This is a genomic window from Oceanobacillus iheyensis HTE831, from assembly GCF_000011245.1.
GTDB lineage: Bacteria > Bacillota > Bacilli > Bacillales > Amphibacillaceae > Oceanobacillus > Oceanobacillus iheyensis.
Map to the genome: position 1 here is coordinate 1,544,287 of NC_004193.1, position 115,343 is coordinate 1,659,629.

At 35.6% G+C, this 115,343-nt stretch carries 122 protein-coding genes (2 of these 122 only partly in view); 119 read left to right on the forward strand and 3 right to left on the reverse strand.

The features are described 5' to 3' along the window. The 14 genes from OB_RS07780 to spoVM all read left to right on the forward strand — a co-directional run. Window positions 1–243: the final stretch of a cation-translocating P-type ATPase gene (locus tag OB_RS07780; RefSeq protein WP_011065901.1), read on the forward strand. 2,412 nt of this gene lie to the left of the window's left edge; 243 of the gene's 2,655 nt are visible here — the last part of the coding sequence; its start codon lies off the left edge, out of view; its stop codon occupies window positions 241–243. Between the two features lie 340 nt (window positions 244–583). After that, window positions 584–844, forward strand: a complete 261-nt coding sequence (remA, locus tag OB_RS07785) for an extracellular matrix/biofilm regulator RemA (protein WP_011065902.1) — start codon at window positions 584–586, stop codon at window positions 842–844. Window positions 845–868: 24 nt separating this feature from the next. Next, a complete protein-coding gene (gene gmk, locus OB_RS07790; RefSeq protein ID WP_011065903.1) occupies window positions 869–1,489 on the forward strand; it encodes a guanylate kinase in 621 nt (206 codons plus the stop codon). Beyond that, window positions 1,486–1,680, forward strand: coding sequence for a DNA-directed RNA polymerase subunit omega (gene rpoZ, locus OB_RS07795; RefSeq protein ID WP_011065904.1), 195 nt, complete (start codon window positions 1,486–1,488; stop codon window positions 1,678–1,680). Before gmk ends, rpoZ begins: the two co-directional genes overlap by 4 nt. Window positions 1,681–1,862: 182 nt before the next feature. Further along, the gene (gene coaBC, locus OB_RS07800; protein WP_011065905.1) at window positions 1,863–3,071 is read left to right on the forward strand and encodes a bifunctional phosphopantothenoylcysteine decarboxylase/phosphopantothenate--cysteine ligase CoaBC; all 1,209 of its coding nucleotides are present in this window, start codon (window positions 1,863–1,865) and stop codon (window positions 3,069–3,071) included. Then, window positions 3,068–5,476, forward strand: a complete 2,409-nt coding sequence (priA, locus tag OB_RS07805; protein WP_011065906.1) for a primosomal protein N' — start codon at window positions 3,068–3,070, stop codon at window positions 5,474–5,476. The genes coaBC and priA overlap by 4 nt, the downstream gene beginning before the upstream one ends. A 30-nt stretch (window positions 5,477–5,506) precedes the next feature. Next, entirely contained in the window at window positions 5,507–6,448 is a 942-nt protein-coding gene (gene fmt, locus OB_RS07810; protein WP_011065907.1) for a methionyl-tRNA formyltransferase, read from the forward strand. A 1-nt stretch (window position 6,449) separates the two neighbouring features. Then, entirely contained in the window at window positions 6,450–7,796 is a 1,347-nt protein-coding gene (rsmB, locus tag OB_RS07815; RefSeq protein WP_011065908.1) for a 16S rRNA (cytosine(967)-C(5))-methyltransferase RsmB, read from the forward strand. 95 nt (window positions 7,797–7,891) lie between these two features. Beyond that, window positions 7,892–8,656, forward strand: coding sequence for a Stp1/IreP family PP2C-type Ser/Thr phosphatase (locus OB_RS07820; RefSeq protein ID WP_011065909.1), 765 nt, complete (start codon window positions 7,892–7,894; stop codon window positions 8,654–8,656). Next, window positions 8,649–10,715 carry a Stk1 family PASTA domain-containing Ser/Thr kinase gene (pknB, locus tag OB_RS07825; protein ID WP_011065910.1) on the forward strand — a complete coding sequence of 689 codons (2,067 nt, stop codon included), beginning with the start codon at window positions 8,649–8,651 and terminating at the stop codon, window positions 10,713–10,715. Before OB_RS07820 ends, pknB begins: the two co-directional genes overlap by 8 nt. Further along, complete coding sequence (rsgA, locus tag OB_RS07830; RefSeq protein ID WP_011065911.1) at window positions 10,716–11,597, forward strand: ribosome small subunit-dependent GTPase A; 882 nt, start codon at window positions 10,716–10,718, stop codon at window positions 11,595–11,597. A gap of 1 nt (window position 11,598) precedes the next feature. Then, window positions 11,599–12,255 (forward strand): ribulose-phosphate 3-epimerase, encoded by a 657-nt coding sequence (gene rpe / locus OB_RS07835; RefSeq protein WP_011065912.1) that lies wholly within the window; start codon window positions 11,599–11,601, stop codon window positions 12,253–12,255. Continuing rightward, complete coding sequence (locus OB_RS07840) at window positions 12,255–12,905, forward strand: thiamine diphosphokinase (RefSeq protein ID WP_011065913.1); 651 nt, start codon at window positions 12,255–12,257, stop codon at window positions 12,903–12,905. The genes rpe and OB_RS07840 overlap by 1 nt, the downstream gene beginning before the upstream one ends. Before the next feature lie 41 nt (window positions 12,906–12,946). Further along, on the forward strand, window positions 12,947–13,030 hold the full coding sequence (spoVM, locus tag OB_RS07845; protein WP_011065914.1) for a stage V sporulation protein SpoVM: 84 nt from the start codon (window positions 12,947–12,949) through the stop codon (window positions 13,028–13,030). A gap of 169 nt (window positions 13,031–13,199) precedes the next feature. Here spoVM and rpmB read toward each other — a convergent pair whose 3' ends face one another. After that, window positions 13,200–13,388 carry a 50S ribosomal protein L28 gene (gene rpmB, locus OB_RS07850; protein ID WP_010649390.1) on the reverse strand — a complete coding sequence of 63 codons (189 nt, stop codon included), beginning with the start codon at window positions 13,386–13,388 and terminating at the stop codon, window positions 13,200–13,202. Window positions 13,389–13,873: 485 nt separating this feature from the next. On the opposite strand from rpmB, the gene OB_RS07855 reads away from it, so the two are divergent. Further along, a complete protein-coding gene (locus tag OB_RS07855; protein WP_011065915.1) occupies window positions 13,874–14,236 on the forward strand; it encodes an Asp23/Gls24 family envelope stress response protein in 363 nt (120 codons plus the stop codon). Window positions 14,237–14,264: 28 nt separating this feature from the next. Next, window positions 14,265–15,923: a DAK2 domain-containing protein gene (locus tag OB_RS07860; protein WP_011065916.1), complete on the forward strand. Its 1,659-nt coding sequence runs from the start codon at window positions 14,265–14,267 to the stop codon at window positions 15,921–15,923. Between the two features lie 359 nt (window positions 15,924–16,282). Here OB_RS07860 and OB_RS07865 read toward each other — a convergent pair whose 3' ends face one another. Then, complete coding sequence (locus OB_RS07865) at window positions 16,283–17,539, reverse strand: NCS2 family permease (protein ID WP_041544128.1); 1,257 nt, start codon at window positions 17,537–17,539, stop codon at window positions 16,283–16,285. Between the two features lie 216 nt (window positions 17,540–17,755). Here OB_RS07865 and sdaAB point away from each other — a divergent pair, with 216 nt between their 5' ends. The 9 genes from sdaAB (at window position 17,756) to rnc (ending at window position 26,226) form a co-directional block, all read left to right on the forward strand. Then, window positions 17,756–18,418 carry an L-serine ammonia-lyase, iron-sulfur-dependent subunit beta gene (gene sdaAB / locus OB_RS07870; RefSeq protein ID WP_011065918.1) on the forward strand — a complete coding sequence of 221 codons (663 nt, stop codon included), beginning with the start codon at window positions 17,756–17,758 and terminating at the stop codon, window positions 18,416–18,418. A 34-nt stretch (window positions 18,419–18,452) separates the two neighbouring features. Further along, window positions 18,453–19,328 carry an L-serine ammonia-lyase, iron-sulfur-dependent, subunit alpha gene (sdaAA, locus tag OB_RS07875; protein WP_011065919.1) on the forward strand — a complete coding sequence of 292 codons (876 nt, stop codon included), beginning with the start codon at window positions 18,453–18,455 and terminating at the stop codon, window positions 19,326–19,328. Window positions 19,329–19,344: 16 nt separating this feature from the next. Continuing rightward, complete coding sequence (gene recG, locus OB_RS07880) at window positions 19,345–21,375, forward strand: ATP-dependent DNA helicase RecG (protein ID WP_011065920.1); 2,031 nt, start codon at window positions 19,345–19,347, stop codon at window positions 21,373–21,375. A gap of 253 nt (window positions 21,376–21,628) precedes the next feature. Continuing rightward, the gene (gene fapR, locus OB_RS07885; RefSeq protein ID WP_011065921.1) at window positions 21,629–22,204 is read left to right on the forward strand and encodes a transcription factor FapR; all 576 of its coding nucleotides are present in this window, start codon (window positions 21,629–21,631) and stop codon (window positions 22,202–22,204) included. Between the two features lies 1 nt (window position 22,205). After that, on the forward strand, window positions 22,206–23,204 hold the full coding sequence (plsX, locus tag OB_RS07890; RefSeq protein ID WP_011065922.1) for a phosphate acyltransferase PlsX: 999 nt from the start codon (window positions 22,206–22,208) through the stop codon (window positions 23,202–23,204). 2 nt (window positions 23,205–23,206) lie between these two features. Continuing rightward, on the forward strand, window positions 23,207–24,145 hold the full coding sequence (gene fabD, locus OB_RS07895; protein WP_011065923.1) for an ACP S-malonyltransferase: 939 nt from the start codon (window positions 23,207–23,209) through the stop codon (window positions 24,143–24,145). Continuing rightward, entirely contained in the window at window positions 24,146–24,886 is a 741-nt protein-coding gene (gene fabG / locus OB_RS07900; protein WP_011065924.1) for a 3-oxoacyl-[acyl-carrier-protein] reductase, read from the forward strand. A 113-nt stretch (window positions 24,887–24,999) separates the two neighbouring features. Beyond that, window positions 25,000–25,233 (forward strand): acyl carrier protein, encoded by a 234-nt coding sequence (gene acpP, locus OB_RS07905; RefSeq protein ID WP_011065925.1) that lies wholly within the window; start codon window positions 25,000–25,002, stop codon window positions 25,231–25,233. A 306-nt stretch (window positions 25,234–25,539) separates the two neighbouring features. Continuing rightward, entirely contained in the window at window positions 25,540–26,226 is a 687-nt protein-coding gene (rnc, locus tag OB_RS07910; RefSeq protein WP_011065926.1) for a ribonuclease III, read from the forward strand. 42 nt (window positions 26,227–26,268) lie between these two features. On the opposite strand, the gene OB_RS07915 is transcribed toward rnc, so the two are convergent. After that, window positions 26,269–26,490: a DUF1128 domain-containing protein gene (locus OB_RS07915; protein WP_011065927.1), complete on the reverse strand. Its 222-nt coding sequence runs from the start codon at window positions 26,488–26,490 to the stop codon at window positions 26,269–26,271. Between the two features lie 363 nt (window positions 26,491–26,853). Between OB_RS07915 and smc the strand changes: the two genes are divergently transcribed. The 94 genes from smc to OB_RS08380 all read left to right on the forward strand — a co-directional run. Next, window positions 26,854–30,420 (forward strand): chromosome segregation protein SMC, encoded by a 3,567-nt coding sequence (smc, locus tag OB_RS07920; RefSeq protein WP_011065928.1) that lies wholly within the window; start codon window positions 26,854–26,856, stop codon window positions 30,418–30,420. Between the two features lie 13 nt (window positions 30,421–30,433). After that, window positions 30,434–31,435, forward strand: a complete 1,002-nt coding sequence (ftsY, locus tag OB_RS07925; RefSeq protein ID WP_011065929.1) for a signal recognition particle-docking protein FtsY — start codon at window positions 30,434–30,436, stop codon at window positions 31,433–31,435. Window positions 31,436–31,515: 80 nt separating this feature from the next. Beyond that, complete coding sequence (locus OB_RS07930) at window positions 31,516–31,833, forward strand: putative DNA-binding protein (protein ID WP_011065930.1); 318 nt, start codon at window positions 31,516–31,518, stop codon at window positions 31,831–31,833. Window positions 31,834–31,846: 13 nt separating this feature from the next. Continuing rightward, entirely contained in the window at window positions 31,847–33,193 is a 1,347-nt protein-coding gene (ffh, locus tag OB_RS07935) for a signal recognition particle protein (protein ID WP_011065931.1), read from the forward strand. Between the two features lie 201 nt (window positions 33,194–33,394). After that, window positions 33,395–33,667: a 30S ribosomal protein S16 gene (gene rpsP / locus OB_RS07940; protein WP_011065932.1), complete on the forward strand. Its 273-nt coding sequence runs from the start codon at window positions 33,395–33,397 to the stop codon at window positions 33,665–33,667. A 13-nt stretch (window positions 33,668–33,680) separates the two neighbouring features. Beyond that, the gene (locus OB_RS07945) at window positions 33,681–33,908 is read left to right on the forward strand and encodes a KH domain-containing protein (RefSeq protein ID WP_011065933.1); all 228 of its coding nucleotides are present in this window, start codon (window positions 33,681–33,683) and stop codon (window positions 33,906–33,908) included. 161 nt (window positions 33,909–34,069) lie between these two features. Then, a complete protein-coding gene (locus tag OB_RS07950; RefSeq protein WP_011065934.1) occupies window positions 34,070–34,477 on the forward strand; it encodes a YlqD family protein in 408 nt (135 codons plus the stop codon). Further along, complete coding sequence (rimM, locus tag OB_RS07955; RefSeq protein ID WP_011065935.1) at window positions 34,474–34,986, forward strand: ribosome maturation factor RimM; 513 nt, start codon at window positions 34,474–34,476, stop codon at window positions 34,984–34,986. The genes OB_RS07950 and rimM overlap by 4 nt, the downstream gene beginning before the upstream one ends. Next, window positions 34,986–35,723, forward strand: a complete 738-nt coding sequence (gene trmD / locus OB_RS07960) for a tRNA (guanosine(37)-N1)-methyltransferase TrmD (RefSeq protein WP_011065936.1) — start codon at window positions 34,986–34,988, stop codon at window positions 35,721–35,723. Before rimM ends, trmD begins: the two co-directional genes overlap by 1 nt. Window positions 35,724–36,051: 328 nt before the next feature. Next, window positions 36,052–36,396: a 50S ribosomal protein L19 gene (rplS, locus tag OB_RS07965; protein ID WP_011065937.1), complete on the forward strand. Its 345-nt coding sequence runs from the start codon at window positions 36,052–36,054 to the stop codon at window positions 36,394–36,396. 150 nt (window positions 36,397–36,546) lie between these two features. Continuing rightward, window positions 36,547–37,128, forward strand: coding sequence for a signal peptidase I (lepB, locus tag OB_RS07970; RefSeq protein ID WP_011065938.1), 582 nt, complete (start codon window positions 36,547–36,549; stop codon window positions 37,126–37,128). Window positions 37,129–37,130: 2 nt separating this feature from the next. Beyond that, the gene (gene ylqF / locus OB_RS07975) at window positions 37,131–37,988 is read left to right on the forward strand and encodes a ribosome biogenesis GTPase YlqF (RefSeq protein ID WP_011065939.1); all 858 of its coding nucleotides are present in this window, start codon (window positions 37,131–37,133) and stop codon (window positions 37,986–37,988) included. A gap of 156 nt (window positions 37,989–38,144) precedes the next feature. Then, the gene (locus OB_RS07980) at window positions 38,145–38,930 is read left to right on the forward strand and encodes a ribonuclease HII (RefSeq protein ID WP_011065940.1); all 786 of its coding nucleotides are present in this window, start codon (window positions 38,145–38,147) and stop codon (window positions 38,928–38,930) included. Between the two features lie 17 nt (window positions 38,931–38,947). Further along, window positions 38,948–40,705 carry a hypothetical protein gene (locus OB_RS07985; protein ID WP_011065941.1) on the forward strand — a complete coding sequence of 586 codons (1,758 nt, stop codon included), beginning with the start codon at window positions 38,948–38,950 and terminating at the stop codon, window positions 40,703–40,705. Further along, window positions 40,702–40,980: an EscU/YscU/HrcU family type III secretion system export apparatus switch protein gene (locus OB_RS07990; protein WP_041544129.1), complete on the forward strand. Its 279-nt coding sequence runs from the start codon at window positions 40,702–40,704 to the stop codon at window positions 40,978–40,980. Before OB_RS07985 ends, OB_RS07990 begins: the two co-directional genes overlap by 4 nt. 242 nt (window positions 40,981–41,222) lie before the next feature. Further along, window positions 41,223–42,383, forward strand: coding sequence for an ADP-forming succinate--CoA ligase subunit beta (sucC, locus tag OB_RS07995; RefSeq protein WP_011065943.1), 1,161 nt, complete (start codon window positions 41,223–41,225; stop codon window positions 42,381–42,383). Window positions 42,384–42,428: 45 nt separating this feature from the next. Next, window positions 42,429–43,331 carry a succinate--CoA ligase subunit alpha gene (gene sucD / locus OB_RS08000; RefSeq protein WP_011065944.1) on the forward strand — a complete coding sequence of 301 codons (903 nt, stop codon included), beginning with the start codon at window positions 42,429–42,431 and terminating at the stop codon, window positions 43,329–43,331. Between the two features lie 143 nt (window positions 43,332–43,474). Then, window positions 43,475–44,359 carry a DNA-processing protein DprA gene (gene dprA / locus OB_RS08005; protein WP_011065945.1) on the forward strand — a complete coding sequence of 295 codons (885 nt, stop codon included), beginning with the start codon at window positions 43,475–43,477 and terminating at the stop codon, window positions 44,357–44,359. A gap of 102 nt (window positions 44,360–44,461) precedes the next feature. Continuing rightward, window positions 44,462–46,540 carry a type I DNA topoisomerase gene (topA, locus tag OB_RS08010; RefSeq protein WP_011065946.1) on the forward strand — a complete coding sequence of 693 codons (2,079 nt, stop codon included), beginning with the start codon at window positions 44,462–44,464 and terminating at the stop codon, window positions 46,538–46,540. 318 nt (window positions 46,541–46,858) lie between these two features. After that, entirely contained in the window at window positions 46,859–47,179 is a 321-nt protein-coding gene (locus OB_RS08015) for a hypothetical protein (protein ID WP_011065947.1), read from the forward strand. A gap of 282 nt (window positions 47,180–47,461) precedes the next feature. Beyond that, on the forward strand, window positions 47,462–48,379 hold the full coding sequence (gene xerC / locus OB_RS08020) for a tyrosine recombinase XerC (protein WP_011065948.1): 918 nt from the start codon (window positions 47,462–47,464) through the stop codon (window positions 48,377–48,379). Window positions 48,380–48,389: 10 nt separating this feature from the next. Then, window positions 48,390–48,935 (forward strand): ATP-dependent protease subunit HslV, encoded by a 546-nt coding sequence (gene hslV / locus OB_RS08025; protein ID WP_011065949.1) that lies wholly within the window; start codon window positions 48,390–48,392, stop codon window positions 48,933–48,935. Between the two features lie 17 nt (window positions 48,936–48,952). Next, window positions 48,953–50,350: an HslU--HslV peptidase ATPase subunit gene (gene hslU / locus OB_RS08030; RefSeq protein ID WP_011065950.1), complete on the forward strand. Its 1,398-nt coding sequence runs from the start codon at window positions 48,953–48,955 to the stop codon at window positions 50,348–50,350. A gap of 27 nt (window positions 50,351–50,377) precedes the next feature. Next, window positions 50,378–51,157, forward strand: coding sequence for a GTP-sensing pleiotropic transcriptional regulator CodY (codY, locus tag OB_RS08035; protein WP_011065951.1), 780 nt, complete (start codon window positions 50,378–50,380; stop codon window positions 51,155–51,157). Window positions 51,158–51,591: 434 nt separating this feature from the next. Further along, on the forward strand, window positions 51,592–51,984 hold the full coding sequence (flgB, locus tag OB_RS08040; RefSeq protein ID WP_011065952.1) for a flagellar basal body rod protein FlgB: 393 nt from the start codon (window positions 51,592–51,594) through the stop codon (window positions 51,982–51,984). Between the two features lies 1 nt (window position 51,985). Then, window positions 51,986–52,441 carry a flagellar basal body rod protein FlgC gene (gene flgC / locus OB_RS08045; RefSeq protein WP_011065953.1) on the forward strand — a complete coding sequence of 152 codons (456 nt, stop codon included), beginning with the start codon at window positions 51,986–51,988 and terminating at the stop codon, window positions 52,439–52,441. 16 nt (window positions 52,442–52,457) lie between these two features. Further along, window positions 52,458–52,766: a flagellar hook-basal body complex protein FliE gene (gene fliE / locus OB_RS08050; RefSeq protein ID WP_011065954.1), complete on the forward strand. Its 309-nt coding sequence runs from the start codon at window positions 52,458–52,460 to the stop codon at window positions 52,764–52,766. 62 nt (window positions 52,767–52,828) lie between these two features. Continuing rightward, window positions 52,829–54,427: a flagellar basal-body MS-ring/collar protein FliF gene (gene fliF / locus OB_RS08055; RefSeq protein ID WP_011065955.1), complete on the forward strand. Its 1,599-nt coding sequence runs from the start codon at window positions 52,829–52,831 to the stop codon at window positions 54,425–54,427. An 11-nt stretch (window positions 54,428–54,438) separates the two neighbouring features. Continuing rightward, a complete protein-coding gene (gene fliG, locus OB_RS08060) occupies window positions 54,439–55,452 on the forward strand; it encodes a flagellar motor switch protein FliG (protein ID WP_011065956.1) in 1,014 nt (337 codons plus the stop codon). Continuing rightward, window positions 55,445–56,182, forward strand: a complete 738-nt coding sequence (fliH, locus tag OB_RS08065; protein ID WP_011065957.1) for a flagellar assembly protein FliH — start codon at window positions 55,445–55,447, stop codon at window positions 56,180–56,182. Before fliG ends, fliH begins: the two co-directional genes overlap by 8 nt. Further along, window positions 56,182–57,501, forward strand: coding sequence for a flagellar protein export ATPase FliI (fliI, locus tag OB_RS08070; protein ID WP_011065958.1), 1,320 nt, complete (start codon window positions 56,182–56,184; stop codon window positions 57,499–57,501). The genes fliH and fliI overlap by 1 nt, the downstream gene beginning before the upstream one ends. Then, window positions 57,501–57,947, forward strand: a complete 447-nt coding sequence (fliJ, locus tag OB_RS08075) for a flagellar export protein FliJ (RefSeq protein ID WP_011065959.1) — start codon at window positions 57,501–57,503, stop codon at window positions 57,945–57,947. The genes fliI and fliJ overlap by 1 nt, the downstream gene beginning before the upstream one ends. A 5-nt stretch (window positions 57,948–57,952) precedes the next feature. Beyond that, window positions 57,953–58,549, forward strand: a complete 597-nt coding sequence (locus OB_RS08080) for a MotE family protein (RefSeq protein ID WP_011065960.1) — start codon at window positions 57,953–57,955, stop codon at window positions 58,547–58,549. Window positions 58,550–58,587: 38 nt separating this feature from the next. Continuing rightward, a complete protein-coding gene (locus OB_RS08085; protein WP_231847026.1) occupies window positions 58,588–59,856 on the forward strand; it encodes a flagellar hook-length control protein FliK in 1,269 nt (422 codons plus the stop codon). Between the two features lie 12 nt (window positions 59,857–59,868). Then, on the forward strand, window positions 59,869–60,387 hold the full coding sequence (gene flgD, locus OB_RS08090) for a flagellar hook assembly protein FlgD (protein ID WP_011065962.1): 519 nt from the start codon (window positions 59,869–59,871) through the stop codon (window positions 60,385–60,387). Then, a complete protein-coding gene (locus OB_RS08095) occupies window positions 60,387–60,755 on the forward strand; it encodes a TIGR02530 family flagellar biosynthesis protein (RefSeq protein WP_011065963.1) in 369 nt (122 codons plus the stop codon). The genes flgD and OB_RS08095 overlap by 1 nt, the downstream gene beginning before the upstream one ends. Window positions 60,756–60,826: 71 nt before the next feature. Continuing rightward, complete coding sequence (gene flgG / locus OB_RS08100; RefSeq protein ID WP_011065964.1) at window positions 60,827–61,684, forward strand: flagellar basal body rod protein FlgG; 858 nt, start codon at window positions 60,827–60,829, stop codon at window positions 61,682–61,684. A gap of 48 nt (window positions 61,685–61,732) precedes the next feature. Next, a complete protein-coding gene (locus OB_RS08105) occupies window positions 61,733–61,951 on the forward strand; it encodes a flagellar FlbD family protein (RefSeq protein WP_011065965.1) in 219 nt (72 codons plus the stop codon). Beyond that, window positions 61,944–62,363: a flagellar basal body-associated protein FliL gene (gene fliL / locus OB_RS08110; RefSeq protein WP_011065966.1), complete on the forward strand. Its 420-nt coding sequence runs from the start codon at window positions 61,944–61,946 to the stop codon at window positions 62,361–62,363. Before OB_RS08105 ends, fliL begins: the two co-directional genes overlap by 8 nt. Window positions 62,364–62,396: 33 nt before the next feature. Further along, window positions 62,397–63,389: a flagellar motor switch protein FliM gene (fliM, locus tag OB_RS08115; protein WP_011065967.1), complete on the forward strand. Its 993-nt coding sequence runs from the start codon at window positions 62,397–62,399 to the stop codon at window positions 63,387–63,389. Next, window positions 63,379–64,551, forward strand: coding sequence for a flagellar motor switch phosphatase FliY (fliY, locus tag OB_RS08120; protein WP_041544130.1), 1,173 nt, complete (start codon window positions 63,379–63,381; stop codon window positions 64,549–64,551). Before fliM ends, fliY begins: the two co-directional genes overlap by 11 nt. 22 nt (window positions 64,552–64,573) lie before the next feature. Further along, a complete protein-coding gene (locus tag OB_RS08125) occupies window positions 64,574–64,936 on the forward strand; it encodes a response regulator (protein WP_011065969.1) in 363 nt (120 codons plus the stop codon). A gap of 16 nt (window positions 64,937–64,952) precedes the next feature. After that, entirely contained in the window at window positions 64,953–65,612 is a 660-nt protein-coding gene (fliO, locus tag OB_RS08130) for a flagellar biosynthetic protein FliO (protein WP_011065970.1), read from the forward strand. After that, on the forward strand, window positions 65,605–66,270 hold the full coding sequence (gene fliP / locus OB_RS08135) for a flagellar type III secretion system pore protein FliP (protein WP_011065971.1): 666 nt from the start codon (window positions 65,605–65,607) through the stop codon (window positions 66,268–66,270). The genes fliO and fliP overlap by 8 nt, the downstream gene beginning before the upstream one ends. 15 nt (window positions 66,271–66,285) lie before the next feature. Beyond that, on the forward strand, window positions 66,286–66,555 hold the full coding sequence (gene fliQ / locus OB_RS08140; protein WP_011065972.1) for a flagellar biosynthesis protein FliQ: 270 nt from the start codon (window positions 66,286–66,288) through the stop codon (window positions 66,553–66,555). A 3-nt stretch (window positions 66,556–66,558) separates the two neighbouring features. Beyond that, window positions 66,559–67,338, forward strand: coding sequence for a flagellar biosynthetic protein FliR (fliR, locus tag OB_RS08145; protein ID WP_011065973.1), 780 nt, complete (start codon window positions 66,559–66,561; stop codon window positions 67,336–67,338). Window position 67,339: 1 nt separating this feature from the next. Continuing rightward, complete coding sequence (flhB, locus tag OB_RS08150; protein ID WP_011065974.1) at window positions 67,340–68,419, forward strand: flagellar biosynthesis protein FlhB; 1,080 nt, start codon at window positions 67,340–67,342, stop codon at window positions 68,417–68,419. A 19-nt stretch (window positions 68,420–68,438) separates the two neighbouring features. Beyond that, a complete protein-coding gene (gene flhA / locus OB_RS08155; protein WP_011065975.1) occupies window positions 68,439–70,472 on the forward strand; it encodes a flagellar biosynthesis protein FlhA in 2,034 nt (677 codons plus the stop codon). Then, window positions 70,469–71,587, forward strand: coding sequence for a flagellar biosynthesis protein FlhF (gene flhF / locus OB_RS08160; protein ID WP_011065976.1), 1,119 nt, complete (start codon window positions 70,469–70,471; stop codon window positions 71,585–71,587). Before flhA ends, flhF begins: the two co-directional genes overlap by 4 nt. Next, window positions 71,574–72,431 (forward strand): MinD/ParA family protein, encoded by an 858-nt coding sequence (locus OB_RS08165; RefSeq protein WP_231847007.1) that lies wholly within the window; start codon window positions 71,574–71,576, stop codon window positions 72,429–72,431. The genes flhF and OB_RS08165 overlap by 14 nt, the downstream gene beginning before the upstream one ends. Window positions 72,432–72,435: 4 nt before the next feature. Then, on the forward strand, window positions 72,436–73,494 hold the full coding sequence (locus OB_RS08170; protein WP_011065978.1) for a protein-glutamate methylesterase/protein-glutamine glutaminase: 1,059 nt from the start codon (window positions 72,436–72,438) through the stop codon (window positions 73,492–73,494). A gap of 21 nt (window positions 73,495–73,515) precedes the next feature. Continuing rightward, window positions 73,516–73,992, forward strand: coding sequence for a chemotaxis protein CheW (locus tag OB_RS08175; protein WP_011065979.1), 477 nt, complete (start codon window positions 73,516–73,518; stop codon window positions 73,990–73,992). Continuing rightward, window positions 73,985–74,623, forward strand: a complete 639-nt coding sequence (locus OB_RS08180; RefSeq protein ID WP_011065980.1) for a chemotaxis protein CheC — start codon at window positions 73,985–73,987, stop codon at window positions 74,621–74,623. The genes OB_RS08175 and OB_RS08180 overlap by 8 nt, the downstream gene beginning before the upstream one ends. After that, a complete protein-coding gene (locus OB_RS08185) occupies window positions 74,616–75,116 on the forward strand; it encodes a chemotaxis protein CheD (protein ID WP_011065981.1) in 501 nt (166 codons plus the stop codon). The genes OB_RS08180 and OB_RS08185 overlap by 8 nt, the downstream gene beginning before the upstream one ends. A 34-nt stretch (window positions 75,117–75,150) precedes the next feature. Beyond that, on the forward strand, window positions 75,151–75,927 hold the full coding sequence (locus OB_RS08190) for a FliA/WhiG family RNA polymerase sigma factor (protein WP_011065982.1): 777 nt from the start codon (window positions 75,151–75,153) through the stop codon (window positions 75,925–75,927). Window positions 75,928–75,961: 34 nt separating this feature from the next. Further along, window positions 75,962–77,326, forward strand: coding sequence for a DUF342 domain-containing protein (locus OB_RS08195; RefSeq protein WP_011065983.1), 1,365 nt, complete (start codon window positions 75,962–75,964; stop codon window positions 77,324–77,326). 16 nt (window positions 77,327–77,342) lie between these two features. Then, window positions 77,343–77,627, forward strand: a complete 285-nt coding sequence (locus tag OB_RS08200; RefSeq protein WP_011065984.1) for a hypothetical protein — start codon at window positions 77,343–77,345, stop codon at window positions 77,625–77,627. Window positions 77,628–77,641: 14 nt separating this feature from the next. Next, complete coding sequence (locus OB_RS08205; RefSeq protein ID WP_011065985.1) at window positions 77,642–78,103, forward strand: DUF6115 domain-containing protein; 462 nt, start codon at window positions 77,642–77,644, stop codon at window positions 78,101–78,103. Window positions 78,104–78,284: 181 nt separating this feature from the next. After that, the gene (rpsB, locus tag OB_RS08210; protein WP_011065986.1) at window positions 78,285–79,049 is read left to right on the forward strand and encodes a 30S ribosomal protein S2; all 765 of its coding nucleotides are present in this window, start codon (window positions 78,285–78,287) and stop codon (window positions 79,047–79,049) included. 91 nt (window positions 79,050–79,140) lie between these two features. Continuing rightward, window positions 79,141–80,025 (forward strand): translation elongation factor Ts, encoded by an 885-nt coding sequence (gene tsf, locus OB_RS08215; protein ID WP_011065987.1) that lies wholly within the window; start codon window positions 79,141–79,143, stop codon window positions 80,023–80,025. 170 nt (window positions 80,026–80,195) lie between these two features. Further along, window positions 80,196–80,918, forward strand: coding sequence for a UMP kinase (gene pyrH, locus OB_RS08220; RefSeq protein ID WP_011065988.1), 723 nt, complete (start codon window positions 80,196–80,198; stop codon window positions 80,916–80,918). Between the two features lie 2 nt (window positions 80,919–80,920). After that, a complete protein-coding gene (gene frr, locus OB_RS08225) occupies window positions 80,921–81,478 on the forward strand; it encodes a ribosome recycling factor (RefSeq protein WP_011065989.1) in 558 nt (185 codons plus the stop codon). 311 nt (window positions 81,479–81,789) lie between these two features. Then, the gene (locus OB_RS08230) at window positions 81,790–82,548 is read left to right on the forward strand and encodes an isoprenyl transferase (protein WP_011065990.1); all 759 of its coding nucleotides are present in this window, start codon (window positions 81,790–81,792) and stop codon (window positions 82,546–82,548) included. 15 nt (window positions 82,549–82,563) lie between these two features. Beyond that, entirely contained in the window at window positions 82,564–83,352 is a 789-nt protein-coding gene (locus tag OB_RS08235; protein ID WP_011065991.1) for a phosphatidate cytidylyltransferase, read from the forward strand. Window positions 83,353–83,468: 116 nt separating this feature from the next. Further along, complete coding sequence (rseP, locus tag OB_RS08240) at window positions 83,469–84,743, forward strand: RIP metalloprotease RseP (protein ID WP_011065992.1); 1,275 nt, start codon at window positions 83,469–83,471, stop codon at window positions 84,741–84,743. 285 nt (window positions 84,744–85,028) lie between these two features. Then, window positions 85,029–89,315, forward strand: a complete 4,287-nt coding sequence (locus OB_RS08245) for a PolC-type DNA polymerase III (protein WP_011065993.1) — start codon at window positions 85,029–85,031, stop codon at window positions 89,313–89,315. Between the two features lie 300 nt (window positions 89,316–89,615). Continuing rightward, the gene (rimP, locus tag OB_RS08250) at window positions 89,616–90,086 is read left to right on the forward strand and encodes a ribosome maturation factor RimP (RefSeq protein ID WP_011065994.1); all 471 of its coding nucleotides are present in this window, start codon (window positions 89,616–89,618) and stop codon (window positions 90,084–90,086) included. Window positions 90,087–90,107: 21 nt separating this feature from the next. Continuing rightward, window positions 90,108–91,202 carry a transcription termination factor NusA gene (gene nusA, locus OB_RS08255; protein WP_011065995.1) on the forward strand — a complete coding sequence of 365 codons (1,095 nt, stop codon included), beginning with the start codon at window positions 90,108–90,110 and terminating at the stop codon, window positions 91,200–91,202. A gap of 14 nt (window positions 91,203–91,216) precedes the next feature. After that, window positions 91,217–91,498, forward strand: coding sequence for an RNase P modulator RnpM (gene rnpM, locus OB_RS08260; RefSeq protein WP_041544131.1), 282 nt, complete (start codon window positions 91,217–91,219; stop codon window positions 91,496–91,498). After that, entirely contained in the window at window positions 91,488–91,790 is a 303-nt protein-coding gene (locus tag OB_RS08265) for a YlxQ family RNA-binding protein (RefSeq protein ID WP_011065997.1), read from the forward strand. Before rnpM ends, OB_RS08265 begins: the two co-directional genes overlap by 11 nt. 16 nt (window positions 91,791–91,806) lie before the next feature. Then, on the forward strand, window positions 91,807–93,885 hold the full coding sequence (infB, locus tag OB_RS08270) for a translation initiation factor IF-2 (protein WP_011065998.1): 2,079 nt from the start codon (window positions 91,807–91,809) through the stop codon (window positions 93,883–93,885). Continuing rightward, the gene (locus OB_RS08275; RefSeq protein WP_041544132.1) at window positions 93,882–94,160 is read left to right on the forward strand and encodes a DUF503 domain-containing protein; all 279 of its coding nucleotides are present in this window, start codon (window positions 93,882–93,884) and stop codon (window positions 94,158–94,160) included. The genes infB and OB_RS08275 overlap by 4 nt, the downstream gene beginning before the upstream one ends. A gap of 24 nt (window positions 94,161–94,184) precedes the next feature. Next, the gene (gene rbfA / locus OB_RS08280) at window positions 94,185–94,526 is read left to right on the forward strand and encodes a 30S ribosome-binding factor RbfA (protein ID WP_011066000.1); all 342 of its coding nucleotides are present in this window, start codon (window positions 94,185–94,187) and stop codon (window positions 94,524–94,526) included. A gap of 174 nt (window positions 94,527–94,700) precedes the next feature. Then, a complete protein-coding gene (truB, locus tag OB_RS08285; protein WP_011066001.1) occupies window positions 94,701–95,612 on the forward strand; it encodes a tRNA pseudouridine(55) synthase TruB in 912 nt (303 codons plus the stop codon). A 9-nt stretch (window positions 95,613–95,621) separates the two neighbouring features. Next, window positions 95,622–96,563: a bifunctional riboflavin kinase/FAD synthetase gene (locus OB_RS08290; RefSeq protein ID WP_011066002.1), complete on the forward strand. Its 942-nt coding sequence runs from the start codon at window positions 95,622–95,624 to the stop codon at window positions 96,561–96,563. Window positions 96,564–96,687: 124 nt separating this feature from the next. Next, window positions 96,688–96,957 carry a 30S ribosomal protein S15 gene (gene rpsO, locus OB_RS08295; RefSeq protein WP_011066003.1) on the forward strand — a complete coding sequence of 90 codons (270 nt, stop codon included), beginning with the start codon at window positions 96,688–96,690 and terminating at the stop codon, window positions 96,955–96,957. Window positions 96,958–97,149: 192 nt separating this feature from the next. Further along, complete coding sequence (pnp, locus tag OB_RS08300; RefSeq protein WP_011066004.1) at window positions 97,150–99,267, forward strand: polyribonucleotide nucleotidyltransferase; 2,118 nt, start codon at window positions 97,150–97,152, stop codon at window positions 99,265–99,267. Between the two features lie 147 nt (window positions 99,268–99,414). Beyond that, window positions 99,415–100,365, forward strand: coding sequence for a polysaccharide deacetylase family protein (locus OB_RS08305; protein ID WP_011066005.1), 951 nt, complete (start codon window positions 99,415–99,417; stop codon window positions 100,363–100,365). A gap of 22 nt (window positions 100,366–100,387) precedes the next feature. Continuing rightward, complete coding sequence (locus OB_RS08310) at window positions 100,388–101,608, forward strand: M16 family metallopeptidase (protein WP_011066006.1); 1,221 nt, start codon at window positions 100,388–100,390, stop codon at window positions 101,606–101,608. Between the two features lie 168 nt (window positions 101,609–101,776). Beyond that, entirely contained in the window at window positions 101,777–102,025 is a 249-nt protein-coding gene (locus OB_RS08315; protein ID WP_011066007.1) for a YlmC/YmxH family sporulation protein, read from the forward strand. A gap of 143 nt (window positions 102,026–102,168) precedes the next feature. Further along, window positions 102,169–103,053 carry a dipicolinic acid synthetase subunit A gene (gene dpaA / locus OB_RS08320; protein ID WP_011066008.1) on the forward strand — a complete coding sequence of 295 codons (885 nt, stop codon included), beginning with the start codon at window positions 102,169–102,171 and terminating at the stop codon, window positions 103,051–103,053. Continuing rightward, window positions 103,050–103,640 (forward strand): dipicolinate synthase subunit B, encoded by a 591-nt coding sequence (gene dpaB / locus OB_RS08325; protein WP_011066009.1) that lies wholly within the window; start codon window positions 103,050–103,052, stop codon window positions 103,638–103,640. Before dpaA ends, dpaB begins: the two co-directional genes overlap by 4 nt. 58 nt (window positions 103,641–103,698) lie before the next feature. Beyond that, window positions 103,699–104,751 carry an aspartate-semialdehyde dehydrogenase gene (gene asd / locus OB_RS08330; RefSeq protein ID WP_011066010.1) on the forward strand — a complete coding sequence of 351 codons (1,053 nt, stop codon included), beginning with the start codon at window positions 103,699–103,701 and terminating at the stop codon, window positions 104,749–104,751. Window positions 104,752–104,813: 62 nt separating this feature from the next. Next, window positions 104,814–106,049 (forward strand): aspartate kinase, encoded by a 1,236-nt coding sequence (gene dapG, locus OB_RS08335; RefSeq protein WP_011066011.1) that lies wholly within the window; start codon window positions 104,814–104,816, stop codon window positions 106,047–106,049. Between the two features lie 294 nt (window positions 106,050–106,343). Beyond that, window positions 106,344–106,523: a hypothetical protein gene (locus tag OB_RS18400; protein ID WP_160162352.1), complete on the forward strand. Its 180-nt coding sequence runs from the start codon at window positions 106,344–106,346 to the stop codon at window positions 106,521–106,523. Window positions 106,524–106,650: 127 nt separating this feature from the next. Beyond that, the gene (locus OB_RS08340) at window positions 106,651–107,385 is read left to right on the forward strand and encodes a ClpP family protease (RefSeq protein ID WP_011066012.1); all 735 of its coding nucleotides are present in this window, start codon (window positions 106,651–106,653) and stop codon (window positions 107,383–107,385) included. Further along, the gene (locus OB_RS08345; protein WP_041544134.1) at window positions 107,382–107,588 is read left to right on the forward strand and encodes a YlzJ-like family protein; all 207 of its coding nucleotides are present in this window, start codon (window positions 107,382–107,384) and stop codon (window positions 107,586–107,588) included. Before OB_RS08340 ends, OB_RS08345 begins: the two co-directional genes overlap by 4 nt. 108 nt (window positions 107,589–107,696) lie before the next feature. Next, window positions 107,697–110,045 carry an FtsK/SpoIIIE family DNA translocase gene (locus tag OB_RS08350; RefSeq protein ID WP_011066014.1) on the forward strand — a complete coding sequence of 783 codons (2,349 nt, stop codon included), beginning with the start codon at window positions 107,697–107,699 and terminating at the stop codon, window positions 110,043–110,045. A 279-nt stretch (window positions 110,046–110,324) separates the two neighbouring features. Next, on the forward strand, window positions 110,325–111,050 hold the full coding sequence (locus OB_RS08355; RefSeq protein WP_011066015.1) for a GntR family transcriptional regulator: 726 nt from the start codon (window positions 110,325–110,327) through the stop codon (window positions 111,048–111,050). 250 nt (window positions 111,051–111,300) lie between these two features. Next, window positions 111,301–112,590: an EF-P 5-aminopentanol modification-associated protein YfmF gene (yfmF, locus tag OB_RS08360; RefSeq protein ID WP_011066016.1), complete on the forward strand. Its 1,290-nt coding sequence runs from the start codon at window positions 111,301–111,303 to the stop codon at window positions 112,588–112,590. Beyond that, complete coding sequence (gene yfmH / locus OB_RS08365) at window positions 112,583–113,866, forward strand: EF-P 5-aminopentanol modification-associated protein YfmH (protein ID WP_011066017.1); 1,284 nt, start codon at window positions 112,583–112,585, stop codon at window positions 113,864–113,866. The genes yfmF and yfmH overlap by 8 nt, the downstream gene beginning before the upstream one ends. A 9-nt stretch (window positions 113,867–113,875) precedes the next feature. Continuing rightward, on the forward strand, window positions 113,876–114,592 hold the full coding sequence (gene ymfI, locus OB_RS08370) for an elongation factor P 5-aminopentanone reductase (RefSeq protein ID WP_011066018.1): 717 nt from the start codon (window positions 113,876–113,878) through the stop codon (window positions 114,590–114,592). Window positions 114,593–114,672: 80 nt separating this feature from the next. Continuing rightward, window positions 114,673–114,921 carry a DUF3243 domain-containing protein gene (locus tag OB_RS08375; RefSeq protein WP_011066019.1) on the forward strand — a complete coding sequence of 83 codons (249 nt, stop codon included), beginning with the start codon at window positions 114,673–114,675 and terminating at the stop codon, window positions 114,919–114,921. Window positions 114,922–115,218: 297 nt separating this feature from the next. Then, a protein-coding gene (locus tag OB_RS08380; protein ID WP_011066020.1) for a DUF3388 domain-containing protein crosses the window boundary here: on the forward strand, window positions 115,219–115,343 show its 5' end (the start). 661 nt of this gene lie beyond the right edge of the window; the window shows 125 of its 786 coding nt (coding positions 1–125); the start codon lies at window positions 115,219–115,221; its stop codon lies beyond the right edge, outside the window.

The following is a 115,343-nucleotide window of genomic DNA, read 5'->3' on the forward strand; positions in this document are numbered from 1 at the left end:
GTTGCACAATTGATTCATGTATTTGATTGTCGTAGTGAACATTCGGTTTTTGCAAGAAATCCATTTGGAAATATGTACCTTGTTTATGCCGTGCTTTCCTCATTATTATTGTTATTTGTTGTGATTTACTGGGCACCGCTTCAACCTATTTTCCATACAACTGCTCTCAGCATTATAGATTGGCTGTTAGTCGTTGGGTTAGGAGCAATACCGACTGTACTTTTTGGTTATTCAAAAAAATAACTGAACCTTTTACTAAATGAAAATAGTACTTTCCCGAATTTTTACTCCTCTGAAAGTCAGTGCTGTAGAAATTCGGGTCTTTTGTTTTTATTTACTGTGATTATTTCGATTTTAAATAAATTTAAAATCCCTCTTCGTCTTGTTAGTTGTCGCCGCTTATCCAAAGATATTATAATTCTAAAATTGGTTTGCGCAATATTTTTTCTCTTCTAACTCTTCTATACGTATTGTGTCTTGCAAATTTATGGTATAAAATTCGATAAAGATAAAGTATAATGTTACTATTAGAGATGAATAATTAGAGAAAAAGTAGTTGTAATATGATTGAGGGGGAAGTAAGTTGAATTTAAGTCTAATAAATATTGGTTTTGGTAACGTTGTTTCTGCCAATCGAATAATTTCAATTGTTTCACCGGAGTCGGCACCTATTAAGCGTATTATAACTGTTGCTAGAGATAATAATAAACTAGTGGATGCTACATATGGTAGACGTACAAGAGCAGTTATAATTACAGATAGTGACCATGTTGTTCTTTCTGCTGTACAGCCAGAAACTGTTGGTCAGCGAGTAATTAGTAACGATGAAATTTCAGATGAGTAGAATCACATAGTAGGAGGAAATAAGTTGATAAAAGAGAAAGGCATTTTATTTATTCTATCTGGCCCATCCGGAGTGGGAAAAGGGACGGTAAGAAAGAAACTATTTGAAGAAGAAACAGATTTACAATACTCTATTTCTATGACAACAAGAGATAGACGACCTGGTGAAGTAGATGGTGTTGATTATTTTTATAAAACGAAAGAAGAATTTGAACAATTAATTAAAGACGGCCAGCTTTTAGAATATGCTCAATATGTCAATAATTATTATGGAACACCTCGTAACTATGTGGAAGAAACGTTAGAAAATGGTCAAGATGTTTTCTTAGAAATAGAAGTGCAAGGTGCATTGCAAGTAAAAGAAAATTTCCCAGAAGGCGTATTTATATTCTTGTTCCCACCAAGTCTTGATGAGTTAAAAAACCGCATTGTGAGTCGTGGAACAGAATCCCAAGAATTGGTTTTAAATCGATTAAAGGAAGCTCGCAATGAAATCGAGATGATGGATGCTTATGATTATGTAGTGGTTAATGATAAAGTACAGCATGCGGTAGATAAAGTAAAAACAATAATCAAAAGTGAGCATTTGAAACGAGAGCGAATTGCAAAACAATATAAAAAGATACTGGAGGATGGGTTATCATGATGTTAGAACCTTCTATTGACTCTTTACAAAAACGAATTAAATCTAAATACAGTCTAGTAACATTATCTGCAAGAAGAGCAAGACAACTGAGTGAGACAAATCAACCATTAGTTGAAAAGTCTAAATCTCATAAGTTTGTCGGTATGGCTCTTGAAGAGATTGAAGCAGGCAAACTATATATTGAGAATTAAGATGGACCCTCTGCCATAATGCGGAGGGTTTTTCATTGTTGTTTATTAAATGATAAAGTAACGGAATAACTGTAATAGTCAGGTTCCTGTTCTAAGTATCGTTAATACTTTTGAAAAGCGATTGTTCGTATTATATGTTATAAATAAATTAGAAGGATCGGATAGTTGAAGGGGGTAGAGTCATGCTACAAAACAAGAAAATTTTACTTGGTGTCTCCGGTGGGATAGCTGTATATAAGGCTTGTGGTCTGGCAAGTAAACTAACTCAAGCAGGTGCAGAAGTCAGAGTGATAATGACAGAAAGCGCACAAGAATTTGTTTCACCGCTAACTTTTCAAGCATTGACTAGAAATCCAGTGTATACAGACACATTTGATGAAAAAAATCCGAAAAAAATAGCACATATTGATATAGCTGATTGGGCGGATATTGCCATTATTGCTCCAGCTACAGCAAATATTATTAGCAAACTGGCTAGTGGACAAGCAGACGATATGCTCTCAACTACTATGTTAGCGACACAGGCAGAAGTCTATATAGCGCCTGCAATGAATGTACATATGTATGCTCATCCAGCCGTCATGAATAATATGAAACAACTTGAATCTTGGGGATATCACTTTATTGAACCGGGTGCAGGTTATTTAGCATGTGGTTATGTTGGTAAAGGGAGACTAGAAGAACCTGAAGAGATTGTATCTGTTATCCAAAGACATGTATCAAAACAACAATATTTACATGGGAAGAAAATCCTTATTTCTGCAGGTCCTACACGAGAAACCGTAGATCCTGTCCGTTTTTTCTCCAATCGTTCATCGGGGAAAATGGGATTTGCCTTGGCAGAAGCAGCCGCAAATCTAGGGGCTGAAGTTACACTTGTTTCAGGTCCGGTAAGTTTACAAACTAATCATCCTAATATTAATCGAATCGATATAACCTCTGCTCAAGAGATGTACGATGAGATTACAAGTCGGTTTGACCATCAAGATATAGTAATTAAATCAGCAGCGGTTGCTGATTATCGTCCTAAATTCATGCATCAAGGAAAGATGAAGAAAAAGGATAGAGATTATACAATTGAAATGGAAAGAACAAAAGATATATTAGCAACACTAGGTGAGCAGAAGAGACATCAATTTTTAGTAGGGTTTGCTGCTGAAACAGATACACCGATTGAATACGGATTAGGAAAGCTAGATCGTAAAAATTTAGATGCAATTGTAGTAAACGATATTAGTTCAGATGGTGCAGGTTTTGAGGGAGACACGAATATTGTTACGTATATTAATAAGAAAAAACAGCAAAAATCAATTCATCAAGCAACAAAATCAGATATAGCTTATCAATTATTTGAATTAATTTCCCAAGACTTAAAGGATGATGACCGTTGAATATAGCTAGTGTTATTGTGGATGTGCCATCTAGTTCAACAAATCAAACATTCGATTATTGTATTCCTGAACAGTTTCAGGGGGTTATCCAAAAGGGGATGAGAGTAATTGTACCCTTTGGGCCAAGAAAAATTATGGGATTTGTGACAGGTGTTAAGGATGGAACTTCTTTATCAAAGGTAAAAGATATCATTGATGTTTTGGATATAACCCCTGTTCTAACAGATGAGTTATTAAGTTTAAGTAGGTGGGTTTCTGAGAAAACATTAAGTCTTTCTATTACTGTTCTGCAAACGATGCTTCCACAGGTTTTAAAATCACAGTATAGCAAAGACTTAGTGAGAGAGACAGAAGCCGAATTACCAGATGAGCTTGAGGCATTATTTGCTAGTCGTGAGTCGATCGATTTTGATGAGGTTGGAAAATCAACCATCTCTTATAGAATAATTAAAAATCATATTGATTCTGGAGATTTATCAGTGTCATATCATGTGCAATCTAGAATCACGAAGAAATATCAAACGATGGTAGTTCCTTCAAAATCCCCAATTCAGTTAGAAGAGGAGATAATGAGTTTACCGAAGAATGCGAGTAAACAAAAGCAATTATTAACGTATCTTGCAGATAATCAGAGTGAAATAGATAAGAAACAACTATTACAAGAAACCAATACTTCTGTACAAACAGTAAAGGCAATTGAAGAAAAGGGAATAATCAAAACCTATAAGAAAGAAGTCTTTCGTGATCCATACAAAGATCAATATATCGAACCTACTTTCCCACTAAATCTAACGAAAGAACAAGCCCAAGCTATGGAACCAATAAAATATAGTCTGGATAACCACATCAATGAAACTTTCTTATTACATGGGGTAACTGGTAGTGGGAAAACTGAGATTTACTTACAAGCGATTCAACAAGTAATCGAGGAAGGTAAAGAGGCTATTGTGCTTGTACCAGAAATTTCTCTAACACCTCAAATGGTAAATAGATTTAAAGGAAGATTCGGTAGTAAAGTAGCAGTAATGCATAGTGGATTATCTTCCGGAGAAAAGTACGATGAATGGAGGAAAATTCATCGACAAGAAGTACAGGTAGTTGTAGGTGCTCGTTCAGCAATATTTGCTCCTTTTGAAAATTTAGGAATAATTATTATAGACGAAGAGCATGAAACGACTTATAAACAAGAGGATCAACCCCGTTACCATGCAAGAGATGTCGCGATAGAAAGAGCAGCGTATCATCAATGTCCGGTTGTGCTTGGGAGTGCCACTCCATCGCTTGAATCCTTTGCTAGAGCCTCCAAAAATGTATATACCCTATTAACATTACAGGAGAGAACCAATCATCAAACCATGCCAAAGGTTGAGATTGTAGATATGCGTAATGAATTACATGCTGGTAATCGATCGATGTTTTCTCGACCATTAATGGAACAGATGGATGAAAGATTACGTCGCGGAGAACAAATTGTACTTTTATTAAATCGTCGTGGATATTCTACATTTGTCATGTGTAGAGATTGTGGACACGTATGCGAATGTCCCCATTGTGATATTGCACTGACTTATCATAAAAATACACAGCGTTTGAAATGCCATTATTGTTCTTATGAACAATCGGTGCCACAGACTTGCCCTGAGTGTGAAAGTGATTTAATTCGATATTTCGGTACAGGTACACAAAAAGTAGAAGAAGCTTTAGCAAAACAAATACCTGAGGCTAGAGTAATTAGGATGGATGTCGATACAACAAGAAGAAAAGGTTCCCATGAAAAACTCCTGAGACAGTTTTCCGAGAAAAAGGCAGATATTTTATTAGGGACACAAATGATTGCTAAGGGTCTTGATTTTGCTAATGTTACATTAGTGGGGGTACTTTCTGCAGACTCGATGTTACACATCCCAGACTTTCGATCATCGGAACGAACCTTCCAATTACTAACGCAGGTTAGTGGAAGAGCTGGGAGACATGAGCTTCCAGGGGAAGTAATTGTTCAGACGTATACACCAGAACATTATAGTATTGAGTTTGCATCTGTGTATGATTACGACAACTTCTATCGGAAAGAAATGGCGATGAGAAAGGCATTTCAATATCCACCTTATGTGTTTTTAGGATTAATAACAGTAGCTCATGAAAATCATGCGAGAGCAATTCAAGTTACCCAGGAAATTGTACAGATGCTTTCCAATATTGTGGAAGAAAGGACTACAGTATTAGGTCCAACCCCATCTCCAGTGCCTAGGATCAAAGATAGATATCGCTATCAATGCATGATAAAATACAAAAATGAGCCGAATTTGCATGAATATCTAGGACATATACAGGATCATTTTTCGGATGAAATTAGAAAGCAACAAATGCAATTAACTATCGATATGCAACCGTATTATATGATGTAAATAAGTGTTCAATGAAAGAAGGTATAAATAATGAAACGAATTGTGTTTATGGGTACCCCAGATTTTGCGGTACCAGTATTACAGAAGTTACTAGAATTAAAATATGATATTGTGTTAGTAGTTACCCAACCCGATCGTCCAAAAGGCAGAAAAAAAGTTATCACTCCACCACCGGTTAAAGAAGAAGCGATTAAACATGATTTAGATATTTTTCAACCAGAGAAACTTCGAGATGATTATAAAAAAATTACAGATTTAAAACCTGACTTAATAGTAACAGCGGCATATGGACAAATATTGCCGAAGGAGATATTAGAAATTCCAACCTTTGGCTGTATTAATGTACATGCTTCACTTCTCCCAGAATTACGTGGCGGTGCACCAATTCATTACGCAATTATGCAAGGGAAAGAAGTGACCGGAGTTACGATTATGTATATGGCAGAAAAATTAGATGCAGGAGATATTTTAACGCAAGTTGAAGTTCCAATTGAACAGGATGATCACGTTGGAACAATGCATGATAAATTATCATTAGCTGGTGCGAATCTGTTAAGTGAAACACTACCATCACTGTTTAATAATGAAATAACACCGAAGAAGCAGGATGAAAGTTTGGTTACTTTTGCTTCTAATATTACAAGAGAACAAGAACGGATTGATTGGTCGAAAACAGCTAATGAAATTATAAATCAAATCAGAGGCTTACACCCATGGCCAGTAGCGTTTACAACCTATGAGGGGAAAGTAATGAAAATATGGTGGGGCCAAGAATTATCTAAATCATCGAAATCAGGTAATATTGGTGAGATTATTGAAAAAGATACAGATGGCTTTTATGTACAATGTGGTAATAACACGGTTGTAAAAGTTAGTGAAATTCAACCTGCTGGTAAAAAACGCATGTTGGTTGAAGATTATTTGAAAGGTTCTCAAGATCGAATAAAAATAGGAATTAAATTAGGTGAATAAGATGAAGTATCAACTACGTAATACAATGCTCGATATATTAATTCGAATTGAAAAGGATCATGGTTTCAGTAATTTACTTCTAAACCATGAATTAAAACAACGACAATTGAATGAAAAGGATGAACGTTTACTTACAGAAGTAGTGTATGGAAGTTTACAACATCAGATGACATTGGATTATTACTTATCTAAGTTTGTTAAATCAAAGAAAAAGTTAGATATATGGGTCCAATCTTTACTTAGAATGTCATTTTATCAAATGATTTATTTAGAGAAAGTACCTGACCATGCGGTAATTCATGAGTCCGTGGAAATTGCGAAACAGCGCGGGCATAAAGGAATATCATCTTTTGTAAATGGAGTATTACGTAGTTTACAACGTCAGGGAGTACCAGAATTAACTGAAATTAAAGACCCGATAGAACGTATAGCAATAGAGACGAGTCATCCAGAATGGTTAGTGAAACGATGGTCGGAAATGTATGGTATGGAAACGACTGCAAATATGTGTAGAAATAATTTAGAACATCATCCACTTTCCATCCGTATTCAACCTTTACGGACTTCTAGAGAAGATGTTATGGAAGAGTTGAAACAATCTGGTATTGAATGTCGTGCCTCTATATTTTCTAGCCAAGGTATTATTATTGAAAAAGGAAATATCTTTAGGACAAATCTTTTAAAAGATGGAAAAATTACTATACAAGACCAAAGTTCCATGCTTGTTGGTGAAATGTTAGCTGTGGAACCGGAGATGAATGTATTAGATAGTTGTAGTGCTCCTGGAGGGAAAGTGACACATGTCGCTGAGAAGATGCTAGATAAAGGTACAATCCATGCTTTTGATTTACATGCTAAAAAAATAAAATTAATTGATGAAAAAGCAACTACATTGCAATTGTCTTCTATCCTTGCGCAAAAAGGGGATGCGAGGAAGCTAGCAGATAAATATGAAAAAGAATCGTTTGATCGTATTGTTGTCGATGCACCTTGTTCTGGTTTAGGAGTAATTAATGGAAAGCCAGAAATTAAATATGAGAAATCTGAAGAAGATATTCAACGTTTAGCAAAAATTCAACAAGATATTTTAAATGAAGTGATTCCATTATTAAAAGAAAATGGACTATTAATTTATAGTACATGTACGGTTGATACAGAGGAAAATAATCAAGTCGTTCGTCAGGTCCTAAAGAACCACCAAGACATCTCCATTGATTTAAGCTTTCGCGATGAATTACCTGTAGAAATACAAGAGGCTCCTGGGTGGTCGGAAGAAGGATTGCAATTATTTCCACAAGATTTTCACACAGATGGCTTCTTCTTAACGAGATTAAAAAAAATCCGATAATTTCGTTTTGTTATTGGTAAATTTGTGCAATACTTGATGTAAAGATAGTTAATTATGATTATAATGAAATAAAATTGGAGATAGGGGGGGAACAAGTGGAAGGACATTTTCTTACAGACCGCGGTAAGGTTCGAAATCATAATGAAGATGCTGGTGGATTGTTTTACAATAAAAGTAATCAACTAATTGCAATTATTGCAGATGGTATGGGCGGTCACCAAGCGGGTGATGTTGCCAGCAAGTTAGCAACGGAAAGTATTAAACAAAAATGGTTAGAAACTGACCACTTGGGCGGTCCGGAACAAGTGGAAGGCTGGTTAAAAGAAGCAGTTCAACAAACGAATCAGCATATATTTAAAAAATCACAGGAAGATAAACGTTGTGAAGGAATGGGGACAACTGTAGTTATTGCTGTTGCATTAGAGGAATATGTAACGATTGCTCATGTTGGAGATAGCCGCTGTTATCTATTGAATGAAGATGGCTTCCAACAAGTAACCGAGGATCATTCTTTTGTAAATGAATTAGTTCGTATTGGGCAAATTTCTGAAGATGATGCTGAAATACACCCTCGTAAAAATGTGATTCTACGTGCGTTAGGAACGGATAATCAGGTCAATGTAGATTTAAAAACATTAACATGGCAAAAAAATGATCGATTATTATTGTGCTCGGATGGGTTATCGGATAAGGTAACTGAACACGAGCTAGCTGACTTTACAGATTCTACTAAGGATATTGAAGTAATTGGTAATGAACTGATTCAGTTAGCAAATAATCGGGGAGGAGAAGATAATATTTCTCTAATATTAATTGTCCATCCTGATAGTGCTGAGGAGGCAGGTGAGCCTGTTGAATAAAGGAGAACTGCTGAATGAACGCTATAAGATAATTAAGAAGATTGGCGGAGGCGGAATGGCCAACGTCTATCTTGCCCGAGATACAATACTAGAACGTGATGTAGCTGTAAAAGCATTACGAATGGAATATATACATGACCAAGAGTTTATCGCTCGCTTTGATCGTGAAGCACAATCAGCGACGAGCTTATCTCACCCTAATATTGTAAATATATTCGATGTAGGGGAAGAAGATCAATTATTGTATATGGTTATGGAATATGTCGATGGAATGACTTTAAAAGAATACATACATCAACATGGACCAATTGATGTTCCAGAAGCATTAGATATTATGAAGCAATTAACTTCTGCAATAGCACATGCACATGCAAATGAAATTGTTCATCGTGATATAAAACCACAAAATATTTTAATTAATAGTACCGGACAAGCCAAAGTGACAGATTTTGGTATCGCAATGGCGTTAAGTGCTACGGCTCTGACACAAACTAATTCTATTTTAGGTTCTGTGCATTATCTTTCTCCAGAACAAGCTCGTGGAGGAATGGCAACAAAAAAATCGGATATATATTCCATGGGTATTGTCTTATATGAACTATTAACAGGAAAATTACCTTTTTCAGGACAATCGCCTGTGTCGATAGCTCTTAAGCATTTGCAGAATAATACACCTTCTGTAAAAAAAGCAAATCCATCCATTCCCCAAAGTGTGGAAAATATTGTTTTACAGGCAACAGCCAAAGATCCATTCCATCGCTATAATAATATTTATGAATTAGAAGAGGCATTAGAAACTGCATTGGATCCTAATCGATTAGATGAAGAACCATTTTCATTACCAGAGGAAGTCGGCGACGAAACAAAAGCGATTCCAATCATTACTGATCAAGATAATGTAGTCGATAATAATAATGAAGATACCATTATTCATGCGACAAATCAGGGTACAAAAAATTATCCAGAAGAACCGCACGCGAAAGATAATAAAAAGAAGAAAAAAGGAAAAGTGAAAAAAGAACAGAAGAAATCCAAGAATAAAAAACCTAAATCAAAGAAGAAAAAAGTTTTTTGGATTGTATTTTCAATTCTGCTTTTAGCCCTTCTAGTAACTGGTATTACGGTATTTGCTACACAACCAAAAGATATTCCAATGCCAGATGTCATTGAGATGGATTCTGCAGATGCGAAACAGACACTAGAAGAGAGCAATTTAGAGGTAGAAGAAGAGGAAGTATTCTCAGATGAAATCGAAAATGGGCTTGTTGTACGTACTGACCCGAATGCTGGAAGAACGGTTAAGGAAGGCTCAACAGTTACCATGTTTGTAAGTCAAGGACAAGAACGTGTAGAAATGGAAGATTATGAAGGTCAGGACTTTGAACAAGTAAAAGAATTATTAGAAGAAGAAGGATTTACGGATATTACCTCTTATGAAAAATCATCTGAAGCGCCAGTAGGAGAGATTATTTCACAAATACAACCAGAAGCGGGAAGTGAAGTTGTTCCTGGGGAAACAAAGGTGATTTTTGAGATAAGCTCTGGTCCAGAACTGGTTAGTTTAAATAATCTAACTGGCATGTCAAAGGAAGAAGTTCAGGATTATATCGATCGGAATGAATTGACGATGAATTCTCATGAAGAATACTCAGACAACGTGGATGAAGGAAGAGTGATAAGACAAGAGCCACCTTCTGGTACTGATTTAGAGAAAGGTTCAACTGTTGATGTATATTTCTCTATGGGTCCAGAGGAAATACCTCCTCGTTCTCACACGGTCTCTTTCACCGTAAATTATGAGCCTCAGGAAGAAGAAGGTTCGGAGAATGAAGATGGTAATGAGGAAGAGCAGCAGCCTGTAGAACAAATTGTTCGAGTGTATATTGGTGATGTCAATAATGAAATTTCGGATGTTTACGAAGAAAGAGCGATTACAGAGGATGAAGAATTCACCTTTACTTTAATGGTTCCGCCTGATTCAGAGGCAGAGTATAAAGTTACGAGAGATGATGAGGTTATAAAAGAACGAAGTGTTTCATATGAAGGAGAAGAAGATTAGATGGCTGAAGGAAGGATTATAAAAGCGCTGAGTGGCTTTTATTACGTACAATCAGATAATCAACAATTCGTCTGTAAAGGAAGAGGGTTATTTCGAAACAAGAAAATAACTCCTCTAGTTGGTGATTATGTTGAATTTGAGCCAAAAGATGATAATGAAGGATATATAATGGAAATCAAAGAGAGGTCGAATGAATTAGTTCGACCTCCTATTGCTAATATCGATCAAGCAATAATAGTAAGCTCTGCAGTTGATCCTGACTTTACTACGTTACTGCTGGATCGATTTCTAGTATTAATTGAATCCAAGCATATCCAACCAATAATATTAATTACTAAAGTAGATTTATTAAACGAAGATCAACTTGAAAATATCAAGCTATATAAACAACATTATGAAAAAATAGGTTATCGAGTGGAATTAGTTTCCTCTAAAAATCAGGATCTTTTGCCTGAATTAGAACCTTATTTTGATGAGAAAGTATCTGTTTTTGCGGGTCAATCAGGAGTAGGAAAATCATCCTTAATCAATGTGCTAGATCCTTCATTATTATTAGAAACTGCAGAAATCTCTAAAAGTCTAGGTAGAGGCAAACACACTACTCGACATGTGGAATTAATGAAAATAGGAAATGGGTTAGTTGCTGATACACCAGGATTTAGTGTTTTAGAGTTTCGTGAAATTGAAGCAGAAGAATTAGCGGATAGTTTTCCGGAATTTAACGCTCGCATGCATTTATGTAAATTTAGAGGATGTATGCATGACAAAGAACCAAAGTGTGCAGTGAAAGAAGCTGTAGAAAACGAAGAAATTGCGGTTTTTCGTTACAATCATTATCTGCGTTTCTTAGAAGAAATACAGACAAGAAAGCCGAGGTATTAGAATGACAAAAATAGCACCATCAATATTATCAGCAGATTTTGCAAAGCTAGGACAAGAAATAAAGGAAGTAGAAGAAGCGGGTGCAGATTATATCCATGTTGATGTCATGGATGGGCATTTCGTCCCTAATATAACAATCGGTCCTTTAGTTGTCGAAGCGATTAGACCAATTACAGATTTACCTTTAGATGTTCACCTAATGATTGAAAATCCAGACGCATATATTCCTGCTTTTGCAGAAGCAGGTGCATCTATTATCACGGTACATCAAGAAGCGTGTGTACATCTGCATCGAACTTTACAGTTAATCCGTTCACACGGCGTGAAACCAGGGGTAGTTATTAATCCAGCAACACCTGTCGAAATGATTAAACCTATTCTTGCAGAAGTAGATCTTATCTTAATAATGACTGTTAATCCTGGTTTTGGTGGGCAATCATTTATTCAAGAGACAACGTCAAAAATAAAACAATTAGCAGATTGGCGAGAAAAGTATAAACTATCCTATGAAATCGAAGTAGATGGCGGAGTGAATGAAAAGACAGCAGGGATATGTACGACTAGTGGTGCTGATGTATTAGTAGCTGGGAGTGCTATCTTTAATCATGAAAATCGAAAACAAGCCATTGAATTGCTAAGAGAAAAGGCGAAAGTCTAATGAAAACCATTGGAATTATTGGCAATGGTCCGAAAAATATGCTCCCTGATCTAAACCAATACCAATATGAAGTAGATTTTTGGATAGGGGCAGATCGAGGGGCGCTTTATTTGGCAGAATCGAACCTAAATATAGATATTGCCCTCGGTGATTTTGACTCCGTCTCAGACGAAGAAAAACAAAAAATTAACAAACACGCCAAGAAAGTATTAACGTATTCTACCGAAAAAAACTATACTGATCTGGAACTTGCCATTCAAATTGCTAGTGATCTGCAAGTAGATCGTATACTATTATTTGGTGTTACTGGTGGTAGACTCGACCATGAATTAATGAATATTCAATTATTATATCGACTACTTCAAAAAAATGTTGAGGCGAAAATTATTGATCATTCTAATCAGATTGAGATGGTAGAATCGGGGAAGTATACAATTAATAATCAAGGCTACACCTATATATCTTTTATTTCTTTTACAAATAAAGTAGAAGGTTTGACTCTAGAAGGTTTTAAATATCCTTTAATAGATCAAACAATTGAATGGGGATCTTCTTTATGTATTTCAAACAAGCTTACTCAAAAAAAAGGTACTTTTTCTTTTCGGGCAGGCATACTATTACTAATAAAGAGTTGTGATACGATCCAGTAATCTTAGATTGCTGGATGGTAAAACAGGAGGGGTCCTTATTCATGAAATTTTATACGATTAAACTTCCTAAGTTTGTTGGTGGATTTGTGAAGGTTGTTATTGGTATTTTTAAAAAAGATAAGTGATAAGTAAACAGGCTTTTGTCATTGATGGCAGAAGCATTTTTTTTCATAAAACGAATCTTTGCATTCTGTTACTTGCAAGAAAATGTACTACTTCAAAAAAATCCACATAAAAAAACCTTATGCTATCACTAGCATAAGGTTTTTTTAATCATACGGTTATCATTGTATATTAGACGCGCTCAACTTTACCTGATTTTAGGGCGCGAGCGGATACATAAACTTTTTTCGGTTTACCGTCTACCATGATACGTACTTTTTGTACATTAGCTTTCCAATTACGCTTGTTGGAATTCATAGCGTGAGAGCGTTGGTTACCACTACGAGTTTGGCGTCCAGTTACAACACATTTTCTAGCCATGTTATTCCCTCCTTACTCTATAACTGTCTCAGTATTACTAATATAATTTACCATATGTAACCTAATAATGCAATTGAATCTTTCATATATAGGGATTTATAGTACTTTGGTTTCTCTAAATATAGTGTAACCAAATTATGGGATAAAGAAAAAAGACTTGACAGATAAAGGGATTTCGTCCATTGTATAAAGGGGAAATTTTACAAGCACTTATACTTAATCTTAGTACTTGCTTTTAAATTTATTAACGGTGTAGTATAATTTACTCAACTGTGTAGCTTATAATACGCATATACGATAATAATGTTAAATGATAAAATGACGATATATCATATAGGATTGGATTCTTAGTCATTCTTATTCTAAACTAAGACAAAATACAAGTTTTAAAAAAATGATTTTCGCCTAGCCATTTATAGGGGGAATACGAATTTTTCTATAATGGAAGCGCTGATTTATAGAGTACCATAAAGGAGGAACTATAAATGTCCATTGAATTAAACACAAATGACGGCCAAGTAACGATCACAACAGATGTTATAGCAACAATTGCTGGAGGAACTGCAGTGGAATGTTATGGAATCGTAGGAATGGCTTCAAAGAGTCAAATAAAAGATGGAATTGCTGAAATGCTGCGTAAAGAAAATTATTCACGTGGGATAGTTGTCCGTCAAGATGATGATAAGCTACATATAGACATGTATATTATTGTTAGTTATGGAACGAAAATTTCTGAAGTTGCTAATAATGTACAGTCACAGGTGAAATATACATTAAGCCAATCATTAGGATTGTCAATTGACTCTGTCAATATTTTTATTCAAGGAGTTCGTGTAGCGAAGGATTAGTTGCTACAGTTTATGAGGAGGAAATAGAGTGGCGATTGAAAAAATAGATGGTGTAATGTTATCACAAATGGTGCTCTCTGGAGCACATCATCTTTCTAATAACGCAAAGAAAATAGATGCTTTAAATGTATTCCCCGTACCAGATGGTGATACAGGAACGAATATGAATTTGTCAATAACTTCTGGAGCTAATGAAGTAAAAAAACTTGAAACTAATCATGCGTCTGAAGTTGCTAATGCATTCGCAAAAGGATTACTAATGGGTGCTCGTGGGAATTCTGGAGTTATATTATCGCAAATTTTCCGTGGCTTTGCGAAAGGAATGGAAACAGCAGAAACATTAACTGTTAAAGATTTAGCAAAGGCATTTGACGGAGGAGTTGCAACTGCCTATAAAGCAGTTATGAAGCCGGTAGAAGGTACAATTTTAACAGTAGCAAAAGATTCCGGAAAGAAAGCAATGGAAATTGCTGAACAACATACAGATATCATTGAATTTATGGAAGAAGTATTAAAAGAAGCGAAAGCGTCATTAAAACGTACTCCAGATTTATTACCTGTTTTAAAAGAAGTAGGTGTAGTAGATTCTGGTGGACAAGGTTTAGTAACGATTTATGAAGGTTTCTTAGCTGCTTTAAAAGGTGAAGAACTTCCAGAAGATGATGCTTCTAATGTAAATATGGATGAAATGGTAAATGCAGAGCACCATAAAGTTACGCAAGACTTCATGGATACGTCTGAAATAATTTATGGATACTGTACGGAGTTTATGGTTAAGTTTGAAGAAGATAAACTTAACAAAAATCCATTTAACGAAGATGACTTCCGTAATGAACTAAGTGAGTTGGGCGATTCGTTACTCGTTGTTTCGGATGATGAGATCGTAAAGGTACATGTTCATTCAGAGACACCAGGTACTTGTATGAACCTAGGGCAACGATATGGTAGTCTGATTAATATGAAGATCGAAAATATGCGTGAACAGCATACTGCCATTGTTGGAGATAAGAAGAAAGACATTCCTAAAGAAAAAACAGAATTTGCAATCGTAACAGTAGCCATGGGTAGCGGGTTAAAAACATTATTTGAAAGTCTTGGAGTGTCAGTAGTAATTGAAGGCGGACAAACAATGAATCCAAGTACCCAAGATATCAATGAAGCAATTAATCAAACAAATGCAAAAAATGTAATTGTTTTACCAAATAATAAAAACATCTTAATGGCTGCTGAGCAAGCAGCAGAAATAGCTGATGTAAATGTCCGTGTAGTCCCAACCAAAACAATTCCTCAAGGAATTAGTGCAGTTTTATCATTCCATCCGGATGTAGATATTGATGAAAATAAAGCAGTGATGGAAGAAGCAAGTCTACAAGTGAAAACAGGACAAATTACGTATGCAGTAAGAGATACAAAAATTGATGGCTTGCCGATAGAAAAAGGTAGCTTCATGGGTCTGAATGAAGGAAAGATTGTGAATACAAACAAAGACCAGTTAGAATCGGCAAAATCTTTAATTGAGCAATTGGTTACAGATGAAGATGAATTATTAACTGTTCTTTATGGGGAAGATGTTAATGAAGAAGAAGTTGAGAAATTAACAGCTTTTATTGAAGATACTTATGATCTTGAAGTAGAAGTTCATGATGGAAAACAACCTATATACTCTTATATCTTTTCTGTAGAATAGTAAACAAAAACAGGTGATGGAATTTATCCTTCACCTGTTTTAATATATCTGAGTCGATTTCATAATTTCCAATTTTTATTAAACAACCGAATGGTTAATAAGAATATAAACATCTTAAATGAGGTTGAGACATAACAAAAAATTCTTGCTAAAAGACGTATGAAAGCTAAAATAAGTGTAAGAAATATACGGAGACTCCTATGGGAGCAAGGCCTAGGCGAGACTCTGGAATGCGGAGCATCCGGAGGCTCGCCAGCCGCCCATGGAAAGCGCAGTATATTTCTGAAACGGGTTTTCATAGGCCGATCATTCGGATTTGTCTTTTGCGTGAATACTTTTGTCCCATTCTCATTTAAAAATTAAATACCAATTACTTTAAATGCAAATTCCAAGAAGAATAATCCTGAAATAATTAGCAATGGTATTGATATTTCTTCTTTTTTACCTAAAGCCCATTTAACAATTGGATAAGCAATAAATCCAAAAGCCATTCCATCCCCGATACTATAAGTAAAAGGTATCATGACAACAATTAACAGAGCTGGAATACAATCTGCGAGTTGCTGTAGGGGTAAATGCTTTATATTCTGTGCCATAAGAAAACCAACGATAATTAAGATAGGACTAATTGCTGTATTAGGGACTAAAGATATCCAAGGAATGAATATAATCGTTGCTAGGAACAATATCCCTGCAGTAATTGCTGCTTTTCCTGTTTTTCCACCTGATGCAATTACAGCAGCATTCTCAGCACTTGAGACCGTTGGAGAAGTTCCGAACAAAGCAGATGTCAACGAAGATGTTGCTGTAATTCGAAATGCTTTTTTATACCCTTTTTGTTTATCTAACATATCGAGTTGCCCGTTTAATATCCCCATATTTTCAAATATAAGAATTAGTGATAGCGTAAATATTGCCAACCAAAAGGATATATCTCCAATAGCTTGAAAAGATGGTATAAACATCAATTCGTTTAGCTGGAATTGTATCGAGCTAGCTTGTCTCGTTTCAACGCCAGTTACCACCGCGATTACAGTACCAATTACCATCGTTATTAAAAAATTAGCTGGGATATTTTTAACAAACAAGAAAATAGCAATAAATAAGGTAACTAAACCGGTAATCACTGCAGGTGATGTGAAATCTCCAATTGCAATTACGGTGCTATCTCCACTAATGACAATCCCGCTTTTTTCTAATCCGATAAGAATTAAGAAAAATCCTAATCCGACAGTAATAGCATGTTTTAATGAGTCTGGTATAGCTTCTTTTAAGATGGTTCCTAAACGGGTGAATGCAGTAATAACAAATATAAGGCCGGCAATCCATACAATGGCTAGCCCTTCTTGAAATGAGAAGTTGTTATTACCGATAATAGAATATGCAAATAATGCATTAATACCCATTCCAGGAATAAGTATTAGGGGGAGTTTACCAAATATCCCCATGATCATTGTTCCAACGAAACTAGCCATAATCGTTGCAATCATTCCAGTTTCTAAAGAAACACCTGCTTCACTTAAAATAGACCCATTCACAATAACGATATAAACGGTTGTAAAAAAGCCAATTACTCCAGCGATGATTTCCTTTCTTAATGAATCATGTTGCTCCATAATAAACCTCTGCAATCATGCTGTCCCTCTCCCGCCCAATAAAGCCGATATGCTTTATCCACAAAGAATTATTATAGTGACAGAAAGAAGGAAAGTCAAATTTAGCTTAGTATTAGAAGGTATGTTCGTTTTGATTCATGAATTATATAGGGATTTTTGTTATACTTATGAAGTAAGAAGAGATATATAAAGTAAAAAAATAGGCGGTGTTAACACATGAAATATAATTCAGTGTTTGATATAATCGGTCCGGTTATGGTAGGGCCATCTAGCTCACATACAGCAGGTGCTGCTCGTATAGGAAAAGCTGCAAGAAATCTATTTGGAAAACAGCCAAAATGGGCGAAAATTCATCTTTATGAATCTTTTGCAAAAACATACCGTGGTCATGGGACTGATTTCGCATTAGCCGGCGGATTATTAGGATTTGAAACAGATGATCCTCGTATGAATGATGCGTTAGAAATTGCCAAAGATCAAGGATTAGAAATCGAATTTATAGAAGACAGTGCCTCAGCAAGTCACCCGAATACGGCACGTCTTATTATTGGGGATGAAAATGACCAACAAGAATTGATGGGGATTTCTATAGGCGGAGGAAAAGTGGAAATTACTGAGCTAAACGGTTTTGAATTGAGATTGTCTGGGAATCATCCTGCAATTTTAATTATGCACAATGATCGATTTGGTGCAATCGCTTCCGTTACGAAAATACTTGCAAAACATGAAATTAACATTGGGCATATGGAAGTTAATCGGAAAGATGTTGGCAAAGAAGCTTTAATGGTAATCGAAGTCGATCAAAATATAGAAGATGAAATACTAAATGAATTAAATGCAGCAGATCATATCATTTCCATCTCAAAAATTGTAAGTTAAAGTGGTTTGATGTATCTCAAAGGAGGGTTTAACGATGTTTCGTACAGTTAAAGAGTTAGTTGACACAGCAAATGAAAAACAAATACCGATATCTGAAGTAATGATTTTGCAAGAAATGGAAGTAAAAGAACAGTCTCGAGAGCAAGTGATGGCTGAAATGGAAAAGAATCTCCAGGTGATGGGAAACGCAATTGAAGATGCTTTAAAAGGTGTAGAATCTGTGACAGGATTAACTGGTGGAGATGCGGTTAAAGTGCAAAAATATATGAAAGAAAAAACACCTTTATCTGGAAATTTAATGATGGATGCGGTAAGTAAGGCAATGGGTACCAATGAAGTGAATGCAGCAATGGGAATCATTTGCGCAACACCAACAGCAGGTAGTGCAGGATGCGTGCCAGGGACATTATTTGCCGTGAAAGAGCAGCTTAATCCGAGTCGGGAACAAATGATTCGCTACCTATTTACTTCTGGAGCATTTGGTTTTGTAGTTGCAAATAATGCGTTTATTTCAGGTGCAGCTGGTGGTTGTCAAGCGGAAGTAGGATCAGCAGGAGCGATGGCATCTGCTGCTATTGTGGAAATGGCAGGAGGTACACCAGAACAATCTTCACATGCATTTGCAATGACTTTAAAAAATATGCTTGGATTAGTATGTGATCCAGTAGCTGGTTTAGTAGAGGTACCTTGCGTAAAACGCAATGCTGGCGGATCCTCTTTAGCAATAGTATCTGCAGATTTAGCATTAGCTGGTGTAGAAAGTAGAATTCCTTGTGATGAAGTTATTGGAGCGATGTACCGTATTGGAAAACAAATGCCATCTAGTTTACGTGAAACAGGAGAAGGCGGATTAGCTGATACACCAACAGGTCGTTTATTAAAAGAGAAAATATTTGGGGTATCCGTGTAAAGAGAGTGTGATGTAAGTGATACAAAAACCTGTAACAGAAGTAAAAGGAATTGGAGAAAAAGTTGCCGAACAATTAGCGACGATGAATATTTATACAGTAGAGGATATGCTGGAATATTTTCCGTATCGATATGATATCTTTGAAAAAAAACCCCTACACGAATTAATCCATGATGATAAAGTAACTATAGAAGGGATAGTGGTCCATGACCCTTCCCTTACTTTTTATGGAAGAAAAAAATCTAGGCTTACCTTTACAGTAGAAGTTGATGGTGTCGCTGTTAAGGCTGTCATGTTTAATCGTTCATTTGCTAAAAAACAAATAACATCACAAAGTTGGATTACCTTAACTGGAAAATGGGATGCGCATCGTCTGCAAATAACGGTTAGTAACTATCAGCTAGGCAGGATGGAAGAAAAAAGTGCTATAAAACCAATTTATTCCGTTAAAGGCGATTTTACTTCCTATAAATTTCAAAAGCTTATTTCTAATACATTAAAAGATTCCGTAACAGAAATTAAAGAGATACTTCCTGCTACGTACTTAGATCAATATAAACTACCAAGCCGAGAGAATGCGGTTAAAACAATGCATTTTCCAAAAGATCGTGTGGAGTTGAAGCATGCCAGAAGGCGATTTATATATGAAGAGTTTTTGCTTTTTCAATTAAAAATGCAACTCTTTCGTAAAAAACATAGAGAATCTACAACAGGTAATCGTCAAGATTTTGATCAAGAGAAATTGACCTCTTTTATAAAGAGTTTTCCATTCAAATTGACAGATGCACAAAATCGAGCACTGAAGCAAATATTAAATGATATGAAGGATCCACATCGAATGAATCGCTTGCTTCAAGGGGATGTAGGTTCAGGGAAAACGGCTGTTGCCGCTATTTGCTTGTATGCATCTGTAACGTCTGGACAGCAAGGGGCGTTAATGGTGCCTACAGAAATTTTAGCAGAGCAACATTTTCAATCTCTTCAACAAATGTTTGGAGAACGAGCTGAGATTGCTCTCTTAACAGGATCTGTAAAAGGAAAGAAAAGAAGAGAACTGACTGAAAAAATTGAAAATCAAAAGATAGATATTGTCATAGGAACACATGCATTAATTCAAGGCGATGTGTTTTTTAAAAACTTAGGATTAGTTATTGTAGATGAGCAGCATCGTTTCGGTGTAGAGCAAAGACGGGTGCTACGAGACAAAGGGTTACATCCAGATGTGTTATTTATGACAGCGACGCCAATTCCTAGAACACTTGCAATAACAGCTTTTGGAGATATGGATGTTTCGGTGATTGATCAACTTCCTTCAGGGCGAAAAGAAATAGAAACGTTATGGGTGAAAGCCAATACCTTTGATCGAATATTAGACTTCGTAAGGAAGCGTGTTGATGAAGGGGAACAAGCATATGTAATAAGTCCGCTCATCGAAGAATCAGATAAACTAGATATACAGAATGCGGTGGAATTATATCATCAACTCGAAGCTTATTATTCTGATGATATTCGAATTGGGTTAATGCATGGGCGATTAACTGCAAATGAAAAAGAGGACGTTATGCGTCAATTTGCAGAAAATAAAATTCAGGTGCTTGTGTCTACAACGGTAGTAGAAGTAGGTGTGAACGTTCCAAATGCGACAATAATGATTATTTATGATGCTGAGCGTTTTGGATTATCACAATTACATCAATTAAGAGGAAGAGTTGGGCGCGGTGAGAAACAAAGTTATTGCATACTTATTGCCGAACCAAAGGGAGAAATCGGAAAAGAACGTATGCGAATTATGACAGAAACTACGGATGGATTCGAGTTGTCAGAGCAAGATTTGCAGCTGCGAGGACCAGGTGATTTTTTTGGAAAAAAACAAAGTGGAATGCCAGAATTTAAAGTAGCGGATATGGTACATGATTATCGAGCGCTTGAAACAGCAAGAGATGATGCATCCATCATTCTTGAAAATAATCTTTTAGAAGAGGAAGATTATCAACAAGTTCGCTCTATTCTAGAAGAAGAAATAAATCGAATGGAAAAATTGGATTAATAGCCTGTCGTTTTTCGAATTCGGATCTATAAAAACAACGTGATTGTGCTTGAGATGGAGAATGGTGAATCTTCACAAGATAAATGAGATTATTAGATAAATCCGGTGCTTGCTACAATGTGAAAGATACTACATCGAAGTCTACTTAGTACAGCATTCATATTTTATACAGATAGCTTGCATAAATAAGCTGACTATTATATATTACTATTAGTACCAAGTCTTAAATTCGAATGAAAGATAGTTGATGCAGATGAAAAGATCGAAAGTTGAACGTCAAAGTATGCTTAAAGAAAAAATAGAATTAACACCTTTTGTAACGGATGAACAATTAGCAAAAGAATTCCACGTAAGCATTCAGACGATTCGCCTGGATCGAATGGAATTAGCTATTCCAGAATTAAGAGAGCGAATTAAACATGTTGCGACCAATCAATGGAATGAAACAGTTAAAGCATTGCCCTTAGAGGAAGTTATTGGAGAAGTTATTGATTTAGAGCTAGACGAGCGAGCAATATCAATCATGGATATCACACCAGATTTAGTATTTTCGAGAAATAAAATTGCTCGAGGGCATCATATATTTGCACAAGCAAATTCATTAGCAGTCGCTGTTATCAATGATGAACTTGCTTTAACGGCAAAATCAAATTTGAAATTCACGAGACAAGTGAACGAAGGAGAACGTGTTATAGCAAAAGCTATCGTAAAAGGAAAAGACAATCGGGATCGTACGATTGTAGAAGTGAGCAGCTATGTAGAAAATGAACTTGTCTTTACAGGTGAATTTTTTATGTTCCATTCTAGTAATGAAAAAGGAGAAAATTAATATGCGTTTAGCAATAGATGCGATGGGTGGGGACCATGCACCAAAGGAAGTTGTTCTTGGTGCGATGGATGCTGTAAAGGAATTAGATGTTGAAATTACATTATATGGTGATGAAAATCAAATTAGCCCTCATCTAACGAATAATAAAAATATTACAATAGTACATACAGAAGAAGTAATTACTAGTAATGATGAGCCAGTTCGTGCAGTAAGAAGAAAGAAAAACGCTTCACTGGTACTCATGGCAAATGCAGTTAAAGAAAAACAAGCTGATGCGTGTATATCTGCCGGGAATACTGGGGCCTTAATGAGCGCAGGGCTCTTTGTAGTCGGAAGAATTCCAGGGATAGACCGTCCAGCACTTAGTCCAACATTACCAACGGTCGATGGTAAAGGATTTTTAATGCTTGATGTTGGAGCGAATGTAGACGCTAAGCCAGACCACTTACTGCAATATGCAATTATGGGATCCATTTATTCTGAAAAAGTAAGAAAGATTCAACAGCCAAGAGTGGGACTTCTAAATGTAGGAACCGAAGACGGAAAAGGTAATGATCTTACAAAGAAAGCATTTGAATTATTGCAATCTGCACCTATAAATTTCGTTGGTAACGTGGAAGCGAGAGATATTTTAAATGGTGTCGCTGATGTAGTAGTAACCGATGGATTTAGCGGAAATGTTGCACTAAAAACGATTGAAGGAACAGCAGAAACCATCTTCTCTCTGTTAAAAGGAACATTAATGTCTTCTACCAAAACAAAATTAGCTGCTGCGTTAGTCAAGAAGGATTTGGGAGGGCTAAAAGATAAGCTTGATTATTCTGAGTATGGAGGAGCTGGACTATTCGGCCTTGCTGCTCCGGTAATTAAAGCGCACGGTTCTTCCAATGCTAGAGCAATCTATAATGCTATTAAGCAAGCAAAACATATGGTGGAATTTGAAGTTACACCGACGATAACAGCTACAGTGGAATCTATAGGGAAAGTAGAGGAGGAGTAAACTTGAAAAAAGTAGCATTCATGTTTCCTGGACAAGGTTCACAAACAGTCGGGATGGGTAAGGAATTATATGATGCACATCCAATGATTCAAGAGCTTTATTCAGAAGCAAACCAGATATTAGATAAAGATATTCAAGAATTAATGTTTGAAGGGCCTGAGAAAGAGTTAACCCAGACAGAAAACACACAACCAGCTCTTTTATTATCAAGTGTAGCTGTTCAAAAATTATTAGAAGAACGAGGAGTAACTCCAGCAATGACAGTCGGTCATAGTCTAGGGGAATATAGTGCTCTAGTTGCTTCAGGAGCATTTACTTGGCAAGACGCTTTAACATTAGTGCAAATACGTGGACGATTAATGGAAGCAGCATTTCCGAAAGGGCAGGGAACGATGGCTGCAGTACTAGGTCTTGATGCAACTACGATTGAATCGACTTTATCAGAAATTAAAGATCAAGTAGTTGATATTGCTAACCTGAATTGTCCAGGCCAAGTTGTTATTTCTGGATCTGTAAAAGGTGTAGAACAGGCAACTATTCTTTTGAAAGATAAAGGAGCAAAACGAGTACTTCCGTTAAATGTAAGTGGACCATTCCATTCAAAGCTAATGAAGGCAGCAAATGATGAGTTCGCTACTTATTTAGATGATGTAGAAATTAGTGATGCAAAACCACCAGTATATGCAAATGTATCAGCAAGTGCTACATCAGATAGCGGAGAATTAAAGGAATTACTACTTAAACAACTATATTCTCCAGTCAGATTTGAAGAGTCGATAAATCATATGATTGAAAGTGGTGTCGATGCCTTTGTCGAAATTGGGACAGGGAAAGTTTTATCGGGGTTAGTAAAGAAAATCAACCGCCGAATGCCTACTTTTGCAATTCAAGACCAGGCATCTCTAGATAAATTTATGGAATGGTACGAGGAGGAAGTATAAATGCTACAAGGGAAAAATGCGATCGTAACAGGAGCTTCTCGAGGTATAGGTAGATCTATTGCACTTGAACTTGCAAAACAAGGTGCAAATGTTGTAGTGAATTATGCGGGAAGTGAAGATAAAGCAGAAGAGGTAGTTCAAGAAGCGATAAGTCTTGGTGTTCGTTCGTTCAAATTCCAGGCAAATATCTCAAATGAGTCAGAAGTAAAGGAAATGATGAAGTCCGTTACAAATGAATTTGGTACTATTGATATTCTTGTGAACAATGCTGGGATAACAAAAGATAATCTCTTGATGCGGATGAAAGAAGATGAATTTGATCAAGTAGTACAAACAAATTTAAAAGGTACATTCTTATGTACGAAAGCAGTTACACGGCAAATGATGAAACAAAAATCTGGAAGAATTATCAATGTGGCTTCTATCGTAGGGGTGAGCGGTAATCCAGGACAAGCAAATTATGTAGCTGCAAAAGCAGGAGTAATTGGTTTAACAAAAACATCTGCAAAAGAATTAGCTTCTAGAAATATTTTAGTAAATGCAGTAGCTCCAGGTTTTATTTCTACGGATATGACGGATCAATTAAGTAAAGAACAACAAGATTCACTCCTAAGTCTTGTGCCATTAGAGCGTTTTGGTAAACCGGAAGATGTAGCGAGAGTAGTTCGTTTCTTAGCAACAGAAGATGCCAATTATATTACAGGTCAAACAATCCATATTGACGGTGGTATGGTGATGTAATACAATGACATAGCTAAACTTTTAGTTATGGTAGGGATTAACCCAAAAGTAATTGGAAAGAAAACAAACGTAAGCAGTTTATGAAGAATATTCTTTGAAAGGGGGTGAAGGAAGTGGCAGAAGTATTTGACCGTGTGAAAGAAATTATAATTGATCGCCTTGATGTGGAAGAGTCTAAAGTAACTATGGAAGCATCTTTTAAAGATGATCTAGACGCAGATTCTCTAGATGTGGTGGAACTTGTTATGGAATTAGAAGATGAATTCGATATGGAAATCGCAGATGAGGATGCTGAAAAAATAAATACAGTAGGTGATGCTGTAGATTACATAAACAGCAAAGCTTAATTGAATTTATATTGGTTCACTCAGAGGTTGGGATTTAAATAAAAGGTTTAATTTAAAGGCAATTAGTTATATAGCATAACGAATCAATCATACGTAAAGTCCTAATGTGAGATATACTTTTTAAAGCAAAAGTAGCGTATTAAAAAATGTTGTGTTTTCTGCCTCTATTTAAACACTTTTTATATCTCAACCTCTTCTTATCTATAATTGTAAAAGTCTTGAGAAGCTTTAACTAGATTTGATCTTGTTTTATTCTTCTTAGCCAATCACAAGTGTAAGTTTCATTTTATTATAGGAGGTGTCTAAATGGATATACGTCCATTGGAGGAACACTTAGGTATCTCTTTTCAACAAAAAGCATTGTTAAAGGAAGCCTTTACCCATTCATCGTATGTGAATGAGCATCGGAAACAACGACTATCCGATAATGAGCGTCTGGAATTTTTAGGGGACGCAGTTTTGGAATTAGCTGTATCACAGTATTTATATCGTAATAATAAAGATATGCCAGAAGGAGAAATGACAAAGCTTCGAGCGGCCATTGTATGTGAACCTTCCTTGAAAAACTTTGCAGAAGAGTTGGAATTTGGCAAATTCCTGCGATTAGGTAAAGGCGAACAGCAAACAGGAGGAAGAGAGAGACCTGCTATTTTGGCGGATGCTTTCGAAGCATTTCTAGGGGCCCTCTATTTAGATCAGGGCTTTGATAATGTGCTGGATTTCTTAAATATCCATGTTTTTCCTAAGTTAACAACGGGTGCTTTTTCGCATGCGATGGATTATAAAAGTCAATTACAAGAATTTGTTCAACAACATAAAGATCAAAAGATTGAATATAGGATCATCGAGGAAAAGGGACCATCACATAATAAGGAATTTGTTGCCGAAGTAGTCATTCAAGAAAAAGCTGCTGGGATTGGTACAGGTCGCACTAAAAAAGAAGCGGAACAACGAGCTGCAAAAAATGCGCTAGATAGTATCAATAACAGTTAATAAAAAATCTCAAGGTTAAAATTATCCTTGAGATTTTGTGTATTATTTACGTATGCTTGATAGTTCTTGGATGAATGCTTGTTTTTCCAATGCGCTTAACTGCCCTTTGGTTTTTACCATTTCATACATCATCTTTAGATCTTCATATTTGTCAAGGTTGTAATCTTCCACTTCCATAATAGATCGATTCACAATTTGAAGCTCCTCCGCGAGTGTATCCAATATATATTTCATATTTTCAGTGCTTGGTTGATCTAGATTCATCATCTTCCTCCTTCAAATACTTAACTTTTCGTACTATATCATAACATAGGATGACACATTGAATACTACTATTTTTGATAGAATTATTAAAATGCTCTAATTATCTGTCAAAATTAACGAAGTATAGCAACTAAATAGTCTCAACCATATGCGAAATAACGATAATATGGTAAAATATATTAGTTAAAATACAGATAGATTAGGTATTTATTCAGTCGTTTACATAGATATTTTTGCTGTCTCAGATTTGTTTTTAAGGGTTAAACAATTGATTCTGTTACATAGCATGCAAGAGTCAAATCTAAACCATTTTGAAAAAGGAATCCAAAAGAGAGCAGCTGGTTTAAAAATAGGAGAATGATAATGTATTTAAAACGTTTAGAGAGTAAAGGATTTAAATCATTTGCAGAGCGAATAGGTGTTGATTTCGTTTCCGGAGTAACAGCGGTTGTTGGACCAAATGGAAGTGGAAAAAGTAACATTACAGATGCGATACGCTGGGTACTAGGAGAACAATCTGCAAAATCACTACGTGGATCTAAAATGGAAGATATTATATTTCAGGGTAGTGAGACACGAAAAGCATTAAATGTAGCTGAAGTTACACTTGTACTTGATAATCAAGATCAACGTGTTCCGCTGGATTATGAAGAAGTCAGTGTGACAAGACGAGTCTATAGATCAGGAGAAAGTGAATTCTATATTAACAAACAACCATGTCGATTAAAAGATATAATTGACTTGTTCATGGACTCGGGCTTAGGGAGAGAAGCATTCTCGATTATTAGTCAAGGAAAAGTAGAAGAGATATTAAGCTCAAAAGCAGAAGAACGAAGAACGATTTTTGAAGAAGCCGCTGGAGTCTTAAAATATAAACAACGAAAGAAGAAAGCGGAATATAAACTTGCAGAAACACAGGAAAACTTAAATCGTGTAGAAGATATCATCTATGAGATTGAACAACAAATAGATCCGTTGAAAGAGCAAGCTGAACGAGCAAACCGCTATCAACAATTACATGGTCAACTGAGAGATACAGAAGTTGCACTGTTAATAACTGAAATAGAGCGAATTCATAAAGAGTGGCAAGTAGTATTGCAAGATTTGGAAGTAGAAAAAGATAATCAAGCAAAACAGCAACAGCAAGTAAAGTCAGTAGAAAATCGGTTGTTTGAACAAAAACAAGTGTCTTCAACTATTGATGAATCATTAGAGAAATTACAATCTACACTATTGCAAGCTACGGAACAATTGGAAAAATATGAAGGTAGAAAACAACTACTCGATGAACGTTCGAAACATTTGGGTGAAAATCGAGAAAAGTTAATACAGCAACTACAAGAAATAGACCAACAAATAGAAGTACTTGCGAATGATTTAAAAACAGAACAAAGTAATTTAGCAGATATTCAACAATCCAAAAAGCAAACCAAAGACAAAGTAGAAATACTTCGTGAAAAATTATCTACAAGTCAAGAAAAAATTGCAGATCAGATTGAAGATTTGAAATCCGAATATATTGATTTGCTAAATCAACAAGCTGCAAAAAGAAATGAACTACAATCGGTAACACAACAAACGGAGCAAATTGATCAAAAAAGTGAACATCAGTCGTCAAAATTCAAGGATTTGGTAACAAAAAGAGAGCAGTTTCAATCTGAAAAAGAAGATGCCGAAAAAACATTAAACGCAATTGATGCCGAATTAAAAGCCAAAGAAAACGAATTGATGAATGTAAAGGTTGAGTTGCAGTCTGAGCGAGGAAATTTTGAAGATGCACAATCTAAATTGTATCAAGGTTATCAATACATCGAAAAGCTAAAATCCAAGAAAGAGATGCTCGAAGAAATGAAAGAAGATTACCAAGGATTCTTTCACGGTGTAAAATCCATTTTAAAAGCAAGAGAAGACAAAAAACTTCAAGGAATTGAAGGTGCCGTCATCGAATTAATGGAAGTACCAAAAGAGTATGTGACTGCAATGGAAACCGTATTAGGTGGCCAAGCACAGCATATTGTAGTTACGGATGACCAAGCAGCAAGAAAATCAATTGGTTGGTTAAAGCAAACGAATAATGGTCGTGCGACATTTCTTCCACTAGCTTCCATTCAAGAAAGATTTATTTCCAATGAATGGTTGGCGAAGATTAGTACGCAGAAGGGCTTTGTAGGCATTGCCGCAAATTTAATTAAAGTCGATGATAAATACAAAAAAGTACTTAATCACTTAATGGGGCATGTAATTATAGCAAAAACATTAAAAGACGCGAATGAAATTGCAAAACAAGTGCAGCGTCGTTATCGAATTGTCACTTTAGAAGGAGATGTAGTCAATCCTGGAGGTTCGATGTCTGGGGGGGCACAAAAAAAATCAAATCAGTCTTTATTTACGAGAGAAAAAGACCTACAAGAAATTTCTGATCGATTAGAAGAATTTCAACACAAGGCGCTACAATTTGAACATACAGTAAAGAAGCGTAAAGAACTTATACAAGAACTGGAATTCAAGCTTTCAGAAGGGGATAAAGACAAGTCTAAGTTACAAGAACGATTACAATCCCAAACAAATATATTGAATGAATTAGAAATAAAATTGACATCTGTTAATGATAATTTATCTATTTATGATATGGATAAACAACAATATGCCCAAGACGTAGATCGATTATCGACTAGGAAGAATCAGTTAACAAATGAGTTAGATACTATCAAGCAACAGTTAGAGAAAATCCAGTCAGAAATTGATAAATTAACTGAAGAAGAATCTCTTTGGAAGGAAAATCGCGAAAAACTTCAAGATGAATATCATCATTTACAAGTTCAATTAGCAGAACAAGAAGAGAGATTAAAGCACCAGCAATTAAAAACAAAAGAACTGCAAAATCAATATGCAGAAGCTATAGAGCGCAAAGATGATCAGGTTGCTGAATTAACAAATCTGGATGAAATCCACGATTCCGAGGAATCAGAGGAACAAATAGACGAAATTATAGAAGCAAATAGAAAAAGCAAACAAGAAGCCTCTACAGAAATAGCTGAGCAACGTGAAAAAAGAATGCAGCAAGTCCATTACTTAGATCAGTTGGATGAACAATTGAAAAAAGAAAATCACCAACTTGAAGAAATAAATGAAAGAAAACAACAGGCAGAAGTAAAATCCAATCGACTAGATGTAGAATTAGAGAACCGATTAAGTCAATTAGAAAAAGAGTATACAACAACGTATGAAAGAGCATGTGAAGAATTTGACAAGGTGGAAAACATCCAAGAATCTCAAGTGGAAGTAGACCGGTTAAAAGCGGATATAGAAAGGCTGGGTACTGTTAATCTAGGGGCCATTGAAGAATTTGAACGTATTTCGGAACGATATAATTTCTTGTCAGAACAAAAAAATGACTTAGTTGAAGGAAAACAAACACTATACTCTGTTATTAGCGAAATGGATACAGAAATGAAAAATCGTTTTGAAGAAACATTTAATAAAATTAAAGAGGAATTTGCAACTGTCTTTACACATTTATTTGGTGGCGGGTATGCAGAGCTAAAGCTAACGGATCCAACCAATTTATTAGAAACTGGAATTGACATTATAGCACAACCACCAGGAAAGAAATTGCAGCATCTAGGATTACTATCCGGTGGAGAACGGGCATTAACAGCAATTGCCTTGCTATTTGCGATATTAAGGGTTCGACCGGTACCGTTTTGTATTTTAGATGAAGTAGAAGCAGCTTTAGATGAAGCAAATGTTGCTAGATTTGCTAAATATGTAAAACAATATAGTAATGAAACTCAATTTATTGTTATTACTCACCGTAAAGGTACAATGGAAGAGGCGGATGTATTATACGGAGTTACGATGCAAGAGTCGGGAGTATCAAGATTAGTTTCTGTTCGTCTTGAAGATACAAAGGAATTAATTCGTTCATAGGAGGAATGTACTGATGGGATTTATGGATAAGTTAAAGCAAAAATTTAAGCAAGATAATGAAACAAAACAAGTTACAGAAAAGTATCAAGAAGGAATGAAAAAAACACGTAATTCTTTTTCTGGAAAATTAAATGATTTAATTGCTCGTTATCGTAAAGTAGATGAGGATTTTTTTGAAGAACTAGAAGAAGTACTTATTACTGCAGACGTTGGTGTTACAACGGTTATGGATCTTGTCGAAGAGCTAAAAATGGAAGTTAAGCGTCAAAATATAAAAGATTCAGAGCAAATAAAAGACGTTATCTCCGAGAAACTTGTTGAGATCTATTACGGAGATGAAGATGAATCGATTGAAAAACTGAAAATAGATGGTGATGGCTTAAAAGTTATATTGGTTGTTGGAGTAAATGGTGCGGGTAAAACAACAAGTATTGGAAAGCTGGCACATCAGCTAAAGCAAGAAGGAAAGAATGTCGTGTTAGCTGCAGGAGATACTTTTCGTGCAGGTGCAATAGAACAATTAGAAGTGTGGGGAGAACGTGCAGATGTCCCTGTAATTAAACAAAGCGAAGGTAGTGACCCGGCTGCTGTAATCTATGATGGGGTTCAAGCTGCAAAATCACGTAATGCAGATGTCTTGATCTGTGACACGGCTGGTAGATTACAAAACAAAGTTAATTTAATGAATGAATTATCGAAAGTAAAACGTGTGATAGAGCGAGAAATTCCAGATGCACCTCATGAGGTGTTGTTGGTATTAGATGCTACAACTGGTCAAAACGCGCTTAATCAAGCACGTACATTCTCTGATGCTACGGATGTTACTGGAATTGTATTAACAAAATTAGATGGAACTGCAAAAGGTGGAATAGTACTAGCTATTCGAAATGAATTACAATTACCGGTGAAGTTTGTAGGTTTAGGAGAAAAAATAAACGATTTGCAGCAGTTTGATGCATCTGCATTTGTTTATGGTCTATTTTCAGATATAGATATTGAAGCAAAAGAAGATTAATCTACTATTTCCTTGACAATAAAACATGCTGTTCGCTATGATGTTCGTAAAGGAAAATCACTTAACAAGAGGTGTTTCCATTGTTAGATAAAACGACGCGTATTAACTATTTATTTGATTTTTATCAAGAACTATTAACACCAAAGCAACGAAATTATATGGAAATGTATTATTTAGAGGATTATTCCTTAGGAGAAATTTCCGAGTTGTTTCAAGTATCAAGACAAGCAGTTTATGATAATATAAAGCGAACAGAAGCAATGCTTGAATCATATGAAGAGAAACTTCATTTATATTCAAAGTTTGAACAACGTGTTAAGCTGTTAGAGAAGTTGAAATTAATGACAACAGATAAGCATGTACATGAACATATTCAAAAACTAAAAGACTTAGATTAGGGGGACACCTTCTATGGCGTTTGAAGGATTGGCTGACCGCCTGCAGAGCACGATTAAGAAGATAACAGGTAAAGGCAAAGTATCTGAGCAAGATGTAAAAGAAATGACAAGAGAAGTACGTCTAGCTTTATTGGAAGCAGATGTTAACTTTAAGGTTGTAAAACAACTAATAACAAAAATCAAAGAGCGTGCTATTGGACAAGAGGTAATGGAAAGTTTAACTCCTGGCCAACAAGTTATAAAAGTAGTAAAAGAAGAATTAACGCAATTAATGGGTGGAGAACAAAGTAAGATTGCTGTAGCTGATCGTTCTCCTACTGTAATTATGATGGTCGGATTGCAAGGTGCAGGTAAAACAACCACAACTGGTAAGCTAGCCAATCACTTGCGTAAAAAACACAATCGAAATCCTCTTTTAGTAGCCTGTGATGTTTATCGACCTGCTGCAATTAAGCAATTAGAAACACTAGGTACACAACTTGATATGCCAGTATTTTCAATGGGAACGGAAGCGAACCCTGTTGATATTGCACATCAAGCAATTGAACATGCAAAGGAAGAGCATCGCGACTATGTGATTATAGATACAGCCGGTCGATTGCATGTTGATGAGAATTTAATGGATGAGTTACAGTCCATTAAAAATGATGTGAAGCCGGATGAAATATTTCTTGTTGTCGATTCGATGACTGGTCAAGATGCAGTAAATGTAGCTGAAAGTTTTAATGAGCAACTTGATATTACAGGAGTTGTGTTAACAAAACTTGATGGAGATACCCGTGGAGGGGCTGCGCTATCGATTAAGTCAGTTACAGATAAACCAATTAAATTTGCAGGTATGGGAGAGAAACTAGATCAATTAGAAGCTTTCCATCCTGAAAGAATGGCTTCCCGTATCTTAGGAATGGGAGACGTACTATCATTAATTGAAAAAGCGCAAACGAATGTTGATGAGAAACAAGCAAAAGAACTTGAAGAAAAAATGCGTACGATGTCCTTTACATTTGATGATTTCCTAGAACAGATGGGTCAAGTGAAGCAAATGGGGCCTCTGGATGAATTGATGGACATGATTCCTGGAGCAGGAAAAATGAAAGGATTAAAAAATGCACAATTTGACGAAAAACAACTTGGACAAGTAGAAGCAATTATTCAATCGATGACGAAGAAAGAACGTCAAGAACCAAGTATTATTAACGGAAGCCGTCGTAAGCGTATTGCGAAAGGATCAGGTACCTCCGTTGCACAAGTGAATCGTTTATTAAAGCAATTCAATGAGATGAAAAAAATGATGAAACAAATGACCAATATGCAAAAAGGGAAAAAAGGAAAAGGTGGATTTAATTTACCTTTCATGTAACCCTTGATTTATAAGTATTTATGTACTAAAATAACCTTGTAATGGAAAAACACTTTACAGACTTTTGTATTTCTGATAGAATTTAAACTTGTCAGGATAAAAAGTTATTACCTGTATTAATTACAACAAAGGCACTCGTCATAAGAACTGACGATGAAGCTGAGTTTAAAAATGAAAAACAATTTATTGGAGGTGCAAAGCATGGCAGTAAAAATTCGTTTAAAACGTATGGGATCTAAAAGAAACCCATTTTATCGTATTGTAGTGGCTGATTCACGTTCTCCACGTGATGGTCGTTCCATTGAACAAATTGGTACGTATAATCCAGTGGTGAATCCAGTAGAAGTTAAAATAGATGAAGAAAAAGCTCTTGATTGGATGTCAAAAGGCGCTAAACCAAGTGATACTGTTCGTAATCTATTCTCAAATGAAGGCATCATGAAAAAATTCCACGAACAAAAAAATTCAAAATAAGTAGTGTGATATCATGAAAGCCCTAATAGAATCGATTGTTGCCTCGTTAGTGGATTATCCGGAAGAGATTGTTATTAATAAGACAGAGGAAGAATCCAAAGTCGTATATCATTTAACAGTGCATCCGGATGATGTAGGAAAAGTAATTGGCAAGAACGGTCGAATTGCTAAAGCGATTCGAACAGTTGTTTATGCTTCAAAAACGGATGGTAATAAACGTATTTATTTGGATATTATGTAAAGGGAAAGTTGGCCCAACTATTGGGTTCTTCTTTCCCTTTTTATACTTATCCATTTTAATAAATTCCGTTAACTATATAACAAAGTTTGTACTTATACCTTGTGATATTATTTTTGTGGAATCAAAAAATCTATATGTGTAGGGTAGGAGCTGTAGGTATAGTGAAAATAGTAAAAAAAATAAAAGTGAAACAAGTCGTTACCGAAAAAAGTAAACAACGTATATACCAAGGCTTTTATAATCATAAATTGCGTCTTGAACAAGAGTGTCAACAATTAAAGTTTGAAAAGCGCAAGCTTCAACATAAAGCATCTGTAAATCATCAAGAGATAGAAGATCGATTTGAACAAGAAATTAACAACCGAAAAGAAAAAATTAAACTTCTTGATTTTAAAATCGAACAACTAAATGAAATGCAAATTGGAAGTGAAATAATGGAAGATGAGGTTGAAGCTCTTGTTGAAGTCAAAGTTGGCACAAATTGGGGTAAACTAATGAAGGACAAGCAATTATTATTAAAGACGATCAGGTTATACGTATTGATGAATAAAGCAGGTGATTTGAAATGAGTGGAGTTAAGTTTAATATAGGAAAGATTGTAAATACTCACGGCATACGTGGTGAAGTTAAAGTAGTTCGTATTACTGATTTTGAAGATCGATTTGATCCTGGTAATACAGTGTATTTACAAGATAATAAGGAATATAAGCCGTTAGTAATTGCTACACATCGAGTCCATAAAGGATTTGACCTTCTACAGTTTAAAGGATATGGAAATATTAATGAGGTTGAAGCTTTTAAGGGATTGATGTTATCTATTGATGAAGATCAACTAACTGATTTGGAAGAAGATGCGTACTACTATCATGAAATAGTAGGTTGCAAAGTAGTTACAAGTGAAGGGGAGGAATTAGGTAAGGTAAAAGAAATTCTCTCCCCTGGAGCAAATGATGTATGGGTTGTACAACGTATGAATGCGAAAGATTTGTTAATCCCATATATTGAGCAGGTTGTGAAACAAGTAGATATTGAAAACAAAATAATCAAGGTTCAATTAATGGAAGGGATGCTTGATTAATGCATATCGATATATTGACATTGTTTCCAGAAATGTTTCACGGAGTATTTCAGTCCTCAATTTTGAATAAAGCGGTAGAACGACAACAATTTACTTACGACCTTGTAAATTTTAGAGAGTATAGTAAGAATAAACATCAGAAAGTCGATGATTATCCTTATGGTGGCGGAGCTGGAATGGTACTGACTCCTCAGCCAATATTTGATGCGGTTGAGGCTGTAAAAAGTAAGCGTAATTCAAAACCTAGAGTTATTTTAATGTGTCCTCAGGGGGAAACATTAACCCAACAAAAATCTGAAGAACTTGCAAAAGAAGATCATTTGATTTTTATTTGTGGCCATTACGAAGGTTATGATGAACGAATTAGAGAGCACATTGTTACGGATGAAATATCCATTGGTGATTATGTTCTAACTGGAGGAGAGTTAGGGTCGATGGTAGTAGTAGACAGTGTAGTTCGTTTATTACCAGATGTTCTAGGAAATCAACAATCTGCCCCACAGGATTCGTTTTCTACAGGTCTTTTAGAACATCCGCACTATACAAGGCCAGCTGATTTCAGAGGATATAAAGTACCGGAAGTATTACTTTCCGGAAATCATGCTAATATAGACTCCTGGAGAAGAAAACAATCGCTAATTCGAACCTGGAATCGCCGTAGGGATTTATTAGATAAAATTGAATTGACAGATGAAGAAAAAATAACGTTAAACACTGATACGCCAGATGAAGTATAGTAACAGCTCAGTCTAGGTCATAATTGCCAAGGTCTATTATAATAATTAATTAACGTAGGATTTTAAACCTTGGTGCTGATAGAAATGGAAATCGGCAACTACTTTAGGATTGGCTGGGAGCTTTTTAAGCCGTTCCAGTGGTAAGAGCCATATGCAATGGAGATAATTATTATAAAAATATCTAATCATGAAAAATGATTCAGCTAGTTGAACTATCTATTTGCTTATGGTATATTAATAATTGTGCTTATGTGCGTATAAGTACGATAAACGATGTTCCGCTGTCCCATACTTGTTCATGAGCATTAGTTTGGAAGGAGTGAAAGTCATGCAACAAATAATCGCTGACATTACAAAAGATCAATTACGTACGGATCATCCTGATTTCCGACCTGGTGATACTTTAAAAGTACACGTAAAGGTTGTTGAGGGTAACCGTGAGCGTATTCAGGTGTTTGAAGGTGTTGTAATTAAACGCCAAAACGGAGGAATTAGTGAAACATTTACAGTGAGAAAAATTTCTTACGGCGTAGGTGTGGAACGTACACTTCCATTACATTCACCACGAATTGATAAAATTGAAGTTTCTCGTCGCGGTATTGTTCGTCGTGCGAAACTTTACTATCTACGTAACCTACGTGGAAAAGCAGCTCGTATTAAAGAACGTCGATAAAGGTCGAGCAAACAACGATAAACGAAAGAAAAGGAGCTTTGCTATTGATAGCAGAAGCTCCTTTTTACTTATCTATTATATTTGAGTTGTCTAGAATCATATATATAGCTTACAATATATAGTAGAAAGATAAGACACGGAGGGGACTGGATGGCTAGGGATAAAGAAAATAAAAAGAAAAACGAGTGGTTAGATTGGATCAAAGCACTATTAGTAGCTTTTGGACTGGCATTTCTTGTACGAATGTTCCTATTTGCACCAATAATAGTTGAAGGACCGTCGATGTTCCCGACGTTGCACGACCGTGATCAAATGATTGTAAATAAATTATCTTATACAATTGGTGAGCCAGAACGATTTGATATTGTTGTGTTTCATGCACCTACCCAAAAAGATTTCATCAAAAGAATTATCGCTTTACCAGGGGAGCATGTAGCTGTGGAAGATAATAAATTGTACATTAATGGAGAAGAAGTAGAAGAACCGTTTCTTAATGAACAAAAAGAGAACTTGCAATCTTACCAAACACTGACGAATGATTTTACATTGGAACAACTTCCAGGAAATTATGATGTAGTGCCAGAAGGGCATGTGTTCGTATTAGGAGATAATCGCAGTAATTCTACCGATTCGCGTATGATAGGTGTTGTACCAATGGAAGAGCTAGTGGGAGAAGCAAGCTTTGTTTACTGGCCATTTGATCGAATTCATCTGATAGGAAAAGGAGAATAATAATGGCTATACAATGGTTTCCAGGCCATATGGCAAAAGCAAAAAGAGAAGTAGAAGAGAAATTAAAATTAGTTGATTTTGTAATCGAATTAGTAGATGCGAGAGCTCCTCTTTCATCACAAAATCCAATGCTTAAACAAGTGTTAAATAATAAACCGAAATTGATTGTACTAATGAAAAAAGACCTTGCAGACCAAGAAGTAACTAAACGTTGGGTAGATAAATTTAATGAGGATGGCACACAAGCAATTGATGTGAATGTAAATCATAAAGGTGACATTCAAAAGGTTATCCAACAAGCAAAATTACTTGGACAGGATAAAATGGAAAAATTAAAAAGAAAAGGTATTCAACCTCGACCTGCACGAGCAATGATTGTCGGAATACCGAATGTAGGAAAATCCACATTAATTAATCGATTAGCCAATAAAAAAATAGCAAAAACAGGAGATCGCCCTGGAATCACGAAACAACAACTTTGGATTAAGGTAAAAAAAGACTTTGAGTTACTCGACACACCGGGAATTCTATGGCCGAAATTTGAAGAAGAAGTGGTGGGGTATCGTCTTGCTGCAATAGGGACAATAAAAGACCAATTATTACCATTACCTGATGTAACTGCCTTTATTATCCGTTACATGTCAGAACATTATCCAAATCAGTTAAAAGACAGGTATCAATTAGAGGAAATAGAAGACATGGTGGAAGTATTCGAATCCATAGGTAGGATAAGAGGCGCCTTGGAAAGTGGCGGTCAAGTGAACTATGATAAGGTTGCTGACATCGTTATCCGTGATTTACGTGTAGGACGATTAGGAACAATAACGTTGGAGCAACCAGAGGATAGCTCCAACTCATAACATATGACAATAAGAACACAACATAACACATCCATGAATAAGTGGCAGTTTGTCATCTTCATGGATGTTTGCTGTGTTTACGATACCTTCATTTGAGAAATATGACTATTTATTTTTATTTTTTTAATCCGATAAATAAAGAAAGAGTGAAAAGATATGAAACCAGCTTCTATTGCAAGTATAAAATCACAACTAACCAACGGGGAACTAACTCAAAAACAAATCGAAGAATTATACAAAGATAGCAGAAAAGGTGTGCAAGCAATACTAAAGCGTCATGAAAAACAACAAGAAAAACAAGCGCTATTAAAACAAGCATTCATTAAAATGAACACATATGAAAAGGAAGCTTACCGTAATGGGAATCACTATATAGCTGGTGTGGATGAAGTGGGGCGTGGCCCTTTAGCTGGTCCGGTAGTTGCAGCAGCAGTTATTTTACCAAAGGACTTTCAACTTTTAGGTATAAATGATTCCAAGAAATTGTCAGAAGTACAAAGAAATGAATTTAGCCATTACATCAAACAACATGCAATTGCTTATCAAATATCATTTATTGATAATACCATAATCGATAAAATCAATATATATGAAGCATCAAAACAAGCGATGAAAGAAGCAATTAGTGGACTTCAACCTTATCCAGACCATGCATTAATAGATGCTGTGCCGTTAGAGGGGTTAAACTGTACATATGAAGCTATTATTAAAGGGGATGCTGAAAGTGTGCACATAGCTGCAGCCAGTGTCTTAGCAAAAGTTGCACGTGATGATTGGATGAAAGAATTACATGAGAAATATCCTTTATATGGATTTAATTCAAATATGGGCTATGGAACAAAGGAACACCTTCAAGCTATAGAAACCTATGGTGTAACTCCTTATCATCGTTATTCATTTGCCCCATTACATAAATACCGACATAACACGTTATTAAATTAATAATTGGAGGTGATTCTTTGAGCATTCATCGTTTATTAAGCGGTAAAGCTTTACAGAATGTTCATTTATCATCGCATCCACAGTTGAAGACTGGAGATGTTGTACACGGGAAAGTAGTAAAACTTTATCCTGATCATAAAGCGAAAATTAATCTGGCTGGTAAGCAGATGATTGCTCAGTTGGAAGCACCTCTAATAATAGGTGAACGATATCATTTTCAAGTAAAACAAATGCAAGATCAAATACTTCATTTACAAGTCGTAGCAAATAATCTCAAAAATAATTCAGAGCAAACTGCCATACAATTGATTCAGCAATTCGGTTTAAAGCCTACGAAGATGTCAATCGCATTTATGCAATCTTTAATTAAACAACAATTGCCGTTTAATCAGACCTCATTCGTACAAGCAGTTAATTTACTGCAATTAAAAGAGGGTAGAGAACTTACATTAAAACAACAGTTTGGAATATTACAAAGTCTAATGCAAAATAAGCTGCCTATTACCCATGCTGTATTTCAATCGACAACGAAACTATTTACTAGTGGTATTAGTAAATCAATAGAAGCTTTTTTAACCGAAGGTAAGAGCCAAAACATAAAATATACTCCTCTTTTATATCAACTTGAACAAGTCACTTCGGGATTTAAAACAGATACTATGTCAGTCGTAAAATATATGGCTTCAGATATAAATAACACTCAAACGAAGGGAAACTTATATCAACTATTTAGTAATCTAGGTATTATTCCATCATCTATAACGAAAAATGAGTGGAATCAAGTCTGGACGTCAATGGAAAATAGATCGAATTCATTCGTTGAAGGGAGAACGCTACCTTTTTCTTTAAATTATTCATCGTTAATAAGAGAAATTAACCAATTAACTGAAAATAAATCAAATATAATAGAGCTTACTCGATTAATATTACAAGCGAATGAAGGTAATCTATTGTCATCCAAAAGTCAAGTTAATTTTCAAAAATTAGCAGATCTATTACCCGAATTTATGTCCCATAAGTTTACTGAAGCCATCATAAAGGGACAACCAAGACTTTTTTTAGAAACGTTAAATCAATCAAATACATACCATGAACTGGATAAAATGTTGAAATCATTACAAAATCCTGTACTGAATAGTTCGCCACAGTTAGGGAAGATGCAGCAGTTATTTTTACAACAAGTTTCATGGATGAATCAACATGCAGGTATAAATTATGAACATCAGCTAGCTCACCAGCAAATGGATATAAGTAATGTAAAAGCTCAACTAATACAACTTGTTCAGAATAGTAACGGTAGTTTATCTGATAAAGCACAACAACTATTAAATCATATTCAAGGAATTCAAATTAATTCCGTAACAGAATCTAATGGATTTTTACAAGCTTTTTTACAAATACCAGCGCAGAAATTAGGGTTAGCCAAAGATATCGATCTACAATTTGAAAGTAAAAAAACAAAAGATGGAAAGATTGACCCAGAGTATTGTCGTGTTTTATTTTATTTAAGTCTGAATAATTTAAAAGATACAGTGATTGATATGCATGTTCAAAAGAGAAATGTAACAGTAACGATTTATAATGATTTCTCCAATCTAGAAAATTATGTAGGAACTATGAAATCAAATTTAAATCAAGGGTTAGAGCAAATTAATTACAACTTATCATCCGTTCATATTAAAACAATGGATCATTTAAAAGATGGAGACAAAGAACATCCTGAGAAGCGCTATCATCAAACATCTTCATATCAAGGAGTGGACTTTAGAGTATGAAAGAAAAACGACATAAGGCAGCAGCACTTCGTTATAACCAAGATAGTGATGTAGCTCCAAAAGTTACTGCAACGGGAAAGGGATTAGTTGCAGATGAAATTATAAAGCGAGCAACAGAAAATAATATTCCGGTTATGAAGGATGAATCGTTGATAGAAATACTTGCAGAATTAAACATAAATGAATCTATCCCAGATGAGTTATACATGGCAGTCGCTGAAGTATTTGCATTTGTCTATCAAGCAGATAAAGAATTTGAGAATAATAACTCATAAGGCGAAAATTTACTAGATGGTTGGAGGGTACTTCCCCCTCCCAGATGGCCATTCGCGTTCATTTTCGTTTATCCCTAACAATCCTCCCACTTATCCTCTTCGTTTTAACCTCATTGTCTAAAAGAGCGGTTACTACAATTTACAAGTTGCACAAAATTGTCAAACGTTGTTCGCTAATTCTTGTTAATTTCTCATTTTTTTAATACAATGGAAATGCATTGAATTTGATAGGAGGATGGAAGATGAACATTCACGAGTATCAAGGTAAACAAGTTTTACGGGAATATGGGGTTAAGGTTCCTAACGGCTATGTTGCATATACAGTGGACGAAGCTGTACAAGCTGCGGAAAAGCTCGGAACATCTGTAAACGTTGTCAAAGCACAGATTCATGCTGGTGGCCGCGGTAAAGCAGGTGGAGTTAAAGTTGCGAAAAGTCTTGATGAAGTTCGTACATATGCGGATGAAATATTAGGAAAGACATTAGTAACTCATCAAACTGGACCTGAAGGAAAAGAAGTAAAACGTTTACTAATTGAAGAAGGCTGTGACATTCAAAAGGAATATTATGTTGGGGTAGTATTAGATCGTGCAACTTCTAGAGTTGTTATGATGGCTTCTGAAGAAGGTGGAACTGAGATTGAAGAAGTTGCTGAAGCAACTCCAGAAAAAATCTTTAAAGAAGTTATTGATCCAGTTGTTGGATTGACACCATTCCAAGCTAGAAGACTAGCATTTAATATTAATATTCCTGAAGATTTACTAGGAAAAGCAGTTAAATTTATGTCTGGTCTTTATGATGCTTTTGTTGCAAAAGATTGCTCTATTGCTGAAATTAATCCATTAGTAACAACTGGTGATGGTGAAGTATTAGCGCTCGATGCAAAATTAAACTTTGATGATAATGCTCTTTATCGTCATAAAGATATTCAAGATTTAAGAGACTTTGAAGAAGAAGACGAAAAAGAAATCCAAGCTTCTAAATATGACTTAAGCTATGTTTCTCTTGATGGAAATATTGGTTGTATGGTAAACGGAGCAGGACTAGCTATGTCTACTATGGATATTATTAAACATTATGGCGGCGATCCGGCTAACTTCCTTGATGTAGGGGGCGGTGCTACTGCAGAAAAAGTAACAGAAGCGTTTAAAATTATTCTTTCAGATAAAAACGTAAAAGGTATTTTTGTTAATATCTTTGGTGGAATTATGAAGTGTGATGTAATTGCTGAAGGTGTTGTTGAAGCTACGAAACAAATTGGATTAGAGATTCCACTAGTTGTACGTCTTGAAGGTACAAATGTTGACGCAGGTAAGAAAATTTTAGATGAATCTGGCTTAAACATTACTACTGCAACATCTATGGCTGATGGAGCAGAGAAAATTGTTGCTGCAGTAAAATAAACTTAGTAAACCGAGAACTTTACAAAGAGGAAAGGACGGACGAAAATGAGTGTTTATATTAATAAAGATACAAAAGTGATTGTCCAAGGAATTACTGGTGGCACTGCACGTTTTCACACAAAACAAATGCTAGAATACGGTACAAAAATCGTTGCAGGTGTAACGCCTAAAAAAGGAGGTACAGAAGTTGAGGGAGTACCGGTATATAATACGGTTAAAGATGCTGTAGACGCTACTGGTGCTACTGCTTCAGTTATTTATGTGCCTGCACCTTTTGCGGCTGATGCTATTTTAGAAGCAACGGATGCAGAATTAGATCTAGTTATTTGTATCACGGAACATATTCCTGTTATGGACATGGTAAAAGTGAAGCGTTATATGGAAGGCAAGAAAACTCGCCTTGTGGGTCCAAACTGTCCTGGTGTAATCACTGCAGATGAAACCAAAATAGGAATTATGCCTGGATATATCCACAAGAAAGGTCATATCGGTGTAGTTTCCCGTTCTGGAACATTAACATATGAAGCTGTACATCAACTGTCTGAAGCCGGTTATGGCCAAACTACAGCAGTCGGTATCGGTGGAGACCCTGTAAATGGCACGAACTTTATCGATGTGTTGGATGCATTTAATCAGGATCCAGAAACAGAAGCAGTAATCATGATTGGTGAAATCGGCGGTACTGCAGAAGAAGAAGCTGCTGAATGGGTGAAGGCAAATATGAATAAACCTGTTGTTGGCTTTATTGGTGGAGCAACTGCACCTCCTGGAAAACGTATGGGACATGCTGGTGCAATCATCTCTGGCGGAAAAGGTACGGCGGATGAGAAAATACGTACGATGGAAGCCGCAGGCATTAAAGTAGCAGATACTCCTGCTGTTATGGGTGAAACAATGATTAAAGCATTAAAAGAAAATGGTTTAGATGAAAAATGTAAAACACATTAATTAAAGAATAGAGATTGGGATATTTTATACAAAAATGGGTGATTTTGTATGAGTTCTTAAATTCCAATCTCTATTTTCCATATAACTTAATTTGTCATTGCTACGTTTAATAAAAAACCGAATAAGTTAAAGGAAGTGGTAACTTGGATTTATTGAAAACAAAAATTGTCCATCTTTCTAGATGTCGTTCTATTACCCGGTCATTACTTCGGAACATTCTTCAACTTGATCCTTCATTAAAAATAACCTATCAATCCTCTGCGAATCAACTTTCCTCTTGGTTGCAAATCCCCCTAAAAAAAGCAGAATATTTTTATTCTGACCTTCATAATGTAGCTTTACAAAAACAAGTAATTAGAGATATGCAACTGTATCAAACTGTAACCATAGTTGACGAATATTATCCACCTATGTTAAATACTATTAAGGACGGCCCTATCGTTTTATATGCAATAGGTGATATAGATATTTTAAAGAAATTACCTAGTTTAAGTGTAATTGGTACTCGAAAACCTACAGCACAAGCTCAAAGAAAGATGGAAATTATTTTACCTCTAATTCAACAAGGGTGGATAATTGTAAGTGGTATGGCAAGAGGGATTGATAGTTTTGCTCATCAGATGACATTACATCACAATGGAAAAACAATCGCTGTTTTAGGCGGAGGATTTCATCATATTTATCCAAGAGAACATTTATCGCTATTCCATGAAATAACCCAAAAAGGATTAGTACTTACAGAATATCCGCCAGATCAACCACCAATCCGTCATCAATTTCCAGAGAGGAATCGAATCATTAGTGGATTAACGATGGGAACGCTGGTTATTGAAGCGATGAAGCGAAGTGGTACACTTATTACCGTAGATCAGGCTCTTGATCAAGGTAGAGAAGTATTTGCGGTACCAGGTAATCCTTGGGTGCAACAAACAAAAGGATGTCATCAAATGATACAAGATGGTGCAAAATTAGTTCAAGAAACGAACGATATTATTATAGAATTCGAAGGAATGTTACTTGAAAATTAAAAAAGTTTTAACAGAAGTGTTTGACAAAATAGAGATCTATATTTAGTATTAGAAAAGATTTCATTACGTAAAATTGTCAACCTCATTTTGGGAGGAAGGTACATGTCAGATTATTTAGTTATCGTTGAATCACCTGCAAAAGCAAAAACGATTGAACGATATTTAGGGAAAAAATATACCGTAAAGGCTTCCATGGGTCACATTCGTGATTTACCTAAAAGTCAAACGGGTGTAGACGTTGAAAATAATTTCACTCCGAAATATATAACCATTCGTGGTAAGGGTGATGTTCTTAAAGAATTACGAAAAGCAGCAAAAAAAGCAAAAAAAATCTATCTTGCTGCCGACCCGGATAGAGAAGGGGAAGCGATTGCTTGGCATCTTGCATATATTTTAGGTGTCGATCCATCTTCAAATTGTCGTGTTGTTTTTAATGAAATTACCAAAGAGGCAATTAAAGAGTCATTCAAACATCCACGAGCAATTGACCTAGATTTAGTAGATGCTCAACAAGCTAGAAGAGTCCTTGATCGATTGGTTGGATATAATATTAGTCCTTTATTATGGAAAAAAGTGAAAAAAGGATTAAGCGCAGGAAGAGTACAATCTGTTGCTTTGAAGATGATTATAGATCGAGAAAAAGAAATACAAAATTTCAAACCAGAAGAATATTGGTCTATAGATGCAAAATTCCAAAAGGATAAAGAAATTTTTGACGGATCTTTTTATGGAATAAACGGAAAAAAAGTAGCATTAAAAAACGAACAAGATGTAAAAGATATCAAGCAACAATTAAACGGGAAGAAATTTGCAGTGGATAAGGTTAAGAAAAGGGAAAGAAAGAAAAATCCTGCCTTACCCTTCACTACTTCATCTCTTCAACAAGAAGCTGCTAGAAAGTTAAACTTCCGTGCGAAGAAGACGATGATGATTGCTCAACAGCTTTATGAAGGTATTGACCTAGGGAAAAAATCCGGGGGGATTACTGGTTTAATCACATATATGCGTACTGATTCTACTCGTATATCCAATACAGCAAAAGATGAAGCGAAAAACTACATTGTAGATAATTATGGTGAGAAGTATCTAGGTAAGCAAGCATCAACGAAGAATAAAGAAGGAGCACAAGATGCTCATGAGGCAATTCGCCCAACTTCTGCGTTAAGAGATCCGAAAAACTTAAAGAATATTTTATCGAGAGATCAATTCCGATTATATAAATTGATATGGGAACGGTTTGTAGCAAGTCAAATGGCTCCGGCAGTAATGGATACGATGACCGTTCATTTATTAAATAATAATATCGAATTTCGAGCAACTGGCTCAAAAATTAAGTTTAAAGGATTCATGAAAGTTTATGTGGAAGGTAATGATGATAACAAGAAAACGGAAGATAAGTTATTACCTGAATTAGAAGAGGGTATGGAAGTAGATTCAAAAGAAATTAAACCGAATCAGCATTTTACACAGCCACCTCCACGATATACAGACGCACGTCTTGTGCGAACGATGGAAGAAATAGGTATTGGAAGACCGTCTACTTATGCACCTACACTAGATACGATTCAACGTAGGGGTTATGTAACGATGGATAATAAGCGTTTCATTCCGACTGAGCTTGGCGAAATTAAATGTGATCTCATGATTGAATTTTTCCCTGAAGTAGTTGACGCAGATTTCACTGCAAAAATGGAAGATGATTTAGACTCTATTGAAGAAGGGAATATAGAGTGGAAACAAATTATTGATAGCTTTTATAAAGATTTCAAAGTAAGACTGGATAAGGCAGAAGACGAGATGGAAAAAGTTGAAATAAAAGATGAACCAGCAGGGATTGATTGTGAGAATTGCGGTCATGAAATGGTTTATAAGATGGGGAGATATGGTAAATTCCTCGCTTGTTCAAACTTTCCGGAATGTCGCAATACAAAACCGATCTTAAAAGAAATTGGTGTTGATTGCCCGAAATGCGAAGAAGGCAATGTGGTTGAACGAAAATCAAAGAAAAAACGAACATTCTATGGTTGTGATCGCTTCCCTGAATGTGACTTTGTTTCCTGGGACAAACCCATTGCTAGAAAATGTCCAAAATGTGAATCTATGTTAGTAGAGAAAAAGAATAAAAAAGAAACTCAAGTACAGTGTACAAATTGTGAATATAAAGAAGTAGCCCAGACTTAATTTTAAGGCTTGTAGAGATGGATTATTCCACTCTATAGGTCTTTTTTATGGCCTGAAAAATTATAAAATTATACAGTAGTGGATAAACACGTCCAGCGCAAGCGACCATCACCTGTCCTTCCGGAAACCTCCTTACTTACGCTTATTGTCTTTCCTTTATCTCAAAGAAATAAAGTAGTTCGACTATTCGAACCACCCATTGAAAAACAGGGGCGCAGAAGATGCGGTGATAAATGGGCGCTTGCGCTTTTGTTCTTCTATTACGTTTTACTTGTATATACGATGGGAATAATGTTGTATATAAGGAGTGTTTTATGAATGAATACTAAACAAACTTATTATGTAACCATTGATACGAAGGAAATTAGACCATTTTCTGTTCCAGATAATGCAGTTGAATTTGAAATTGAAGCTACAAATGAACAAGTGTTAGAAATAGAAGAAATATTTTCTCGTCTTGATAAGGAATCAAAAAACGCAATAAATTATATTGGTTTGAAACCTTTTGATGAATGGGGAGTCGATGATGAACGAGATAGTTATAAGAAGGATATAAATAACCTATTTTCGATGATTAAAAAATTGGGAACGACAGAAACACAAAGAAAATTATCTGAAATGGGTATAAGTAACCCTTAAAATGGAAATATAAAGACTATACCGTTCACAGAATATTCAACAATATCAACTTTTTATGCGTTTATAAGATTTGATATTTGACTGGGAGCTATTTTATTATTATAATCACTCTTTGGTAAGGTAAAATACTTTACACATGACAATCGGCTATCTTGCAATAAACATCTTTGCAAAATCATTAAGATTGTATATCATTCTGAATTTTGTTACAATTTAGTTAAGTTCATTGCTTTATCGGTTAGAGTGTGTTATTATTTATTCGCTGTGCAATGAGGTGAAGGTATGAACCAATTAGAATTATATATAGATACATTTGTGGAATATCTGCAAATAGAAAAAAACGCTTCACCTTATACCGTGAAATATTATCGGAATGATCTGGAAATTTTCGCGGATTTCCTCCGTTCAGAGGGGTTATCACATATTGCGAATGTGACATATAAAGATGTACGCATTTTTCTAACTTCTTTATATGAGCAAGAACTTAGTCGTAGGTCCGTTTCAAGAAAGATATCAACCTTAAGAAGTTTTTACCGTTTTCTAGAACGAGAAGGTTATGTAGAAGGAAACCCTTTTGTACAGTTACATCTACCGAAAACAAGTAAACCGGTTCCTGGTTTCCTATATCAAGAGGAATTGGATAAATTGTTTGAAGTTAACGATATAACGACTCCATTAGGGCAAAGAGATCAAGCTTTATTAGAGATGTTATATGGAACTGGAATTCGTGTCAGTGAATGTCAAAACCTGCGTTTACAAGATATTGACTTTGCAATAGGTACTATCTTCGTTCGAGGGAAGGGACGTAAGGAACGTTACGTGCCGTTTGGAAGTTTTGCTGAAATAGCGTTAGAGACCTATCTTCAGGAAGGAAGAACTAAGTTACTGGAAAAAAGTAACTCAGACACGGAATTTATTTTCTTAAATTCCCGTGGAGGACATCTAACCAATCGAGGAATTCGTACCATTTTAAATAAAATCGTCGAAAGAGCCTCTTTGACTGTACATGTACATCCTCATAAGTTGAGACATACATTTGCAACGCATCTATTAAATGAGGGTGCTGATCTTAGATCCGTACAGGAGTTGCTCGGCCATGAAAGCCTATCCTCGACACAAATATATACACATGTGACAAAAGACCATTTGCGGGAAGCTTATATGAAAAGCCACCCAAGAGCAAATGGCAACAAAAGCTGAGGTGAGGGTAATGACAATGGAAATGCATGCAACAACTATTTTTGCTGTGCAACACCAAGGTCAAAGTGCCATGTGTGGAGACGGTCAAGTAACATTGGGAAATTCCGTCGTAATGAAGCACAAGGCGAAAAAAGTTCGAACGCTCTATAATGGAAAAGTTCTTGCAGGGTTTGCTGGTTCGGTAGCGGATGCGTTTACCTTGTTCGAAAAATTTGAAACTAAGTTACAATCATTTAATGGTAATTTAACAAGAGCTTCGGTAGAACTAGCTCAAGAATGGCGCTCAGATAAAGTACTTCGTAAATTAGAAGCAATGTTAATTGTGATGAATAAAGAACATATGTATTTGGTATCTGGAACTGGTGAAGTGATTGAACCTGATGATGGTATATTAGCTATTGGGTCAGGTGGGAATTATGCTTTAAGTGCTGGAAGGGCGCTTGTCAGATATGCTGACAATATGTCAGCTGCGGATATAGCCCGTTCGGCATTAGAAGTTGCAGGAGAAATATGTGTGTTCACTAATGATCAAATAACCTTAGAAGTACTTGAATAAAAGGAGGCTATCCATTAATGGGAATGGATTATACCCCAAGGCAAATTGTTGAGCAGTTAGACCAGTTTATTGTTGGTCAAAAGCAAGCAAAAAAATCAGTAGCGGTTGCTCTCCGTAATCGTTACCGGAGAATGAAGTTAGACGAAGGGTTCCGTGATGAAATTGTCCCTAAAAACATTCTCATGATTGGTCCAACCGGTGTAGGAAAAACAGAAATTGCTAGAAGACTTGCAAAATTGGTGGGAGCACCTTTTATAAAAGTTGAAGCAACAAAATTTACTGAGGTTGGGTATGTTGGTAGAGATGTAGAATCCATGGTAAGAGATTTAGTTGAAATGGCAGTACGAATGGTAAAAGAAGAAAAAATGGCTGGAGTAATGAATGAAGCTGAGGAAGAAGCTAATAAAAGATTAGTAAAACTATTAGTTCCAGAATCAAAAAAGAAACCAGCAATGAAAAATCCATTCGAAATGTTATTCCAATCAGATGGCTCCGATGGAGATGACGAAACGACGGAACAAGATTCGCATGATGAAATTCGTTCGAAACGAAAAAGAATTGCACATCAATTAGCTCTCGGAGAGCTTGAGGATCACATAGTTTCTGTAGAGATTGATGAAGTTCCACCATCCATGTTTGATATGTTGCAAGGATCGGGTATGGAGCAGATGGGAATGAATATGCAAGATGCTTTTGGTCAGTTTATGCCAAAGAAAAAGAAAAAAAGAAATTTACCAGTTTCAGAAGCTCGTAAAGTGCTTACGCAACAAGAAGCTCAAAAGCTGGTAGATATGGATGAAGTAGCACAAGAAGCTACTAGTCGCGCAGAAGGATCGGGTATTATCTTTATTGATGAGATTGATAAAGTAGCTGGAAAGCAAGAGAATGCTGCAAATGTGTCTAGAGAAGGTGTACAACGAGACATTTTGCCAATTGTTGAAGGTTCTACTGTTGTAACAAAACATGGAACTGTAAAAACAGATCATATGTTATTTGTTGCTGCTGGTGCTTTTCATATGTCAAAACCATCCGATCTAATACCTGAACTGCAAGGGAGATTTCCAATTCGAGTAGAACTTGAGAAATTAACGGTGGAGGATTTCAAACGAATTTTAACCGAACCTTCCAATGCTTTAATTAAGCAATATCAACTTATGCTGCAAACAGAAGGTATAAATGTTGAGTTTACTGACGAGGCTATAGAAAGGCTAGCAGAAATTGCTTATCAAGTAAATCAAAACACGGATAATATTGGTGCTCGACGATTACATACGATATTAGAAAAGCTATTAGAAGATTTATCGTATGAGGCACCAGAAATAACAATGGAAAAAGTTGAAATTACAGTTGGTTATGTCGATGATAAACTATCATCTATTGTTCAAGATAAAGATTTAAGCCAATTCATACTATAATTTTAAATATCGAATGGAGGAAATATCATGGATTTATTAAGTAGAGCAAGAAAAATCAATGCAATGTTACAAACAGCAACAGGAAAGTCAGTGAATTTTAACGAAATGTCTGCATCGTTACGCGACGTTATTCGTGGTAATGTTTATATTGTAAGTAGACGTGGGAAATTATTAGGTTTTGCTGTAAATCAAGAGATTGAGAACGAGCGTATGAAATCAATGCTGGAAGAGCGTCAATTCCCAGAAGAATATACAAGAGGATTACACGATATTCGTGAAACTACTCCAAACTTGGATATCGAAAGTACTCATACCGTTTTCCCAGTAGAAAATAAAGAATTATTTAAAGATGGACTTACTACAATTGTCCCAATTATCGGTGGTGGAGAACGTCTAGGTACGTTAATTCTAGGAAGAGTTAATGAAAGCTTTAGTGATGATGACTTACTATTAGGTGAATATGGTGCAACAGTGGTAGGAATGGAAATTCTTCATGAGAAAACCGAAGAAATTGAAATGGAAGCACGTAGCAAAGCTGTAGTACAAATGGCGATTAGTTCCCTTTCTTACAGTGAATTAGAAGCTATCGACCATATCTTCGAAGAACTAAACGGTAAAGAAGGATTGCTTGTTGCTAGTAAAATCGCAGATCGCGTTGGAATTACTCGTTCCGTAATTGTTAATGCACTACGTAAGTTAGAGAGTGCTGGAGTAATTGAGTCTCGTTCGCTTGGTATGAAAGGTACGTACATTAAAGTACTAAATGATAAATTCTTAGTAGAATTAGAAAAATTACGTTCAAGATAAGTACTGCTTTTATAGCGGTGTTCAAAAAACAGTGGTTTATGTTGAAAATTTGTATATAATGTAAAATTTTCACAAATATGTTAAAGAGTCGATGAAAATCGGCTCTTTTTTTGTTATACTTAAATTACGATATGTGGGTAATAAATCCCAGTATATTAGACTAACTATATACATAAATTTTCCAGTTTACCATTAAATCTTTAATAATATTCCATTTAATACCAATTTAGAGTAGCGAAAATTGTCGTGTATCAACTGATATTACAAAAAAAGGAAATCATGCAGGCTTAAAGACCTAGTTAATTATGGTCATTTTTGTTTCATATGAAAGAAAATGTCGAAAATACATAGACTTTGTATAACTTATAACTTAAACTATTCGTATCAGCATCGGAATTTTTGGGTGTTAAAATAATGAAGGGGTTGATTAAGAGGTGGATTTATTTTCAGGAACTATATCTCAATTACAGCATTCACTAGATTATTCAACAGCAAAGAATAATGCAATTTCTAATAATATTTCAAATGTAGATACACCGGGATACAAATCACAAAATGTTGTTTTCAAAAATACATTAGAAAATGCAATGTCTACAATAGATGCGAAAAGAACAAATGATCGTCATCTGACGTTTGATCAAACATCCTCATCACCTTATCGACACATTACAAATCAATCTACTACATACAACCATAATGGAAATAACGTTGATGTTGATAAAGAAATGGCGGAACTTGCCAAAAATCAAATTTACTATAACGGATTGATAGATCGAATAAATGGTAAGTTTGGCAGTTTGCAAACTGTAATAAGAGGAGGTAACTAGAATGTCCATATTTAATTCTATGAACACAAGTGCGAGTGGATTAACTGCACAGCGATTAAGGATGGATATTGTATCTTCTAACGTTGCCAATGCACAATCTACTAGAGCAACGATAAATGAGGATGGAGAATTTGAACCATATCGAAGAAAGATGGTTACTTTACAATCCGAACAAAATCAGTTTAAAAATGTCTTGAAACATGCAACGTCATCTTCGTCTACATCAACATCAGGTGTAAAAGCAACATCTATTACGGAGGATAATACTCCATTTAATTTAGTGTATAATCCGCAACATCCGGATGCGAATGAACAAGGGTATGTAGAGATGCCAAATGTGGATCCGTTAAAAGAAATGGTTGACTTAATGAGTGCGACCAGATCCTATGAGGCAAATATAACAGCCTTTAATGCTAGTAAAGGTATGTTGATGAAGGCATTAGAAATTGGTAAGTAGATAAGGAGAGAATGAAATGACGATATCAATAATGGGGAATAATGTTACTCCGATTCAACCCAATGAATCAGTCAATCAAGTAAAACGTTCACCTAGTGAAGCGCAAGCGAATTTTGCTTCTACGTTAAAAAATGCGATTGAAGACCTGAATCATATTCAATTAGAGTCGGATAAAAAAACAGAAGCATTTGCAAGTGGGAAAATTGATGATTTGCATGATGTTATGATTACTGCTCAAAAATCAAGTGTAACACTTGAAACTACTGTTCAGGTGCAAAAGAAAGTTATTGACGCATATAACGAAATAATGAGGATGCAAGTATAGCAATAGAATTTATTCATATTCATAATAGTTTAAACGTATGTGCGTTGTAGTGGGGGAAATATATGAAGGAAAAATTGTTGAAAGGGAAGGATTCTGTCTCGTCATTTTGGGCTTCTCGTTCCAAGGTTCAAAAGGGAAGTGTCATTGGTGGGTTTCTTCTAATCATTTTACTAATAGGTGTAATTACCTTTGCATCGACAAACACGAACTATGTACCACTCTATAACAATTTATCAACACAGGAAGCTGGCCAAATTACAACTGAGTTAGAATCTCGAGGCGTTCCTTTTGAATTAGAAAATGGAAGGTCAACCATTACAGTTCCTGAAGAACAAGTTGATACATTATTACTAGATTTAGCGTCCATGGGACTTCCGAATAATGGTAGTATTGATTATTCGTTTTTTAGTGAGAACACCTCTTGGGGAATTACAGATAATGAGTTTAATGTAATGAAGTTAGATGCTATGCAGACAGAGCTTGCCAATTTAATTAAAAGTGTTGAAGGAATTCAAGATGCACAAGTCATGATCAATGTACCAGAAGAACCTGTATTTGCAACGGATGTTACCGGTGAGGCAAGTGCTTCAATTGTGCTTAACACTCAACCGGGATATCAGTTTGAAGGGAATCAAATAGAAGGACTTCATCATTTAGTTGCAAAAGCAGTTCCAAATTTACCGGAAGAAAATATTGTAATTATGAATCAATACTTTGAGTATTTTGATCAAAATACTCAACAAACTGCAAATCAAGATACATATACACATCAACAAACAGTAAAAAAAGAAGTGGAAAGAGACATACAACGTAGATTGCAACAAATGCTCGGTACGATGGTGGGCAATGAAAACATTGTAGTATCCGTTACAGCAGACATAGATTTCACACAAGAAAATCGTAAAGAAGAATTAGTAGAACCAGTGGACATAGAAAATATGGAAGGTTTACCTGTTAGTTTAGAAACGATTCAAGAATCTTATGTCGGAGAAGGTGCCGCAGAAGCTGGGACAAATGAGGAAGTAGGGACTGGTGAAGGAGATGTGCCTGGATATAATTCTGGGGATAATGGAGACGGAGAATACGAATTAGATAAAGAAACGATTAATTATGAATTTAATCGGATTCGTCGTGATATTGTAGAAAGTCCTTACAAGCTTCGAGATCTAGGTATTCAAGTGGCTGTTAATAATACGAGAAGCGTAGACAATGAATTGGAGTATCTCTCGCAACAAGAGCAGACATCAGTGGAGGAAGGAATTAATTCTATTTTAAATTCGATTATAACTTCGTCTATCGATGGGGAGTACAACCAAGACTTAGTACCTGATGATAAAACCTCGATCGTATTTCAAGAATTTACAGAGACAACCACACCAAGCGCAGAAGGAACAACTGGTATTCCAACTTGGTTGTATGTTGTAGCAGGAATATTACTACTTATTATAATTGTATTGTTGTTCTTCTTAATAAGAAACCGAAAAACATCGGATGAGGTAGTCGATCAGTATGAAGAAATTAATGAACAAACACCAATACCGGACTTGCCTGAAAAAGAAGAATCAGAAGCTACAATCAGAAGAAAACAATTAGAGAAAATAGCGAAAGAAAAACCAGAGGACTTTGCAAAATTATTGCGTAGCTGGATTGGTGAAGATTAGGAGGATGTGAAGTGGTTAGAACAAAAGGTGCGTTAACAGGAAAACAAAAAGCAGCAATTCTTCTAATATCTTTAGGACCAGACGTCTCTGCACAAGTATATAAATATTTATCCGAAGAAGAAATTGAAAAATTAAGTCTTGAAATCTCTTCTGTTAAAAAGGTTGACTCCCATTTAAAAGAAGAGGTCTTGGAACAATTCCATCAAATTGCTTTAGCTCAAGATTATATTACTTCTGGAGGTATTGGTTATGCCAAAACGGTATTAGAAAAAGCATTCGGCAAACAGGAAGCATCTAATATCATTAATCGCTTAACATCATCATTGCAAGTTAGACCATTCGATTTTGCGAGGAAAGCAGACCCTCAACAAGTACTTAATTTTATTCAGGGAGAGCATCCGCAAACCATAGCACTGATATTATCTTATTTAGATCCTGAGCAGGGAGGACAAATCCTTTCCTCTCTGCCTCAGGAATTGCAAGCTGATGTTGCTAGAAGAATTGCTACGATGGATTCAACATCACCAGAAATAATTAATCAAATCGAACAAGTGTTGGAAAAAAACATATCTTCATCTGTAACCGAGGATTACACTCAGACAGGTGGAATACAAGCAGTAGTAGAAGTATTAAACGGTGTAGACAGAAGTACGGAACGAACTATATTAGATGCGCTTGAAATTCAGGATCCTGACTTAGCTGAAGAAATTAAAAAACGTATGTTTGTCTTTGAAGATATTGTTATTCTTGACAATCGTGCTATACAACGTGTTGTACGTGAAGTAGATAATGAAGATCTTCGTTTAGCATTGAAGGTAGCTAGTGAAGAAGTAAAAGATATAGTATTCCAAAATATGTCTGAGCGTATGGCGCAAACCTTTAAAGAAGAGATGGAGTTCATGGGACCAGTTCGATTACGAGATGTCGAAGAAGCTCAAACTCGTATTGTAGGACTAATTCGAAGATTAGAAGATATTGGTGAAATTGTAATTGCTAGAGGTGGAGGAGACGATATCATTGTCTAATCATACAAAACAAATCTCAATCAGATCTATTGAATCTATTGTTCCAAGGCAATTAGAACCAGAGCAAACGGAAGAAGTCATTTCACGGAATTTGCAACAAAAAATACAAGAAGAGAAAAAATATTTGCAATCCATTCAAGAAAAGCAAAATTCGTTAATTCAGGAAACAAAAGAAAAGATAGATGCTGCTCAAGTAAAGTGGCAGGAAGAAAAGCAAAAACTAATTGAAGAAACAAAACAAATTGGTTATCAGGATGGATATAAACAAGGTGTTCAGGAAGGCTATGATTCCTATAAGGAAAAAATAACCGAAATGAACAATATTGTAGATGCGACGATCAAAGATTATCACAGTGAACTGGATAAAAGCACAGAAACTATATTGGGACTATCGGTACTGGTTGCAGAGCGGATTTTAGAAAACCAACTCACTGAGCATCCTGATCAATTTTTAAATATTGTGAAAGCTGCAGTTCATGATATAAAAGGTCAACCAAAAGTATCCATAATCCTACACCCTACGAATTATGAATTAGTTTCCACACACCAAACTGAATTAAAACGCATGCTTGGTAAGGATAGTAAACTAGCTATTTATGTGAATGAAGATTTGAAAGAAACAGATTGTCTGATTGAACATCCGTTTGGGCAAATTGAAGCTAATATAGATAGTCAATTGACGAAGATTCGTGAAGCGTTAATGGATTATTTAATGGAGTCGAAAGTATAATGATAGATCAATATAGAGATGTTATAGCTAAAGTGGATACGTATAAACGTTATGGGAAAGTAATTAGAGTTGTAGGGTTAATGATAGAATCTGAAGGTCCAACTGCTAATATTGGAGAGGTTTGCAATATTAAAACTTCTGCAAATACAGATCATGCATTATTAGCGGAGGTTGTCGGATTTCGAAATGAAAAGATTATATTAATGCCTTATACAGAGGTTACTGAAGTTGGTCCAGGTTGTTTGGTTGAAGCAACAGGAAAGCCTTTAACAGTCAAGGTAGGCAGAGGATTGGTAGGGAAAGTTTTAAATTCATTAGGAAAACCTTTGAATGATACTGAAGAATTGCCGAAGGGGTTAGCTAATTTTATGACCGAGCAGACACCTCCAAATCCCCTTGAACGTCCTCCGATTCGTACTCCGTTACAAGTAGGGGTAAAGGCAATTGATTCATTACTGACTATGGGAGAGGGACAAAGAGTCGGTTTATTTGCCGGGAGTGGTGTCGGTAAAAGTACACTTCTTGGGATGATAGCGAGAAATAGTAGCGCTGAAATTAACGTAATTGCCCTAATTGGTGAACGTGGCAGAGAGGTTAGGGAATTTATTGAAAATGATCTAGGCCCAGAAGGATTAAAAAAGTCAATTGTAGTAGTCGCAACGTCTGATCAGCCAGCTCTAATGAGAATTAAAGGAGCTTACACTGCTACTGCAATTAGTGAGTACTTTCGCGATTTAGGATACAAAGTTAATTTAATGATGGATTCAGTAACTAGAGTTGCAATGGCACAACGAGAAATTGGACTAGCGGTTGGTGAACCGCCAACAACCAAAGGGTATACACCTTCTGTATTTTCGATATTACCTAAACTTTTAGAACGTACGGGAACGAACGCTAATGGAACAATTACTGGTTTCTATACTGTGTTGGTAGATGGTGATGATATGAACGAGCCAATTGCAGATGCGGTCAGAGGGATATTGGATGGCCACTTCATTCTCGATAGAAAATTAGCAGAGCGAGGTCAGTTTCCAGCAATAAATGTACTAAAGTCAATTAGTAGAGTGATGAATGTTATTGCTGATGAGGAACATAAAGAGCAAAGCCAAACATTGCGAAAACTGTTGTCTACCTATGAAGAAAACCAAGAATTAATTACGATTGGAGCTTATAAAAAAGGGACCAATCATGAGATTGACCAAGCAATCAGTTTCCAGCCTTACATTCTAGAATTTCTAAAACAAGGTATACATGAGAAACGTACGTTTGATGAAACAATACAAATGATGAAGAATCTACTGCATGGAGGAGTGTCCTAATGGTAGAAGTAATTGGTTTAACTAGAATAAGAGAGATTAGAGAAAACGAAAAAAAGGTTGCACAATCTTCGTACAATCAGTCAAAAGAAACATTCGAAAAAATAGCAACCGAACTTTATAACTTGTTAAAAACAAAAGAGAATGCGGAAGCTTCATTTGAATCCTATATTCAAAATACAACTTCTATTGAAAAAATAAAGGAACAATCTTCCTACATTGAGAAATTAAATCAGCGAATTCAAAGTGTTCAACTTCTTGTGCAACGGGCGAGAAATGACATGGAAATAAAACAAGAAAAACTTTCAAATGCTTATGTAGAAGTGAAGAAATTTGATAAGATAATTGAATTTAAACAAAAGAATGAAATAGAGGAAGCGAAAAGAAAAGAAGCGAATTGGATGGATGAGATGTCCATGCAGCAATATCTAGGCCACAAGACAAGGTGAATATTATGAATAATAAAGAAGAAAAGAAAAAAATTAATCCTTTTATCTTGGTGTTTTTTGCAGGTGTTATACCACTATTCGTTGTTGCTATATTAGCTGTATTTATTTTAGAAATGGCTGGCGTGGAAGTCGTTGATTGGGCGAAAGAAAAGACAAGTAACGTTCCCATCGTAGGGGAAATGATTAAAGAAGATCAGCCTGTAACTCAATCTTCACCAGAGCTAGAGACTGCACAAGCAAAATTGCAAGAAAAACAAGATGAAGTTATAGAATTAGAAAATTCTATCGGAGATTTAGAATCTACTATAAAGCAATTAGAAGATGAAATCCTTCGTCTTGAGCACCGAGATGATTCAACCAATAATACAGAAGAAGATCAGAATCCTGAAGAAGAAGTTGCGAATGAAATGATTCAATCATTTACAGAAATGAAGGGAAAGCAGGCGGCACAAATTCTTGAATCAATTGAAGATGATCAATTAGTTGTTCGTATCCTGGAAGGAATGGAACCCGCTGATCGTGGAGAAATATTGCAACGTATGACTAAAGACAAAGCAGCTAGATATACTGAACTCGTCATGGCAGCAATGGAAAATGAGTAATCAAGCCCTATTTGAAAGGAGGTGAAATAGTGAACATCATGATGTTGCAACCATTGCAATCTATCCCAAATACACCAAAGTCTCATTCATCGTTATCAAATATGAAAGTAGAAAATTTTCAGGATTTACTAGCAAATTCCGAGGCAAAGGGTAATGAATTGTCGATGGATAAAGACCTTACGTTGATTTTATCTGAAAAGCTAGTCAATGAGAAAGTTCCTGAAGAGTTATTGCAATTCCTTCAAGAGACTAATTTATATGATTCGTTATTGGAACAAGTTCAATTGGTACTATCCGATAGTTTTAAAGAGAACAATTCCTTAATACAGATGGAAAAGTCGGTTGCTGAATTAAATGTTGAACAATTAGCTTATCAAATTCTTGCTGATCATAATTATTTACATACCTATGTGAATCAGTTGGTGGAAACTACAAATTCCGGTTGGACAGAAGGCCTTCCGCAAGTATCTGCAAGTATGAAATCGCAACAAATTCAGCAGAGTGCAATGGAATTGTTACAAAATGTTTCGACTAAAGGGGATATTCATAAGGTTGCTCCAAAGATTGCATCATTGTTAGAGCACTATTATCAACAAATGAAGTCACAACCAACACAACAAGGACAAAGTTCCCTATCTAATCAGGTGAATTCCTTTAATGAAGCTGAATTAGATGAGATTTGGTCTAAACTCTTACAGATAAGTAATCAACAGGGAAATACATCGAGAATAGCATCAGCGGATGTCAGCCAGTGGTTAAATAAGATAATTGATCTTGATAAACCTTTTACTTATACTTCAATGAATCAATCTGTTCCGATATCTAAATTAGAGCAATTTTATATCCATCTTAGTTCTAATACAGTAAGCCAGACTCAAGAACAACAGTTGATGGACAAATTTAAACAAGTTATACAATCTAATAAATTGCAAAATTTCTGGAATGGAAGTAGTGGATTATCTATCAAGTTAAGTCCTGAGCAATTGGGGGATATGACGATTAGAATGGCGAAGGTTAATGGAGAAATGACTGTGAGAATCTTGGTTTCTTCCATGGCTGCAAAAGAAATGCTTGATTCGAATTTACATCAATTGAGAAATATTTTCTCGCCGCACCAAGTCATTGTTGAAAAACAAGATGTATCAATGACTCTTAATAATAACTTACAGGAATCTAAGGATAGTGCAGATGAGCAATTTCAAGAGCAAATGAATGGTTCGAACCAACAAACAGATGATGATGAAAAAGATACAGGATCATATGATTTTGAAGAGTTTATGACGGAATTACTCAATGAAAAAATTTAGGTGGGTGAAAAAATGACTTCAATTGATTCATCTTTATATTTAAACAACCAACAGAAAGCACGTGTACCTAGTCAAGAGTTAGGAAAAGATGAATTTTTGAAACTATTGATGGTGCAGTTACAAAATCAAGATCCAACTAAGCCGATGGATGATTCACAATTTATGTCGCAGATGGCAACTTTTTCATCCTTAGAGCAAATGATGAATATGTCCAACTCAATAGAAATGTTAGTGAACAATTCACTCGTTTCTCCTGTTCTTCAATACAGCCATATGATTGGAGAGGAAGTGTCGTATATGACATTTGATGAAGAAACAGGGAAAGAGACTGGGATAGAAACCAGTATAGTAGTTGGAGTCACTCAAAACGAAGGCTGGGCAGTTTTTGAATTAGAAAATGGTGAACGAATTTATGCAGATACAGTTATTCAAGTTGGGGAATCAAATGCTGAAGATGGTGACGATGATAGTGATATAGATGGTGACGAAGATGACTCTGATTCTGGTGATGGAGAGGAAAGTGAAGACTAATGGATCACCGTATTTATCAGACACCACCATTAATTGTACCACCAACGAAAAAGAGTCAATCACCAAAACAATCAACTGTTTCATTTAAAGACGTACTGCAAGAACAAAATCAATTAAAGATAAGCAAGCATGCTACTGAAAGAATGCATGAACGCAATATTTCCATTAACGATAAGCAATGGGAACTGATTCAAGACAAAATGCAAGAGGCGAAGGATAAAGGGGTAACCGATTCCCTTGTTGTTTTAAATGACGCAACACTAGTTGTTAGTACAAGCAATAATACAGTAATTACCGCGATGGATCGTCATGAGTTTTCAAGTAAGATATTTACAAATATAAATGGAACAATCTTAATTCAAGATTAGGCTGGACCTATGGGGAGCTTAAAAAACTGCAGAATGACAGATGCAGAATAAATAATAAAGGGGAAATGATTATGCTACGGTCAATGTATTCAGGTATTTCTGGAATGAAAAATTCACAAACGAAATTAGATGTTATTGGTAATAATATCGCTAACGTTAATACAGTCGGTTACAAAAAATCAATGGTAAATTTCCAAGATATGATGAGTCAAACAACATCTGGTGCACAAGGCTCGACAGCCAATCGTGGAGGAGTAAACGCTTCTCAAGTTGGTTTGGGTTCTACGATTGGTGCAATTTCTAACATTCATACGCAAGGGTTTCAACAAGTTACAAATAATCCATTGGATTTTGCTATAGAAGGTGATGGAATGTTTGTGTTGGTGGAAGGTGTAGATGCTGATGGAGAAGGAGGGACTAATATTGACTTAGATAATGTCAATACTGCTTATTCACGTGCTGGAAACTTCTACTTGGATGATAATGGAAACATCGTAAATTCTCAAGGGTTGTATTTAGTAGGATTTGTTGGTGATCCGGCACAGGAATCAACGATAAATATTCCAGAGTCCGCACAAAGTTTCAGTGTACAATCCAATGGAACAGTCAACTATATTGATGCAAATGGAGACACACAAGTGGCTGGTCAAGTTGCATTAGCTTCATTCTCGAATCCATCTGGATTGCAAAAAGCAGGAAATAATTTATATTTAGATTCTCCTAATGCAGGACTAGCAGAACAATTATATACGCCAGAATCTGATGACTTAGGTTCTTCTGTTGTAAGTGGTGCATTAGAAATGTCGAATGTGGACTTATCTGAAGAATTTACCGAGATGATTACAGCACAACGTTCTTTCCAAGCGAACACTCGTATCATTACTACTTCAGATGAAATTTTACAAGAGCTTGTGAACCTAAAACGATAAAAGGGAGGTAGGGGGTAACGACAAAGTCTCGTTACCCCCGCCAAACAAATGATTCATTTGACAAGATTAAATAATGAGAAATTTGTTTTAAATGCTATTTATATTGAACAAATACAATCGTTGCCTGATACGACAATTTCCTTAATAAACGGGAAAAAAATTGTTGTAAAGGATAATGCAAATGAAGTACTGCACCAAGTTACAAATTATTATCAAACGATTGGACTGCAACAATTATCTTCTAAGGTAGGTGAAATAGATGAGTAAACTTATGAAAACAATGATTACTTCATTAGTAATTTTACTTGCAGGTGCGATTACAGCATTAGTAATAGTTATAAATATTAGTACGCCTGAAAAAGTTAGTGGAGAGCAATCGATTGATGACATGGTGGAATATTCATTCGAGTCCCCTGAAGTTACAACGGATTTAGAAGATGGTACCTTTGTTCGTGTACAATTCCAAATTATTACAGATAGTAGTGATGCTAAAAAGGAATTAGAAAAACGAGATTTCCAGTTGAAAAATATCTTAATAAAGGAATTGGCAAAAAAGAATAAAGAAGATTTTCAAGCTGGATTAGGTGATATAGAAGAAGCTCTAAAAAATGAATTAAATAACTTAATGACAGAAGGAAACGTTACTGAAGTATATACGATAAGTAAGATCCTTCAATAGAAGCTAGCTCCTGCTAGGAGGTGAACGTAATACATGGATGAAGTTTTATCGCAGAATGAAATTGACGCTTTATTATCTGCTATCTCTTCTGGAGAGATGGATGCTGATGAGTTAAAAAAAGAAGAAGAAGAGAAAAAGATACGAGTTTATGATTTTAAACGTGCGCTTCGTTTTTCAAAAGATCAAATACGAAGTATCTCTCGAATACACGAGAATTATGCTAGAATGCTTACAACTTTCTTTGCTACTCAACTACGCAGCTATGTTAATATCTCAGTTACATCCGTTGATCAAGTACCATATGAAGAATTTATTCGCTCCATTCCAAAGAAAACAATACTTAATCTATATGGTATGGAACCGTTAGATGGTAATTTGATTATGGAAATCAATCCTAACATTGCTTATGCGTTACTTGACCGTTTACTTGGCGGAAAGGGAAGTACCATTACAAAAGATGGTAATCTAACAGAGATTGAGAAAACATTATTTATGCAGATGTTTGAAAAAGCAGAAGATGCATTAAGAGATGCCTGGAGTTCAGTGGTTGAAATTGAGCCAGTATTAGAAGAATTTGAAGAAAATCCGCAATTTATGCAAAAGATTGCACCTAATGAAACCGTGGTCGTCGTATCTCTTACTACGGTTATCGGAGAAACAACGGGAATGATTAATATTTGTATTCCTCATGTAATTTTAGAACCGATTATTCCAAAGCTGTCAGTACATTACTGGATGCAATCTAATTCAAATAAAGATGAACAAGCTTATGGCAAGATGCAGCAGAATTTGAAGAAGACAGAGGTTGAATTAAAGGCTATTCTTGGGGCGACAACAATATCAATTCATGATTTTCTCAACTTTCAACAAGGAGACATCATTTCGCTTGATCAACCAATTGATGCACCATTGCTGTTATCGATATATGATCAACCGAAGTTCTTTGCACAACCAGGAAAATTCAAAAATAAGATGTCTGTTCAAATTTTAGAAGAAATTAAAGGGGTGAATGAAGATGATGAATGATGGAATGCTTTCTCAGGATGAAATTGATGCATTACTTAAGGTATCTGAGGATGATTCTGAAGAAATATCAAATGAAGACACATCACAAGCCTATTTATCTAGTATTGAGATTGATGCATTAGGAGAGATTGGAAATATCTCATTTGGTAGTTCTGCTACAACATTATCCACATTATTAAATCAAAAAGTAGAAATAACAACACCTAGTGTAGAGGTAATTGAAAAAGCTGATATTGATAACGAGGTTACGTTTGAACCTGTCAGCGTACAAGTTAATTACATAGATGGATTTTCTGGTAAGAATGTATTTGTGATAAAAGCGCGTGATGCAGCAATCATTGCAGATATTATGTTAGGAGGAGATGGTACAACTCCAGATGAAACATTAAATGATATTCACTTAAGTGCTGTCCAAGAAACGATGAATCAAATGATGGGGGCAGCTGCCACTAGTATGTCTACTGTTTTTGATATGAAGGTTGATATATCACCTCCCGAAATTATAAATGGTATTGAAGATAATGCTAATACGGTTGTATTTGATGAAGATGTTTACGTGAAAGTGTTTTTTAGATTAACAGTAGGAAATTTGATAGATTCCAATATGATGCAATTGATTCCGTTAAGTTTTGCAAGACAACTTGTGGATCAATTATTACACGCTCCAACAGAAGAAGCTGCTGTTGTAGAGCTAGAAAAAACAGCTTCAGAGCTTGCACAATCGATACCGAATAAAGAGAATGTAAGCGAAGATATTAACCCAACTTACCAAGAACAGCCAAAAGAAGAATGGAGAAGGGAAACAAATTATTTAGGAAATGCATCTGTATCTAGTAGTCCGACTGTACAAGAAGCGGCGTTTTCTAATTTTGAAAGCCCTACATTGTCAAAACAAGAACATAGAAATTTAGATATGCTTTTAGATGTTCCGTTAAAAGTCACTGTAGAATTGGGTAGAACGAAACAATCAATAAGTGACATTCTTGATTTATCAGCCGGCTCGATTATTGAGTTAGACAAGTTAGCTGGTGAACCAGTCGATATACTAGTCAATGAGAAACTAGTTGCTGAAGGGGAAGTAGTTGTTATCGAAGAAAATTTTGGTGTAAGAGTAACGGATATTATTAGTCAAACGGATCGAATTAAGAACTTAAAAAAATAATTGTTTGAAAGGGAGTTTAAGAATGGGACAACGAATTTTAATAGTGGATGATGCAGCTTTTATGCGAATGATGATTAAAGATATTTTGACAAAAAATGATTTTGAAGTAGTGGATGAAGCACAGGATGGAAACGAAGCGATAGAGAAATTTAAAGAACATAAACCAGATTTAGTAACAATGGATATTACAATGCCAGAAAAAGATGGTATCAGTGCTTTAAAAGAAATTAAGCAATTTGATTCGGAAGCAAAGATTATTATGTGTTCTGCTATGGGGCAACAAGCAATGGTGATTGATGCAATTCAGGCAGGAGCGAAAGATTTTATTGTAAAGCCATTCCAAGCAGATCGTGTAATTGAAGCTATCCAAAAAGCGTTATCTTAAAAGTGAGTTGAATAAAGTGATCGTCAATAGAATTTTACTAGCATGGGGAGCAGGAATAATTTTTATTTTATGCATACTCCCCCTTCCTGTGGGGGCTTCTCCAAATGTATCTGATTGCATTGAAAATAATAAAGAATGTACAAGTGAAGAAATAAATTCGGAAGAAGAGACCGAAGTGTTAAATGAGGATAATAATGACTTGGTGGTAAACGGTGATAATTCCAGTCCATCATTAGTGTTTGAGATTATTCAGTTGTTTTTTGCATTATTACTTGTAATAGGACTGATTTATGTAGTATTAAAACTGCTAGGAAAACGAAATAAGCTAGGCAGTAATATGAAGTCCTTAGAAAATGTCGGTGGAATATCCGTTGGGCAAAACAAATCGATACAAATTGTACGAATAGGAAATCAAATATACATGGTAGGTGTAGGAGACAATGTGCAATTACTTCAAGAAATCACAGATGAAGAGACGATACAACACATTTTAAATGTTGAGCAACAATCAGAGGATTTCCTTGGTACCAACTTTACGTCTTTGTTGAAAAAGAAAAATAGCAGTGAAAATAATTCAGACCAATCGTTCGAAAAACTTTTTGAACAGGAACTGAATAGCCTTAAATCCAATCGAAATAAAATGATACAAAAGTATAAGGAAGATTCTCATGAATGAATTTATTGACATTTTTTCTAGCTCTGATCCAACCAATATTTCTACTTCCGTAAAATTATTATTACTATTAACGATTTTTTCATTAGCACCAGGAATCCTAATTTTAATGACAAGTTTTACTAGAATAATTATTGTTCTTTCATTTGTAAGGACATCCTTAGCAACACAACAAATGCCTCCTAACCAAGTTTTAATAGGGATTGCATTGTTTATGAGCTTTTTTATTATGGCTCCAACTTTCACAGAAGTATATGAAGAGGGACTTGGCCCACTATTTAATGAAGAAATAACCTTGGATGAAGCATATGAGAATGCAAGTATTCCGTTAAAAGAATTTATGGCTCAACACACAAGGCAAAAAGATTTGGAGTTATTTTTAAATTACACTCAAGCCGATCCTCCTGAGACTATTGAAGATATACCACTCACTACACTTGTCCCGGCATTTGCAATAAGTGAGCTGAAAACAGCTTTTCAAATGGGATTTTTGATATTTATTCCCTTTTTAATTATTGATATGGCTGTAGCGAGTATTTTAATGTCTATGGGTATGATGATGCTTCCACCTGTAATGATTTCACTGCCATTCAAGATATTATTATTTGTACTTGTGGATGGATGGTATCTTATCACTCAATCTTTATTAGGTGGTTTTTAGAAAGGAGCATATGTCATGAGTAGTGAATTAGTTTTAACGTTAGCTGAACAGGGCGTCGTTACTATCTTATTAATTACCGTTCCTTTATTGTTACTAGCATTAGGAGTTGGTTTACTCGTAAGCATATTCCAAGCAACGACACAGATTCAGGAGCAAACATTGGCATTTATTCCAAAAATAATAGCCGTATTAGTTGGATTAGTATTTTTTGGACCTTGGATGTTAACAACAATTGTAGAATTCACATCAAATTTATATCAAAATTTAAATCAAATTGTAGGTTAGAGTATGTTAGAGTATATAGATTTAAATACGTTGCCTGCATTTTTATTAATATTTGTCCGAGTCTTAGCATTTTTTGTTATTATGCCTTTATTTTCTTATCGGTCAGTTCCCGTGCAATTTAAAATAGGAATTAGTTTTTTTCTAGCAATTATTATGATATCTACTGTTGATACTGCAGGAATAGCGGTCAATAACCTATATATATTCCTTATTGTAAAAGAAATTCTCGTCGGAATATGCATTGGCCTGATTGCTTATATTATTGTATCTGCTATACAAGTTGCTGGAGGATTTATCGATTTTCAGATGGGATTTGCCATTGCTAACGTGGTTGATCCACAAACTGGTGCACAGAGCCCATTAACAGGTCAGTATCTTTATATTATTTCATTATTATTTTTATTATCCGTTAATGGACATCACATTATCATAGATGGAATTTTTAATAGTTATTCATACATACCTTTAAATCAATTTCTACCATTTGGAGAAGAATCGATTGTTCAGTTTGTGCTAACAACCTTTAACACGATGTTCTTAGTTGCATTTCAAATTGCGATCCCTATCGTAGGGTGTTTATTTTTAGTAGATGTTGCTCTTGGGATAATAGCTAGAACGGTTCCGCAAATGAATGTATTTGTTGTTGGACTACCATTAAAAATTCTTGTTAGTTTCGCAGCTATATTAGTATTTCTCGCACTATATATAAATCTAGCACAACGCCTTTTTGAGACAATGTATCGAGTAATGAGCGGTTTAATGTCGTTGTTTGGAGGTGTATAACTTGCTTTTAAAATTAGATATACAATTTTTTGCAGGTGAAAAGACAGAGAAAGCAACTCCAAAAAAGAGGTTAGATGAACGAAAAAAAGGTCGAGTAGCTAAAAGCCAGGATGTTAATACGGCGCTTTTGCTATTAGGGTGTTTTATAGCTTTGTTTGTATTCGGAAGTTATATGCTGCAATATATGACCGGTTTTTTCGAAAAATCATTTACAGAGTACATTCATTGGGATCTCACAGAAAAAAACGTTCAATTAATGTTTAATAGTGCTTCACTAGATGCAGGGATGATGTTGGCTCCAATAATGATAATTGCTATTATCACTGGAATGGCAGCAAACTTAGTGCAAGTTAGGTTTTTATTTAGTACGGAGCCATTAAAATTTGATTTAAAAAAAATTGATCCGATTCAAGGTGCAAAACGTATTTTTTCCATACGTGCATTAGTCGAATTTCTGAAATCTATGTTAAAAATTGTGTTTGTCGGCATCGTTACATTTTATGTGATTTGGATTTTTAAAGACGATATGTTAATGACGGCATTTTTAGATGCCAAAGGCGCATTAGGGTTCTTTGCCACTGTTACAGCAATTATGGGATTTGCTGCAATTATTTTACTTGTTTTCCTTGCATTATTTGATTATTGGTACCAAAAATTTGATTTTGAAAAAAACATCCGAATGTCAAAGCAAGACATAAAAGATGAATATAAAAATGTTGAAGGCGATCCGTTAATTAAATCAAAAATAAAAGAAAAGCAGCGCCAAATGGCAACAAGAAGAATGATGAGTGAAGTGCCAAATGCTGATGTAATAATAACCAACCCTACCCATTATGCAGTAGCGATAAAATACGATGAATCAAAAGCAAACGCACCGTACATACTCGCAAAAGGAACCGATCAAATCGCTCAAAAAATTAAAGAGATCGCTAAAAATCACGATGTAATAATGGTAGAAAATCGCCCCTTAGCAAGGGGGCTACATGATGCTGTAGAAATTGGAGAAATAATACCTGAAGCATACTTTCAAGCAGTAGCAGAAGTATTAGCTTATGTGTACCGAATGGAGAAAAAAGCATAACAAGTTAGGAGAGAGTTGTATGAAAGCGCGAGATATATCCGTCCTTCTGGGAGTTATATTAGTAATTATCATGTTAGTGATTCCGCTGCCAGGAGCACTTCTTAGCTTTTTTATATTAATTAATATTATCTTAGCGCTAATCGTTATTTTAGTTGCAATGAATACGACCGAGCCATTGCAATTTGGAGTATTTCCAACATTAATCTTACTGTTAACTTTATTTCGACTTGCGTTAAATGTATCTACAACTAGATCGATACTCTCTGAAGCAGAAGCTGGTGGAGTCGTTGATACATTTGGAACGTTTGTTATTGGAGATAATCCTTTTGTTGGTTTTGTTGTATTTATCATATTAGTAATTATTAATTTCTTAGTTATTACAAAAGGTTCTGAGCGAGTTTCTGAAGTGGCTGCAAGATTTTCTCTTGATGCGATGCCAGGAAAGCAAATGAGTGTTGATGCTGATTTAAATGCTGGCCTGATTTCCGAAGCGCAAGCAAAAGAACGTCGTGAAAAAATTGAAAGAGAAGCAGATTTCCATGGCTCTATGGATGGAGCTAGTAAATTTGTGAAAGGGGACGCCATTGCTGGAATTATAATCGTCATCATCAATATATTATTTGGCTTAATTATTGGGATGGTGCAAATGGGAATGTCCATGGATGAGGCAGTAAACACTTTTATGAGATTAACGGTAGGTGATGGTTTAGTAAGTCAGATTCCCGCACTTTTAATTTCTACTGCCACAGGTATTGTAGTTACACGTTCTGCAGGTAGCAATAACTTAAGTGCTGATGTTATGGATCAATTATTACAGTTCCCTAAGTTACTTTATATCGCAGGAGGTACTATCTTCCTCTTAGGACTAACCCCGATTAATTTCTTCTTAACCACAAGCTTGGCAGCGATTTTAATATTAGGTGGATATTGGATGCAAAACCGAGCGACGAAGGAGGAAGAGCCAACTGTTGAAGAGGAAGAAGAAACGGAATCTACCGCTTTAAAACAACCAGAAAATGTCGTTAGTTTATTGAATATGGACCCTATCGAGTTTGAATTTGGTTATGGGTTGATTCCACTTGCTGACACAGCTCAAGGTGGGGATTTACTTGATCGTGTAATTATGATTCGTCGTCAACTAGCCATTGAGTTAGGTTTAGTTATCCCGGTAGTACGAATTAGAGATAATATTCAATTAAACCCTAATGAATACCGATTAAAAATCAAGGGTAATGAAGTTGCTAATGGAGAATTAATGTTAGATCACTATCTAGCAATGACTCCAGACTTTGGCGAAGAAGAAATAGACGGAATTGACACGAAGGAACCGGCTTTTGGATTACCTGCAAAGTGGATTAATGAGGATGTAAAGGATGAGGCGGAATTATCTGGCTTCACAGTGGTTGATCCACCTTCTGTAGTGTCTACACATATTACAGAAGTAATTAAACGTCATGCACATCAATTATTAGGTAGAGAAGAAACAAAACAATTAATTGACCACTTGAAAGAAAGTAATCCAATTTTAGTAGAAGAAGTTACACCAGAACCATTATCTACAGGTGATATACAAAAAGTACTTGCAAAACTTCTACGTGAAAGTGTCTCGATTCGTAATTTACCGATCATTTTTGAGACATTAGCTGATTTTTCTAAAATGACGAATGATACAGAATTACTTGGGGAATACGTGAGGCAATCACTATCTGCTCAGATTACGAAAAACTACGCTCAAGAAAATAATCAAATGAAAGTGATAACTGTATCAGGAAAGGTAGAAAAAACCATCGCTGATAACATTCAGCAAACGGAACATGGGAATTTTTTGTCTTTAGATCCAGAAACACAGCAACAAATTATAAAGACCATTCATGCGGAAGCAGAAAAATTATCATTACAAGAAGAAACAACCATTCTTATATGCTCGCCCGCTATAAGAATGTACTTAAAACAGTTACTAGACCGATTTTTACCTCAAGTCGTTGTGCTATCGTACAATGAACTCGAACCAACTGTTGAAGTTCAAAGTGTAGGGGTGGTGAATATAGCATGAAAATAAAAAAATATACAGCACCAACAATGCCAGAAGTGATGAAAGAAGTAAGGAAAGATTTTGGAACGGACGCAGTAATTTTACAATCAAAAGAAGTTAAAAAGGGCGGTTTACTTGGGATGTTTAAAAAGACATTCATTGAAGTTGTAGCTGGAGTTGATCCAGAACCAGTAAATAGTAAATCAATTCCTAGAGAGAAACAGATTACAGAATATAATCAAGATAATCATAATAGAAAAACAAAAGATGAAAATCCACTTCGGGAAGAGATACTAAATATACAGCGATTGATTGAAGCACAAGGAAGACAAAGTAATCATGAATTTACACCCATTTATCAATTAGCTTATGAGCATCTCATAGCACAAGAAATATCACCAACCATTGCGGAACAATTAATTAAAGAGGTAAGAGATGATGAAACGAATCAAGATGAGTATCATAACTTAGAGTCGATTTTAATTAACGTAAAACAATTAATTGTTAACAGACTAGAACAAGTGGATATCGGATTTACTTATGATCATCGAATTATTCAATTTGTAGGACCGACCGGAGTTGGAAAAACGACAACTATCGCAAAAATTGCAGCGAAACTTTATTTAGAAGAAAAAAAGAAAGTTGCATTTATTACGCTAGATACTTATCGTATCGCCGCAGTAGATCAGTTAAAGACATATGCGAAGATATTACACATCCCAGTAGAGGTCGCTTATAGTAAGGAAGATTACCGAAAAGCAGTAGAGAAGTTTTCTTCTTTTGACGTAATTTTAGTAGATACTGCAGGCAGGAATTATCGAGATAATCAGTATTTGAACGAAATTCAAGAATGGCCGAGTTCTCTTAAAGTGACTAATTATTTAGTGCTGTCGATGACCTCAAAGCCTAAAGATATGTTAGATATCTTTCAGCGGTTTCAATTACTCGGTATTCATGGTGTAGTCTTTACAAAATTAGATGAGACGGAACAATACGGGAACCTATTAAACATTAGTTGGAACAATAAAATAAGAATTGGTTATATGACAAATGGACAAGATGTTCCCGAAGATGTTATACAACCATCTGCCGAAGAAATTTCACATTTAATTTTGAGTGATAATGATGAAAGTTGATCAAGCACAAGGGCTGCGTCAAAAACTAAATCATTCCGTTCGTCAAGCAAAAACGATAGCTGTAGTCAGTGGTAAGGGAGGCGTAGGGAAATCAAATTTTGTGGTTAATTTTTCTCTACAACTAACAAAGCGAAATAAAAAAGTATTAATCTTAGATTTAGATATTGGAATGGGTAACATTGATATTTTAATAGGGAATCGTTCTACTTACTCTATTGTTGATTTACTCAAAAACGATATATCGCTTAATCGTTTAATAGAAGAGGATTCAAATGGGTTACATTATATTGCAGGTGGTTCGAGTTTAAACCATTTATTTAAATTAACGGACCTCCAAAGAAACAGGTTTTATGAAGCTTTTGAGACGCTTGTACATCAGTATGATTATATATTTTTTGACATGGGAGCAGGAGCTACCGAAGAGTCTTTATTTTTCACGCTGTCTGCTGATGAATGTATTGTTATCACAACACCAGAGCCGACATCCATTACAGATGCATATGGAATGGTAAAGCATATTGTATCCAGAAATGATCAACTTCCTATTTATGCAATATTAAATAGATGGAATAAAAAGAGCGATGGCATAGCCTTATTAAAAAAATTCCAAAATGTAATCCAACAATTTTTATCAGTGGAAGTAAAAACTCTTGGAGTTATTCCAGATGATGCATTCGTCGTAAAGGGAGTTACAGCGCAGCAGCCTTATTCTGAGCTTTACCCAAAGGCAAAAGCCTCAAAAGCCATAACACAACTAGCAGAGGTTTACTTAAAAGAAAGAAATATGATTGATTCCGTAAATACAAGCTTTCTAGGTAGGTTAAAGAACTGGATGGAAGGGTGACCTTATGAGAAAAGTTCGGGCAATAGTAATTGATGACTCCGCATTTATGAGGAAAATAATTTCCGATATTTTAGATAACGACCCAAGAATTGAAGTGGTAGCTGTTGCCCGAAACGGTGAAGATGGACTAAATAAAGTCATACAGCTATCACCGGATGTGGTAACCCTTGATGTGCATATGCCAAAAATGGATGGCATGCAAGCATTACAACGAATTATGAATGAACACCCCGTTCCTGTAGTAATGTTATCCAGTGTTACGAAAGCAGGAGCAGAAAAAACAATTCAAGCCATTTCAAATGGCGCTGTAGACTTTATCATGAAGCCCTCAGGTTCGATTTCATTAGATATTCGAAATGTAGAGGACGAAATTCGAAAAAAGGTTATATTGGCTTCTACGGTTAGGGTGAAATCTACCCAAGAAGCGTCCGAGGAAGATTTTCAATCGACAAGGACCGTTCCTACTATAAATAGAGAAAAAAAGTATCGAAGAAGTATAGTTTCTATCGGTACTTCTACGGGCGGACCGAAAGCATTACAAAAGGTTTTAACAGAATTGCCTAAAGATATACAAGCTCCAATCGTTATTGTACAGCATATGCCACCTGGCTTTACAAAATCATTAGCTGATCGATTAAATTCCATTTGTGCCATTTCAGTTAAAGAAGCGGTTCACGGAGAAATATTGCAATCTGGTACTGCTTATATTGCACCAGGAGGTTTTCATATGCAGGTGGAGAATGTAGGTATGTCCTTAGCAATAGCGTTAGATAAATCTCCTCCATTAAAAGGGCATCGGCCATCTGTAAATAAACTTTTTAGTTCTCTTCAACATATTAAAAATTACAATAAGATTACGTGCATTTTAACGGGAATGGGAAACGATGGAACGGATGGTCTACAGCAATTAAGGTTAAATGAGGGGTCTACGATATCTTTGGCAGAATCAGCAGATACTGCCATTGTATATGGAATGCCAAAAGCTGCAGTAAATGCAGGGTTAATCGATTATGAAATGTCTTTACATGAAATACCTAGTTTGATAGTAAAACAATTAACATAAAAATTTTAGGAGGTACTGGTCATGGTACAAGAAATGATAAAGAGCCAAAAAATGATTGTTTTTGATTTAGAAGGTGGGGAATATGCACTTCCAGTTGAGTGGATTGGTTCTATAGAAAGTATGATGCCGATTACTCGAATACCGCACAAAGAAGATTATGTAAAAGGAGTTATCAATCTTCGAGGAGTCGTTATCCCAGTTATTGATTTACGTTTAAGGTTAGAAAGAACGAAAACAGATATTAACGAAGACAAGCGAATTATCATTTCAAGAGTTGGTGACCAAGAAGTAGGATTAATTGTTGATGAGGCAAATGATGTAATTGATATTCCAGAAAACATTATCGAAGATGCTCCAGAAGTTATTGATTCGGTGAAACCGGAATATATAAGCGGAGTAGCGAAAGTAGATGAACGATTATTAATTTTACTAGATATGCATCACATCTTATCACTAAACTCAGAAGATTCAACCTGGATGGAAGAAGAGGATGAATAGAAAAAAATTAAATGAAGACCAGCGTGACTTGTTAAGAGAAATTGGCAATATTGGTGCGGGTAATGCTGCCACTGCTTTATCTCAGTTGCTGAATCAAAAGGTTGATATGAAAGTACCAAAGGTAAATGTAGTAGGTTTTGATGAAGTGATGGATTTGATTGGTGGTCCAGAAAAGACAATAGTTGGGTTAATGTTTCGTATTAATGGCGACATTCCTGGGACAGTATATGTAATTTTACAAATTGAAGAAGCAGAATATCTAGTACGTAAATTGACAAATAATCCTGATTATTCCTTGTTTGATAATAATGAAAATCAAGAAATCGCCATATCTGCATTAAGTGAGATTGGCAATATATTGACAGGGAATTATTTATCAGCTCTTTCTGATTTTACTACCATGAATATTCAACCTTCTGTCCCTTACTTAGGTATCGATATGGCTGGGGCTATTTTGACAGTAGGTTTGATTGAAATCTCACACACAAATGATTATGTAATTATTATTGATACAGAAATGCATCAAGATGATAAAAAGTTTGAAAAAATCAGTGGGAATTTTCTATTTATACCGGATCCAGAATCATTCCGTAAATTATTTACAAAGTTAGGGATTGACTATAATGACTAGTATTGAAACAACTGTTGTAAAAGTAGGTATTGCTGATTTGAAAATCATTCAATTTCCCCAATTGATTCGTACTTCAGGATTGGGATCTTGTGTGGGCACAGTTATATATGATGATAAAAAAGAGATTGCTGGACTATCGCATGTATTACTACCTTATTCACAACAAGGGAAACAAGCAAATACAAATCCTTATAAATATGCAGATACAGCTATTTCTTATCTATACAATGAACTTTTAAAACGAGGAGCAAATCAATCTTCATTAAAGGCTAAATTAGCCGGGGGAGCTCAAATGTTTCAACTACGTACGGGTTCTGATTTGATGAGAATTGGACCGAGAAATGTAGAATCCGTAGAACTTGCATTAGCTGAATTTGGTATACCGATTGTAAGCAAGGATGTTGGGGGTAACCTAGGGAGAACAATTGAATTTGATCCTAGATCAAAATTACTTGCTGTTCGTAAAATAAATCAAGAAGTAATAATGATTTAAATTCAGAATTAAGAATAGAAAGGGGAGCTCCAAAGTGAATATGACAAATTCTCCTCTGGAACAAAAGTTATGGGACAAATGGAAAAATCATCAAGATGGGGAAGCGGCCAATCAATTGATTAATAATTATATGTATCTTGTTAACTATCATACTGAGAGAATAGCAAGTCACCTTCCGAATAATGTAGTGAAAGATGATATTAGAAGTTTTGGAATTCTCGGTCTATATGATGCTCTTAAGAAATTTGATCCTTCCAGAGATTTGAAATTTGATACGTATGCTTCTTTTCGAATAAAAGGTTCTATTATGGATGGTTTAAGAAAAGAAGATTGGTTACCTCGATCTATACGAGAAAAAACAAAAAAAGTTGAACAAGCAATGGAAGAATATGAACAAAGCTATCAAAGGGAAGCAAATTCATCAGAGATTGCTAATCTAACAGGAATGACAACTGAAGAAGTAGAAACTACGATGAAAGATGCGTTATTTAGTAATATTTTATCTATTGAAGAAAAACCAAAAGGTAACTCCGATCAATTAAAGGAAGGCATTGGGTATTCGATATCAGATGAAAGAGCTATATTACCAGAAAACCATATTGTTAATGAAGAATTAAAAGAAGAGCTTATCCAAGGTATCAAACTATTGAATGAAAAAGAGCAATTGGTGGTCAGTCTGTTTTATAATGAAGAACTTACATTTACTGAAATTGGCCAGGTGGTTGGCTTAACCACGTCGAGAATCTCTCAAATTCACAAACGATCTATCTTTAAATTGAAAAAAACGTTAGAAAAAGTCCAAGCCATGTAGTTGCTTGTACATAAGCGATAAAGGGGTAAGAGGGATGAAAGTAGATAATCCGTGGAGAATTTATACGAGTAAAGACAAAATGGCAGCCTATATAGAAATAGAGAAAGAGGCATTTCTAGAAGAAGATGCAGTGTTAATTCACGAATCAATTGAAAAACAACTTCATGATCAAGGAATAGTACATGGTATCAAGGACAGTAAACTGACTAGCATCGATTTATCCGTTAATGAACCTATTCTAATTGCAGAAGGTAAAAAACCAATAAATGGTGAGGATGGGAGATTGGAAATTCTTGCTAATCTAGACACTTCTATTAATAGAAGGGACCATTGGGATTATCGAGAAGTTATGCGAATACCTAATGTGACAAAAGGTCAACTGCTTGCCAAATTAATCCTACCTAAACAAGGCATAGATGGACTAGATGTTACCGGAAGAGTTCTAAAAGCAAAAGATGGAAAACCCAAAAAGGTACGAGCTGGTAAAAATGTGGTTTGGAAAGAAGATGTCCATTCTTTTTTTGCCGCTAGTGATGGGCAAATTAGTATAAATAATCAGCAAATTCAAGTATTACCTGTATTTAAGGTAAATGAATCTATATCCATGAAGACGGGGAATTTGGATTTTGTCGGTAATATTGAAATACATGGAGATGTACCTTCTGGCTTTGAGATGAAGGCTGAAGGAGATATACGTATACATGGCGTGGTTGAAGGTGCAAAAATAATAGCTGGTGGATCTGTCTTTATTATGGAAGGAATAGCCGGAAAAAATATTGGGAGTATCCAGGCTGGCAATGATATTATCCTTGGTTATTGTAATCATTCCTTTATTCAGGCGGGGAATGATCTATATGTAGAAAAGTCCATTCTTCATAGTGATTGTACAGTAATTGGACATGTGTATTGTAAATTAGGGAATATAATAGGTGGATCGGTATCTGCAGGGAAAACAATGGAAGCGAAAGACATCGGAAATCGATTAGGAATAAAAACGGAAATTGCATTTGGAATTAACAAGAATGAATACGAAAAGGAAAAACAATTAATTTATCAAAAGAACAAGTTAGAAGAAGATGCTAAGAAAATAAAGAGTCTTGGGCAGCGATTACGTAATGGAAGTGCAGAAAATAATCAGAAGTTGCGTTTATCATTGTTACGCCAACGCAATTTATTAAAACAAACAGAGGAAGAGATCCATTTAATTGATCAATCTTTACTCGTAATTCAATCGACGATTGGTTCTGAACATGAAGCGTCTTTAATCGTCCGTAACTTTATTCATCCTAATGTCATTATTTCTTTTGGAAAGTATAAGAGAATTATTAAAAGTGCGCATCACTTTGTTAAAATAAAAGTATCAAAGAATGAAATTGATATTATTCCTTTATTTGAATAGCTAGGGAGATGCTTGTATGAGTTGGAAATCAATTGAAATGCAGGTAGCGTTACCGCGAGTCCAAGATGCAGGGAAATTACAAAATCAAATCGATAAACAAGGACAATATTTTCAAGAAGCCCAAGCGCATTTACAGGAGAAAAAACAAGTACGGAAAAGTAAAAAAGTAAATGAATTGGATCATGCATACAAAGTAGATCCAGACAAAAAAGGTAACCAACAGAATAAAGATGAAAACAAGGAAGAAGATCAAGAGTCAGAGCATCCTTATTTAGGGAGCAATATAGATTATAATGGATAGTTAAGGGGTGAATTATGTCTTCACTATTATGGATTGTCAGTTTTCTTTTACATATGATTGCCTTACTAGCAATTTACAAATTATTACAACAAGTTCAACATTTAAAGCAACAATCTATCTCTGAATCGAATATGGATTCAAAATTAAAACAATACATAGAAGAAATCAAGCAAGAGAATAGAAGTCTAGAAGCTTATATGTATAAAGGACGCACTAATCAAAAGCAACAAGATGATTATATTCACGAAGAAAGTGAAGAAACAAAGATAGTCGATCCACAGACGGTACAACAGGATGACCAATCAAAAGAGGACTACTGGAGTGAAGATGCAGAAGATACAGTAGAAGCATCATTAGATGCAAGGGTATTACAACTGTATAATCAAGGTAAATCAATTGACGAAATTGCAAGTGAATTGAAATGCGGTAAAACAGAAGCGGAGATTATTATAAAGCTCCACCAAAAAAATATGTAAAATAACTTGCTTCACTATTCATGTTGTGATATAGTAACTTTTGGTGTAAATAGTCTAGTCATGAACGATTAGAACAAAAAAACACACGTATGGTGATTTGTAGAATTGGTGCTGATGCAGAATCAGTGTTTCTATAAAGAAGATCCATACGGAGGAAAAAAACCATTAGGAGGAATGTAACATGGCAGCAATTTCAATGAAACAATTGCTAGAAGCTGGTGTACATTTTGGACACCAAACTCGTCGTTGGAACCCGAAAATGAAGAAATATATCTTCACGGAGCGTAACGGCATTTACATCATCGACTTACAAAAAACAGTTAAAAAAGTGGATGAAGCATATAACTACGTAAAGGAAATCGCATCAAACGGCGGTACAATTCTTTTCGTTGGTACAAAAAAACAAGCACAAGATTCTGTGCGTGATGAAGCAATCCGTTCAGGTATGTATTTTGTGAATCAACGTTGGTTAGGTGGAACATTAACAAACTTCCAAACTATCCGCAAACGTATTAATCGATTGAAATCCATTGAAAAAATGGAAGAAGACGGTACATTCGAAGTACTACCTAAAAAAGAAGTTGTAAACTTATTAAAAGAAAAAGAACGTTTAGTGAAATTCCTTGGTGGAATTAAAGAAATGAACAAGCTTCCTGATGCATTATTTGTAATCGACCCTCGTAAAGAGCGTATTGCAATTGCTGAAGCTCATAAACTAAACATTCCAATCATCGGTATTGTAGATACAAACTGTGATCCAGATGAAATTGACTACGTAATTCCAGCTAATGACGACGCTATCCGCGCCGTGAAGCTTTTGACTTCCAAAATGGCAGATGCTATCTTAGAAGTGAAACAAGGGGAAGAAACAGAAGTAGTTGAAGAAGAAGCAAATGAAGCTGTTGCTGAAGAAGAAGCAGCTGAAGAAGTTTCAACTCAAGAGTAATCATTGAAAAGGTGAGGGTGATAAGAGGATTGAAGCCTTTTATCACCCTTTTTTAAAAGAAACTAATTATTGAATCTAAGGAGGATCATACATGGCTATTACTGCACAAATGGTTAAAGAATTACGTGAAAAAACTGGTGCTGGAATGATGGATTGTAAAAAAGCACTACAAGAAACGAATGGTGATATTGAACAGGCAATTGATTTTCTTCGTGAAAAAGGAATGGCGAAAGCTGCGAAAAAAGCAGATCGTGTAGCAGCAGAAGGATTAACTCATATTGAGGTTGAAGGTAATAAAGCTGCAATAATTGAAGTTAATTGTGAAACTGACTTTGTTACAAAAAACGATCAGTTCAAACAATTGTTAAGTGAGCTTGGTAAGCATATTGTTGCAAATGAACCAGCGACAGTTGAAGAAGCTCTTCAACAAAAACTTCATGGAGATGGAGAAACAGTTGAATCTGTAATCACAAACGCAGTTGCAAAAATTGGTGAGAAAATTTCCTTACGTCGTTTTGAAGTACTAGAAAAAACTGATAACGATGCATTTGGTGCTTACTTGCACATGGGTGGTACTATTGGTGTACTATCATTGTTAGAAGGTACTACAGATGAACAAGTTGGAAAAGATATCGCTATGCACGTTGCAGCAGTAAATCCTCGTTATGTAACTCGTGATGAAGTTGCTGAAGAAGAAGTGAATCGTGAACGTGAAGTGTTGAAAACACAAGCATTAAATGAAGGTAAACCAGAGAATATTGTTGAGAAAATGGTTGAAGGTCGTCTTGGTAAATTCTTTGAAGACATCGTATTATTAGAACAAAGCTTCGTTAAAGATCCAGACCAAAAAGTGAAAAAATATGTAGCTGATAAAGGTGCGGCTGTAAAAACATTTGTTCGTTATGAAGTAGGCGAAGGAATGGAAAAACGCGAAGAAAACTTCGCTGAAGAAGTAATGAGTCAAATTAAAAAATAGTTGCAACAAATTAGGGGACATTAATTTGTTCCCTATTTTGGCAAGTAAAGGATATATTTTTTCTTGCTATATGATTATTACCGAATACTTTTATCGTTTGGTTGGTTGATAAACCGATTTTAAAAAGTTGAAATCATATATATAGTAAAAACTTTTCTCTGGAGGTTATTATGACGACAGCACGTTACAATAGAGTTGTGTTAAAATTAAGTGGAGAAGCTTTAAGTGGTGATCAAGGATATGGAATCGACCCAAAAGTAATCCAATCCATTTCAAAGCAAGTAAAAGAGGTTGCTGACCTTGGTGTTGAAGTAGCCATTGTTGTAGGTGGAGGTAATATTTGGAGAGGTAAAGTCGGTAGTGAGATGGGAATGGATCGTGCATCTGCTGATTATATGGGGATGCTTGCTACGATTATGAACTCTCTTGCATTACAAGATGGCTTAGAAACAATTGATGTTGAGACAAGAGTACAGACGTCCATTGAGATGAGACAAGTAGCAGAACCTTACATAAGAAGAAAAGCTATTCGCCATCTAGAGAAGAAACGTGTTGTCATTTTTGCAGCAGGAACGGGTAATCCATATTTCTCTACAGACACTACTGCCGCATTAAGAGCAGCTGAAATTGAAGCTGAAGTAATTTTAATGGCAAAGAATAATGTTGATGGAGTATACACTGATGACCCTAAGTTAAACAAGTCAGCTAAGAAATACGAATCGTTAACATATCTTGAGATGTTAAATGAAGGATTAGGTGTAATGGATTCAACAGCATCTTCATTATGTATGGATAATAACATTCCATTAATTGTATTCTCAATTATGGAAGAAGGAAACATTAAACGGGTCGTTCAAGGTGAGACGATCGGAACTACAATAAGGGGGAAATAAAAATGTCAGCTTCTGAATTAAAAGAAATGGAACAAAAGATGGAACAAGCGGTACAAGCTCTTTCTAAGAATTTAGCTTCCGTAAGAGCAGGACGTGCTAACCCAAGTATTTTAGATAGTGTATTTGTAGATTATTATGGTGCTTCTACACCTTTAAACCAATTAGCATCAGTTGGAGCTCCTGAAGCAAGACTTCTAACGATTACACCATATGATAAGTCTGCAATCGGTGATATCGAAAAAGCAATTCAAAAAGCAGACCTCGGCCTATCTCCTTCCAGTGATGGTAATATTATTCGAATTAACATTCCAGCTCTTACGCAAGAACGACGTAAAGACCTTGTTAAAGTGGTTGGAAAGTACTCAGAAGAAGCAAAAGTTCAAATTCGTAATATCCGTCGAGATACAAACGACCAGTTGAAAAAAATGGAGAAAAATGGTGACTTAACAGAAGATGATCTTCGAGGATTCCAAGATGATGTTCAAACTTCTACGAATGACTATATTAATAAAATTGATCAATTAGCTAAAAATAAAGAAAATGAAATTATGGAAGTTTAATTACATTCTCTAATCAGTTCTTTAATGGTTTATCGTTGCTGATTACAGAGGATTTCCATTAAATGTACTGCATTTTGTAAATTATTATTTAAAAATCGATTTTCTAGATGACAGTTTTCTTCTTACGTAGTAAGATGCCATTAAGCCCTCTTATTAAAGGGGGCTTTTGTATTCTGCAAGAAATATCGTTATAATTAGGTAAATGAAAAAGTCATTTACAATATTTAATTGGCATGGTCATGCCTTTCATACCTTTTTCTTCAAGTTAGAAAGAAAGGTTTGTGAATTAACAACCATTCGGGGGACGGATTATGTCTATCAAAATTCCTTTTTTATCAAAACAAGTAAAAGAAACGGAACTAGAAGATTGGGATAACATACCCAGTCATATTGCTATCATAATGGATGGAAACGGTCGTTGGGCACAAAAACGAGGGTTACCTAGGATTGCTGGACACAGAGAAGGCGTCTCTACTGTTAATCGAATCGTCAAAACCGCTGTCAATGCAAATGTAAAAGTATTAACACTTTACACATTTTCAACAGAGAACTGGAAACGGCCAAAATCTGAAGTGGATTTTATTTTAAAATTACCAAAAGAGTTCCTGCATGTATATTTACCAGGTTTAATAGAAAATAATGTTCGTGTACAAACAATTGGTGATTTTAATGCAGTACCTAAGCATACACAGGATGCGATAGAATATGCAATGGAGAAAACAAAGGACAACGATGGTTTAGTACTTAATTTTGCGCTAAACTATGGAAGTAGGTATGAAATCATACATGCAGTAAAACAAATAGTGCAAAAAACAAAAGCATCTGAACTAGACGTAGAACAATTGGATGAAAGCTATTTTGAAAAACATCTATTTACGAATGGTTTATCTGATCCAGATTTATTAATTCGTACTGGAGGAGAGTACCGTTTAAGTAACTTTATGCTTTGGCAGCTTGCTTATACGGAATTTTGGTTTACGGAAAAGCTCTGGCCGGAATTTGATGAAGATACATTTCATCAAGCGTTGATGGAATATCAACAACGAAAAAGGAGATACGGAGGTATATAAGGTGATGATTTCTTAATGAAACAAAGAACAATTACAGCATTACTTGCACTATTAATCTTTGTCCCATTCATCCTTATCGGTGGACTTCCATTTATGGTATTGATCTATCTGCTTGCTACAATTGGTTTGTTGGAGCTTTTACGGATGAGGCATATAGGAAACTACCTATTCCCTTATATTTTATCGGTTTGTTTAGTTTGGCTAATACTATTACCGACTTATTATGGTGCAGTATTTAATTGGTTTTCAAGATATGAGCTGATTGCCTTATTAATCCTGATATTTTTAGCTTATACCGTGTTAGTGAAGAATCGATTTACATTTGATCATGTCGGTTTTGTGATTTTAGCAGCATTCTATGTAGGTCTTGGATTTTATTATTTATTGGAAACTCGAAATGGAGATAATGCATTAAATAATATTTTATTTGCTTTCTTCATTGTTTGGGCAACAGATACAGGAGCTTACCTGTTTGGCAGAAAATGGGGAAAACGGAAGCTCTGGCCAACCATTAGTCCTAAAAAAACAATTGAAGGGGCATTAGGTGGAATACTAATAGCTTGTATCGTAGCTACTGTATTTCATTTGATTTCACCATTTGATCACACATGGTTAATTGTAATTATTGTTACCATTCTGGCATCGATTTTTGGCCAAATTGGTGATTTGGTTGAGTCTGCATTTAAACGTAATTATGATGTAAAGGATTCAGGGAAAATCCTACCTGGTCATGGTGGCATTTTAGACCGGTTTGATAGTATGTTATTTGTATTTCCGTTATTACATTTTATACATTTTTTCTAAATTAATTTAGACGATTTCCGTCGAAAAGGTTAATCTTAACCTATTGGTGAATATAATTAACGGAGAGCTTGTATACTTAATTCAAATGCCTGCTCCACTAAAAGGAAGGTGTTATTATGACAACGGTTGTTGCATTTATACTTATGTTTGGAGTCTTAGTCTCCATTCATGAATGGGGACATTTAATTTTTGCAAAACGAGCAGGTATGCTCGTACGAGAATTTGCGATCGGTTTTGGCCCCAAAATTTTTTCCTTCACCAAGAACGAAACTCTGTATACGATTCGTTTAATACCTGCTGGTGGATACGTTCGTGTAGCTGGTGAAGATCCTGAAATTATCGAATTAAAACCTGGACATCATATCGGTCTTGAATTCAATCAAGCTGGTGAAGTTTCTAAAATCATTGTAAATAACAAATCAAAGCATCCTTATGCTAGAGTGATTGAAGTAGAGAATGTAGACCTTGATCATAAATTAATTATTGAAGGTTACGAATTAGATGATGATGAAAATCGATTATCTTTCAATGTTAATGAAAAAGCGATGTTTGTTATGGACGAGCGAGAAACACAAATTGCTCCATATAATCGACAATTTGCTTCGAAGTCTACAGGGAAACGTGCCATGCAATTATTTGCTGGACCAATGATGAACTTTGTATTAGCGATAGCAATTTTCCTTATTTTAGGAATAATTCAAGGTGTGCCAGTGGAGGAAGCCAAACTTGGTGAAATTCAGCCCGATACACCAGCTGAACAAGCTGGTTTCCAACAAGATGATGTAATTACGCAAATAGGAGATCAGTCTATATCTACATGGGAAGAATTTACTTCTATTGTACGAGAAAATCCTGGACAGGAATTAGATATGGTTATTCAACGAAATGGTGAATCACAGGATATTTCTGTTGTTCCTGGTGAAGCAGAGGCCGTTAATGAAGTTGGAGATCCTATTACGATTGGACAAATTGGTGTTTACCAGGGGTTTGAAAAAGATGTATTAGGAACATTTGTATATGGTATAGAAAGAACGTATGATACAACCACCATGATTATACAAAACTTATTTATGTTAGTAACTGGGCAAGTTTCTATTGAACTTCTATCGGGACCGGTTGGCATTTATGATGCCACAGACCAAGTGGTACAGACTGGTTTCTCAAACTTCCTATTATGGACAGCGATGTTAAGCATTAATTTAGGAATAATTAATCTCGTTCCATTACCAGCGTTGGATGGTGGACGTCTGCTCTTTGTTGGACTTGAAGCTGTTCGTGGAAAACCAATTGCTCCTGAAAAGGAAGGCATATTCCATTTTGTAGGATTTGCTTTACTTATGTTATTAATGATTGTAGTTACGTGGAATGACATACAACGATTATTCTTGTAAAATATATAAAGAGAACTTAGAGGTTGGGACTCAATAAAAAGTATGGTTCAAAAGACGATTGGTTATTTTGAAGTAGTGCCAGAAGTATACATTGACGCTTGTTTAAGTAGCACAAGAAGCCTTGAGGAAAATAAGGTTCGATTGCTGCACATGGATAAGCGGAATATATTTCTGAAGCGATTTTAAAATACAGATCAATGGAATTTATCTTTTGATTAAATACTTCTGTCTCAACCTCTTCCTTTTTGATTCATCTTTTGTTTTGCATATAGAGGAGGGCAAGAAGTGGACATTTCAAAGAAGGAAAAGCTGAAATTATTACTCGAGCAAATTCGAATGCCAGACAATGAAATAGAAGCACATTTTTCTAATTCATATTTAGACAAAGTAGAAGTACATAAAGCAGATAAGAAATGGCATTTTTATATAAATATAGATCATGTACTTCCTTTCCAAACCTATCAATTATTTCATCATTCACTTAAAGAATCCTTTGCATCCATAGCAGAGGTAAGTTTAACGTTGTCTGCTGAAAATAGACATTGTCCTGAAGGAGATATACAAATATATTGGAAGCATTTTATTGCACAAACTTCTTTGTCTCCTGCTTATCGTGATCTAGTATTAGATCAAGCGCCTGAAGTATCCAATAATAAGATTATGTTAACTGCTAGAAATGAAGCAGAAGCATCAGCACTAAAGAAAAGGCTTGAAGCTAAATTTCATGACTTCTGTTTATCAATTGGAAGTTTGCCATACACGCTTGAAGTTGAAGTGAAAACTAACACAGAAGCTATGCAAGAATTTAGAGATAAAAAAGCATTGGAAGACCAGCAGTTAGTTATGAAAACTGTACAAGAAAAAGAAAAGAGAGATAAGGATAAGTCTGTTCCAGATCAACAACCGTTAGCAATTGGTTATAAGATTCAAGATGAACCAATAACCATGGATCAAATCATAGATGAAGAGCGACGCATAACGGTACAGGGATATGTATTTGATGCAGAAGTGCGAGAATTGCGCTCTGGAAGAAGCCTTTTAATAATTAAAGCAACGGATTATACAGATTCCATACAAATAAAAATGTTCTCCAAAGGTGATGAAGATGCAGCTAAATTTGCATCTGTAAAAAAAGGTATGTGGGTAAAAGCAAGGGGAAGTATTCAAACCGACATGTATACGAATGAACTAGCTATGATGGCAAAAGATATTCATGAAATTCACGTATCACAACGAATGGACGATGCTTCGGAAGATAAAAAGCGAGTTGAACTTCACACACATACGACGATGAGTCAAATGGATGCAGTAGTTTCTCCAGAGGCTTTAGTGGAGCAGGCTGCGAAATGGGGACATAAAGCTATTGCTATAACTGACCATGCCGGTGTACAAGGGTTTCCTGATGCACATAACGCAGGTAAGAAACATGGTGTCAAAGTACTTTATGGTGTAGAAGCAAACTTAGTCGATGACGGTGTACCTATTGCTTATAATGAAGCCGATCGAAACTTATATGAAGATACTTTTGTTGTATTTGACGTAGAGACAACGGGACTTTCTGCCGTATATGATACCATTATTGAATTGGCAGCAGTAAAAATTAAAGGCGGAGAAATTGTTGATCGATTTGAGTCATTTGCTAATCCGCATCATGCATTGTCTCAGACAACTATCGATTTAACTGGTATTACTGATGACATGGTAAACGATGCTCCAGAAGTGGCGGATGTACTTAAGGATTTCCACACATGGATGGGTAACGATATATTAGTAGCGCATAATGCTAGTTTTGATATGGGATTTCTAAATCAAGGATTCCAAAGAATTGATTATGAAAAAGCTTCTAACCCGGTCGTTGATACATTAGAATTAGCACGATTTTTATTACCTGAACTACGAAATCACCGCTTAAATACACTTTGTAAGCATCTAGACATCGAATTAACACAGCACCACCGTGCCATTTATGATGCTGAAGCCACTGGATATCTCCTTTGGAAATTAGTTCAGCGTCTCGTAGAAAAAGAAATTAGCAATCATTTAGAACTGAATAATCATATGGGTGAAAACAATGCATATCAACGTTCAAGGCCATATCATTGCACATTAATCGCACAGACAGAAGAAGGCCTAAAGAATTTATATAAATTAGTATCTAGAGCCCATATTGATTTCTTCTACAGAGTACCAAGATTACCTCGCTCTGTATTACAAAAGCATCGCGAAGGAATTTTAGTAGGAACGGCTTGTGATAAAGGAGAAGTATTTGAGACGATGATGCAGAAATCAGAGGAAGAAGCTGAGCAAGTTGCTGATTTCTATGATTATATTGAAGTACAACCTCCTGAGAACTATACCCATCTTATTGAAAAAGATCTGGTTCAAAATGAATCACAAATATTAGATATTTTACGGAAGCTTGTGAACCTTGGAGATAAAATGAAAAAAACCGTAGTTGCTACTGGTAATGTACATTATCTACATGAACATGATAAGCAGTATCGTCAAATTCTAATTGGTTCGCAGGCAGGAAATCCATTGAGCCGTCATAAGTTACCAGATACGCCATTCCGTACGACGACTGAAATGATTAACTGTTTTCACTTCTTAGGCGAGAAAAAAGCAAATGAAATTGTTGTTGATAATACCCAAAAACTAACAGATTCGATTGAGGAAATATCACCGGTAAAAGATGGATTGTTTACGCCAAATATTGAAGGTGCTGAACAAGAAATGCGTGATTTATGTTATAACAAAGCGAAAGAGGTATATGGAGAACCTGTCCCGCAAATTGTTGTCGATCGTTTAGAGAAAGAACTTGAAAGTATTATTGGTAATGGATTTGCGGTTATTTATCTTATCTCGCAAAAACTTGTAAAAAAATCTTTAGATGACGGCTATCTTGTGGGGTCTCGAGGGTCTGTTGGTTCGTCTTTTGTAGCAACCATGACGGAAATTACAGAAGTAAATCCATTGGTACCGCATTATGTTTGTAAACATTGTCATCACCATGAATTTTTTACAGACGGTTCCGTTGCTAGTGGATTTGATTTACCTGATAAAGATTGTCCAGGATGTGGGAAAGGCTTAACGAAAGATGGACAAGATATTCCATTTGAGACATTTTTAGGATTTAAAGGTGACAAAGTTCCGGATATTGATTTGAACTTCTCTGGTGATTATCAACCTCGGGCGCATAATTACACGAAAGAGTTGTTTGGTATTGATAATGTATATCGTGCAGGAACGATAGGAACGGTTGCTGAAAAAACAGCCTATGGCTATGTGAAGGGATACGCTTCAGATAACCAATTTGTGTATAAAAATGCAGAAGTGGATCGGCTTGTGCAAGGATGTACAGGAGTAAAACGAACAACAGGACAACACCCTGGTGGAATTATTGTTGTTCCATCTGATAAAGAGATTTATGATTTTACTCCAATTCAATTTCCTGCTGATGATCGTAATAGTGAATGGAGAACAACGCATTTTGATTTCCATTCCATTCATGATAATTTGTTGAAACTTGATATACTTGGACACGATGATCCTACGGTAATACGCATGTTGCAAGATTTAAGTGGAATGGATCCAAAAAATATTCCCACGGATGATGAAGAAGTAATGAAAATCTTTTCAGGTACAGAATCTTTAGGGGTAACTCCGGAACAAATAAATTGTAAAACCGGCACGTTAGGTGTTCCAGAATTTGGTACTAAATTTGTTCGACAAATGTTGGAAGATACAAAGCCAAAGACCTTCGCAGAGTTACTAATTATTTCTGGATTGTCGCATGGGACGGATGTGTGGCTTGGAAATGCCCAGGAGTTAATAAATGATGGTATTTGCCAATTACCAGACGTAATTGGGTGCCGTGATGATATTATGGTTTATTTGATGCATAAAGGTTTAGACCCATCGATGGCCTTTACCATTATGGAATTTGTTCGTAAAGGAAAAGGGCTTAAAGATGAATGGATCGACGAGATGAAAAAACACGCTGTACCAGATTGGTATATCGAATCTTGTAAAAAGATCAAGTACATGTTCCCGAAAGCACACGCAGCTGCATACGTGTTAATGGCTGTTCGAATCGCTTATTTCAAAGTTCATCACCCAATCCTTTTTTATGCTGCATACTTTACAGTACGTGCAGATGACTTTGAACTTGATACGATGATCAAGGGCTCTGATGCAATTCGTAAGCGAATAGAAGAAATCACTGTTAAAGGTAATGACGCCTCACCAAAAGAAAAGAATTTACTTACAGTGCTAGAAATTTCATTAGAAATGTGTGAACGAGGATTTTCTTTTAAAAAAGTTGATTTATATCAATCGAGTGCGACCGACTTTATAGTTGAAGGAGACAGTTTATTACCCCCATTTAATGCTGTGGATGGATTAGGCACAAACGCAGCGTTAAATATAGTGAAAGCAAGAGAAGAAGGGGAATTCTTGTCTAAGGAAGATTTAAGGGAACGTAGTAAAATTTCGAAGACAGTATTGGAATACTTAGATAACCATGGGTGCTTAGAAGGAATGGAAGATAAAAACCAGCTATCCTTATTCTAATACGTGTCAAATAGCATAGTTTTTATATAAACAGGACATCCTATAAACAGATGTTGACTAGATTAACAAATTGTTCTATTACACAAGTACTAGAGCAGTTTGCATTGGTAAGATAACTATGCTATACTATTTTTTGGAAAGAACGTTCGATACGTACGGATTAAAAGAGTGGGTGATTCGCCCACTCTTTATTCTTACCCATTTCCATGAAGAGTTTAGCTTCCCCCTAGCCGATACATCTGGCAGGGGTTTTATATTGAATGAATTTAATTTAAGCCGGAAGATAAGGAGGATGAAAATATGAGTTCTCACGTAGTTTCTTTAACAGAAGAGTTGGTTACACCAATTTTAGAAGAAAAGAATCTAGAGTTAGTAGATATTGAATATGTAAAAGAAGGCAAGAATTGGTTTCTACGTGTCTATATAGATAAAGAGGGCGGTATTGATATCATGGAGTGCGGAGAAGTTTCAGAACTTTTAAGCGAAAAGCTTGATGAATCAGATCCAATTACGGAAGCATATTTTTTAGAAGTGTCATCTCCAGGAGTTGAACGTCCGTTAAAGAAAAAAGAAGATTTTGATGCCAGTATTGGGAAAAATATCTTTGTGAAATTATATGAACCTATTGATGGAAGTAAAGAGTATGAAGGTACATTACAATCCTTTGATGGTGAAACTGTAACAATGGAATATAAAGTGAAAACGCGTAAGAAGCAAGTAGAGATACCTTATAGTAAAATTGCCAAAGCAAGAATTGCTGTTACGTTTTAATACAAAGGGGGAAAAGAAAAAGTGAGCATGCAGTTATTTGATGCGATTGAGAATTTAGCAAAAGAAAAGGGAATTGATAAGGATATCTTAATGGAGGCCTTAGAAGCAGCTTTAATCTCAGCGTATAAGAAAAATTTCAAATCTGCTTCCAATGTAAGAGTAGAGTTGAATGAAGAAACAGGAAAAATGGCAGTTTATGCACGTAAAACAGTGGTAGATGAAATAGAAGATGTACAGCAAGAAATTCCATTAGATGAAGCAAAGAAAATTGATCCAAACTATGAAGTTGATGATGTGATCGAAGTAGAAGTAACACCGAAAGATTTTGGACGTATTGCTGCACAAGCTGCAAAACAAGTTGTGACTCAACGAGTTCGAGAAGCGGAGAGAGGCGTGATTTTCTCAGAATATGTTGATCGAGAAGAAGATGTCATGACTGGTATAATACAACGAAAAGATCCACGCTTTGTTTACGTTAATTTAGGTAAAATTGAAGCAAAATTAGCTGAGTCTGAGCAGATGCCTACGGAAGATTATCATGTGCATGATCGACTAAAAGTGTTTGTTACGAAAGTAGAAAATACAAGTAAGGGTCCACAAATTTTTATTTCTAGATCACACCCTGGTTTGTTGAAAAGACTATTTGAAATGGAAGTACCTGAAATTTATGATGGAACTGTAGAAATTAAGTCAGTAGCTCGTGAAGCAGGAGATCGCTCAAAAATTTCTGTGTATGCCCCAGATCCTGAAATAGATCCAGTTGGTTCTTGTGTTGGACAACGTGGACAACGAGTGCAGGCAATAGTAACAGAACTCAAAGGTGAGAAAATAGACATTGTTCAATGGTCAGAAGATCCAGTGGTATATGTATCTAATGCGTTGAGTCCATCTAAAGTGGTTAAGGTTTCGGTAAACGAGGAAGAGAAATCAACGACAGTAGTCGTTCCAGATTACCAATTATCCCTAGCTATTGGTAAGAGAGGCCAAAATGCCAGATTAGCTGCTAAACTAACAGGATGGAAGATAGATATTAAAAGTGAATCCGAAGCAAGAGAAGAAGGATTGCTAGACGATGGTGAATCTTATTCTGACAATGAAAACGACTTGTTTGAATAAGGAGGTAAATGTCATTGGTTAAGAAGAAAAAAATACCAGAGCGTAAATGTATAGTCACCAATGAAATGAGACCGAAGAAAGAATTAATTCGTGTCGTGCGAAATAAGGAAGGGGAAGTGTTCGTCGATCCATCTGGTAAGAAGAATGGTAGAGGAGCGTATCTTTCCAAAGATAAAGAAGTAATTGAACAAGCAAAACAAACAAAAATTTTGAATCGAACTTTTCAAACAGAGGTTGATGAATCTCTTTACGAAGATTTGTTGCAAGTAGTAGAAGGCACGTATCATGAATCCTAATTACCTAAACGTTCTTGGGCTTGCAGTACGCGCGCGGAAATGTGCATTTGGTGAAGAGATAATCTTAAAAGAAGTTCGTTCTAACCGTGCACAATTGGTCTTATTAGCAAGTGATATCGGACCTCAAACGAAAAAAAAGATAACGGACAAATGTAATTATTATCAAGTTCCGTTTCGATTTGTTGATGATCGTGATACTATATCACATTCAATCGGAAAGACCCATAGAGTAGCTGTCGCTATTTTAGATGCAGGCTTTGCCAAGAAGCTCATATCTCTCATTGGGGAATAAATTCGGGGGTGAACGTATGAGTAAAATACGTATATATGAATATGCAAAACAAAATAATTTAGCAAGTAAAGATGTAATTAACTTCTTAAAAACGGAAAATGTAGAAGTATCAAATCATATGTCTGCAATTTCTGATGAAGTTGTTAAAAAACTAGATAATAAATTTAAGGCAAAACCAGAGAATGCTAAAAAAGGGCAAAATCAAAAGCAATCTAACAACCAACAACAGAATAGACAGAAACAAAATCAAAAAAATCAGTCTAAACCGAATAAAAACAAGAAACAAAAAGGTCCCAAGAAAAATCAACAACAAGAGAGACCTGCCGCTAAACCAGCAGAAACTCCTGGAAAAATAACGTACCATGGTACGTTAACTGTGCAAGATTTAGCTGGAAAGCTTAATAAGGAGCCTGCTGAACTTATTAAAAAGCTAATGTTCCTTGGAGTAATGGCTACGAAAAACCAAGATATAGATGATGATGCGATAGAGTTAATTTGCGGTGAGTATGATGTAGAGGTTGAAAAAGAAATCATACTAGAAGATACAGACTTAGATAAATATATTGAAGAAGATGCAGAAGAAAATCTACAAGAACGTCCAGCTGTTGTAACGATTATGGGACATGTTGACCACGGTAAAACAACTTTGTTAGATTCTATTCGTCATACGAAAGTTACAGCAGGTGAAGCAGGTGGTATAACACAGCATATCGGTGCGTATCAAGTAGAAAACGACGGTAAAAAGATTACTTTCTTAGATACACCTGGACACGCTGCATTTACTAGTATGCGATCTCGTGGTGCACAGGTTACGGATATAGCTATATTAGTTGTTGCTGCTGATGATGGTGTAATGCCACAAACAGTAGAAGCGATTAACCACGCTAAAGCAGCAGAGGTTCCAATTATTGTTGCGGTTAATAAAATGGATAAAGAAGGAGCAAACCCTGATCGTGTCATGCAAGAACTGACTGAGCATCAATTAATTCCTGAAGATTGGGGCGGCAACACGATTTTTGTTAATCTTTCTGCGATTAAAAATGAAGGTATCGATGATTTATTGGAAATGATTCTTCTTGTTTCTGAAGTGGAAGAATTAAAGGCGAATCCGAATGCAAAAGCGTTTGGTAGTGTTATTGATGCTCAATTAGATAAAGGAAGAGGTTCTGTTGCAACATTACTCGTTCAAAATGGTACACTTCATGTTGGAGATCCATTAGTTGTAGGAAGTACTTTTGGTAAAGTTCGTGCTATGGTAAATGACTTGGGTAATCGTGTAACTGAAGTTGGTCCGTCTACTCCAGTAGAAATCACTGGTTTACATGGTGTTCCTCAAGCAGGGGACCAGTTCCTTGTCTTTAAAGATGAGAAAAAAGCTCGTCAAATCGGAGAGGCACGTGAGCAAAAACAAATTGATGAGAATCGTGGAACTCAATCTACCGTAAGCTTAGACGATCTATTTGAGCAAATTAAGCAAGGTGAAATGAAAGAATTAAATATTATTGTCAAAGCAGATGTACAAGGTTCTGTGGAAGCACTAGCTGCATCTTTACAAAAAATTGAAGTAGAAGGCGTTAACGTTAAAATCATTCACACAGGAGTAGGTGCTATCACAGAATCAGATATTATACTTGCTTCTGCGTCTAAAGCGATTGTTATTGGATTTAATGTTCGTCCAGACGTGAATGCGAAAAACGCTGCAGAGTCAGAAAAAGTAGATCTGCGCCTTCATCGTGTTATCTACAACGCGATTGAAGAAATCGAATCTGCAATGAAAGGGTTACTCGATCCTGAATATCAAGAGAAAGTAATCGGTCAAGCAGAAGTACGCGAAATCTTTAAAGTTTCTCGAATTGGTACCATTGCAGGAAGTTATGTAACGGATGGGAAAATTACAAGAGATGCTGGCGTTCGTTTAATTCGTGACGGAGTTGTATTATATGAGGGTGAGCTTCAGGCTCTTAAACGATTTAAAGACGATGTGAAAGAGGTTCAAACGAACTACGAGTGTGGTATTACCATCTCCAATTTTAATGATATTAAAGAAGGGGATACAATCGAAGCATTCGTTATGGAAGAAATTGAACGTAAATGATTGTCTACGCAGAAGTAGAATGTATGCTATATGATGGTCATTCCTTAAAGGATAAGCGTTCGATTATTAAGAAGGTAATATCTAAACTTCGCCAGACATCCAATGTATCTGTTACTGAATTAGATTTTCATGATTTATGGCAGCGTACTAAGTTTGGGATCGTAGCAATCTCTACGGATTATGTGCATGCGGAGAAAATAATTCAGCATGCCATTGGTCAAATTGACTCTTTTTCAGAGTTAGAGAGAACAATTACAAATGTGGAAAGATTATAAAGCACATGTACTGAGGTGATAGATATGGCAGAATTAAGAGCTCATCGAATTGCAGAGCAAATGAAAAAAGAGCTTGGTGAAATTCTCTCTAGAAAGATAAAAGATCCGCGTGTTGGATTTGTAACTGTAACTGATGTAGAGGTTACTGGTGACCTTCAACAGGCAAAAGTGTATATATCTGTCCTTGGAGATGAGAAGAAAAAACAAGATACACTATTGGGTCTTTCAAAAGCAAAAGGATTTATCCGTTCTGAAATTGGTAATCGAATTCGCTTAAGAAAAACACCAGAAATTACGTTTGAATTCGATGAAGCATTAGAACAGGGAAATCGTATAGAAACAATCCTTAGAGACTTAAATAAGTAATTGAAGAATCTGATCCAGCCCTAAGCGTTGGGTCAGATTCTTTTATAAGTGCTCAACTTTTAGTGTTTTTAAGGTTACATAATCGTTCGTGTACATTGAAATCAAATAGGAAAACATCAAATTTTTTACATAATATCTGAACTTGATTCAAGTAAAGTAGAAGGGAGCTTTACAATGCATGGTATTCTTCCGTTATGGAAACCAAAAGGATTAACTTCACATGACTGTGTGATGCGTTGTCGTCGATATTTTAAGACGAAAAAGGTTGGGCATACTGGAACTTTGGATCCAGAAGTTGAGGGTGTGTTACCTATATGTATTGGACAAGCAACAAAAATTGTTCCGTTCTTGACAGATACAAAAAAAGTATATGAAGCTACGGTTCAACTAGGATATTCAACCGAGACAGAGGATGCAACGGGAAAAATAGTAGAAACAAAGGAAGTTTCTGATTTTCCAACGAACAAGAATTTGGAAGAAGTACTTCAGACTTTTATAGGAAGAACAAAGCAAATTCCACCAATGTACTCTGCTGTAAAGGTAAACGGAAAAAAGTTATATGAATATGCTAGAGCAAATGAATCAGTGGAAAGACCTGTACGTGAAATTGAGATATTTGAATTAACGCTTACCAGTGTCGATGAGAAAAATCATTCCTTTGACATTCGCATCGTTTGTTCAAAAGGCACTTATATACGTACTCTTTGTGTTGATATAGGAAAAGCACTGGGATATCCAGCACATATGTCTTTACTTACTCGTACAAAGACAGGGGCATTTTCTGAGAAAAATACGGTAACTTTTGATATGATAGAAGAAGCCGTTTCCAATCAATCAGAAGAACGGTTACTTGAACCAATTATAAACGGTTTACAGCATTTGGAACAAATAGAAGTAAATGAAGATATGGAAAAAAGAATTTTAAATGGTCAGAAACTTTCATTACAAAGAAATCAACCCAAGCAAACAGATCCGTTTGTATTTGTCAGGGAAGGAAATGTACTGGCTATCTATCAATCTCACCCAACTAATGAAGATCAGATAAAACCAGTACGTGTATTTGCAATTGAAGATAAAAAAGTGTAGGTGAAGAAGTTGAGGACAATAGAGTTAACATATCCACATAGCTTGCATATGGAAGAATTACCAAAAACCGTAAGTGCGATTGGATTCTTTGATGGTATCCATCAAGGTCATCAAAAAGTCATCACAACTGCAGTAAGGGAAGCTGAGGAAAAAGAAATGGATAGTGCAGTGATTACGTTTCACCCACATCCATCTGTAGTATTGAAGAAAGATACGCAACAGATTCAATATATAACTACATTAAAAGAAAAACAGGATGTTTTACAAGAGCTTGGTGTGGATCGTCTATACATCATTACTTTTAACGAACAATTATCTAAGCTAAGTCCACAAGAATTTATTAATCATTTTATCGTTGGGTTACATATAAAACATCTAGTTGCGGGTTTTGACTATTCATTTGGATACAAAGGGAAAGGGAATATGAATAATATTTCAGACTATTCCAATGGAAAATTCACTTGGCAAAAGGTGGAGCAAGTTTCTTTAGATGAAGAGAAAATAAGTTCAACAAGGATTCGTAAAGAATTAAAAGCGGGTAATGTAGATAAGGTATATCAATTGCTAAACAGACCATATCAATCAGCAGGGATGGTAATTAAAGGAGCACAGCGCGGAAGGGAACTTGGTTATCCTACAGCAAATATTGATGTCCCCAATGATTCCCTCTTACCACGCCAAGGTATATACGCAGTCTATGTGTGGGTGAAAAATCAACGTTATGAAGGAATGGCGAATATAGGTACTAACCCCACTTTTACTGAAGACAGACAAGATGTATCTGTCGAGGTATATATTTTTGATTACTCCAATGATTTATATGGAGAAGAATTAATCATTGAATGGCTGAATTATGTTCGTCCAGAAGAAAGATTTGATACCGTTGAAGCTTTAATTAATGGAATGAAAGAGGATGAACAGGAAATTCGATCTTACTTAACAAGAGAATAATTATCATACTTGATTTTTTTCGTCAGAAGCTGTATGCTTATATTCGTACAACCGTCGCTTGGCATCACGTAACTCCGACGTATGCTAGGGGACTGGGGATCAAGAATTTTAGGAGGTGTGCCATATGGCAATCACACAGGAACGTAAGAATGAAATTATTAGCGAGTACAAGGTTCACGAAACGGATACTGGTTCTCCAGAAGTACAAATCGCTGTACTAACGGAAGAAATCACTTCTTTAAATGAGCATTTACGTGTTCATAAAAAAGACCACCATTCTCGTCGCGGTCTATTAAAGATGGTTGGTAAACGTCGTAACCTATTAACGTACCTACGTAACAAAGATGTTACTCGTTACCGTGAATTAATTAAAAAACTCGGCTTACGTCGATAATGTTAAAAGCAGGAGAGATCCTGCTTTTTCTATTACCCAAAATTGTTGTTACATATGATTCTGAGATTGATTCCTATTTATGGATAGTTTATGCTATAAAAAGAGAATGTTTTTAGATGTAACACCGAATTACATTTGAATATAGAACTGCTACAGATATATTATCGTAGCATGAAAGGAGAACTAGAAATAATGGCAGAAGAAAAACAACTATTCTCCACAGAAATTTCTGGTAAGAAATTTACTGTAGAAGTTGGAGAATTAGCAAAACAAGCAAATGGTGCTTGTATGATTCATTATGGCGATACATCTGTCCTATCCGTAGCAACTGCTTCCAGTGAACCAAAGGACCTTCCTTTCTTTCCACTAACAGTAAACTACGAAGAACGACTATATGCAGTCGGTAAGATACCAGGAGGATTTATAAAGCGAGAAGGGCGTCCGAGTGAAAAAGCGATCCTTTCATCTCGTCTAATAGACCGACCTATCCGTCCATTGTTCCCGGATGGTTTTCGAAATGAAGTGCAAGTAATTAGTACGGTAATGAGCGTAGATCAAGACTGCCCTTCAGAGATTGCCGCTATGATTGGCTCTTCAATTGCACTTAGTGTGTCTGATATTCCATTTGAGCAACCAATCGCTGGTGTGAATGTTGGAAGAGTAGACGGGGAATTTATTATAAATCCAACAATTGAACAAGAAGCAAAAAGTGACATTGAATTAACAGTCGCTGGTACAAAAGATGCGATTAACATGGTAGAAGCAGGAGCAAATGAAGTTCCAGAAGATATTATGTTAGAAGCAATTATGTTTGGCCATGAAGAAATTAAGCGCTTAGTAGCTTTTCAAGAAGAACTTGTGAAGGCATGTGGACAAGATAAATTTGATGTTGTATTAGCTGAATCTGAAGAAGAGCTAGTTGAAAATGTTCATTCAGAAGCGAAAGACAAGATTGTAAATGCAATACAGGTACAGGAAAAGCATGCACGTGATGAAGCGATAAAACAAGCGAAAAATGAAATTGTTGCTCATTATGAAGAACAAGAAGTCGAAGAAGATGTAATCAAACAAGTAAAATCAATTTTAGATAGCATGGTGAAGGAAGAAGTTCGTCGACTAATCACGAAAGAAAAAATTAGACCTGATGGACGAAAAGTGGATGAAATTCGACCACTGTCTTCTAGAATACATGTATTGCCACGTACGCATGGCTCTGGATTATTTACACGTGGACAAACACAGGCACTTAGTGTGTGTACTCTTGGTGCACTTGGGGATGTACAAATCTTAGACGGTTTAGACTTAGAAGAATCAAAAAGATTTATGCATCATTATAACTTCCCTCAGTATAGTGTCGGGGAAACAGGTCCAATTCGTGGACCAGGTCGTCGTGAGATAGGCCACGGGGCATTAGGTGAACGTGCTTTAGAAAAAGTAATTCCGGATGACAAAGAATTTCCGTATACGATTCGACTTGTATCAGAAGTTTTAGAATCAAATGGTTCTACATCACAGGCAAGTATTTGTGCTAGTACATTAGCAATGATGGATGCCGGTGTACCAATTAAAGCACCAGTTGCAGGTATTGCAATGGGGCTTGTTAAATCAGGTGATGATTATACGATTCTGACGGATATTCAAGGTATGGAAGATGCGTTAGGAGATATGGACTTTAAAGTTGCTGGAACCGCTAATGGGGTTACTGCATTGCAAATGGATATTAAGATTGATGGATTATCTCGTGATATCTTAGAAGAAGCACTTTCTCAAGCGAAGAAAGGTCGCATGCAGATTCTAGATTCTATGTTAGCAACAATTAAAGAACCGAAAGAAGAACTATCTGAGTTTGCACCAAAAATCCTAACAATGGCAATAGAACCAGATAAGATCCGTGATGTTATTGGACCAAGCGGAAAACAAATCAATCAAATTATTGATGAAACTGGTGTGAAAATTGATATTGAACAAGATGGAAGTATCTTTATTTCCTCAACAGACAATGAAATGAACAAAAAAGCAAAACAAATCATTGAAGATCTTGTCCGTGAAGTAGAAGTAGGACAGATTTATCTTGGTAAAGTAAAACGTATCGAGAAATTTGGAGCTTTCGTTGAATTGTTTAAAGGAAAAGATGGTCTCGTTCACATTTCAGAGCTTGCAGAAGAACGCACGAATAAAGTGGAAGACGTTGTTTCTATAGACGATCAGATTATGGTTAAAGTAAAAGAAATTGATCGTCAAGGACGTGTGAATTTATCTAGAAAAGCCGTTATTCAAGACGAGAAGAAAGCAAAAGAACAAGCAAAATAAATGTATAAAGGCGATAAAAAGAAGCTGAACCATTCTAATTTCAGTTTCTTTTTTGCATGCGTCTTTACTTATGAAAGAAGAAATACATATCATAGGTTGTACATACTCGTCCTCCTTTTGCATAGACATGTAAGGGGAGGGGTTTGTATGAGACGCTATCAAAAATTTGTAAATGTATTTGTTTTTATTATTTTAGTTTTTACTGTAATCGATCTTAATTATAATCCATTTCAGTTAAATCCATTAGAGGTATCGATGGAAGCACCTACTTCTTCCACGGATGAACTTTATATGGAGATAGAACAAAAAAGTAAGGAATATAAGGAAGAACCACAGAATGCCTATATAGATAATGTGTGGAAGAAAACACCAGGTAGAAATGGTAGACAGGTGGATGTAAATGCATCCTATAAGAAAATGAAAGATGAAGAAAATCGTTTCAATGATGATTTATTTGTTTTTGACGAAATTTCGCCTGAGGTTTCATTGGATGAACTACCCGCTTCTCCTATTTACCGAGGTCATCCGGAAAAGCAAATGACTGCTTTTTTAATTAATGTTTCTTGGGGAGAAGAGTATATTCCTGAAATTCTACAAGTGTTAAAGAAACATGAAGTAAAGGCGACTTTTTTTATTGAAGGTAAGTGGGCGAAGGAAAATTCAGAAATTGTACAAATGATTGATGAGCAAGGACATTTAATTGGTAATCATGCATACAATCATCCCGATATGGCAACACTTTCCAAAGAGGAAGCCTATGATCAAATTAATCAAACGAATCAAATTTTAAATGCAGTAATTGGTGAAACACCAAAATGGTTTGCTCCACCAAGTGGTAGTTTTAATGATAATGTTGTACAGACCGCTGCAGATTTAAATATGGAAACCATTCTTTGGACAGTAGATACTATTGACTGGAAAAATCCCTCTGTATCTGTAATGGTCAATAGAATAAGAGAAAAAATTCATCCTGGGGCAACCGTATTGATGCATCCAACAGCTTCGAGTACACGAGGATTAGAAGAGATGATAACGATTATTAAAGAAAAAGGATATAAAATTGGTACAATTGAAGCACTATTAAGTGAAGATAGATAACCGGATTTTAGGAGGAAATTTTGTGATAGAAAGACATACATGTAATAACGGTCTACGAATTGTACATGAACAAATTCCAGCAGTACGTTCAGTAACCATTGGTATATGGGTATTAACAGGATCTAGAAATGAATCCCAACAAAACAATGGAATCTCTCATTTCTTAGAGCATATGTTTTTTAAGGGGACTGATAAAAGATCCGCACAAGATATTGCAGAAGAGTTTGATTCTATTGGAGGTCAAATTAATGCATTTACTTCCAAAGAATATACGTGCTTTTACGCGAAAGTATTAGACACACATAAAGAATATGCCTTGGAAATATTAGCTGATATGTTTTTTAACTCTACTTTTGATCCAGAAGAGATGGAAAGGGAGAAAAAGGTAGTATTAGAAGAGATAAAAATGTATGAAGATACGCCAGATGACATAGTCCATGATTTATTAGCAAAAGCATCATATGGAACACATCCTTTAGGTTATTCTATATTAGGTACAGAAGAGCAATTACTTTCTTTTGATTCAGCTCAATTGAATGATTATATTGAACATGCATATTCTCCAGATCGTGTAGTTATTTCTGTAGCTGGAAATGTAGATTCTTCATTTATGAAGACAATTGAATCTTCATTTGGAAGCTATAAGGGTAAATCCAATTCAGTTGAAATAATCAAACCTACATTTTTAGCTGAGTCAATTGATCGGCATAAAGATACAGAACAGGCACATCTATGTCTTGGTTATCAAGGATTAGAGCAAGGTCATCCATTATTGTATAGTTTAACAATTATGAATAATGTATTAGGTGGGAGTATGAGTTCTAGATTATTTCAAGATGTGCGTGAAAAGCAAGGTCTTGCATATGCGGTGTTTTCTTATCATTCCACATTTATTGATAGTGGGTTACTCACGATATATGGTGGAACAGGAAAAGAACAATTATCGGTTCTTGAAGATACGATTCAATTGACGGTAGATACGCTGATTCAAAATGGTTTAACAGATAAAGAACTTAGGAATAGTAAAGAGCAATTAAAAGGCGGTTTAATGCTAAGTCTAGAAAGTACCAATAGCCGTATGTCACGTAATGGTAGAAATGAACTGCTATTAAAAAGACATCGTACACTAGATGAAATGATACAAGAAATTGATGCGGTAAGTCATGAGACTATTCAACAAGTCATTAATGAAGTATTCAAAGAAAAAGCAGCTCGTGCATTAATTGCACCAAAGGCGATCTAAATAAAATTATTGATATAAAGTGAATCCGTTCCGTTATTGAGGAACGGATTTCTTTTGCATAAAGGAGTTTACCTTAAAAAGAAAGATTTTATTTTAGATTCCATTATCATGATTATTACTTGTAGAGCATAATATTGATTAAATAGGAAGTAATAAGGGAGTGATATTTTGGTACGATTTCGGGATATGAGTGATAAGGAGATCATCAATGTAAGTGAAGGGAAGCGACTGGGTGTTTTAGGACAAACAGATTTAGAGATAAATGAAAAAAATGGCCAGATTGAGGCATTTATTATACCAAGTTATAAATGGTTTGGACTTGTTAAAGAAGGAGAAGAGACAAAAATTAACTGGAAATCGATTCGGAAAATTGGTGAAGATATGATCATGATCGATACAGAATTGATGGATTCTTAAACTAAGGCTATTGTCACAATTGAAGTGACAATAGCCTTTTTCTTTGCATTAATCGTAGGAAATATTCACTCCCTGCCGCTAAACACATAAGCTATAAAGAAAAATGAATAAAGGAAATGGGAGTTTGGAGGTTTATAACCCTTATGAATCGATTAATAGCAGTAATTGGTGGAGATGCAAGATATTTAGAGCTTATTAAGCAATTAAAAAATGTGCCAAATAATAAGCTTCTTTTATGTGGATTTGATAAATTAGAACAAGGATTTACGGGTTTAAATGAATTAGAATTAGATGAACTAGATCCTTCGACTTTAGACGTGGTTATATTGCCGATTACAGGTACAGATCAACACGGGAAAGTCGAAACGGTGTTTACGGATAAAGAAATTTCCTTAGGACCTGATTGGTTCCAACAATTGAAAAAATCATGTGTGGTGTTCACCGGAATAACGAATGATTATTTAACAGAACAAACGAAAAATGCAGGAGTAACATTAATTTCATTGTTAGAGCGTGATGATGTAGCTATTTATAACTCTATTCCAACTGCAGAAGGTGCCATCATGATGGCGTTTGAACAAACGGATCAAACGATACATTCATCACGGGTGATGGTGGTTGGCTTTGGAAGAGTAGGAAACACAGTAGCAAATAAATTTTCGGCATTAGGTGCAAAAGTGTCTGTATGTGCAAGAAGCATAAGAGATTTAGCGCGTATTACAGAAATGGGCTTACATGCAATTCCATTGAATAAAATGTCAGAGTATACGGCTGAGTGTGATATCTTGATTAATACAATTCCTGCACTCGTTGTTACGAAGGAGTCTATTCAACACTTACCAACGAATGCAGTGATTATTGACCTAGCATCTAAGCCAGGAGGTACAGACTTTACGTATGCAAAGAGAAGAGGTATTAATGCTATACTAGCGAGAAGCCTACCTGGGATAGTTGCCCCAAGAACGGCTGGGAAAATCTTAGCAGACGTAGTTAATCAAATATTGGATGAGGAGAGGAGCGAGTCATGACACTTAATGGTAAGCGAATAGGATTTGGGTTAACTGGTTCTCATCATACATTTGAACACATATTTCCTAAAATTGAGGAGCTTATTTCACTGGGTGCTGAAGTAGTTGCTTTTGCTACAGAGACAGTACAATTTACAGATACGAAGCATGGAAAAGCAGCTGATCATATCGAGCGCTTAGAGGAAATTACAGGCCACCCAGTTATTCGTACCATTCCGGAAGCAGAACCTTTTGGTCCCAATCGTCCGTTGGATGTGATGATTGTTGCTCCACTTACAGGTAATTCAATGAGTAAATTTGCACACGCCCATACAGATAATAGTGTATTAATGGCAGCGAAATCTACACTACGTAATAATCAGCCTGTCGTATTAGGTATGACAACAAATGATGCGTTAGGATTAAATGCTGCAAATTTAGCTACATTATTAAATAGCAAAAATATTTATTTCATTCCATTTGGGCAAGATAATCCTTTTAAAAAACCAAATTCACTATCTGCAAAATTAGATTTTCTAATCCCAGCAGTAGAAGAAGCATTACAAGGGAAACAACTTCAGCCGATAATTGTACCTTATCAAGAGTAAAGTATGTTAGAATAGTTTACTAGAGAACAGAATTAGAATGTGGAAGGGAGTCATTTTAATGACACAGGAAACAAAGTATAACGTGGCAGTAGTTGGCGCGACAGGCGCTGTAGGACAAAAAATCATCGAACTATTACAAGGCAAATCATTCCCAATTAACAATTTAAAATTACTCTCGTCAAAACGTTCAGCTGGTTCTGCTGTTACAGTGAATGGCAAAGAAATTATTGTAGAAGAAGCTACACCCGAATCTTTTGAAGGAGTAGATATTGCTCTATTTTCTGCTGGTGGATCTGTCTCGAAGCAACTTGCTCCTGAAGCAGTAAAAAGGGGTGCGGTAGTTGTAGATAATACAAGTGCTTACCGTATGGATCCAGATGTACCTTTAGTTGTTCCGGAAGTAAATCCGGAAGATTTAAAAAATCATCAAGGAATTATCGCAAATCCTAACTGCTCTACGATTCAAATGGTAGCTGCATTACAACCTATCAAAGAAAAGTATGGCTTAAATAAAGTTATTGTTTCTACCTATCAGGCAGTGTCTGGTGCAGGAAATGAAGCAATTGATGAATTAAAGACACAATCACAGCAACAACTTAATGGCGAAGCATTAGAAGCAAATTTACTCCCTGTTAAAGGTGATGAAAAACATTATCCGATTGCTTTTAATGCTTTACCACAAATTGATGTTTTCCAAGAAAATGGGTATACATTTGAAGAAATGAAAATGATTAATGAAACGAAGAAAATCTTACATGATGATGCATTACATGTAGCAGCAACGTGTGTACGTCTTCCATTTGTTACTTCACATGCAGAGAGTGTGTATGTAGAATTAGAAGAAGCTGGTGTACAAGTAAAAGATATTTGGAATTTACTAGAATCCGCAGATGGAATTATCTTAGAAGATGATCCAACCAATCAGACATACCCTACTCCGCTATCAGCTGAAGGGAAAGAAGAGGTCTTTGTTGGTCGTGTGCGTAAAGATTTAGATGAGGATAAAGGATTCCATCTCTGGGTAGTATCTGATAACCTATTAAAAGGGGCAGCTTGGAATACAGTCCAAATTGCACAAACTTTAATTGAGAAAGATTGGTTAAAAAAATAACCCAATACAAAAATACAATCATCCAATAGTCAAACTTGGATAGCTTATAGAGGTGTTTTAAAGTGCAAGTGATGGTCCAAAAATTTGGAGGAACTTCGGTGCAATCCTCAGAAAATAGAGAGCATGTCATTCGTCATATTCGTGAGGCATTAGTTCAAGAATATAAACTAGTTGTTGTAGTATCTGCTTTAGGTAGAAAACCAGATCCTTATGCGACGGATAGCTTACTTGGACTTGTAGACTTCCCAACGAATACGAATTCATCACGTGAACTTGACTTGCTTATGTCTTGTGGAGAGGTGATTTCTTCTGTCGTTTTATCGAATGAACTTCAAAAAAATCATATTTCTGCGGTTGCTTTAACTGGAGCACAGGCAGGCTTTGTTACGAATGAAGATTTCAATCGAGCAAAAATAAAAGAAGTGAATCCTACTAGAATCTTAAAAGAATTGGAAACACATGATGTTGTAGTCGTAGCCGGGTTCCAAGGGCAAAGTGAGTCTGGTGAAATAACAACGATAGGACGCGGAGGTAGTGACACATCTGCTGCAGCTCTGGGTGTTGCTTTATCTGCAGAAAGAATTGAAATTTTTACAGATGTGGAAGGTATTATGACAGCTGATCCGCGTGTTGTAAAAAATGCTAGACCACTCGATGTTGTAACGTATACAGAGATATGTAACTTGGCCTATCAAGGAGCAAAAGTAATTCATCCACGAGCGGTAGAGATTGCGATGCAAGGTAAAATACCGATGCGTATTCGGTCAACTTATTCCGAACAGTTAGGTACATTAGTTACTTCATCTCGAGTACATGAACTTGGAATGGATATACCTGATCGAATGATAACTGGTATTGCACATATCTCTCCAGTAACGCAAATTAAAGTTCAGACAAAAGAATCAGCTTATCGTGTTCAATCAGAAGTATTTAAAGCGATGGCTGAAGCAGGTATATCGGTAGATTTTATTAATATATCTCCGACCGGTGTTGTCTATACAGTTCCAGATACTTTAACAACTAAAGCAATAGAGATATTAGAAATGTTAGGATTTCATCCTGAGGTAACCAAAGGATGTGCCAAAGTATCTGCAGTAGGAGCTGGAATGAGTGGTGTTCCAGGTGTTGCATCTAAAATCGTGCAGGCATTAACCGATTCTGGTGTGCAAATTCTGCAGTCTGCAGATAGTCATACCACGATTTGGGTATTAGTGCATAATGATGATTTAATTACTGCAGTGAATGCATTGCATGATGTTTTTGGACTTAGTATTACCGAGGAACTACTGGAAAGTTAAGTGAATAAAACGAAGCAAATAACAGCTGGGCGATAGTCAGAAAATATCTGGATCGTTCAGCTGTTTTTAAATATTGACGATTTAATACCGTTCGGAATATAGTAACAACTGACATCTGGCTTTGATTGAAATGAAAGACGGCGACTCCTGCAGGAAAAGCACGAGCTGAAGATCCACTTGAAAAGCGTTCTTCTTTTCAAGTTAGCTGAAGCTCTGCCTGCGGAAAGCGGCCGTCTGTAATGTAAATCAAAATAGCTGACATTCGATTTATACACGAAATGCCTCACTTATAAAATGGATCAAATAAACGCAAGTAGAAGAGATCTTACTCATGATTGGGAAATTCCAAAGCCAATCGGTGAAGTGATCTTTTCGAATGAAAAATACAAACGAAGCTTTCATTTATATAAAAATGGGGAAGTATCAGTGGAAACATATTTTATATACACCGAATTTGAGTTCGAAAAGGATTAAAACATGTTAAACTTTATTCGAATCAAATGAAATTTCGTCTTTATATTCATAAGTAAAATTACATGAAGTATGTTTTACATGTTTGTGCTCATACTAAGAATAAGTAGTAGGAAAGGGGATTTTTAGTATGAGTTTTCAAATGAACGATGATGATAACAAACCAGAAAAGGAACAAGGTAATAATTCTTCTTCGTTGGTAGAAAAAATCCAACAATTAGGACAATCAAATGTTCCACAAGCTCCGGATTCGAATATTCATGTTTTATCTATTATTGGTCAAGTAGAAGGACATGTGCAGCTCCCACCTCAAAATAAAACAACAAAATATGAACATCTATTACCACAATTAATTGCAATTGAGCAAAACCCTAAAATAGAAGGGCTAGTTATATTGCTAAATACAGTTGGCGGTGATGTTGAGGCTGGCTTGGCACTTGCTGAAATGATATCTTCCTTATCTAAACCTACAGTGTCTATTGTACTTGGTGGTGGCCATTCTATCGGTGTTCCTATAGCGGTTGCTACTGATCATTCGTTTATCGTTCCAACAGCAACGATGACCATTCACCCTATACGTTTAACGGGTCTAGTGATTGGAGTACCACAGACATTTGAATACTTAGATAAAATGCAAGAAAGAGTGATTGACTTCGTCGTGCATCATTCTAATATAAAAGAAGAAAAATTTAAGGAACTAATGTTTGCGCAGGGTAATTTGACACGTGACATTGGTACTAATGTAGTTGGTGCGGATGCAGTAGAATTCGGTTTAATCAATGATGTCGGTGGCGTTAAGGAAGCAATGATTAAGTTAAATGAGTTCATTGGTCCGAAACAAAAACCCGGAGATGATAAATCATGATCTTGTACACTCCATTAAGTTATCATGATGTATTTCCAGCAGATCCAAGTTCCTATCAAAATGTAGACGCTATACTATATCAAGGAAAGACTGTTTATGCTACGCGTCAAGAAAACGGTAAGTATCAAATAGACCAATTATTATCGTCAGACCCAAATGATTACCTAAATGATGATTTTTTACCTGGAAGAATTATTAGCTGATACCGATTTTTCCCAAATCTATGCTATAATGGAAGTAGAAAAACCCTTGCCGCTTTTGTGGGGCAAGGGTTTGCTATTCGCAAAAGTAATGGATGTTGGGGTGAGAAAATGGCCGCGAAAAAGAGAAAGAAAAAAAGAAAAAATTCAAAGCAAGTAAAACGATTAAAAATAGAGTTAGTTGGCCTACTTCTTATATTTCTTGCTATATTTGGTAGCGGAGCAGCAGCGCTAAGTGATGGTGCTATACCAGGATGGTTGGAGAATTTATTTCAATTCTTCTTCGGTATATGGTATTTTATTGCATCTGTATTTCTGCTTGTAACTGGATTTTACTTATTAGTAAAACGAAAATTACCAGATTTTCTACACCGAAGAATGATTGGATTTTACATTCTATTAGCGGGTGTACTGATGTTGACGCATATACAAGTATTGGAGAGTTTACTAGTAACAACAGAAAATACGTCCATTATCGGGATGAGCTGGACGCTATTTTTTGATTATGTAAATGGAACTGGTACTTTAGTACAAACTGGTGGAGGAATGATTGGGGCAATCCTTTTTACTTTTTCACACTATATGTTCTCCATTACAGGATCTAAAATTGTTGTTGTATTTTGTTTATTAATTGGTGCTATTTTCCTTACTAATTTATCTATTGGAGAAGTCGCTTCTAAGCTATTTGCGAGGGTAAAAGCTGTTAGCAATATAGCTATAGAAAAATGGACCCAATATCAAACCGAAAGAAGAGAAAGAAAACAACAAGCATATATGGATGATGAAAGCAGACAAGCTGTAAATGAATCAGAAGATAATATGGTGACAGAGATTGAAGTGTCAGAAAGAGAAGAGCCATTTATCAATGATTTTACAGATGTGGCTTATCAAAATAATGCAACACAAGCAACAGAGAATAAATCACCAGCTAAACAAGCGCAAAGTATAAAAAGTGATCAAGAAGGGCAATCTGATCACTCAGCTGAGGATAGTAAAGATGAAGCAATGCCAATGACAGCAAGGGAGAATCATGATTATGAACTTCCTATGCCAGATTTATTAGCAGATCCATCTTATAACTCACAACAGCAAGAAAAATCGCAAATCCAAGCTACAGTACGTAAATTGGAAAAAACATTTACAAGTTTTGGTGTAAAGGCAAAAATAACGAAGGTGCATGTTGGCCCAGCTGTTACGAAATATGAGGTATATCCTGAAGCAGGGGTGAAAGTTAGTAAGATTGTTAATCTTCATGATGATATAGCACTTGCCTTAGCTGCAAAAGATATACGTATTGAAGCACCAATTCCAGGGAAATCTGCAGTTGGAATAGAAGTTCCAAATAAAGAAATCGCGATGGTTTCTTTACGTGAAGTGTTAGATAAAACATGGTCTAATAAAACTTCTAAACTCCTTTATGCACTTGGTAGAGACATATCTGGTGAAGCTGTTGTTGGTGAATTGAATAAAATGCCACACCTCTTAATTGCTGGTGCAACAGGAAGCGGGAAAAGTGTGTGTGTAAATGGGATAATTACAAGTATTTTAATGCGTGCAAAACCTCATGAAGTTAAAATGATGATGATTGATCCTAAAAAAGTAGAACTAAATGTTTATAATGGTATTCCACACTTGTTAGCACCAGTTGTAACTGATCCTAAGAAAGCATCAAGAGCATTAAAAAAAGTTGTTGCTGAAATGGAAAGACGATACGACTTATTCTCTGAAACGGGAACAAGAAATATTGAAGGATATAATGAATATATTCGAAAGCAAAATCTAGCATCTGAAGATCAGCAGCCACACTTACCTTATATTGTTGTTCTTGTGGATGAGTTGGCAGATTTAATGATGGTAGCGTCAAATGATGTGGAAGATTCTATTACGAGATTGGCGCAAATGGCTCGTGCAGCAGGAATTCACTTAATTATTGCTACACAACGTCCATCGGTAGATGTTATCACTGGTGTCATTAAAGCAAACATACCGTCACGCATTGCATTTAGTGTATCCTCTGCGACAGATTCACGCACGATCCTTGATTCTGGAGGAGCTGAAAAATTATTAGGTAGAGGCGATATGTTATTTATGCCCGTAGGCTCTTCGAAACCAACACGTGTTCAAGGTGCGTTTTTATCTGATGAAGAGGTAGAACGTATTGTAGACCATTGTGTAGAACAACAAAAAGCAACTTATCAAGAAGAAATGATTCCCGAAGAAACAAATGAAGTGGTAGAAGATGTAGATGATGATCTTTTTGAGGATGCGGTTCAACTTATTTCAGAAATGCAAAGTGCAAGTGTCTCGATGTTACAGCGTCGATTCCGGATTGGATATACTAGAGCTGCGAGACTGATTGATGCAATGGAAGATCGAGGAATAGTAGGTCCATATGAAGGGAGTAAACCAAGGTCCGTCTTGGTGCCAAAACCTACAGAAGAACAAACAACCTCTTCGTAAAAGCTTTAATATAATCCTTATTCTAGTAATCTCATGAATAAGGATTATATTTTTGATTGCGAAAATAACTGACAATGAATTTGCTTTGTCGAGGAAAAAGTGATCAAGAAATATTGCGTATTTTGGTCAATTATCATATAAAGTAGAATGAACAAACCCATTGGATGAAGTTTTACACTATCATATATGTTAGGGATTTATTTCTTTAGAGAAGAGTGGTAATATAAACTCTAGCATATAAGAAAACGATGCCATATTGGCAGCTGTGGAGGTGAATATATGTCTATTCGTGCGGATGCAAGGCATTTATATTTGCAAGTAATCGATGAAATTCGGAAAGAAATTGATAACGGCGTTTATCTTGAGAATGAGAAACTCCCATCTGAATATGAATTATCAAAACATTTAGGTGTTTCACGGGCTACATTGAGGGAAGCACTTCGAATTCTAGAAGAAGATAATGTAGTGACAAGAAGACATGGTGTAGGAACTTTTGTAAATCCAAAGCCCATTTTCTCATCTGGAATTGAAGAACTTACCAGTGTTACGCAGATGATTGAACAATCTGGGAAATCGGCAGGGTCGCAATATTTATCTGCTGAAGTTGTCCAAGCAACGGATGAAGATCGCTCAAAATTCAACAATCCCTCTCTATCATCGTTATCTAAAATTGAACGTGTTCGTACGGCTGATAGTGTTCCCGTAGTATTTTGTATTGATAAGATTCCCACTGAATTGATTCCAATCGAGGTATTACGTGAAGAGGCGTCTATATTTAATGTATTTGAATCCTATACAAAGAAACGTGTTGCATATGCGGTTACATATATTGAACCAGTAAGTTACCATGATCGAATTTATAATATATTAAATTATGCTTCTGACCAACCGTTACTCTTATTAAAACAAGTGCATTATACAAGCGATGACGAGCCTGTACTGTACTCATCTAATTATTTTCGAGCAGATACATTTAGTTTTTATGTCTTACGAAAACGTGTTTAATGAATGGAGGTAATTTTCGTGTATTTATGCGAAGATTACCTCTTTTTCAGTGCAGTTCGGTGTCCGTTTTCCAGCAACTAGCTAAAGTACTTATTTCATGATTACTTGTGCTTTCCTCCTCTTCAGCCAACAATATTTCCAAGTGGTTTTCCTCTCACGACAGCAATATTATTTTCCTGTATAATGGATGACAGTTGGAAAAATAGTGCAGAATAGGAAGTATGAAAATTTTTTAAATTGGAGGGTATCCATGAAGGCACAAGTTAATCAAAAAACCGTCGATGGCATGAAGTTTCATTTAGTTCCAAATAAAAAACATAAAACAATCTCTTTTGTTGCAAAATTTCGTGCGCCGTTAGAACGTGCTACAATCACAAAACGCGCTTTGCTTCCATATGTATTAAAACAAGGGACTGCATCTTACCCAAATAGAATAGAATTACAGAAAGAATTGGATGAATTATATGGTGCAACTCTAGCTATTACCGGTGGAAAAAAAGGAGAAAATCATATTCTGACGATTCGGCTAGATGTAGCAAATGAAAAATTTATTCCGGATGCATCTTCTGTCATGAGACGTGCTGCAATGCTATTTGAAGAAGTGATTTTTCAATTAAATGGAGAAGATTCGTTTAAAGATGAAATTTTTGAACGTGAGAAAAAGACATTACTACAGAAGATACATGCATTAAAAGACGATAAAATGAATTATGCAAACACTCGATTAATAGATGAAATGTGTAATGGTGAGCCTTATTCCTTACACGTACAAGGATATGAAGATGATTTGATTTCTTTGAAAAATGAAGATTTATTTGCTTATGCTAAATCAATTATCAAAGAAGACGTAATGGATGTTTTTGTAACAGGTGATTTTCAAACCAAAGACATGATGGATTTAATGGAAGAGCTCTTATCTGGAAAAACAGAACAATTGAATGAGGAAGTAGCGCCAATAAATTCAGAATCAACGGCTAGCAATTCTCCGAAAGAGATTGTGGAAGAAGAAGCTGTTCAGCAAGCAAAGTTGCATATTGGCTATCGAACAAATATCTTATATGAAGATCCAAGGTATGCAGCTTTACAAGTGTTTAATGGTTTGTTTGGAGCATTTCCAAGTTCTAAATTATTCATTAATGTACGGGAAAAGAATAGTTTAGCGTATTATGCTTCATCGCGATTGGAAAGTCATAAAGGTCTTATGATCGTGATGAGTGGTATCGCTCCTCAAGATTATAAAAAAGCTCGAGATATTATTCGAGAACAAGTAGAGGAAATGAAAAACGGTTCCTTTAACGATGAAGAACTTGAAGAAACGAAACAATTAATTATTAATCAACTTTTAGAAACAATGGATCATCCACAAGGTTTAGTGGAACTTTTGTATCAACAAGAAGTTGGCGGGAAGAGTCTTCCGCCAGAACAATTAATCAAAGATATTAAATCTGTTACAAAACAACAAGTGATAGAAGTTGCTAAAGAAATTGAGGAAGATACAATATTTTTACTAACAAGTAAGGGTGGTGAGAAGAGTGAATAAAGAAGTATTTCAAGAATTAGGTGAGACGCTTTATACGAAACAATTACCTAATGGATTAAATGTATATTTATTACCGAAATCAGAGATGTCGAAAACATATGGTATTTTCTCTACCAAGTATGGTTCTATTGATCAAACGTTTATCCCCCTCGGTGAAAATGAAAAAATATCTGTCCCTGAAGGAATTGCTCACTTTTTAGAGCACAAGCTATTCGAAAAAGAAGACAGAGATGTTTTTGCTGATTTTAGTAAACAAGGTGCTTCACCAAATGCTTTTACTTCATTTACACAAACAGCATACTTATTTTCTGCGACTAGTCAAATTGAAAAAAATGTCCTTACTCTCATTGACTTTGTTCAGGATCCGTATTTTTCTGAAGAATCCGTGGAGAAGGAAAAAGGGATTATCGCTCAAGAAATAAAAATGTACGATGATCAACCGGATTGGCAATCCTTCATGGGGACAATCAAAGCAATGTTTCACGATCATCCAGTGAATATAGATATTGCTGGTACGGTAGAGTCTATTTCCTCTATTACCAAGGATGATTTGTATACTTGTTATCAAACATTTTACCATCCAGAAAATATGAGTTTAGTCGTTGCAGGTAATTTTAACCCACAGTCAATGATGGATTTAATAACGGATAATCAATCTAAGAAGGATTTCAAAAAAATGGATGAAATTCAACGATTTCTTCCAAATGAATTGGATCATGTAGCAGAAAAAAATAAAAAAATTACAATGCCGGTGTCGATTCCAAAATGTACCGTTGGGATTAAAGAACCGACAAATAATGTAAAAGGAAACGAAATTCTCCGAAGGGATTTAATGGTTGGAATGTTTTTAAGCCACTTTTTCTCTACTGGAGGACCATTCTACCAGGAATTATATGGGGATGGATTAATTGATGACTCCTTTTATTTCGAGTCAAATTTGGATGCGACTTTCGGTTATTCTCTGATAGGTACTAATACAGATCAACCAGAACAATTTAGTCAACGAGTTAAAGATTTATTACTTTCAACAAAGGATATAAAAATGGATGAAGAAACATTTAAAAGAATGAAGAAAAAGAAAATAGGTCAGTTATTACGTTCGATGAACTCGCTGGAGTTTACTGCAAATAAATTTATTTCTTATCTCCATTTGGGAGTGAATTTATTTGAAGTCGTTCCATTTATACAACAATTAACGGTGGATGATGCAAATAAATTTTTAAGTGAGTGGATTAAGGAAGAACGATTAGCAACTTGTACTATTTCTGCAGAATAAGGTGAGAATATGAGGGGAAATGTACTAGTTATTGGTGCAAGTGGAGAAATCGGTATTGCTATTGCTCGTAAACTTGCTAAAGAAGGATATTCGTTATTATTACATTACCATCAAAATGTTGAACCTATACTACAATTACAGCTTGAATTGGATGAAGATGCTATTCTAGGTTTTTATCAGGCTGATTTAAGCACAAGTAATGGGATACATCATTTAATACATCAATTGGATTTTGATATTGATGGTATTGTGTTTGCTGGTGGAAATGCACATTTTGATTTATTTCAAGATAGCTTAGAGGAAGAAATGGATGACATGTTACAACTGCATATAAAAGCTCCTTGGATGATTACGAAGCATGTATTACCAAATATGATTCGAAAAAATAAAGGCCATATTGTGTTTATCACTTCTATCTGGGGAGACCGCGGTGCAAGTAACGAAGTGATGTACTCTTCCGTAAAAGGTGCTCAAAACAGTTTTGTACGGGCTTTAGCTAAGGAGGTATCCCTAAGTGGTATCTCGGTAAATGGAGTCAGTCCTGGTTTTATACAGACGAAGATGAATGCACATTTATCAGCGGAAGAAGTTCATTCCATTATTGATGAAATACCTCTTAACCGTGCTGGTTTACCTGAAGAAGTGGCAAATACGGTACACTTTTTGATGAGTGATCAATCTAGCTACATTCGTGGTGAAATTATAGAAGTTAATGGAGCATGGTAAAAATATACTTTTTTATGAATATTTTCGGTTGAAACCTCAAATAATAAGTTTGATTCTACGAATATGAGGAGGAAATCGAAATGTCTGTTTTAGATAATTTTGACTCATGGAAAGGTTTTTTAGCTGATCGACTTGAACAAGCTCAAGCTAATGGAGTAGATCAGAAAACAATTTCTGGATTAGCAGCTGAAGTAGGAGATTATCTTGCACAAAGCGTTAATGCTCAAAATCCGGAAGAAGAAGTATTAAAGGAATTGTGGAATGCAGCTTCTGAAGAAGAACAGCAAGCACTTGCAAATACAATGATCAAACTTGTTCAGAAAAAATAATTATGATGAATAATTAGAGGAAAAGTTGTATAGTTGTAACTGTACAACTTTTTCTTTTTATTAAAGATGAATCGCAATTTTATAATAATATATCCTTCTTTGTAATCTGAATTTTCTTTTTATATTTATTACAGTAGTGCGGAGTTATCTTGGTTAATTTCGACAGGATTTTTATGAAATTTCATCTAGTTGTTTTGAAAAATAGTAAAAAATGTTATATTCTAATAGAAAATTTTACATAAATTCGTTATGATAATACATAGTACAGAATATAGCTATAATATAAAGGGGTTCATTATGGAAAAAGTAGAGTGGTATTTAGAATATGAAAACCTTAAAAATCGTCCAGGGTTACTTGGAGAAATAGCTTCTTTGCTTGGAATGCTTTCCATTAATATAATTACAATCAATGGTGTAGAAAA

Bases quoted from the DNA above. Each gene is read 5' to 3' on its own strand.
- OB_RS08235 (WP_011065991.1), top strand. From the start codon at position 82,564: ATGAAACAAAGAACAATTACAGCATTACTTGCACTATTAATCTTTGTC.
- fmt (WP_011065907.1), top strand. From the start codon at position 5,507: ATGAAACGAATTGTGTTTATGGGTACCCCAGATTTTGCGGTACCAGTA.
- rpmB (WP_010649390.1), bottom strand. From the start codon at position 13,388: ATGGCTAGAAAATGTGTTGTAACTGGACGCCAAACTCGTAGTGGTAAC.
- fliJ (WP_011065959.1), top strand. From the start codon at position 57,501: ATGGTAGAAGTAATTGGTTTAACTAGAATAAGAGAGATTAGAGAAAAC.
- sdaAB (WP_011065918.1), top strand. From the start codon at position 17,756: ATGAAATATAATTCAGTGTTTGATATAATCGGTCCGGTTATGGTAGGG.
- OB_RS08080 (WP_011065960.1), top strand. From the start codon at position 57,953: ATGAATAATAAAGAAGAAAAGAAAAAAATTAATCCTTTTATCTTGGTG.
- topA (WP_011065946.1), top strand. From the start codon at position 44,462: ATGTCAGATTATTTAGTTATCGTTGAATCACCTGCAAAAGCAAAAACG.
- fabG (WP_011065924.1), top strand. From the start codon at position 24,146: ATGCTACAAGGGAAAAATGCGATCGTAACAGGAGCTTCTCGAGGTATA.
- fliL (WP_011065966.1), top strand. From the start codon at position 61,944: ATGAGTAAACTTATGAAAACAATGATTACTTCATTAGTAATTTTACTT.
- xerC (WP_011065948.1), top strand. From the start codon at position 47,462: ATGAACCAATTAGAATTATATATAGATACATTTGTGGAATATCTGCAA.
- fliM (WP_011065967.1), top strand. From the start codon at position 62,397: ATGGATGAAGTTTTATCGCAGAATGAAATTGACGCTTTATTATCTGCT.
- fliE (WP_011065954.1), top strand. From the start codon at position 52,458: ATGACGATATCAATAATGGGGAATAATGTTACTCCGATTCAACCCAAT.
- OB_RS07915 (WP_011065927.1), bottom strand. From the start codon at position 26,490: ATGAATCTAGATCAACCAAGCACTGAAAATATGAAATATATATTGGAT.
- OB_RS08170 (WP_011065978.1), top strand. From the start codon at position 72,436: ATGAGAAAAGTTCGGGCAATAGTAATTGATGACTCCGCATTTATGAGG.
- rpe (WP_011065912.1), top strand. From the start codon at position 11,599: ATGACAAAAATAGCACCATCAATATTATCAGCAGATTTTGCAAAGCTA.
- flgD (WP_011065962.1), top strand. From the start codon at position 59,869: ATGACTTCAATTGATTCATCTTTATATTTAAACAACCAACAGAAAGCA.
- OB_RS08175 (WP_011065979.1), top strand. From the start codon at position 73,516: ATGGTACAAGAAATGATAAAGAGCCAAAAAATGATTGTTTTTGATTTA.
- OB_RS18400 (WP_160162352.1), top strand. From the start codon at position 106,344: ATGGATCAAATAAACGCAAGTAGAAGAGATCTTACTCATGATTGGGAA.
- OB_RS07990 (WP_041544129.1), top strand. From the start codon at position 40,702: ATGAAAGAAAAACGACATAAGGCAGCAGCACTTCGTTATAACCAAGAT.
- ffh (WP_011065931.1), top strand. From the start codon at position 31,847: ATGGCGTTTGAAGGATTGGCTGACCGCCTGCAGAGCACGATTAAGAAG.
- rimM (WP_011065935.1), top strand. From the start codon at position 34,474: ATGAGTGGAGTTAAGTTTAATATAGGAAAGATTGTAAATACTCACGGC.
- truB (WP_011066001.1), top strand. From the start codon at position 94,701: ATGCATGGTATTCTTCCGTTATGGAAACCAAAAGGATTAACTTCACAT.
- rnc (WP_011065926.1), top strand. From the start codon at position 25,540: ATGGATATACGTCCATTGGAGGAACACTTAGGTATCTCTTTTCAACAA.
- dpaB (WP_011066009.1), top strand. From the start codon at position 103,050: ATGACACTTAATGGTAAGCGAATAGGATTTGGGTTAACTGGTTCTCAT.
- fliR (WP_011065973.1), top strand. From the start codon at position 66,559: ATGTTAGAGTATATAGATTTAAATACGTTGCCTGCATTTTTATTAATA.
- OB_RS08165 (WP_231847007.1), top strand. From the start codon at position 71,574: ATGATGAAAGTTGATCAAGCACAAGGGCTGCGTCAAAAACTAAATCAT.
- trmD (WP_011065936.1), top strand. From the start codon at position 34,986: ATGCATATCGATATATTGACATTGTTTCCAGAAATGTTTCACGGAGTA.
- OB_RS07855 (WP_011065915.1), top strand. From the start codon at position 13,874: ATGTCCATTGAATTAAACACAAATGACGGCCAAGTAACGATCACAACA.
- OB_RS08265 (WP_011065997.1), top strand. From the start codon at position 91,488: ATGAATCCTAATTACCTAAACGTTCTTGGGCTTGCAGTACGCGCGCGG.
- OB_RS08200 (WP_011065984.1), top strand. From the start codon at position 77,343: ATGAGTTGGAAATCAATTGAAATGCAGGTAGCGTTACCGCGAGTCCAA.
- rpoZ (WP_011065904.1), top strand. From the start codon at position 1,486: ATGATGTTAGAACCTTCTATTGACTCTTTACAAAAACGAATTAAATCT.
- flhF (WP_011065976.1), top strand. From the start codon at position 70,469: ATGAAAATAAAAAAATATACAGCACCAACAATGCCAGAAGTGATGAAA.
- fliI (WP_011065958.1), top strand. From the start codon at position 56,182: ATGATAGATCAATATAGAGATGTTATAGCTAAAGTGGATACGTATAAA.
- OB_RS08350 (WP_011066014.1), top strand. From the start codon at position 107,697: ATGGCCGCGAAAAAGAGAAAGAAAAAAAGAAAAAATTCAAAGCAAGTA.
- tsf (WP_011065987.1), top strand. From the start codon at position 79,141: ATGGCTATTACTGCACAAATGGTTAAAGAATTACGTGAAAAAACTGGT.
- OB_RS08180 (WP_011065980.1), top strand. From the start codon at position 73,985: ATGAATAGAAAAAAATTAAATGAAGACCAGCGTGACTTGTTAAGAGAA.
- rimP (WP_011065994.1), top strand. From the start codon at position 89,616: ATGAGTTCTCACGTAGTTTCTTTAACAGAAGAGTTGGTTACACCAATT.
- dpaA (WP_011066008.1), top strand. From the start codon at position 102,169: ATGAATCGATTAATAGCAGTAATTGGTGGAGATGCAAGATATTTAGAG.
- fapR (WP_011065921.1), top strand. From the start codon at position 21,629: ATGAAAAGATCGAAAGTTGAACGTCAAAGTATGCTTAAAGAAAAAATA.
- OB_RS07865 (WP_041544128.1), bottom strand. From the start codon at position 17,539: ATGGAGCAACATGATTCATTAAGAAAGGAAATCATCGCTGGAGTAATT.
- fliQ (WP_011065972.1), top strand. From the start codon at position 66,286: ATGAGTAGTGAATTAGTTTTAACGTTAGCTGAACAGGGCGTCGTTACT.
- OB_RS07840 (WP_011065913.1), top strand. From the start codon at position 12,255: ATGAAAACCATTGGAATTATTGGCAATGGTCCGAAAAATATGCTCCCT.
- sdaAA (WP_011065919.1), top strand. From the start codon at position 18,453: ATGTTTCGTACAGTTAAAGAGTTAGTTGACACAGCAAATGAAAAACAA.
- ylqF (WP_011065939.1), top strand. From the start codon at position 37,131: ATGGCTATACAATGGTTTCCAGGCCATATGGCAAAAGCAAAAAGAGAA.
- spoVM (WP_011065914.1), top strand. From the start codon at position 12,947: ATGAAATTTTATACGATTAAACTTCCTAAGTTTGTTGGTGGATTTGTG.
- OB_RS08275 (WP_041544132.1), top strand. From the start codon at position 93,882: ATGATTGTCTACGCAGAAGTAGAATGTATGCTATATGATGGTCATTCC.
- rpsB (WP_011065986.1), top strand. From the start codon at position 78,285: ATGGCAGCAATTTCAATGAAACAATTGCTAGAAGCTGGTGTACATTTT.
- pnp (WP_011066004.1), top strand. From the start codon at position 97,150: ATGGCAGAAGAAAAACAACTATTCTCCACAGAAATTTCTGGTAAGAAA.
- rpsO (WP_011066003.1), top strand. From the start codon at position 96,688: ATGGCAATCACACAGGAACGTAAGAATGAAATTATTAGCGAGTACAAG.
- OB_RS08230 (WP_011065990.1), top strand. From the start codon at position 81,790: ATGTCTATCAAAATTCCTTTTTTATCAAAACAAGTAAAAGAAACGGAA.
- OB_RS08015 (WP_011065947.1), top strand. From the start codon at position 46,859: ATGAATACTAAACAAACTTATTATGTAACCATTGATACGAAGGAAATT.
- hslU (WP_011065950.1), top strand. From the start codon at position 48,953: ATGGGAATGGATTATACCCCAAGGCAAATTGTTGAGCAGTTAGACCAG.
- rsmB (WP_011065908.1), top strand. From the start codon at position 6,450: ATGAAGTATCAACTACGTAATACAATGCTCGATATATTAATTCGAATT.
- hslV (WP_011065949.1), top strand. From the start codon at position 48,390: ATGACAATGGAAATGCATGCAACAACTATTTTTGCTGTGCAACACCAA.
- frr (WP_011065989.1), top strand. From the start codon at position 80,921: ATGTCAGCTTCTGAATTAAAAGAAATGGAACAAAAGATGGAACAAGCG.
- OB_RS07945 (WP_011065933.1), top strand. From the start codon at position 33,681: ATGAAAGCCCTAATAGAATCGATTGTTGCCTCGTTAGTGGATTATCCG.
- flhA (WP_011065975.1), top strand. From the start codon at position 68,439: ATGAAAGCGCGAGATATATCCGTCCTTCTGGGAGTTATATTAGTAATT.
- sucD (WP_011065944.1), top strand. From the start codon at position 42,429: ATGAGTGTTTATATTAATAAAGATACAAAAGTGATTGTCCAAGGAATT.
- sucC (WP_011065943.1), top strand. From the start codon at position 41,223: ATGAACATTCACGAGTATCAAGGTAAACAAGTTTTACGGGAATATGGG.
- OB_RS08375 (WP_011066019.1), top strand. From the start codon at position 114,673: ATGTCTGTTTTAGATAATTTTGACTCATGGAAAGGTTTTTTAGCTGAT.
- asd (WP_011066010.1), top strand. From the start codon at position 103,699: ATGACACAGGAAACAAAGTATAACGTGGCAGTAGTTGGCGCGACAGGC.
- OB_RS08355 (WP_011066015.1), top strand. From the start codon at position 110,325: ATGTCTATTCGTGCGGATGCAAGGCATTTATATTTGCAAGTAATCGAT.
- fliP (WP_011065971.1), top strand. From the start codon at position 65,605: ATGAATGAATTTATTGACATTTTTTCTAGCTCTGATCCAACCAATATT.
- lepB (WP_011065938.1), top strand. From the start codon at position 36,547: ATGGCTAGGGATAAAGAAAATAAAAAGAAAAACGAGTGGTTAGATTGG.
- rplS (WP_011065937.1), top strand. From the start codon at position 36,052: ATGCAACAAATAATCGCTGACATTACAAAAGATCAATTACGTACGGAT.
- OB_RS08305 (WP_011066005.1), top strand. From the start codon at position 99,415: ATGAGACGCTATCAAAAATTTGTAAATGTATTTGTTTTTATTATTTTA.
- rbfA (WP_011066000.1), top strand. From the start codon at position 94,185: ATGGCAGAATTAAGAGCTCATCGAATTGCAGAGCAAATGAAAAAAGAG.
- rseP (WP_011065992.1), top strand. From the start codon at position 83,469: ATGACAACGGTTGTTGCATTTATACTTATGTTTGGAGTCTTAGTCTCC.
- plsX (WP_011065922.1), top strand. From the start codon at position 22,206: ATGCGTTTAGCAATAGATGCGATGGGTGGGGACCATGCACCAAAGGAA.
- flgC (WP_011065953.1), top strand. From the start codon at position 51,986: ATGTCCATATTTAATTCTATGAACACAAGTGCGAGTGGATTAACTGCA.
- coaBC (WP_011065905.1), top strand. From the start codon at position 1,863: ATGCTACAAAACAAGAAAATTTTACTTGGTGTCTCCGGTGGGATAGCT.
- OB_RS08345 (WP_041544134.1), top strand. From the start codon at position 107,382: ATGATCTTGTACACTCCATTAAGTTATCATGATGTATTTCCAGCAGAT.
- OB_RS08105 (WP_011065965.1), top strand. From the start codon at position 61,733: ATGATTCATTTGACAAGATTAAATAATGAGAAATTTGTTTTAAATGCT.
- fliF (WP_011065955.1), top strand. From the start codon at position 52,829: ATGAAGGAAAAATTGTTGAAAGGGAAGGATTCTGTCTCGTCATTTTGG.
- pyrH (WP_011065988.1), top strand. From the start codon at position 80,196: ATGACGACAGCACGTTACAATAGAGTTGTGTTAAAATTAAGTGGAGAA.
- smc (WP_011065928.1), top strand. From the start codon at position 26,854: ATGTATTTAAAACGTTTAGAGAGTAAAGGATTTAAATCATTTGCAGAG.
- rpsP (WP_011065932.1), top strand. From the start codon at position 33,395: ATGGCAGTAAAAATTCGTTTAAAACGTATGGGATCTAAAAGAAACCCA.
- fliY (WP_041544130.1), top strand. From the start codon at position 63,379: ATGATGAATGATGGAATGCTTTCTCAGGATGAAATTGATGCATTACTT.
- yfmF (WP_011066016.1), top strand. From the start codon at position 111,301: ATGAAGGCACAAGTTAATCAAAAAACCGTCGATGGCATGAAGTTTCAT.
- flgG (WP_011065964.1), top strand. From the start codon at position 60,827: ATGCTACGGTCAATGTATTCAGGTATTTCTGGAATGAAAAATTCACAA.
- infB (WP_011065998.1), top strand. From the start codon at position 91,807: ATGAGTAAAATACGTATATATGAATATGCAAAACAAAATAATTTAGCA.
- OB_RS08095 (WP_011065963.1), top strand. From the start codon at position 60,387: ATGGATCACCGTATTTATCAGACACCACCATTAATTGTACCACCAACG.
- OB_RS08340 (WP_011066012.1), top strand. From the start codon at position 106,651: ATGAGTTTTCAAATGAACGATGATGATAACAAACCAGAAAAGGAACAA.
- OB_RS08125 (WP_011065969.1), top strand. From the start codon at position 64,574: ATGGGACAACGAATTTTAATAGTGGATGATGCAGCTTTTATGCGAATG.
- ymfI (WP_011066018.1), top strand. From the start codon at position 113,876: ATGAGGGGAAATGTACTAGTTATTGGTGCAAGTGGAGAAATCGGTATT.
- OB_RS08085 (WP_231847026.1), top strand. From the start codon at position 58,588: ATGATGTTGCAACCATTGCAATCTATCCCAAATACACCAAAGTCTCAT.
- OB_RS07980 (WP_011065940.1), top strand. From the start codon at position 38,145: ATGAAACCAGCTTCTATTGCAAGTATAAAATCACAACTAACCAACGGG.
- codY (WP_011065951.1), top strand. From the start codon at position 50,378: ATGGATTTATTAAGTAGAGCAAGAAAAATCAATGCAATGTTACAAACA.
- rsgA (WP_011065911.1), top strand. From the start codon at position 10,716: ATGGCTGAAGGAAGGATTATAAAAGCGCTGAGTGGCTTTTATTACGTA.
- OB_RS08195 (WP_011065983.1), top strand. From the start codon at position 75,962: ATGAAAGTAGATAATCCGTGGAGAATTTATACGAGTAAAGACAAAATG.
- OB_RS08185 (WP_011065981.1), top strand. From the start codon at position 74,616: ATGACTAGTATTGAAACAACTGTTGTAAAAGTAGGTATTGCTGATTTG.
- ftsY (WP_011065929.1), top strand. From the start codon at position 30,434: ATGGGATTTATGGATAAGTTAAAGCAAAAATTTAAGCAAGATAATGAA.
- OB_RS08205 (WP_011065985.1), top strand. From the start codon at position 77,642: ATGTCTTCACTATTATGGATTGTCAGTTTTCTTTTACATATGATTGCC.